100 protein-coding genes, 1 tRNA gene and 1 pseudogene (2 of these 102 only partly in view) are annotated in these 111,902 nt (G+C 73.1%); 30 read left to right on the top strand and 72 right to left on the bottom strand.

Features of this window, described 5'->3' with window-relative positions; genetic code table 11:
- Nucleotides 1-81, bottom strand: the start of a protein-coding gene (locus ACZ6AQ_RS19585) for a TetR/AcrR family transcriptional regulator (RefSeq protein ID WP_388698536.1). It extends 471 nt beyond the left edge of the window; the window shows 81 of its 552 coding nt (coding positions 1-81); its start codon is at nt 79-81; its stop codon lies beyond the left edge, outside the window.
- Between the two features lie 152 nt (nt 82-233).
- On the bottom strand, nt 234-1,661 hold the full coding sequence (argH, locus tag ACZ6AQ_RS19580) for an argininosuccinate lyase (RefSeq protein WP_468760885.1): 1,428 nt from the start codon (nt 1,659-1,661) through the stop codon (nt 234-236).
- A gap of 151 nt (nt 1,662-1,812) precedes the next feature.
- Between argH and ACZ6AQ_RS19575 the strand changes: the two genes are divergently transcribed.
- Nucleotides 1,813-2,361: a HEAT repeat domain-containing protein gene (locus ACZ6AQ_RS19575; RefSeq protein ID WP_468760884.1), complete on the top strand. Its 549-nt coding sequence runs from the start codon at nt 1,813-1,815 to the stop codon at nt 2,359-2,361.
- Between the two features lie 357 nt (nt 2,362-2,718).
- Here ACZ6AQ_RS19575 and ACZ6AQ_RS19570 read toward each other — a convergent pair whose 3' ends face one another.
- The 5 genes from ACZ6AQ_RS19570 to argC all read right to left on the bottom strand — a co-directional run bounded on the left by ACZ6AQ_RS19570 (nt 2,719) and on the right by argC (nt 7,668).
- Entirely contained in the window at nt 2,719-3,249 is a 531-nt protein-coding gene (locus ACZ6AQ_RS19570) for an arginine repressor (RefSeq protein ID WP_030214728.1), read from the bottom strand.
- Between the two features lie 7 nt (nt 3,250-3,256).
- The gene (locus tag ACZ6AQ_RS19565) at nt 3,257-4,456 is read right to left on the bottom strand and encodes an acetylornithine transaminase (RefSeq protein ID WP_468760883.1); all 1,200 of its coding nucleotides are present in this window, start codon (nt 4,454-4,456) and stop codon (nt 3,257-3,259) included.
- Complete coding sequence (gene argB / locus ACZ6AQ_RS19560; RefSeq protein WP_468760882.1) at nt 4,453-5,358, bottom strand: acetylglutamate kinase; 906 nt, start codon at nt 5,356-5,358, stop codon at nt 4,453-4,455. The genes ACZ6AQ_RS19565 and argB overlap by 4 nt, the downstream gene beginning before the upstream one ends.
- Nucleotides 5,355-6,521, bottom strand: a complete 1,167-nt coding sequence (argJ, locus tag ACZ6AQ_RS19555; protein WP_468760881.1) for a bifunctional glutamate N-acetyltransferase/amino-acid acetyltransferase ArgJ — start codon at nt 6,519-6,521, stop codon at nt 5,355-5,357. The genes argB and argJ overlap by 4 nt, the downstream gene beginning before the upstream one ends.
- Nucleotides 6,522-6,639: 118 nt before the next feature.
- Nucleotides 6,640-7,668 (bottom strand): N-acetyl-gamma-glutamyl-phosphate reductase, encoded by a 1,029-nt coding sequence (argC, locus tag ACZ6AQ_RS19550; RefSeq protein ID WP_468760880.1) that lies wholly within the window; start codon nt 7,666-7,668, stop codon nt 6,640-6,642.
- A 155-nt stretch (nt 7,669-7,823) separates the two neighbouring features.
- Here argC and argG point away from each other — a divergent pair, with 155 nt between their 5' ends.
- The gene (gene argG / locus ACZ6AQ_RS19545; RefSeq protein ID WP_383439479.1) at nt 7,824-9,269 is read left to right on the top strand and encodes an argininosuccinate synthase; all 1,446 of its coding nucleotides are present in this window, start codon (nt 7,824-7,826) and stop codon (nt 9,267-9,269) included.
- Nucleotides 9,270-9,360: 91 nt separating this feature from the next.
- Here the strand turns inward: argG and ACZ6AQ_RS19540 are convergent, their stop codons facing one another.
- The 4 genes from ACZ6AQ_RS19540 to ACZ6AQ_RS19525 all read right to left on the bottom strand — a co-directional run bounded on the left by ACZ6AQ_RS19540 (nt 9,361) and on the right by ACZ6AQ_RS19525 (nt 13,252).
- A complete protein-coding gene (locus ACZ6AQ_RS19540; protein ID WP_468760879.1) occupies nt 9,361-10,521 on the bottom strand; it encodes a methyltransferase in 1,161 nt (386 codons plus the stop codon).
- A 106-nt stretch (nt 10,522-10,627) separates the two neighbouring features.
- Nucleotides 10,628-11,203, bottom strand: a complete 576-nt coding sequence (locus ACZ6AQ_RS19535) for a histidine phosphatase family protein (protein ID WP_388693622.1) — start codon at nt 11,201-11,203, stop codon at nt 10,628-10,630.
- Nucleotides 11,204-11,271: 68 nt separating this feature from the next.
- Nucleotides 11,272-11,724 (bottom strand): GNAT family N-acetyltransferase, encoded by a 453-nt coding sequence (locus tag ACZ6AQ_RS19530; RefSeq protein WP_468760878.1) that lies wholly within the window; start codon nt 11,722-11,724, stop codon nt 11,272-11,274.
- A gap of 31 nt (nt 11,725-11,755) precedes the next feature.
- Nucleotides 11,756-13,252: an aminotransferase-like domain-containing protein gene (locus ACZ6AQ_RS19525; protein ID WP_468760877.1), complete on the bottom strand. Its 1,497-nt coding sequence runs from the start codon at nt 13,250-13,252 to the stop codon at nt 11,756-11,758.
- On the opposite strand from ACZ6AQ_RS19525, the gene ACZ6AQ_RS19520 reads away from it, so the two are divergent.
- The gene (locus tag ACZ6AQ_RS19520) at nt 13,251-14,351 is read left to right on the top strand and encodes a DMT family transporter (RefSeq protein ID WP_468760876.1); all 1,101 of its coding nucleotides are present in this window, start codon (nt 13,251-13,253) and stop codon (nt 14,349-14,351) included. The two genes, ACZ6AQ_RS19525 and ACZ6AQ_RS19520, sit on opposite strands and share 2 nt — an antisense overlap.
- A 140-nt stretch (nt 14,352-14,491) precedes the next feature.
- Complete coding sequence (locus ACZ6AQ_RS19515) at nt 14,492-14,692, top strand: DUF1918 domain-containing protein (RefSeq protein ID WP_468760875.1); 201 nt, start codon at nt 14,492-14,494, stop codon at nt 14,690-14,692.
- Nucleotides 14,693-14,795: 103 nt separating this feature from the next.
- On the opposite strand, the gene ACZ6AQ_RS19510 is transcribed toward ACZ6AQ_RS19515, so the two are convergent.
- The gene (locus ACZ6AQ_RS19510; protein WP_468760874.1) at nt 14,796-16,100 is read right to left on the bottom strand and encodes a glycoside hydrolase family 10-like protein; all 1,305 of its coding nucleotides are present in this window, start codon (nt 16,098-16,100) and stop codon (nt 14,796-14,798) included.
- Nucleotides 16,101-16,267: 167 nt separating this feature from the next.
- Between ACZ6AQ_RS19510 and ACZ6AQ_RS19505 the strand changes: the two genes are divergently transcribed.
- Entirely contained in the window at nt 16,268-17,128 is an 861-nt protein-coding gene (locus tag ACZ6AQ_RS19505; protein WP_468760873.1) for a 3-hydroxybutyryl-CoA dehydrogenase, read from the top strand.
- Between the two features lie 145 nt (nt 17,129-17,273).
- On the opposite strand, the gene ACZ6AQ_RS19500 is transcribed toward ACZ6AQ_RS19505, so the two are convergent.
- From ACZ6AQ_RS19500 to infC, 8 genes are all read right to left on the bottom strand, one after another.
- On the bottom strand, nt 17,274-18,614 hold the full coding sequence (locus ACZ6AQ_RS19500; protein WP_468760872.1) for a transcriptional regulator: 1,341 nt from the start codon (nt 18,612-18,614) through the stop codon (nt 17,274-17,276).
- 496 nt (nt 18,615-19,110) lie between these two features.
- Complete coding sequence (gene pheT, locus ACZ6AQ_RS19495) at nt 19,111-21,639, bottom strand: phenylalanine--tRNA ligase subunit beta (RefSeq protein ID WP_468760871.1); 2,529 nt, start codon at nt 21,637-21,639, stop codon at nt 19,111-19,113.
- On the bottom strand, nt 21,639-22,778 hold the full coding sequence (pheS, locus tag ACZ6AQ_RS19490; protein WP_388693640.1) for a phenylalanine--tRNA ligase subunit alpha: 1,140 nt from the start codon (nt 22,776-22,778) through the stop codon (nt 21,639-21,641). Before pheS ends, pheT begins: the two co-directional genes overlap by 1 nt.
- A gap of 157 nt (nt 22,779-22,935) precedes the next feature.
- A complete protein-coding gene (locus ACZ6AQ_RS19485) occupies nt 22,936-24,069 on the bottom strand; it encodes a sensor histidine kinase (RefSeq protein ID WP_468760870.1) in 1,134 nt (377 codons plus the stop codon).
- Between the two features lie 91 nt (nt 24,070-24,160).
- A complete protein-coding gene (locus ACZ6AQ_RS19480; RefSeq protein ID WP_468760869.1) occupies nt 24,161-25,000 on the bottom strand; it encodes a TrmH family RNA methyltransferase in 840 nt (279 codons plus the stop codon).
- A 169-nt stretch (nt 25,001-25,169) separates the two neighbouring features.
- Nucleotides 25,170-25,556: a 50S ribosomal protein L20 gene (gene rplT, locus ACZ6AQ_RS19475; RefSeq protein ID WP_003959820.1), complete on the bottom strand. Its 387-nt coding sequence runs from the start codon at nt 25,554-25,556 to the stop codon at nt 25,170-25,172.
- Nucleotides 25,557-25,663: 107 nt separating this feature from the next.
- Nucleotides 25,664-25,858: a 50S ribosomal protein L35 gene (rpmI, locus tag ACZ6AQ_RS19470; RefSeq protein ID WP_015032399.1), complete on the bottom strand. Its 195-nt coding sequence runs from the start codon at nt 25,856-25,858 to the stop codon at nt 25,664-25,666.
- A gap of 123 nt (nt 25,859-25,981) precedes the next feature.
- Nucleotides 25,982-26,647, bottom strand: a complete 666-nt coding sequence (infC, locus tag ACZ6AQ_RS19465; RefSeq protein WP_388693968.1) for a translation initiation factor IF-3 — start codon at nt 26,645-26,647, stop codon at nt 25,982-25,984.
- A gap of 353 nt (nt 26,648-27,000) precedes the next feature.
- Here infC and ACZ6AQ_RS19460 point away from each other — a divergent pair, with 353 nt between their 5' ends.
- The gene (locus ACZ6AQ_RS19460; RefSeq protein ID WP_388693646.1) at nt 27,001-27,369 is read left to right on the top strand and encodes a DUF1844 domain-containing protein; all 369 of its coding nucleotides are present in this window, start codon (nt 27,001-27,003) and stop codon (nt 27,367-27,369) included.
- Nucleotides 27,370-27,377: 8 nt separating this feature from the next.
- Here ACZ6AQ_RS19460 and ACZ6AQ_RS19455 read toward each other — a convergent pair whose 3' ends face one another.
- From ACZ6AQ_RS19455 to ACZ6AQ_RS19445, 3 genes are all read right to left on the bottom strand, one after another.
- Nucleotides 27,378-28,109, bottom strand: a complete 732-nt coding sequence (locus ACZ6AQ_RS19455; RefSeq protein ID WP_468760868.1) for an SseB family protein — start codon at nt 28,107-28,109, stop codon at nt 27,378-27,380.
- Between the two features lie 83 nt (nt 28,110-28,192).
- Entirely contained in the window at nt 28,193-29,374 is a 1,182-nt protein-coding gene (gene mycP / locus ACZ6AQ_RS19450; RefSeq protein ID WP_468760867.1) for a type VII secretion-associated serine protease mycosin, read from the bottom strand.
- On the bottom strand, nt 29,371-30,165 hold the full coding sequence (locus ACZ6AQ_RS19445) for a hypothetical protein (RefSeq protein WP_468760866.1): 795 nt from the start codon (nt 30,163-30,165) through the stop codon (nt 29,371-29,373). Before ACZ6AQ_RS19445 ends, mycP begins: the two co-directional genes overlap by 4 nt.
- A gap of 867 nt (nt 30,166-31,032) precedes the next feature.
- On the opposite strand from ACZ6AQ_RS19445, the gene ACZ6AQ_RS19440 reads away from it, so the two are divergent.
- Nucleotides 31,033-32,235, top strand: a complete 1,203-nt coding sequence (locus ACZ6AQ_RS19440) for an amino acid deaminase/aldolase (protein WP_468760865.1) — start codon at nt 31,033-31,035, stop codon at nt 32,233-32,235.
- A 119-nt stretch (nt 32,236-32,354) separates the two neighbouring features.
- Here the strand turns inward: ACZ6AQ_RS19440 and ACZ6AQ_RS19435 are convergent, their stop codons facing one another.
- From ACZ6AQ_RS19435 to ACZ6AQ_RS19425, 3 genes are read right to left on the bottom strand one after another with little or no spacing between them, the layout of a single operon-like run.
- Nucleotides 32,355-33,149: a 3-oxoacyl-ACP reductase gene (locus ACZ6AQ_RS19435; RefSeq protein WP_468760864.1), complete on the bottom strand. Its 795-nt coding sequence runs from the start codon at nt 33,147-33,149 to the stop codon at nt 32,355-32,357.
- The gene (locus ACZ6AQ_RS19430) at nt 33,146-34,510 is read right to left on the bottom strand and encodes an aldehyde dehydrogenase family protein (RefSeq protein WP_468760863.1); all 1,365 of its coding nucleotides are present in this window, start codon (nt 34,508-34,510) and stop codon (nt 33,146-33,148) included. Before ACZ6AQ_RS19430 ends, ACZ6AQ_RS19435 begins: the two co-directional genes overlap by 4 nt.
- Before the next feature lie 52 nt (nt 34,511-34,562).
- Nucleotides 34,563-35,927, bottom strand: coding sequence for a glutamine synthetase family protein (locus ACZ6AQ_RS19425; protein WP_468760862.1), 1,365 nt, complete (start codon nt 35,925-35,927; stop codon nt 34,563-34,565).
- A 107-nt stretch (nt 35,928-36,034) separates the two neighbouring features.
- Between ACZ6AQ_RS19425 and ACZ6AQ_RS19420 the strand changes: the two genes are divergently transcribed.
- From ACZ6AQ_RS19420 to ACZ6AQ_RS19400, 5 genes and pseudogenes are all read left to right on the top strand, one after another.
- Entirely contained in the window at nt 36,035-36,763 is a 729-nt protein-coding gene (locus tag ACZ6AQ_RS19420) for a FadR/GntR family transcriptional regulator (RefSeq protein ID WP_388693661.1), read from the top strand.
- A 305-nt stretch (nt 36,764-37,068) separates the two neighbouring features.
- Nucleotides 37,069-38,550, top strand: a complete 1,482-nt coding sequence (gene eat / locus ACZ6AQ_RS19415; RefSeq protein ID WP_468760861.1) for an ethanolamine permease — start codon at nt 37,069-37,071, stop codon at nt 38,548-38,550.
- A gap of 27 nt (nt 38,551-38,577) precedes the next feature.
- Nucleotides 38,578-39,249 (top strand): annotated as a pseudogene (locus ACZ6AQ_RS19410) (gamma-glutamyl-gamma-aminobutyrate hydrolase family protein); the annotation flags it as partial.
- 160 nt (nt 39,250-39,409) lie between these two features.
- Complete coding sequence (locus ACZ6AQ_RS19405) at nt 39,410-40,060, top strand: TetR/AcrR family transcriptional regulator (RefSeq protein ID WP_468760860.1); 651 nt, start codon at nt 39,410-39,412, stop codon at nt 40,058-40,060.
- Between the two features lie 113 nt (nt 40,061-40,173).
- Nucleotides 40,174-41,802 (top strand): amidohydrolase, encoded by a 1,629-nt coding sequence (locus tag ACZ6AQ_RS19400; protein WP_468760859.1) that lies wholly within the window; start codon nt 40,174-40,176, stop codon nt 41,800-41,802.
- 27 nt (nt 41,803-41,829) lie between these two features.
- Here ACZ6AQ_RS19400 and ACZ6AQ_RS19395 read toward each other — a convergent pair whose 3' ends face one another.
- Entirely contained in the window at nt 41,830-42,807 is a 978-nt protein-coding gene (locus ACZ6AQ_RS19395; RefSeq protein ID WP_468760858.1) for a LysR family transcriptional regulator, read from the bottom strand.
- Nucleotides 42,808-42,997: 190 nt separating this feature from the next.
- Here ACZ6AQ_RS19395 and ACZ6AQ_RS19390 point away from each other — a divergent pair, with 190 nt between their 5' ends.
- Nucleotides 42,998-44,179 (top strand): TDT family transporter, encoded by a 1,182-nt coding sequence (locus ACZ6AQ_RS19390; RefSeq protein WP_468760857.1) that lies wholly within the window; start codon nt 42,998-43,000, stop codon nt 44,177-44,179.
- A gap of 58 nt (nt 44,180-44,237) precedes the next feature.
- On the opposite strand, the gene ACZ6AQ_RS19385 is transcribed toward ACZ6AQ_RS19390, so the two are convergent.
- The 3 genes from ACZ6AQ_RS19385 to ACZ6AQ_RS19375 form a co-directional block, all read right to left on the bottom strand.
- Entirely contained in the window at nt 44,238-44,789 is a 552-nt protein-coding gene (locus tag ACZ6AQ_RS19385; protein WP_388693674.1) for a helix-turn-helix domain-containing protein, read from the bottom strand.
- A gap of 195 nt (nt 44,790-44,984) precedes the next feature.
- Nucleotides 44,985-46,775: an ABC transporter permease/substrate binding protein gene (locus tag ACZ6AQ_RS19380; protein WP_468760856.1), complete on the bottom strand. Its 1,791-nt coding sequence runs from the start codon at nt 46,773-46,775 to the stop codon at nt 44,985-44,987.
- Nucleotides 46,768-47,883: a quaternary amine ABC transporter ATP-binding protein gene (locus ACZ6AQ_RS19375; protein WP_468760855.1), complete on the bottom strand. Its 1,116-nt coding sequence runs from the start codon at nt 47,881-47,883 to the stop codon at nt 46,768-46,770. The genes ACZ6AQ_RS19380 and ACZ6AQ_RS19375 overlap by 8 nt, the downstream gene beginning before the upstream one ends.
- Nucleotides 47,884-48,278: 395 nt before the next feature.
- On the opposite strand from ACZ6AQ_RS19375, the gene ACZ6AQ_RS19370 reads away from it, so the two are divergent.
- Entirely contained in the window at nt 48,279-49,232 is a 954-nt protein-coding gene (locus ACZ6AQ_RS19370) for a 5'-3' exonuclease (protein WP_468761010.1), read from the top strand.
- Nucleotides 49,233-49,267: 35 nt separating this feature from the next.
- A complete protein-coding gene (locus ACZ6AQ_RS19365) occupies nt 49,268-50,104 on the top strand; it encodes a siderophore-interacting protein (protein WP_468760854.1) in 837 nt (278 codons plus the stop codon).
- A gap of 161 nt (nt 50,105-50,265) precedes the next feature.
- Here the strand turns inward: ACZ6AQ_RS19365 and ACZ6AQ_RS19360 are convergent, their stop codons facing one another.
- The 11 genes from ACZ6AQ_RS19360 to ACZ6AQ_RS19310 all read right to left on the bottom strand — a co-directional run bounded on the left by ACZ6AQ_RS19360 (nt 50,266) and on the right by ACZ6AQ_RS19310 (nt 61,573).
- Nucleotides 50,266-53,094: a DEAD/DEAH box helicase gene (locus tag ACZ6AQ_RS19360; RefSeq protein WP_468760853.1), complete on the bottom strand. Its 2,829-nt coding sequence runs from the start codon at nt 53,092-53,094 to the stop codon at nt 50,266-50,268.
- Nucleotides 53,095-53,192: 98 nt separating this feature from the next.
- Nucleotides 53,193-54,089 (bottom strand): twin-arginine translocase subunit TatC, encoded by an 897-nt coding sequence (tatC, locus tag ACZ6AQ_RS19355; protein WP_468761008.1) that lies wholly within the window; start codon nt 54,087-54,089, stop codon nt 53,193-53,195.
- A gap of 104 nt (nt 54,090-54,193) precedes the next feature.
- Nucleotides 54,194-54,490 (bottom strand): Sec-independent protein translocase subunit TatA, encoded by a 297-nt coding sequence (gene tatA, locus ACZ6AQ_RS19350; protein ID WP_388693683.1) that lies wholly within the window; start codon nt 54,488-54,490, stop codon nt 54,194-54,196.
- Between the two features lie 186 nt (nt 54,491-54,676).
- Complete coding sequence (locus ACZ6AQ_RS19345; RefSeq protein WP_388693685.1) at nt 54,677-54,874, bottom strand: hypothetical protein; 198 nt, start codon at nt 54,872-54,874, stop codon at nt 54,677-54,679.
- 32 nt (nt 54,875-54,906) lie between these two features.
- Nucleotides 54,907-55,161: a hypothetical protein gene (locus ACZ6AQ_RS19340; protein ID WP_388693687.1), complete on the bottom strand. Its 255-nt coding sequence runs from the start codon at nt 55,159-55,161 to the stop codon at nt 54,907-54,909.
- A gap of 132 nt (nt 55,162-55,293) precedes the next feature.
- Nucleotides 55,294-56,247 (bottom strand): helix-turn-helix transcriptional regulator, encoded by a 954-nt coding sequence (locus ACZ6AQ_RS19335; protein ID WP_468760852.1) that lies wholly within the window; start codon nt 56,245-56,247, stop codon nt 55,294-55,296.
- A gap of 15 nt (nt 56,248-56,262) precedes the next feature.
- The gene (locus ACZ6AQ_RS19330; RefSeq protein ID WP_388693690.1) at nt 56,263-57,219 is read right to left on the bottom strand and encodes a helix-turn-helix transcriptional regulator; all 957 of its coding nucleotides are present in this window, start codon (nt 57,217-57,219) and stop codon (nt 56,263-56,265) included.
- Nucleotides 57,220-57,373: 154 nt separating this feature from the next.
- Nucleotides 57,374-57,754: an FKBP-type peptidyl-prolyl cis-trans isomerase gene (locus ACZ6AQ_RS19325; protein ID WP_388693692.1), complete on the bottom strand. Its 381-nt coding sequence runs from the start codon at nt 57,752-57,754 to the stop codon at nt 57,374-57,376.
- A 50-nt stretch (nt 57,755-57,804) separates the two neighbouring features.
- Nucleotides 57,805-58,752: an FKBP-type peptidyl-prolyl cis-trans isomerase gene (locus ACZ6AQ_RS19320; protein ID WP_468760851.1), complete on the bottom strand. Its 948-nt coding sequence runs from the start codon at nt 58,750-58,752 to the stop codon at nt 57,805-57,807.
- A gap of 118 nt (nt 58,753-58,870) precedes the next feature.
- Entirely contained in the window at nt 58,871-60,232 is a 1,362-nt protein-coding gene (gene pafA / locus ACZ6AQ_RS19315) for a Pup--protein ligase (protein ID WP_388693696.1), read from the bottom strand.
- Nucleotides 60,233-60,298: 66 nt separating this feature from the next.
- A complete protein-coding gene (locus ACZ6AQ_RS19310; protein WP_468760850.1) occupies nt 60,299-61,573 on the bottom strand; it encodes an MFS transporter in 1,275 nt (424 codons plus the stop codon).
- 122 nt (nt 61,574-61,695) lie between these two features.
- On the opposite strand from ACZ6AQ_RS19310, the gene ACZ6AQ_RS19305 reads away from it, so the two are divergent.
- Entirely contained in the window at nt 61,696-62,718 is a 1,023-nt protein-coding gene (locus ACZ6AQ_RS19305) for a LacI family DNA-binding transcriptional regulator (RefSeq protein ID WP_468760849.1), read from the top strand.
- A gap of 82 nt (nt 62,719-62,800) precedes the next feature.
- On the opposite strand, the gene prcA is transcribed toward ACZ6AQ_RS19305, so the two are convergent.
- The 5 genes from prcA to arc all read right to left on the bottom strand — a co-directional run bounded on the left by prcA (nt 62,801) and on the right by arc (nt 68,431).
- Nucleotides 62,801-63,553 (bottom strand): proteasome subunit alpha, encoded by a 753-nt coding sequence (gene prcA, locus ACZ6AQ_RS19300; RefSeq protein WP_388693700.1) that lies wholly within the window; start codon nt 63,551-63,553, stop codon nt 62,801-62,803.
- 44 nt (nt 63,554-63,597) lie between these two features.
- The gene (gene prcB / locus ACZ6AQ_RS19295) at nt 63,598-64,437 is read right to left on the bottom strand and encodes a proteasome subunit beta (RefSeq protein WP_388693702.1); all 840 of its coding nucleotides are present in this window, start codon (nt 64,435-64,437) and stop codon (nt 63,598-63,600) included.
- A gap of 161 nt (nt 64,438-64,598) precedes the next feature.
- Nucleotides 64,599-64,811, bottom strand: coding sequence for a ubiquitin-like protein Pup (locus ACZ6AQ_RS19290; protein WP_388693704.1), 213 nt, complete (start codon nt 64,809-64,811; stop codon nt 64,599-64,601).
- Nucleotides 64,812-64,971: 160 nt separating this feature from the next.
- Nucleotides 64,972-66,483: a depupylase/deamidase Dop gene (dop, locus tag ACZ6AQ_RS19285; RefSeq protein WP_388693706.1), complete on the bottom strand. Its 1,512-nt coding sequence runs from the start codon at nt 66,481-66,483 to the stop codon at nt 64,972-64,974.
- 181 nt (nt 66,484-66,664) lie between these two features.
- Nucleotides 66,665-68,431: a proteasome ATPase gene (arc, locus tag ACZ6AQ_RS19280; protein WP_468760848.1), complete on the bottom strand. Its 1,767-nt coding sequence runs from the start codon at nt 68,429-68,431 to the stop codon at nt 66,665-66,667.
- 240 nt (nt 68,432-68,671) lie between these two features.
- Between arc and ACZ6AQ_RS19275 the strand changes: the two genes are divergently transcribed.
- Nucleotides 68,672-68,983, top strand: coding sequence for a ferredoxin (locus ACZ6AQ_RS19275; RefSeq protein WP_468760847.1), 312 nt, complete (start codon nt 68,672-68,674; stop codon nt 68,981-68,983).
- Nucleotides 68,984-69,075: 92 nt separating this feature from the next.
- Here ACZ6AQ_RS19275 and ACZ6AQ_RS19270 read toward each other — a convergent pair whose 3' ends face one another.
- The 3 genes from ACZ6AQ_RS19270 to ACZ6AQ_RS19260 form a co-directional block, all read right to left on the bottom strand.
- Nucleotides 69,076-69,654, bottom strand: coding sequence for a hypothetical protein (locus ACZ6AQ_RS19270; protein ID WP_468760846.1), 579 nt, complete (start codon nt 69,652-69,654; stop codon nt 69,076-69,078).
- Nucleotides 69,655-69,841: 187 nt separating this feature from the next.
- Complete coding sequence (locus tag ACZ6AQ_RS19265; protein WP_015032448.1) at nt 69,842-70,729, bottom strand: tRNA (adenine-N1)-methyltransferase; 888 nt, start codon at nt 70,727-70,729, stop codon at nt 69,842-69,844.
- Nucleotides 70,730-70,747: 18 nt separating this feature from the next.
- Nucleotides 70,748-71,881 carry a site-2 protease family protein gene (locus tag ACZ6AQ_RS19260; RefSeq protein ID WP_388693975.1) on the bottom strand — a complete coding sequence of 378 codons (1,134 nt, stop codon included), beginning with the start codon at nt 71,879-71,881 and terminating at the stop codon, nt 70,748-70,750.
- A 180-nt stretch (nt 71,882-72,061) separates the two neighbouring features.
- On the opposite strand from ACZ6AQ_RS19260, the gene ACZ6AQ_RS19255 reads away from it, so the two are divergent.
- Complete coding sequence (locus tag ACZ6AQ_RS19255) at nt 72,062-72,964, top strand: RecB family exonuclease (protein ID WP_468760845.1); 903 nt, start codon at nt 72,062-72,064, stop codon at nt 72,962-72,964.
- A gap of 43 nt (nt 72,965-73,007) precedes the next feature.
- Nucleotides 73,008-73,679, top strand: coding sequence for a response regulator (locus ACZ6AQ_RS19250; protein ID WP_388693715.1), 672 nt, complete (start codon nt 73,008-73,010; stop codon nt 73,677-73,679).
- Between the two features lie 91 nt (nt 73,680-73,770).
- Here the strand turns inward: ACZ6AQ_RS19250 and ACZ6AQ_RS19245 are convergent, their stop codons facing one another.
- The 3 genes from ACZ6AQ_RS19245 to metH form a co-directional block, all read right to left on the bottom strand.
- Nucleotides 73,771-75,360, bottom strand: a complete 1,590-nt coding sequence (locus ACZ6AQ_RS19245) for an ABC transporter substrate-binding protein (protein ID WP_468760844.1) — start codon at nt 75,358-75,360, stop codon at nt 73,771-73,773.
- 484 nt (nt 75,361-75,844) lie between these two features.
- Nucleotides 75,845-76,543 carry an HAD family hydrolase gene (locus tag ACZ6AQ_RS19240; protein ID WP_388693719.1) on the bottom strand — a complete coding sequence of 233 codons (699 nt, stop codon included), beginning with the start codon at nt 76,541-76,543 and terminating at the stop codon, nt 75,845-75,847.
- 126 nt (nt 76,544-76,669) lie between these two features.
- Complete coding sequence (metH, locus tag ACZ6AQ_RS19235) at nt 76,670-80,182, bottom strand: methionine synthase (protein WP_468760843.1); 3,513 nt, start codon at nt 80,180-80,182, stop codon at nt 76,670-76,672.
- Nucleotides 80,183-80,426: 244 nt separating this feature from the next.
- On the opposite strand from metH, the gene ACZ6AQ_RS19230 reads away from it, so the two are divergent.
- The 5 genes from ACZ6AQ_RS19230 to ACZ6AQ_RS19210 all read left to right on the top strand — a co-directional run bounded on the left by ACZ6AQ_RS19230 (nt 80,427) and on the right by ACZ6AQ_RS19210 (nt 87,046).
- On the top strand, nt 80,427-81,191 hold the full coding sequence (locus ACZ6AQ_RS19230) for an IclR family transcriptional regulator (RefSeq protein WP_388693723.1): 765 nt from the start codon (nt 80,427-80,429) through the stop codon (nt 81,189-81,191).
- A gap of 490 nt (nt 81,192-81,681) precedes the next feature.
- Nucleotides 81,682-82,440 carry an MIP/aquaporin family protein gene (locus ACZ6AQ_RS19225; RefSeq protein ID WP_468760842.1) on the top strand — a complete coding sequence of 253 codons (759 nt, stop codon included), beginning with the start codon at nt 81,682-81,684 and terminating at the stop codon, nt 82,438-82,440.
- A gap of 34 nt (nt 82,441-82,474) precedes the next feature.
- Nucleotides 82,475-84,004 carry a glycerol kinase GlpK gene (gene glpK, locus ACZ6AQ_RS19220; RefSeq protein WP_468760841.1) on the top strand — a complete coding sequence of 510 codons (1,530 nt, stop codon included), beginning with the start codon at nt 82,475-82,477 and terminating at the stop codon, nt 84,002-84,004.
- 16 nt (nt 84,005-84,020) lie between these two features.
- Nucleotides 84,021-85,625, top strand: coding sequence for a glycerol-3-phosphate dehydrogenase/oxidase (locus tag ACZ6AQ_RS19215; protein WP_468760840.1), 1,605 nt, complete (start codon nt 84,021-84,023; stop codon nt 85,623-85,625).
- 212 nt (nt 85,626-85,837) lie between these two features.
- Nucleotides 85,838-87,046: a PAC2 family protein gene (locus ACZ6AQ_RS19210; RefSeq protein WP_468760839.1), complete on the top strand. Its 1,209-nt coding sequence runs from the start codon at nt 85,838-85,840 to the stop codon at nt 87,044-87,046.
- 51 nt (nt 87,047-87,097) lie between these two features.
- Here the strand turns inward: ACZ6AQ_RS19210 and ACZ6AQ_RS19205 are convergent, their stop codons facing one another.
- From ACZ6AQ_RS19205 to ACZ6AQ_RS19185, 5 genes are all read right to left on the bottom strand, one after another.
- On the bottom strand, nt 87,098-90,190 hold the full coding sequence (locus ACZ6AQ_RS19205) for an NPCBM/NEW2 domain-containing protein (protein WP_468760838.1): 3,093 nt from the start codon (nt 90,188-90,190) through the stop codon (nt 87,098-87,100).
- 115 nt (nt 90,191-90,305) lie between these two features.
- Nucleotides 90,306-91,535: a cysteine--1-D-myo-inosityl 2-amino-2-deoxy-alpha-D-glucopyranoside ligase gene (gene mshC / locus ACZ6AQ_RS19200; RefSeq protein WP_468760837.1), complete on the bottom strand. Its 1,230-nt coding sequence runs from the start codon at nt 91,533-91,535 to the stop codon at nt 90,306-90,308.
- Between the two features lie 197 nt (nt 91,536-91,732).
- Nucleotides 91,733-92,539 carry an SCO1664 family protein gene (locus ACZ6AQ_RS19195; RefSeq protein WP_468760836.1) on the bottom strand — a complete coding sequence of 269 codons (807 nt, stop codon included), beginning with the start codon at nt 92,537-92,539 and terminating at the stop codon, nt 91,733-91,735.
- A complete protein-coding gene (locus ACZ6AQ_RS19190) occupies nt 92,536-93,126 on the bottom strand; it encodes a DUF3090 domain-containing protein (protein WP_388693737.1) in 591 nt (196 codons plus the stop codon). The genes ACZ6AQ_RS19195 and ACZ6AQ_RS19190 overlap by 4 nt, the downstream gene beginning before the upstream one ends.
- Before the next feature lie 67 nt (nt 93,127-93,193).
- Nucleotides 93,194-93,883, bottom strand: a complete 690-nt coding sequence (locus tag ACZ6AQ_RS19185; protein ID WP_468760835.1) for a histidine phosphatase family protein — start codon at nt 93,881-93,883, stop codon at nt 93,194-93,196.
- Between the two features lie 158 nt (nt 93,884-94,041).
- On the opposite strand from ACZ6AQ_RS19185, the gene corA reads away from it, so the two are divergent.
- Nucleotides 94,042-95,037: a magnesium/cobalt transporter CorA gene (gene corA, locus ACZ6AQ_RS19180; protein ID WP_468761006.1), complete on the top strand. Its 996-nt coding sequence runs from the start codon at nt 94,042-94,044 to the stop codon at nt 95,035-95,037.
- 99 nt (nt 95,038-95,136) lie between these two features.
- Here the strand turns inward: corA and ACZ6AQ_RS19175 are convergent, their stop codons facing one another.
- Together ACZ6AQ_RS19175 and ACZ6AQ_RS19170 are read right to left on the bottom strand one after the other, a co-directional pair.
- A complete protein-coding gene (locus tag ACZ6AQ_RS19175) occupies nt 95,137-95,922 on the bottom strand; it encodes a ferritin-like domain-containing protein (RefSeq protein ID WP_468760834.1) in 786 nt (261 codons plus the stop codon).
- A gap of 259 nt (nt 95,923-96,181) precedes the next feature.
- Nucleotides 96,182-97,231 (bottom strand): LLM class F420-dependent oxidoreductase, encoded by a 1,050-nt coding sequence (locus ACZ6AQ_RS19170; protein WP_468760833.1) that lies wholly within the window; start codon nt 97,229-97,231, stop codon nt 96,182-96,184.
- A gap of 129 nt (nt 97,232-97,360) precedes the next feature.
- On the opposite strand from ACZ6AQ_RS19170, the gene ACZ6AQ_RS19165 reads away from it, so the two are divergent.
- Nucleotides 97,361-98,338 carry an aldo/keto reductase gene (locus tag ACZ6AQ_RS19165; protein WP_468760832.1) on the top strand — a complete coding sequence of 326 codons (978 nt, stop codon included), beginning with the start codon at nt 97,361-97,363 and terminating at the stop codon, nt 98,336-98,338.
- Entirely contained in the window at nt 98,335-100,530 is a 2,196-nt protein-coding gene (locus tag ACZ6AQ_RS19160) for a helix-hairpin-helix domain-containing protein (protein ID WP_468760831.1), read from the top strand. The genes ACZ6AQ_RS19165 and ACZ6AQ_RS19160 overlap by 4 nt, the downstream gene beginning before the upstream one ends.
- Before the next feature lie 156 nt (nt 100,531-100,686).
- On the opposite strand, the gene ACZ6AQ_RS19155 is transcribed toward ACZ6AQ_RS19160, so the two are convergent.
- Complete coding sequence (locus ACZ6AQ_RS19155; protein ID WP_468760830.1) at nt 100,687-101,388, bottom strand: hypothetical protein; 702 nt, start codon at nt 101,386-101,388, stop codon at nt 100,687-100,689.
- A 47-nt stretch (nt 101,389-101,435) separates the two neighbouring features.
- Here ACZ6AQ_RS19155 and ACZ6AQ_RS19150 point away from each other — a divergent pair, with 47 nt between their 5' ends.
- Nucleotides 101,436-101,624 (top strand): DUF5703 family protein, encoded by a 189-nt coding sequence (locus ACZ6AQ_RS19150; RefSeq protein ID WP_388693751.1) that lies wholly within the window; start codon nt 101,436-101,438, stop codon nt 101,622-101,624.
- Nucleotides 101,625-101,738: 114 nt separating this feature from the next.
- Here the strand turns inward: ACZ6AQ_RS19150 and ACZ6AQ_RS19145 are convergent, their stop codons facing one another.
- The 3 genes from ACZ6AQ_RS19145 to ACZ6AQ_RS19135 all read right to left on the bottom strand — a co-directional run bounded on the left by ACZ6AQ_RS19145 (nt 101,739) and on the right by ACZ6AQ_RS19135 (nt 104,349).
- Nucleotides 101,739-102,443, bottom strand: coding sequence for a chaplin (locus tag ACZ6AQ_RS19145; RefSeq protein WP_468760829.1), 705 nt, complete (start codon nt 102,441-102,443; stop codon nt 101,739-101,741).
- Nucleotides 102,444-102,583: 140 nt separating this feature from the next.
- Nucleotides 102,584-102,817, bottom strand: coding sequence for a chaplin ChpH (chpH, locus tag ACZ6AQ_RS19140; protein ID WP_388693755.1), 234 nt, complete (start codon nt 102,815-102,817; stop codon nt 102,584-102,586).
- A 206-nt stretch (nt 102,818-103,023) separates the two neighbouring features.
- Nucleotides 103,024-104,349 (bottom strand): M20/M25/M40 family metallo-hydrolase, encoded by a 1,326-nt coding sequence (locus ACZ6AQ_RS19135; protein WP_468760828.1) that lies wholly within the window; start codon nt 104,347-104,349, stop codon nt 103,024-103,026.
- Nucleotides 104,350-104,581: 232 nt separating this feature from the next.
- Here ACZ6AQ_RS19135 and ACZ6AQ_RS19130 point away from each other — a divergent pair.
- Nucleotides 104,582-104,669, top strand: a tRNA-Leu gene (locus tag ACZ6AQ_RS19130).
- Nucleotides 104,670-105,563: 894 nt separating this feature from the next.
- Here ACZ6AQ_RS19130 and ACZ6AQ_RS19125 read toward each other — a convergent pair.
- The 5 genes from ACZ6AQ_RS19125 to ACZ6AQ_RS19105 all read right to left on the bottom strand — a co-directional run bounded on the left by ACZ6AQ_RS19125 (nt 105,564) and on the right by ACZ6AQ_RS19105 (nt 108,461).
- Entirely contained in the window at nt 105,564-106,031 is a 468-nt protein-coding gene (locus ACZ6AQ_RS19125; protein ID WP_468760827.1) for a hypothetical protein, read from the bottom strand.
- Between the two features lie 80 nt (nt 106,032-106,111).
- Nucleotides 106,112-106,336 (bottom strand): DUF397 domain-containing protein, encoded by a 225-nt coding sequence (locus ACZ6AQ_RS19120; RefSeq protein ID WP_468760826.1) that lies wholly within the window; start codon nt 106,334-106,336, stop codon nt 106,112-106,114.
- Between the two features lie 487 nt (nt 106,337-106,823).
- Entirely contained in the window at nt 106,824-107,672 is an 849-nt protein-coding gene (locus ACZ6AQ_RS19115; protein WP_468760825.1) for a helix-turn-helix domain-containing protein, read from the bottom strand.
- A gap of 26 nt (nt 107,673-107,698) precedes the next feature.
- On the bottom strand, nt 107,699-108,229 hold the full coding sequence (locus ACZ6AQ_RS19110; RefSeq protein ID WP_468760824.1) for a DUF6879 family protein: 531 nt from the start codon (nt 108,227-108,229) through the stop codon (nt 107,699-107,701).
- Nucleotides 108,204-108,461 carry a hypothetical protein gene (locus ACZ6AQ_RS19105; RefSeq protein ID WP_468760823.1) on the bottom strand — a complete coding sequence of 86 codons (258 nt, stop codon included), beginning with the start codon at nt 108,459-108,461 and terminating at the stop codon, nt 108,204-108,206. The genes ACZ6AQ_RS19110 and ACZ6AQ_RS19105 overlap by 26 nt, the downstream gene beginning before the upstream one ends.
- A gap of 378 nt (nt 108,462-108,839) precedes the next feature.
- On the opposite strand from ACZ6AQ_RS19105, the gene ACZ6AQ_RS19100 reads away from it, so the two are divergent.
- Entirely contained in the window at nt 108,840-109,766 is a 927-nt protein-coding gene (locus ACZ6AQ_RS19100; protein WP_468760822.1) for a pseudouridine synthase, read from the top strand.
- Here ACZ6AQ_RS19100 and ACZ6AQ_RS19095 read toward each other — a convergent pair.
- The 4 genes from ACZ6AQ_RS19095 to ACZ6AQ_RS19080 form a co-directional block, all read right to left on the bottom strand.
- Nucleotides 109,750-110,379 (bottom strand): MBL fold metallo-hydrolase, encoded by a 630-nt coding sequence (locus ACZ6AQ_RS19095; RefSeq protein ID WP_388693761.1) that lies wholly within the window; start codon nt 110,377-110,379, stop codon nt 109,750-109,752. The two genes, ACZ6AQ_RS19100 and ACZ6AQ_RS19095, sit on opposite strands and share 17 nt — an antisense overlap.
- A complete protein-coding gene (locus tag ACZ6AQ_RS19090) occupies nt 110,379-111,464 on the bottom strand; it encodes an S-(hydroxymethyl)mycothiol dehydrogenase (protein WP_468760821.1) in 1,086 nt (361 codons plus the stop codon). Before ACZ6AQ_RS19090 ends, ACZ6AQ_RS19095 begins: the two co-directional genes overlap by 1 nt.
- A gap of 84 nt (nt 111,465-111,548) precedes the next feature.
- Entirely contained in the window at nt 111,549-111,671 is a 123-nt protein-coding gene (locus ACZ6AQ_RS19085; RefSeq protein WP_468760820.1) for a hypothetical protein, read from the bottom strand.
- Between the two features lie 115 nt (nt 111,672-111,786).
- Nucleotides 111,787-111,902 carry the end of a FadR/GntR family transcriptional regulator gene (locus ACZ6AQ_RS19080; protein ID WP_468760819.1) on the bottom strand. Its footprint extends 586 nt past the window's final position, so the window shows 116 of its 702 coding nt (coding positions 587-702); the start codon falls outside the window, past its right edge; the stop codon is at nt 111,787-111,789.

The following is a 111,902-nucleotide window of genomic DNA, read 5'->3' as shown; positions in this document are numbered from 1 at the left end:
GACCTCGTCCATGGTGGCGGTCGATCTCCGGGAGAGCAGGGCGGCGGCGGCGCGGAGCATCTGGGTGCGGTCGACTGACATGAGACGACCATACACCCGGTGAGACATTGACGTCTCATTCAGAGTAAAGGCGTCCCAGAGAGGAAGGGCGTTCCGCAGGCCGGGCAGGACGGACAGCACGGTGCCGCCGCCCCCGGATCGGGGACGGCGGCACCGTGGAACGCGTACGGTCGTTACTTCTTGGCCTCGGCCCAGGCGTGCTGGATCACCAGGTCCGCCTTGACCTCCACGAGCTGGACGGCGACGGCGGAGGGGGCGGTGCCGCCGCGCCCGTCGCGCGAGGCGAGGGCGCCGGGGACGTCGAGGACCGTGCGGACCTCGGGGGTGAGGTGCTCGGAGATCTTGGCGAACTCCTCGTCGGTCAGCTCGTCCAGCTCCTTGCCCTCGGACTCGGCGACCTTCACGCACTCGCCGGCCACCTCGTGCGCCACCCGGAACGGGACGCCCTGCCTGACCAGCCACTCCGCGATGTCCGTGGCCAGCGAGAAGCCGGCCGGGGCCAGCTCCTCCATGCGCTCCCGGTTGACGGTGAGCGTGGCCATCATGCCGGTGAAGGCGGGGAGCAGGACCTCCAGCTGGTCGCAGGAGTCGAAGACCGGCTCCTTGTCCTCCTGGAGGTCGCGGTTGTACGCGAGCGGGAGGGCCTTGAGGGTGGCCATCAGGCCCGACAGGTTGCCGATGAGACGGCCGGACTTGCCCCGGGCCAGCTCCGCGATGTCGGGGTTCTTCTTCTGCGGCATGATCGACGAGCCGGTGGAGAAGGCGTCGTGGAGGGTGACGAAGGAGAACTCCTTCGTGTTCCAGATGATGATCTCCTCCGCGATCCGGGAGAGGTTCACCCCGATCATCGCCGTGATGAAGGCGAACTCGGCGACGAAGTCGCGGGAGGCCGTGCCGTCGATCGAGTTGCCCGCGCTGCCCCGCTCGAAGCCGAGGTCCTTCGCGACCGCCTCCGGGTCGAGCCCGAGGGAGGAACCGGCGAGGGCACCGGACCCGTAGGGGGAGACAGCCGTCCGGGTGTCCCACTGGCGCAGCCGCTCGGCGTCCCGGGAGAAGGACTGGACGTGGGCGAGGAGGTGGTGGGCGAAGAGCACCGGCTGGGCGTGCTGGAGGTGCGTACGGCCGGGCATGGCGACGTCCGCGTGCGCCTCGGCGAGGCCGACCAGGGCGTCCTGGAGGTCGGCGAGGAGGCCGCCGATGATCCGGGCGTGGTCGCGCAGGTACATCCGGAAGAGGGTGGCGACCTGGTCGTTCCGGGACCGGCCGGCGCGCAGCTTGCCGCCGAGGTCCGGCCCGAGGCGCTCCAGGAGGCCCCGCTCCAGGGCGGTGTGGACGTCCTCGTCGGCGAGGGTCCCGACGAAGGAGCCGTCGGCGACGTCCGCCTCAAGCCGGTCGAGTCCGGCCAGCATGCGGGTCAGTTCGTCCTGGGTGAGCAGGCCCGCCCCGTGCAGCACGCGGGCGTGGGCGCGGGAGCCGGCGATGTCGTACGGGGCGAGACGCCAGTCGAAGTGGACCGACGCGGACAGCTTCGCCAGGGCCTCGGCCGGACCGTCGGCGAACCGTCCGCCCCAGAGCCGTACGTCACCGTTGTTGCTGCTCACAGCTGTTGCTCCTCGGGAGGGTGCGGGTACCGCCACCTTCCCGGCCCGGGAGCGGAGAAGGTGATGGCATAACTATGCAATCGACCGTATGGTTTGTCAACGCGCCGCGGCCGTCGCGCCCGGGCCGTTCCTGTAGGACCGCTCCGCGCCGGTGCGCGCCTGTGCCCGCTGGGTGCTGCGGCAGGCGGGTGCCGATCCGCTGCCGCTGTACCGGGCGGTGTGCGCGGACGGTGCCGGGATGCCCGGCGGCGCGCCGCTCGGGCTCGCCGAGTGCGGGGACCGGGCCGTGGACGCCCCGGTCCTGTGGACGCTCACGGGCCACGAGCGGTCCCGCGTACGGGCGGGCGCCGTGGCGGGGCTGCGCCTGCTCGACGCCGTCCGGCCCGGTCCGCTCGTACCGCTGCTGGACGACGGTTCGCCGCGGGTCGTGCGCGAGACGGTGGCGGCGCTGCTGCCGTGGGCCGACCGGCTTCCGGCCGACGGGCTCCTGCGGCGTGCGACCGTCCACCCCGCCGCGCACGTCCGCAAGGGCGCGCTGCGGCTGCTCGCGGAGACCGGCGGCGCCCCGTTCCGGGAGGCGGTCCGGGTGCTCGTGGACGACCCGGACCCGAAGGTGCGCGCCCGGGCGCGGCGGGCCCGGGGGGAGGCGCCTCCTTTCCCGGGGCGCGCGCCGGAGGAACGCCCCGCGCGGGCGCGTTGAGCGGAACGCGGTCCACGGGAAGGACAGACGGACGCGTCGGCGGACGGCGGCGCTCCTTCACCGAGGAGCAGCCGGTGTGCTGCACCGCGACCGCTCCCCCGGCCGGCGACGGCCACGTCGGTCTCTCCGGGGGACGGCGGGCATCCTCGTGTCACTCGGCGAACCGGTCCTCGCCGACGCCGACTTCGGTGGCGGCGCCGATCCCGCCGCCGTCCGTCCCGGAGGGCAACGGGCGGGCCGGGCGGGCCGGACCGTGCGGCCGCCCCGTACGGGTCCGCCGTACCAGTTCCCGTACGGGTTCTCACCGCGCGGGTCGCGGGACGGTCCGGCGGTGAACGCGCCGCCGGAGGAGGACGCCTACTTCTGGGCCAGCTTCAGGAGGTGGTCCGCGAGGGCCTGGCCGCCCACCGGGTCCCGGCTGATCAGGAGGAGGGTGTCGTCACCGGCGATGGTGCCGAGGATGGCGTGGAGTTCGGCCTGGTCGATGGCCGACGCGAGGAACTGGGCGGCTCCCGGCGGGGTTCGCAGGACCACCAGGTTGGCGGACGCCTCGGCGGAGATCAGCAGTTCGCCGGAGAGACGCCGCATGCGCTCCTCCTTGGCGGACTCGCCGAGCGGGGCCTGCGGGGTGCGGAAGCCGCCCTCGCTGGGCACCGCGTAGATCAGCTCCCCGCCGGTGTTGCGGATCTTCACCGCGCCCAGCTCGTCCAGATCGCGGGAGAGCGTCGCCTGGGTGACGCTCAGCCCGTCGTCCGCGAGGAGCTTGGCGAGCTGGCTCTGCGACCGCACCGGCTGCCGGTTGAGGATGTCGACGATCCTGCGGTGGCGGGCCGTACGGGTCTGCGGAACGGACGGCCCGCCGTGCTCGTTCTCCTGCGCGTCGGTCATCGTCGTCTCATTCTCCGGTTCGTCCTTGCCCGTTCGCCTCGTCCAGGACCCCGGGCAGCGCCCGGAGGAAGGCGTCCGCCTCGGCGTCGGTGAGGACCAGCGGAGGCATGATCCGTACGACGTCGGGGGCGGGCGCGTTCACCAGGAGGCCGGCGTCCTGGGCCGCCTGCTGCACCTGGGGTGCGAGGGGCCCGGTGAGCACGATACCCAGCAGGAGTCCCGCACCACGGACGTGGGAGACCAGCGGATGTCCCAGAGCCTCGATTCCCCGGCGCAGCCGCTCCTCCACCGACTTCACGTGGTCGAGGGCCGCGTCGGCGCCGAGGGCGTCCAGGACGGCGAGTCCGGCGGCGCAGGCGACCGGGTTGCCGCCGAAGGTGGTGCCGTGGTGGCCGGGCGCGAAGAGTTCCGCGGCCTCGCCGAAGGCGACCGTCGCGCCGAGCGGCAGGCCGCCGCCGAGACCCTTGGCGAGGGTCACGACGTCGGGCTCCACGCCCTCGTGGGCCTGGTGCTCGAACCAGTGGCCGCACCGGCCGACGCCGGTCTGCACCTCGTCGAGGACGAGCAGCGTCCCGGTGGCGCGGGTGATCTCGCGGGCCGCCTTCAGGTAGCCGGCGGGCGGGACGACGACGCCGTTCTCGCCCTGGATCGGCTCGATGATCACGAGGGCGGTGTCCTCGGTGACCGCGGCCCGCAGCGCCTCCGCGTCCCCGTACGGGACGTGGGTGACGTCGCCGGGCAGCGGCAGGAACGGCGTCTGCTTGCCGGGCTGGCCGGTGAGCGCCAGGGAGCCCATGGTCCGGCCGTGGAAGCCGCCGTCGGTGGCGACCATGCGGGAGCGGCCGGTGAGCCGGCCGATCTTGAACGCGGCCTCGTTGGCCTCGGCACCCGAGTTGCAGAAGAAGACCCTGCCGGGCCTGCCGAAGAGGTCCAGGAGCCGCTCGGCGAGGGCGACGGGCGGTTCGGCGACGAAGAGGTTGGAGACGTGGCCGAGGGAGGCGATCTGCCGCGACACGGCCTCGACGACCGCCGGATGGGCGTGGCCCAGGGCGTTGACGGCGATGCCGCCGACGAAGTCCAGGTACTCCTTGCCGTCGGCGTCCCACACCCTGGCGCCCTCGCCGCGGACGAGGGGCAGCCGGGGGGTGCCGTAGTTGTCCATGAGCGAGCCCCGCCACCGCCGGGTCAGCTCGGTGTTGCCGGTCATCGGTCCCCCTGTCCGTCCGGCACGACCATCGTGCCGATGCCCTCGTCGGTGAAGATCTCCAGCAGGATCGAGTGCGGGACCCGGCCGTCGATCACGCGGGCCGTGGTGACCCCGTTCCGTACGGCGTGCAGGCAGCCCTCCATCTTGGGAACCATGCCGCTGGAGAGCTCGGGCAGCAGCTTCTCCAGCTGGCTCGCGGTGAGCCGGCTGATGACCTCGTCGCTGTTCGGCCAGTCCTCGTAGAGGCCCTCGACGTCGGTCAGGACCATCAGGGTCTCGGCACCCAGCGCCGCAGCGAGTGCCGCAGCCGCCGTATCAGCATTGACGTTGTAGACATGTCCGTCGTCCTGGGAGCGTGCGATGGAGGAGACGACCGGGATGCGGCCGTCCTCCAGGAGGGCTTCGATGGCGCCGGTCTCGATGGCGGTGATCTCGCCGACCCGGCCGATGTCGACCGGCTCGCCCCCGATGAGCGGCCGGTGCTGGGTGGCGGTGATGGTGCGGGCGTCCTCGCCGGTCATGCCGACGGCGAACGGGCCGTGCTGGTTGAGCAGCCCGACGAGTTCGCGCTGGACCTGTCCGGCGAGCACCATCCGTACGACGTCCATCGCCTCGGGGGTGGTGACCCGGAGGCCGGCCTTGAACTCGCTGACCAGACCGTGGCGGTCGAGGGCCGCGTTGATCTGTGGGCCGCCGCCGTGCACCACGACCGGCTTGAGGCCGGCGTGGCGCAGGAAGACGACGTCCTGGGCGAAGGCGGCCTTCAGGTCCTCGTCGACCATGGCGTTGCCGCCGAACTTGATGACGACGGTCCTGCCGTGGTGGCGGGTGAGCCAGGGCAGCGCCTCGATGAGGGTCCGGGCCTTGGGGAGCGCGGTGTGCTTCCGCGTGGCGCCGGTCACGACGAGTACGCGCTGTTCTCGTGGACGTAGTCCGCGGTGAGGTCGTTGGCCCAGATGACGGCGGACTCGGAGCCGGCGGCGAGGTCGGCGGTGATCGTGACCTCCCGGTAGCGCATGTCGACGAGGTCGCGGTCCTCGCCGACGGCTCCGTTCCTGCAGACCCAGACGCCGTTGATGGCGACGTTGAGTTCGTCGGGCTCGAAGGCGGCGGCCGTGGTGCCGATGGCGGAGAGCACCCGGCCCCAGTTGGGGTCCTCGCCGTGGATGGCGCACTTGAGGAGGTTGTTGCGGGCGATGGAGCGGCCCACCTCGACGGCGTCGTCCTCGGTCGCGGCGTTGACCACCTCGATCCGGATGTCCTTGCTGGCGCCCTCGGCGTCGCCGATGAGCTGGCGGGCGAGGTCGTCGCAGACCGCCCGCACCGCTTCGGCGAACCCGTCCCCGGCGGGGGTGACGCCGGAGGCACCGGAGGCGAGCAGGAGGACGGTGTCGTTGGTGGACATGCAGCCGTCGGAGTCGACCCGGTCGAAGGTGACGCGGGTGGCGTCCCGGAGGGCGGCGTCGAGGCCCTCGGCGTCCACGTCGGCGTCGGTGGTGAGGACGACGAGCATGGTGGCGAGGCCCGGGGCGAGCATGCCGGCGCCCTTGGCCATGCCGCCGACCGTCCAGCCGTCCTTCGTCACCACGGCGGTCTTGTGGACGGTGTCGGTGGTCTTGATGGCGATGGCGGCCTTCTCCCCGCCGTGCTCGGAGAGTTCGGCCGCGGCCTTCTCCACGCCGGGGAGCAGCCTGTCCATGGGGAGCGGGACGCCGATGAGACCGGTGGAGGCGACGGCGACCTCGCCCGCGCCGACCTCTTCTCCCCGCGCGGAGAGGACCTCCGCGACCTTCTCGGCGGTGGCGTGGGTGTCCTGGAAGCCCTGGGGGCCGGTGCAGGCGTTGGCGCCGCCGGAGTTGAGGACGACGGCGGTCAGTTCGCCGTCGGCGAGGACCCGCTGCGACCAGACGACGGGGGCGGCCTTGACGCGGTTGGAGGTGAAGACTCCCGCGGCGGCGCGGCGGGGCCCGGTGTTGACCACGAGGGCCAGGTCCGGGTTGCCGTTCTGCTTGATCCCGGCGGCGATGCCGGCCGCCGTGAATCCCTTCGCTGCGGTGACGCTCACTGTGCTTCTCCGTTCTCTCCCGGAGCGGACGCCCGGGAGGCGCCCCCGTCTCCGCCCGCGCGGCACGGGGATGTGGGCTTCGTCGTCGTCTGCGGACCGGCGGTCGCGCGCGCGTCGCTCACGGAGCGACCCCGGTCGTGGAAAGTCCTGCGCTCTCGGGGAGGCCGAGGGCGATGTTCATGCTCTGCACCGCGCCGCCGGCGGTGCCCTTGGTGAGGTTGTCGATGGCGCTGATCGCGATGATCCGGTTCGCGGCGGCGTCGTACGCGACCTGCACCTGGACGGCGTTGGAACCGAGGACGGACGCCGTGGCCGGCCACTGCCCCTCGGGGAGCAGGTGGACGAACGGCTCGTCCGCGAACGCCTTCTCGTACGCGGCCCGTACGGCCCCGGCGGTGACGCCGGGCTTCGCGGCGGCCGTGCAGGTGGCGAGGATGCCGCGGGGCATCGGGGCCAGGGTGGGCGTGAAGGAGACGGTGACCCGCTCCCCCGCCGGTCCGCTGAGGTTCTGGATCATCTCGGGGGTGTGGCGGTGGCCGCCGCCGACCCCGTACGGGGACATGCTGCCCATGACCTCGCTGCCGAGGAGGTGCGGCTTGGCCGCCTTGCCCGCGCCGGAGGTCCCGGAGGCGGCGACGATCACGGCCTCGGGTTCGGCGAGACCGTGGGCGTACGCGGGGAAGAGCGCGAGCGACACGGCGGTGGGGTAGCAGCCGGGCACCGCGACGCGCCTGGTCCCTTCCAGGGCGGCGCGGGCACCGGGGAGTTCGGGGAGGCCGTAGGGCCAGGTCCCGGCGTGCGGGGAGCCGTAGTACTTCTCCCAGTCGGCCGGGTCGTCCAGCCGGAAGTCGGCGCCCATGTCGACGACCAGGACGTCCGGGCCGAGCTGCTCGGCGACGGCGGCGGACCGGCCGTGCGGCAGGGCGAGGAAGACGACGTCGTGCCCGGCCAGTTCCTCGGCGGTGGTGGGCGCCAGGACGCGGTCGGCGAGCGGGAGCAGATGGGGCTGGAGCGCCCCGAGCCGCTGACCGGCGTGGGAGTGGCCGGTCAGTGTCCCGATCTCGACGTGGGGGTGCGCCAGGAGCAGGCGCAGGAGCTCTCCGCCCGCGTATCCGCTCGCACCCGCCACCGCTGCTCGTACCGTCATCGAAACCCTCCTCATGAATGGCATGACTATACGTGTCGTCGCAGTTTTATGCAACGAGCCCTCCCGGGCCGGCGGAGGGGCGGCCGGGACGGGCCGCGCACGAGGGGTGCGACACCCTCTTTGCATGACCATGCGAGATGATGCATACTCTTCCCATGTCCAAGGTCCTCACCTCCCTGCCCGCCGGCGAGCGCGTCGGCATCGCCTTCTCCGGCGGCCTCGACACCTCCGTCGCGGTCGCATGGATGCGCGACAAGGGCGCCATCCCCTGCACCTACACCGCCGACATCGGCCAGTACGACGAGCCCGACATCGCCTCGGTGCCCGGCCGCGCGAAGACCTACGGTGCCGAGATCGCGCGCCTGGTCGACTGCCGGGCGGCACTGGTCGAGGAGGGCCTCGCCGCGCTCACCTGCGGCGCGTTCCACATCCGGTCGGGCGGTCGCGCCTACTTCAACACCACGCCGCTGGGCCGTGCCGTCACCGGCACGCTCCTGGTCCGGGCGATGCTGGAGGACGACGTCCAGATCTGGGGCGACGGCTCGACCTTCAAGGGCAACGACATCGAGCGGTTCTACCGCTACGGCCTGCTCGCCAACCCCCACCTGCGGATCTACAAGCCGTGGCTCGACACGGACTTCGTGACCGAACTCGGCGGCCGCAAGGAGATGTCGGAGTGGCTCCTCGCCCACGACCTCCCCTACCGGGACAGCACGGAGAAGGCGTACTCCACCGACGCCAACATCTGGGGCGCCACCCACGAGGCCAAGACCCTGGAGCACCTGGACACGGGCGTCGAGACCGTGGAGCCGATCATGGGCGTCCGGTTCTGGGACCCGTCGGTCGAGATCGCCGCCGAGGACGTGACGATCGGCTTCGACCAGGGCCGCCCGGTCACCGTCAACGGCAAGGAGTTCTCCTCCCCCGTCGACCTGGTGATGGAGGCCAACGCCATCGGCGGCCGTCACGGCATGGGCATGTCGGACCAGATCGAGAACCGGATCATCGAGGCCAAGAGCCGGGGCATCTACGAGGCCCCCGGCATGGCGCTGCTGCACGCCGCGTACGAGCGCCTGGTCAACGCGATCCACAACGAGGACACCCTCGCCCAGTACCACAACGAGGGGCGGCGGCTCGGCCGGCTCATGTACGAGGGCCGGTGGCTGGACCCGCAGGCCCTGATGGTGCGCGAGTCGCTCCAGCGCTGGGTCGGCGCGGCCGTCACCGGCGAGGTGACGCTGCGGCTGCGGCGCGGCGAGGACTACTCGATCCTCGACACCACGGGTCCGGCGTTCAGCTACCACCCGGACAAGCTCTCCATGGAGCGCACCGAGGACTCGGCCTTCGGCCCGGCGGACCGGATCGGCCAGCTCACCATGCGGAACCTCGACATCGCCGACTCGCGCGCCAAGCTGGAGCAGTACGCCGGCCTCGGTCTGATCGGTACGGCCAACCCGGCCATCGGCGCCGCCCAGGCCGCCGCGACCGGGCTGATCGGGAGCATGCCGGAGGGCGGGGCCGAGGCCATCGCCTCCCGCGGCGAGTCCTCGGGCGACGACGAGCTGCTCGACCGGGCCGCGATGGAGTTCGGCACGGACTGACGCGTTTCACGGAGAGGGCCGGTCCGGCACCGTACGGTGCCGGACCGGCCCTCTCCGTGGTCGGGAGTTCCCGGCGGAGGCGCCGGAACGCTCAGCGGCGCACCGCGCGCAGCACCACGAACTTCGGGTCGCTCGCGACCAGTTCGCTGTTGCCGAAGATCCGGCGGAGGGTGACGTGGTGGCCGAGGTGCCGGTTGCCGACGACCCACAGTTCCCCGCCGGGACGCAGGACGCGCCGGGCGTCCGCGAACATGCGGCGGGCGGTGCGGTCGGTGGTGGCCTGGTGGCTGTGGAACGGCGGGTTGTTGAGGACCAGGTCCACCGAGTCGGGGGGCAGGTCCGCGAGGCCGTCGCCGACGAGGAACTCGGCCGTGCGCCCGTCGCCCGCGTGGGCCCGGAAGTTCGCCTCGGCCGAGGCGACGGCCTGGTACGACTCGTCGGTGAAGACCAGTTCCGCGCCGGGTTCGGCGAGGGCGACGGCGAGGCCGACCACCCCGTTGCCGCAGCCGAGGTCCACGACCCGGGCCCGGCCGAGGTCCCGGGGCAGGTGGGCGAGGAGGAAACGGGTGCCGATGTCGAGGCGGTCGGCGCAGAAGACGCCCGCGTGGTTGACGACGGTCCGGCCGGGGAGGCCGGGCGCGGGGGTGTCCGCCGGGAGGGCGTACCGGTACGGCCAGGGGTTCGGGCCCGGCGCGGCGGCGGGGCCGGGAGTGGTGTGGATCAGCCGGGCCTTCTTCACCGCGAGCGAGGTGCGGGTGGGACCGAGGAGGCGCTCGAAGAGCTTGAGCGTGGAGGTGTGGATCTCCTTGACCATGCCGGTGCCGACGATCACGGTGCCCTCGTGGACGGCGGGCGCGAGCCGGTGCAGCTGGTCCTCCAGGAGCGCGAGGCTCTTGGGGACGCGGACGAGGAGCACGTCGATCCGCGCGGGCGGCGGGTCCTGGGTGGTGAGCAGCCGGACGGCGTCCGGGGCGGCCCCGGCGCGCGCGAGGTTGGTCCGGGTGGCCTGTCCGCCGAGGTGGGAGTCGGTGATCTGGACGAGTTCGCCGGGTCCCGCGGCGTGGAGGGCGGTGACGAGGGCTCCCCAGCGGTCGCCGAGGACGGCCACCGTGCCGGAGAGGTCGGTGCCGGTCTCGGCCAGGTGCCCCAGGAGGTACTCGTCGGACGCGTCCCAGGCGCGCAGCGGGTCGCGCGGGTCCTCGGGATGGCGGGTCAGCGTGAAGGCGCCCCATGACGTGCTCAAACGGTTCATCGTGGGTTCAGGCTAGCCGGTCGGGGGCCGGCGCTCCTCCCGCCGCCCGGCGCTCCCTTCGCCCCCGCCGCCGGGCGGAGGCGGCGCGGGGGCCGGACGGCGGAGGTCAGCGGAGGGCCGCGTCGAGCCGGAGGTGCCAGAGGCCGGGACGGCCCGCCAGGGTGACGGTGGAGAGGGGACGGACCTCCACGTTCCAGTACGCGGAGGGCGGCGCCTTCAGGGCGTACACGAGGGCGGCCCGTACGACGGAGGGCTCGGCGACGGCGACGACGGCGCCGTCCTCGGCGGGGCGGGTGTCGAGCCAGTTCCCTATCCGGACGATGAAGGCGAGAAGGGGTTCGCCGCCGTGCGGGGCGGTGCGGGCGTCGGTGAGCCAGGCGTCGACGGCGGCCGGTTCGAGGGCGGCGACCTCGGCGAGGGTGAGACCGCGCCAGCGGCCCATGTCGCAGTCGCGCAGGGCGGGCTGGACGAGGGGCGCGTAGCCGAGGGCGGTGCCGGTGGCGCGGCTGCGCGGGGTCGGGGAGCAGTAGCGCAGTTCGGCCGCGCCGAGCGGGACGAGCGCGGGCGCGGCCTGCTGCACCTCGTACCAGCCGGTCTCGTCCAACGGCCGGTCGTCGTCGAACCGTTCGGCGAGCAGGGAGGAGCTGCGCGCCGCTGTGACGAGCGTCACCCGAAGACTCATGGCCGCGATCGTGAGGCCGGCGGCGCCGCCGGTCAAGGGATCGCTCCGGGAGGGCGCGGGGGCCCGGCTCACCCCTGCCCGAGAGACATCAGCTTGTCCGGATTTCGCAGTGGCGTGAAACCCACCTTCTCGTAGACGCCGTGCGCGTCGTCGGTGGCGAGCATGACGCGCCTCAGCCCGTACGGCTCCAGGAGGTCCAGGACGGCGGTGACGAGCGCGGTGCCGAGGCCGGCGCCCCGGGCCGGGCGGTCGACGTAGACGTCGCAGAGCCAGGCGAAGGTGGCGTAGTCGGTGACGACGCGCGCGTAGGCGGCCATCTCGCCGGTCCCCCGGTGGTAGGCGCCGACGTTGAGCGAGCCCGCGACGGCCCGGTCCTGCTTCTCCCGAGGTCGGCCGCGGGCCCAGTACGAGTCGGTGGAGAGCCAGTGGTGGACGCGGGCGGCGTCGATCCGGGCGCGGTCGGCCGATATCTCGTACGCCCCGTGCGGGACGGGGCGCTCCGGGGCGGGGGTGTCGCTCATGGACGAAGGCTCCCAGGAACGCGCGGTCCTGTCAGGCGGTTTCGCCGGGCGCCGGGCCGGCCGAACCCCTCGCGCGGCCCGGGGCCGGAGGGCGGCCGGCGAGCTCGTCCACCGCCGCGCGCAGGCGGTCCACCCCCTCCACGAGCTCGGCGGGGCCCGCGACACCCGCGAAACTCAGCCGGATGTGCCCGGCGGGCGGTTCCGCGCAGAAATAGGGGCGGCCGGGGGCGACGGCGGCCCCGGCGCGCAGGGCGGCGGCGAGGAGGGACGCCTCGGGCAGCGCGTCGGGCAGACGCAGCCAGAGGTGGTGGCCGCCGGAGGGGACGTGCGGCAGGACGAGTTCGGGGAGGTGGCGGGCGAGGGCCCCGGTCATGACGTCCCGGCGGCTCCTGAGCTCCCGGGAGACGGCGCGGAGGTGGCGGGGCCAGGCCGGGGAGCCGACGAGTTCGAGGGCGGCCTCCTGGAGCGGACGGGGGACGAAGAAGCTGTCGACGACCTGGATGGCGCGCAGCCGTTCCAGGACGGGGCCGCGGGCGGCGAGGGCGCCGACGCGGAGGCTGGGCGAGGTGGGCTTGGTGAGGGAGCAGACGTGGACGACGACGCCGTCCGGGTCCTCGGCGGCGAGCGGGGCGGGCAGGGGCGGGGCGTCCTCGTGGACGAGGCGGCGGGCGAAGTCGTCCTCGATGACGAAGGCCCCGGCGGCGCGGGCGATGCGGACGGCCTCCCGGCGCCGTTCCGGGCCGAGGACGGCCCCGGTCGGGTTCTGGAAGAGCGGCTGGCAGACGAAGACGCGGGCCCCGGTCGCGCGGAAGGCGGCTTCGAGGTGCTCGGGACGGACTCCCCCGGCGTCGGCGGGGACGGGTACGGGGCGCAGCCCGGCGGCGCGGGCGGCGGCGAGCATGCCCGGGTAGGTGGGCGACTCCACGAGGACGGGGGCGCCGGGCGGGGCGAGGGCGCGCAGGGCGGTGGTGATCGCGGACTGCCCCCCGGCGGTGACGAGGATCTCGGCGGCGGTGACGCTGCCGCCGATCTCGCGGGCGAACCACTCGCGCAGCTCCGGCAGGCCGTCGGTGGGCGGCCTGCCCCAGGCGCCGGGGCGGCGGCCGGCACGGGCGAGGGCAGCGGCGAGGGCCTGCGCGGGCTGGAGGGAGGGGTGGAGGTAGCCGCCGTTGAACTCGATCACCCCGGGCGGGGGCGCGGAGAGGGTGACGAGGACGCCGGAGGCGTCCACGGTCCGGGGGACGGCCTCGGCGGCGGTGTCGGCACTGAGGGACACCTCCTGCCAGGAGGTGTCCCCGACGGCCGGGGCGGGGGTGCGCGGTTCGGCGCGGAAGGCGCCCGCGCCGGGACGGGTCACGACGAGCCCCTCGGCGGCGAGCTGGGAGAGGGCGCGGGTGACGGTGACCGGGGAGACGCGGTAGTGCTCGACGAGCGCGCGACTCGATGGCAGTTTCTCACCCGGGGAGTAGCGGTTGAGCTCCGCTCGCAGGGATTTCGCCAGTTCGTTGACGCTGCTACGCTGATGCATGAGAGCACACGATAGCGCTACCGAGACCACGACGATAGCGGTCACGGGCCCGCCCCTCCGGTCGGACGGACCGGCCGCGTCCGGCACCGGGCGGCCCGCGGCCACCGGCGGGCCCGCGGTCGCCGGCTCCCTCCGCCCCGGGAGCGGGGCCGGTCGGTCCGCGCCCGGTGGAGCCGGGGCAGGCGCCGACGCCGGTCCGGCCGCGGCCGGACGGTCCCTGCCCTCCCGGCCCGCCCCCGACTCCCGGGTCCGGGGCACCCTGCTCGCCGGACTCGGCGTGGTCGCGTTCTCGCTCACCTTCCCGTCGACCGTCTGGGGCCTGGAGAGCTTCGGCCCCTGGTCCCTGGTGGCCGTGCGCTCCACCCTCGCCGCGCTCGTCGCCGGCGTCTTCCTGCTCGCCGGCCGGGTGCCCCCGCCGGAGCGGCGCCACTGGGCGGGGCTCGCGGTGGTCGCCGGCGGGGTCGTCGTCGGCTTCCCGCTCCTGACCACCCTGGCCCTGCGGACCTCCACCACCTCCCACGCCGCCGTGGTGGTGGGCCTCCTGCCGCTCACCACGGCGGCCCTCGCCGCCCTGCGGACGGGGCGGCGCCCCTCCCGCGCCTTCTGGGCCGCGGCCGTCGCCGGCGCCGCGGTGGTGCTCGGCTTCACGTTCCAGCAGAGCGGCGGGGCGGTCTCCAGGGGCGACCTGTACCTCTTCGGGGCGCTGCTCGTGTGCGCGGCCGGCTACACCGAGGGCGGCCGGCTCGCCGCCCTGATGCCGGGCTGGCAGGTCATCGGCTGGGCCCTGGTCCTCTGCCTGCCGCCGATGCTGGTCGCCTCGGCGGTCACGCTCTCCGTGGAGCCGGTCCGGCCGAGCGTCCACGGCGTCCTCGGCCTGGTGTGGGTCGCCGCCGGTTCGACCTTCTTCGGCCTGTACGTCTGGTACCGGGGCATGGCCACGATCGGCATCCCGAAGGCCAGCCAGCTCCAGCTCGCCCAGCCGCTCCTCACCCTCTTCTGGTCGGTGTTCCTGCTCGGCGAGACCCTTCCCCTGGCCGCCCCCGTCGCGGCCGTCGGGGTCCTGGTCTGCATCGCCGTCACGCAGCGGACGAGGTCCTGACCCGGGTTCCGCCGCGACGGCGGACCGGTGCGACGGCGAGCAGGCGGGCCGGCGCGACGGAACCGGGCGTCCGGGGTCACCATGGAAGACGGAGGCCCCGAGGAGGGCGGAACCGGATCGGCCGCGAGGAGGTCACTCCGATGCAGGCGAGCGTGGGCGACACACTGCTGGTGCACGGCCGGACCGTGGGTCACGACGACCGTACGGCCGAGGTCCTGCAGGTCCTGGGGGAGGACGGCGCTCCCCCGTACCGCGTGAGGTTCGACGACGGACACGAGGCCCTGGTGTCACCGGGCCCCGACACCGTCGTACGCCACGACGCGGGGGCGGGGACCGGCTGAGGCCGGGGCCGCCCCGGGACGGCCCCGGCGGGGGTCGTTCCCCCACGGCCCCGGCGGGCGGGCCCGCCGGAGACCGTTCCGCCGGAGACCGCCCCGGCGGGAGCTATCCCGGCGGGCGGACCCTGGTCGGGTAGTGGTCGGCCACCACGGCGGTCATCGCCCCGATCCGGTCCTTCGCCACCGCCTTCGCCGAGAAGAAGCAGTGGCCGCCGACCCCGGGGTACCGCTTGGCCAGCTCCAGGTGGCGCGAGAGTTCCCCGGGGTCCTGCCAGGCGGCGGGCTGGGCCGGGTCGCCCGCCTTGTAGAGCGCCTCGCCGATGTAGAGGCCGACGCCCGTGCCGCGCACCACCTCGTCCCACCAGGGCACCAGCTTGGCGTAGTCGGCCGGGGCCAGGCCGATGTGCCAGTACAGCTGCGGCACGATGTGGTCGATCCACCCCTCCCGGACCCAGGTGCGGGTGTCGGCGTACAGGTCGTCGTACGTCTGGACGCCCGCGTTGGTGTCCGAGCCCTCCGGATCGGTGCCGGCGTTGCGCCAGACCCCGAACGGACTCACCCCGAAGGCCACGTCCCGCCCGGTCTCCTTGATCCGGGCGGACATCTCGGAGACCAGCAGGTCGGTGTTGTGCCGCCGCCAGGACGCCCGGTCGGGGAAGCCGCCGCCGTACCGCGCGTACGCCTCGTCGTCGGCGAAGACCTGCCCGGCGACCGGATACGGATAGAAGTAGTCGTCCCAGTGCACGGCGTCGATGTCGTAGCGGCGCACCGCGTCCAGCATGGCGTCCTGCACGAAGCGCCGGACCTCCGGCAGCCCCGGGTTGTAGTAGAGCTTCCCGCCGTAGGGCAGCACCCACTCCGGGTGGAGCCGCGCCGGATGGGAGGCGACGAGCCGGGCCGGGTCGGTGTGGCTCGCCACCCGGTACGGGTTGAACCAGGCGTGCAGCTGGAGGCCCCGCGCGTGGGCCTCGGCGACGGCCGTGCCGAGGGGGTCCCAGCCGGGGGCGCGGCCCTGGGTCCCGGTGAGGCACGCCGACCAGGGTTCGTAGGGCGAGGGCCACAGGGCGTCGGCGGACGGCCGGACCTGGAGGACCACCACGTTGAGGCGGCGTTCGACCGCCGTGTCGAGGTGGGCGAGGAGTTCGGCGCGCTGCTGCTCGGCGGTCAGGCCCGGCTTCGAGGGCCAGTCCAGGTTCGCCACCGTCGCCAGCCACATGCCGCGGAACTCCGCGCGGCGGCGGCCCGGCCCGCCCCGCGCCGGGCTCCGCACTTCGGGCAGCGCGCCCGCCCCCACGGCTTCCCGGGCCGTTCCGGAAGCCGCTCCCCGCACCGTCGCGCCTGTCGTTCCCGTCACGGCGAGCGCCGTCCCGGCGGCTCCGGTCACGAACCTTCTTCTGCCGATAAGCGTCATTTGTTCCCCTCCTCTGTCGGATACGTCACACCCACCGGGACAGCATGCCCACCCTGGGCGATCGATCATCGGTTAATGAGCGGTAACGTCGTGGGGTCGAGGCGGACGCGCGGAAACACACGGGCCCGCCGCCAGCAGAGAGCGAAAGGCACGAGGTGACGGACTCCATGGCCGACATTGAGCGCGTCGGAGTGGTGGGCTGCGGTCAGATGGGCGCGGGCATCGCGGAGGTGTGTGCCCGGAGCGGTCTTGAGGTGAAGGTCGCCGAGACCACCGGCGAGGCGCTGGAGATCGGCCGCACGCGGCTCTACAACTCGCTGGCGAAGGCCGCCGAACGCGGCAAGATCAGCGAGGAGGAGCGGGACGCGGCGCTCGCGCGCCTCAGTTTCACCACCGACCTGGGCGAGTTCGCCGACCGCGACCTCGTCATCGAGGCGGTCGTGGAGAACGAGCAGGTCAAGACCGAGATCTTCCAGGTCCTCGACCAGGTGGTCGTCCGGCCGGACGCCATCCTGGCCTCGAACACCTCCTCCATCCCGCTGGTGAAGCTGGCCGTGGCGACCTCCCGCCCCGACCAGGTCATCGGCATCCACTTCTTCAACCCGGCCCCGGTGCAGAAGCTCGTCGAGCTGATCCCGGCCCTCACCACCTCCGAGGGCACGATCAGCCGGGCCCAGGTCTTCGCCGAGAAGACGCTCGGCAAGCACGCCATCCGCGCCCAGGACCGTTCGGGCTTCGTGGTGAACGCGCTGCTCGTGCCGTACCTGCTCTCCGCGATCCGGATGTTCGAGTCGGGCATCGCGAGCCGCGAGGACATCGACAACGGCATGGAGTTCGGCTGCGCCCACCCGATGGGCCCGCTGAAGCTGTCCGACCTCATCGGCCTGGACACCATCGCCTCGATCGCCGACTCGATGTACACGGAGTTCAAGGAGCCGCTGTACGCCGCTCCCCCGCTGCTCCAGCGCATGGTGGACGCGGGCCGGCTCGGCCGGAAGACGGGCTGGGGCTTCTACCCGTACGCCTGACCCCTACGGGTCACCCAGGACCACTCTCCGCACCACCCGGACGGCCCGTACACCCGCACAGGTACGGGCCGTCCGGCACGTCTCGGGGTCCCGGGAGGGACGGGCGGCGGGCGCCCGTGCGGTGGTGCCGTCGCGGCGGGGAGGATCACAGGGGGACGCGCAGCGCCCCGTCGATGAGCGCGGCCGCCTCCCGGGCGTCCGCCGCGCCGCTCGTGAGCAGGTGCTCCCGCACCTGCCGCAGCCGGTCCCGCAGCCGTCGCGACTCCGTCCCGCGCGCCCGCTCCGTCATCTCCACCGCCGTGCGCGCCGCCCCGTCGGCCTCGCCCCGCCGCAGCTCGACCCGGCACAGGACGGCGAGCCGGTGCACCCGGCCCCGGTCGTGCGAGGGCGCCGCGACCGACGCGGCGGCGTGCTCGTGGGCGGCCGGGAGGTCGCCCAGGCAGAGGAGGGCCTCGGCGACCTGCACGTCGACGAACCCCGGTTGCACGTACCCCGTCTCGGCGGGCTCCTCGCCCGGACGGATCCGCCCGGCCGCCGTCTCGGCCCGCCGGACGCAGGCCAGCGCGGCCGCGCCGTCCCCCAGGCGTGCGTACGCCTTCGCCTGCATCGCCGTCAGGTCGGCGGTGAGCGCCGGGGTGATCCGCCGTCCCGCCGCCCGCAGCGCCGCCTCCGCGAACGCCACGGCCTGCCGGTACTCCCCCAGGCACAGCGACTGGTTGACGAGGAGCGCGATCACGTACCCGCCGAGCCCCCGGTCCCCGCTCGCCTTCGCGAGCCGCAGGGCCTGGTGGAAGTAGTGCTGGGCCAGACCGTGCGCGTCCGCGTCGTAGGCGCAGATCCCGGCCACCGCCACGAGCCCGCCGGTGGCGCGGTGCAACCGGCGCCCGAGGGCGTCGCCGTACGCGCCCCGGAGCAGGGGCGCCGTCCCGGTGGTGAGGAAGCCGACGATCCGGGCCCGGGTCGCGACGCCCCCGGCCTTGCGGTACATCTGCTCGTAGTGGACCCTGGCGGCGGTCAGCACGTCGATGTCGGCGGCGGAGACCACGGTCCGGCCGGTGCGGGAGACGTCCGCGTCCTCCGGGGGGTTCTCCCACTCCCACACGGGCATCACCGCCGGAGTGCCGGTCAGGACCGGCGCGGTGACGATGTGCGGCCGCCGCTGTTCGTCGGAGCGCCAGAGGGCGGCCGCCCTCTCCACGAAGCCGGGGAGCGGTGAACCGGGTGCCGTCGCCGGCCCGTGCGGCACCCCGAGGCCGATGTCGTCCAGGGTCACCTGCCGGCGCAGCCGCGCGGCGAGCACCTCGCAGATCAGGTCCGGCACCTGGCCGCGCGGCCGCTGCCCCTTCAACCAGCGGGCCACGGCGGTGTGTTCGTAGCGCAGGGTGAGGCCCCTGGCCCGGCCGGCCCGGTTCACCCGGGCGGCGAGGCCGGCGTGCGAGACGCCCGCTTCGTCGAGCAGGGCGTCGAGCAGGGTGTTGGGCTGCATGGCCGCTCCGGTCGCTCGGTGAACCCAGCGTAGCGGTGGCCGATTTCGTACGGGGCGGAGTGGCGAGGAATGACCCCGTAGGGGTCCGTCCCGTCCGGGGCGGACCCCTACGGGGCGGTTTCGCACGGGGTGTGAACGGAGCACCCCTCCTCCCGCCCCGCGCGCTCTGCCGCGCCCGTCCCGACCCCGGTTGACTGTGTTCCTCGCCGCAAGGCGACGACCGGTCCGCCGGGCTCCCCCTCGTACAGTGCGGCGGTCCGGACCGTGCCGCCCGCCCCGCCGACCTGCCCGGCACTCCGTGGCGGGACGGGCGGCGCCGGTCCCGGTCCCCTCCGCTCAACGGCGGGAGGAGGGGGCCGGGCGGGAGCGCCGCTCTTACGCGGCGGATGTCCGTGGTTCCGGAGAAAGGCGGAGGGCCGCCCCGGGAAATCCCGGGGCGGCCCTCCGTGTTCTTCGGTGTTGTTCGGTGTTCTTTCGCGTTCTTCCGCGCGGAACCTCAGGCGCCGCGCAGGACGGCGCCCGTGCGCTCGGACGCCAGGGCGACGGCCGCGTCGCGGGCCGCGGACGCCTCGTCGACCGTCAGGGTGCGGTCCGGGGCACGGAACCTCAGGGCGTACGCCAGGGACTTGGTGCCCTCGCCGAGCTGGTCGCCGGTGTAGACGTCGAACAGCCGGACGGACTCCAGGAGTTCGCCCGCGCCCTCGCGCAGGGCGGCCTCGACCTCGGCGGCCGGGACGCCGGCGCCGACGACCAGGGCGACGTCCTGGGTGGCGACCGGGAAGGAGGAGATCCGGGGAGCCTTCACGGGGCCCCCGTTCGCCTTCTCCAGGAGGTCCAGGTCGATCTCCATCGCGCAGCTGCGGGCCGGGAGGCCGAACGCCTTCACCACGCGGGGGTGGAGCTCGCCGGCATGGCCGACGAGGACCTTCTCGCCGTCCACCTCGACGTGGAACGCGGCACAGCGGCCCGGGTGCCACGGGGCGTGCTGGTCCGCGCCGATGATCAGCTCGGCCCCGGCCGCGGCGGCCACGGTCCGGCCGGCCTCGATCGCGTCCGCCCAGTCGGACGGACGGCCCTTGCCCCACCAGCCGGCCTGCTCGCGCGTGCCGGCGAGGACGACGGCGGCGTGACGGGGCTGCGCGGGCAGCACGGCGTCGATCCCGGCGATCTCCTCGTCCGTGGGACGCCGGTCGACGGGCAGCCGGACGGCGATGCCGGGCTCCCCCTCGGGCCGGAAGACCAGACCGGTCTCGAAGAGGGCCAGGTCGTGGCCGCCGCGGCTGTCGTTGCGGCGCAGCGTGCCGAGCAGGCCCGGGAGCAGCGTCGTGCGGAGCGCGGGCTCCTCGTCCGAGAGCGGGTTGGCCAGCCTCACGAGCCGGCGCCGGGCGTCGTCCGCGTCGAGGCCGAGGTCGTCGAGGGCCTGCTCGCCGATGAACGGGTAGTTCAGGACCTCGACGTAACCGGCGCCGGCCAGGGCACGGCCCACGCGGCGGTGGGCGCGCTGGCGCTCGGTGAGCCCGCGGCCGGCCGGCGGCCTGGGCAGCGTGGAGGGCAGGTTCTCGTAGCCCTCCAGGCGGATGACCTCTTCGGCGAGGTCGTTCGGCGCGGTGAGGTCGGGGCGCCACGAGGGCACCGTGACGACGAGCTCGTCCTGGCCGTAGACGTCGCAGCCGACCTCCTGGAGGCGGCGGACGACGGTCTCGCGGCCGTACTCCATGCCCGCGACCTTGTCCGGGTGGTTCGCCGGCATGGTGATGGTGCGCGGCGCGGACGGGGCGGAGACCTCGGTGACGCCGGCCTCGGCGGTGCCGCCCCCGAGCAGCACCAGCAGGTCGACGCAGCGCTGGGCCGCGGCGCTGGGCGCCTTGGGGTCGACGCCCCGCTCCCAGCGCTTGGAGCCCTCGGTGGAGAGCTTGTGGCGGCGGGAGGTGCGGGCGATCGTGATCGCGTCGAAGTGTGCGGCCTCGATGACGATCTCGGTGGTGCCGGTGACGATCCCGGTCTCGGGGTCGGTCTCCGGGTCGGCGATCTCGGTGTGGGCGCCGCCCATGACACCGGCGAGGGCGATGGGGCCGCTGTCGTCCGTGATCAGCAGGTCCTCGGGGTCGAGGACGCGCTTGGTGCCGTCGAGGGTGGTGATGGTCTCGCCGGGCTCGGCGCGGCGGACCCCGATGGGACCGTTGAGCCGGGTGCGGTCGTAGGCGTGGAGCGGGGTGCCCAGCTCCAGCATCACGTAGTTGGTGATGTCGACGGCGAGCGAGACGGACCGCATGCCGGCCTTCTGCAGCCGGCGCTGCATCCAGATCGGGGTGCGGGCCTCGGGCGCCACGCCGACGACGGTGCGCGCGGTGAAGCGGTCGCAGCCGAAGGGGTCGGCGATCCGGACCGGGTAGCCGTACGCGTTGGGCACGGGCACGTCGAGCAGCGCCGGGTCGCGCAGCGGCAGCCCGTAGGCGGTGGCCGCCTCGCGGGCGACGCCGCGCATCGAGAGGCAGTAGCCGCGGTCCGGGGTGACGGCGATGTCGAGGACTTCGTCGAACAGTTCGAGGAGGACCGTGGCGTCGGTGCCGACCTCGTGCTCCGGGGGCAGCACGATGATGCCGTGCGAGCCGTCGTCGCCCATGCCGAGTTCGTCGCCGGAGCAGATCATGCCCCGGGAGACGCGGCCGTACGTCTTGCGCTCGGCGATCCGGAAGTCACCGGGGAGGACGGCGCCGGGCAGGGCCACGACGACCTTGTCGCCCTCGGCGAAGTTCCGCGCGCCACAGATGATCTCCTGGGGCTCGCCGGTGCCGTTGGCGTCGCCGACGTCGACGGTGCAGAAGCGGATGGGCTTCTTGAACTCCGTCAGCTCCTCGATGGTGAGCACCTTGCCGACCACCAGGGGGCCGGACAGACCGGTGCCGAGCCGCTCGACGGTCTCGACCTCCAGTCCTGCCGAGATGAGCTTGGCCTGGACGTCCCGGCCGGTCTCCGTCGCCGGCAGGTCGACGTACTCCCGCAGCCAAGAAAGCGGGACCCGCATCAGATCTCCATCCCGAACGGCCGGGTGAACCGGACGTCACCCTCGACCATGTCTCGCATGTCTTCGACGTTGTGGCGGAACATCAGCATCCGTTCGATGCCGAACCCGAAGGCGAATCCGCTGTACTTCTCGGGGTCCACACCGCAGGCGACGAGCACCTTCGGGTTGACCATGCCGCAGCCGCCGAGCTCGATCCAGCCCTCGCTGCCGCAGGTGCGGCAGGGGCGGTCCGGGTTGCCGACGGACTCGCCGCGGCAGACGTAGCAGAGCATGTCCATCTCGGCGGACGGCTCGGTGAACGGGAAGTAGTTCGGGCGCAGCCGGGTCTTCATGTCCGAACCGAAGAGCGCCTGGACCATGTGGTCGAGGGTGCCCTTGAGGTCGGCCATGGTGAGCCCCTCGTCCACGGCGAGCAGCTCGATCTGGTGGAAGACGGGGGTGTGCGTGGCGTCGAGCTCGTCGGTGCGGTAGACGCGGCCGGGGCACACGACGTAGACCGGGGGCTCCCGGTCGACGAGCGTGCGGGCCTGCACCGGGGAGGTGTGGGTGCGCAGGACGACGCCGGACTCGTCGCCGGTGGTGGCCTTCCCCTCGGGGGAGGTCCCCCGGACGAAGAAGGTGTCCTGCGTCTGGCGCGCCGGGTGGTCCGGGAGGAAGTTGAGGGCGTCGAAGTTGAACCACTCCGCCTCGACCTCGGGGCCTTCGGCGACCTCGTACCCCATGGAGACGAAGACGTCGGAGACGCGCTCCATGAGGGTGGTCAGCGGGTGGCGGGCGCCGGCCGGGACGCGGTCGTACGGCAGGGTGACGTCGACGGCCTCCTCCACGAGGACACGGGCGTCGCGCTCGGCCTCCAGCTCGGCCTGGCGGGCGGCGAGCGCCTTGGAGACGGCGCCGCGGGCCTGGCCCACGAGCTTTCCGGCGGCGGCCTTGGCCTGCGGGGGCAGGGCGCCGATCTCCCGGTTGGCGAGCGCCAGCGGTGAGGTGCCACCGGTGTGCGCGGTCTTCGCCTGCGCGAGCGCGTCGAGGTCGCCCGCGGCGGCGAAGGCGGCGAGCGCCTCGTCCCGCATGCGCTCGATCTCTTCCGGTTTCAGCGCCTCGACCTCGACCGGGTCGTACGACTTATTGGGTGCGGACATCTCTTCCCGTGCTTCCGTTGGCTTGGCTGGGCGGCCCCGCTCGACGTCAAGGGCGCAAACGTGCCAAAGGTCGAGTCTAACGGGGCGGGGGAACGCGCATGAGCCCGTGGGCGGACCGGGCGGCTCCTGTTCGTCCTCGGTCTCGGCGGGCGAGACCTCAGAGGAGGTGGGCCGGGGTGCCGACGGGCAGGATAAATCGGAACTCGGCACCGCCGCGGGGGCCCCGTCCGACGGTGATGGTGCCGCCGTGGGCCTCGACCACGCCCTTGACGATGTAGAGGCCGAGGCCGGTGCCGCCGCGCTTGCTGCCCCGCCAGAAGCGGGTGAAGACGCGGTTCATCGACTCTTCGGGGATGCCGGGGCCCTCGTCGCTCACGGTGACCTCCGTCCCCTCTTCTCCGCCGTCGTCCGTCGTGGTGGGTGCCACCTCGATGGTGACGGTTCCCTCTCCGTGGCGCACGGCATTTTCGAGGAGGTTGCCGAGGATCTGGTCGATCTTGTCGGGGTCGGCCCAGAGCGGCGGCAGCTGGGGCCTGATCCGTACGAAGAAGCGGTCCGGGGACTGGCCGCCGGCGGTGTGGGCATGGACGTGCCGGCCGACCGCCGCCGCGATGTCGACGGGCTGGCGGCGGACCTCCAGCCGGCCGGAGTCGATGCGGGAGATGTCGAGGAGTTCCGCGATGAGCCGTTTGATGCGGCCGGCGTCGGCGTCGACGGTCTCCAGCATCAGCCGCTTCTGCTCGTCGGTGAAGCGTTCCCACTTCCGCAGGAGGGTGGCGGTGAAGCCCTTGACGGAGGTGAGCGGGGAGCGCAGCTCGTGGGCGACGGTGGCGATGAGCTCGGCGTGGCTGCGTTCGGTGCGCCGGCGCGCCTCGGTGCCGCGCAGGGAGACGACGACCCGCCGGACCGGCCCGGTGGGGTGCTCGCGGACGTACCGGGCGGAGACCAGGACCTCGCGGCCGCCGGGGAGGAGCAGGTTGCGTTCGGGCTGGCCGCTGCGGGTGGCGAGCCCGCCGTACGGGTCGGTCAGCGCCCACCAGCGGCGTCCCTTGAGGTCCTCCAGGGGCAGCGCCCGGTCCAGTGGGAGGCCGAGGGCCCGGTCGGCGGGGACGGCGGTGACGCGGGCGGCGGCGGCGTTGAAGCAGACGACGCGGCCGGTCTCGTCGGCGACGACGAGGCCGTCGGGCAGGTCGTCGGGGTGGATGCCGGGGAAGCCGCCGGCCTCCTCCCCTTCCCGGGCGCGCGGACCGGCGCTCCGTGCCTGTGCGGGAGTGTCCGTACCGACCGTCATCCCCGTTCCCCGCCTCTCCGCGCGGCGCAAGTGGGCCCCGAGTGCGTCACTCTACTGGGCGGCGGGGGCGGAGCGGCCCCCTCCGGTCCGTTCAGGCGGAGGCGCGGGGGCGCTGGGCGCGCGCGGAGGCGTACAGGCAGACGGCGGCGGCGGTGGCGAGGTTGAGGCTCTCGGCCTTGCCGTGGATCGGGACGCGGACGACGGCGTCGGCGAGGGCCCGGGTCTCCTCGGGCAGTCCCCACGCCTCGTTCCCGAAGATCCAGGCGGTCGGCCCGCCCATGGTGCCCGCGTCCAGCTCGGCGTCCAGGTCGTCCTGTCCGGCCCCGTCGGCGGCGAGGACGCGCACGCCCGCGCCCCGGAGTCCGGCGACGGCCTGTTCGACGGGGACCCCGACGGCCACCGGCAGGTGGAAGAGGGAGCCGACGGAGGCGCGCACGGACTTGGGGTTGTACAGGTCCACGGAGGCGTCGGTGAGGACGACGGCGTCGGCGCCGGCCGCGTCGGCGCAGCGCAGCACGGTGCCGGCGTTCCCGGGGTCGCGCACGTGGGCGAGGACGGCGACCAGCCGGGGCCGGACGGCGACGATCTCCTCGAACGGCGAGTCGAGGAAGCGGCAGACGCCGACGAGCCCCTGCGGGGTGACGGTCTGGGAGACCTCGGCGAGGACGGCGTCGGAGGCGTGGTGGACGCGGGCTCCGGCGGCGCGGGCCGCGTCGACGATGGCGGCGTGGCGTCCGGCGGCCTCGACGGTGGTGAACAGCTCGACCAGGGTGGGTTCCCCGCCGGGGCCCCGGTGGTCGACGGCCTCGCGGACGGCCTGCGGTCCCTCGGCGATGAAGAGGCGGTCCTTGCCCCGGAAGGCGCGCTTGGCGAGCCGCCGGGCGGCGACGACGCGCGGGGAACGCGGGGAGATCAGCTCGGGGGTGACCATGGCGTGCGGGGGTTCTCTCTTCGGGGCCGGGGGCTGCGGGGTCCGGGGTGCGGCGTGCTCCGGTGCGGGGCGGGGCCGCGCGGTCCGGGCGTCTCGGGGGCCGACGCGCCCGGACCCGCAGGCGCGTGGGCGTCTGCGGGTCCGGGCGGAGGTACTGCGGCCTGGAAGATCAGGCGGCGGCCTTCGGGGCGTTGACGTCGGCCGGGAGGGCCTTCTGCGCGACCTCGACCAGCGCGGCGAACGCGTTGGCGTCGTTGACGGCCAGCTCGGCGAGGATCTTGCGGTCCACCTCGACGTTGGCGGCCTTCAGACCCTGGATGAGGCGGTTGTACGTCATGCCGTTCAGGCGGGCAGCGGCGTTGATGCGCTGGATCCACAGCTGACGGAAGTCGCCCTTGCGCTTCTTGCGGTCGTTGTAGTTGTAGACCAGCGAGTGGGTGACCTGCTCCTTGGCCTTGCGGTACAGGCGCGAACGCTGACCGCGGTAGCCCGAGGCCTGCTCGAGGATCGCCCGGCGCTTCTTGTGGGCGTTGACTGCCCGCTTGACGCGTGCCACTTGTTTTACTCCTTGTAGCGGGGTCGTGGTGGTCCTCACACGACCCGGAAAACGGATGGAACCCGGACTCGGCCGGATGCCCTCGTCGCCGAGGGCGGGAGATCAGATCAGATGCCCAGCATCTTCTTGATCTTGGCGGCGTCACCCGGGGCCATCTCGGCGTTGCCCGTGAGGCGACGCGTCAGCTTGGACGACTTGTGCTCGAGCAGGTGGCGCTTGCCGGCGCGCTCCCGCAGGATCTTGCCGGAGCCGGTGACCTTGAAGCGCTTCTTGGCACCGGAGTGCGTCTTGTTCTTCGGCATGGCGCCGTTCTCTCCTCGTCAGTGGCGCTCCCCCGGTGCGGGCACCGGACATCCGGGAGCGTCAGTTCTTCGTCTGGTGGTTCCGGGCGGGGCCCGGGGCTGCCTGGGTGGCAGCCCGCCGGGTCACGCCTCGGGGGTCTCGGCCGGAGCGTCGGCCGAAGCCTCGGGGGCCGGGGTCTCGGCGGCCGGGGCCTCGGACGTCTCCTCGGAGGTGACGCCCTGGCGCTCGGCCTTGCGTGCGGCCTGGGCCTCACGCGCCTCGGCCATGGCCTCGGTCTTCTTCTTGTGCGGGCCGAGAACCATGATCATGTTCCGGCCGTCCTGCTTCGGGTTGGACTCGATGAAGCCAAGCTCCTCGACGTCCGACGCCAGCCGCTGCAGCAGCCGGAATCCAAGCTCGGGACGGGACTGCTCACGACCACGGAACATGATCGTGATCTTGACCTTGTCGCCCTGCTTGAGGAACCGGACGACGTGACCCTTCTTGGTGTCGTAGTCGTGCGGGTCGATCTTCGGCCGGAGCTTCATCTCCTTGATGACCGTGTGCGCCTGGTTCTTGCGCGCCTCACGGGCCTTCATGGCCGACTCGTACTTGAACTTCCCGTAGTCCATGAGCTTGCACACGGGCGGACGGGCGTTCGCCGCGACCTCGACCAGGTCGAGGTCGTACTCCTGTGCGAGCTCCAGGGCCTTGGCAAGCGGAACAATCCCGACCTGCTCGCCGCTGGGTCCGACAAGTCGCACCTCGGGAACGCGAATCCTGTCGTTGATGCGGGGCTCGGCGCTGATGGATCCTCCTCGGTAGCACCACGCGACCGCCTGGCGGACGGACGCGCAACGTCTGTTTCTGAGACCAACCGAGCCGGCACATGAAAAATGCCCCGGACGGGACACAGGCGGGGCTCCAGGAAAATACCGGAACACCGCCGCGGTCAACCGCGGGGCGCACATCGGGCGGCTCCATCGTCCGTACGGAACGATGGGCGCCACCTGACCGGTGACCCGCCACCCGCGAAGGTGGTCAGGTGGGAGTACGGAGCCTCCACTTGTGGGCCGGACACACAGGTGTCCAGCCGGTCGTTACACAAGGTTAGCAGGACCCGCCGGTCTCCACCAACCGGCGGCGGCATATCGTAGGGGGCATGAGCGAGACGCCCCGGAACGAGAACCCGGACTCCCCCGACTTCGACGCCATGACCCGTGACATCGCGGAGGTCCCGGCGGTCGAGGTCATCGTGACCGTCGCCGTCAACCTGATGAGCGCCGCCGCCGTGAAGCTCGGGCTGACCGAGGAGGGCGAGAAGCACAAGGACCTCGACGAGGCGCGCAAGCTGGTGCACGCCCTCGCGGGGCTGCTGGACGCCGGCGCGACCGAGGTCTCCTCCTTCCACGCCGCGCCCCTGCGGGACGGCCTGAAGTCCCTCCAGCTCGCCTTCCGCGAGGCGTCCCTGATCCCGGACGAGCCGGGTCAGGGGCCGGGCGAGAAGTACACGGGGCCGGTGTACGGCTAGGTCTTCCCTCAGCTTCTTACGTAGAAGGGCTCGCCCGGGGGCGTGGCCGAGGCCGGCAGGAACGCCAGGTCGAGGCCCCGCACCAGGCGGGCCCTCAGCGTTTCGTCGGCCGCCAGGGCGCGCGCCACGCGCCGGGCGGCCTCCGCCGGGGCGGCGTCCCTGGCGAGGACCAGGGCGAGGGTGCCGTCGGCGGCGCCGGGCCCCAGGTGGGCGCGGAGGACGGCGGGCTCGGCGGCGACGGCGGCCCGGACCGCCTCCCGTACGGCGGGGTCGTCGAGCGGGTCGGCGCCGGCGCGGCCCTCGGCGAGCGCGAGCAGGGCCGGCCCGGTGACCTGGTACGGCACGGGACCCGCGAGGTCGAGGACGAGCGTGTCCGCCTTCTCGTGGGCGACGGCCTGGAGCGCCTGGTGCAGTGGGACGGCGACGGGCCGGGCCTCCGGGTCCCAGAGGGCGAGCGAGGCGGTGGAGGTGAAGGCGGGCAGGGCCCGCCGGTCGCCGGCCGTGAGGGTGGGGACCGCCATGTCGCTGGTCTTCTCGCGGCGCAGGCCGTTCTCGTCGGTCTCGACCTCGCCGAGGACGGCGACCACGGGGACGAGCAGCCGCGCTTCGCGCAGGGCGTCGAGGACCGGCCCGTGGGCGGTCCTGTCCTCCGCCCAGGCCGCGAGGGCCGCGGCGAGCCGCGGGTCGGCCGTGCCGTCGTCTTCGGAGAAACCGGGGTCCGGGATGTTCTTGAGCGCCACGCCCCGAGCCTAACCGCCGGGCGGCGGCGCGCGGTCCGCCGGGTTCCGGCCGGCGCGGTGGGGCGGTTCCGTCGGGGCGGGCGTCAGCCGGGGCGGTGGGCGCGCCGGAGCGCCACGGCGGTGAGGAGCAGCAGCGCGCCGAGGCCGCCGAGGAGGGGGGCGAGCAGCCCGAAGGGGCGGGCCTCCTCGGCGGGGGCCACGGGACCGGGCCCGAAGTGGCGGCCCCGGTACCCGGTGGTGGTGTTCTTCGGGTCGCCGCCCTTCAGTCGGGCGCCCGCCTCGATCGCCGCGGCCGGGTCGACCGTCCCGTACCCCTTGTCGTCGCTGCGGCCGTCCTTCGGCCTGTCGCGGGCGGTGTCGGCGAGCAGGCGTTTGACCTGGGCCGGGGTGAGGCCGGGGTGGGCCGCCCGGACGAGGGCGACGGCCCCGGAGACGAACGCGGCGGCGGCGCTGGTGCCCCAGCCCTCGTAGTAGCGGCGGTCGGGGTCGGCGATGACGATGTCCACGCCGGGGGCGCTGACGGTGGCGTACCAGCGGCGGGTGGAGAAGGGGGCGCGGGCGCCCCAGCGGTCGACGGCCGTGACGGCGATGACGCCGGGGTAGGCGGCGGGGTACGAGATGTGGTCGCCCTTCTCGCCGCCGTTCCCCGCGGAGGCGACGACGGCGACCCCCTTGGCCAGGGCGTACTGGACGGCGGCGTCCTCGCCCGCGTCGGGGTGGGCGGACTCGGAGTCGTCGCCGAGGGAGAGGTTGATGACGTCGGCGCCGTGGTCGGCGGCCCAGCGGATGCCTTCCGCGAGGGCGGTGCCCCTGCTCTTGCGGGCCTTGTCCCGCTCCTTGTCGGAGGACTCCAGGATGACCCGTACGGGAAGGATCCCGGCCTCGGGGGCGACGCCGAGGACGCCGTCCCGGTCCCCGGGTCCGTGGCCGTGCCCGGCGATGATCCCGGCCATGGCGGTGCCGTGCCGGGCCCAGGCGCGGTCGCCCCGGGAGGCGCCGAAGCCGATGAGGTCGTGACCGGGCAGGACGGACCCCGCGAGGTCGGGGTGGTCGGCGTCCACGCCGGTGTCGAGGACGGCGACGGTGACGCCCCCGCCCCTGGTGGTGCGCCACGCCTCGGCCGTGCGGAGGGTGTCGAGGCCCCACTGCCGGGCCCGGATGGTGTCGGCGTGCGCGGGGGCGGTGGTGGCGGGCAGCACGGAGAAGGCGGCGGCGAGCAGGACGGCGGCGGCGCCGCGCGCCCGTCGGCGGGCGGGACGGTTCACCGGGCCTTCTTCTCCTTCGCCGCCTCGGCGGCGGTCGTGCGCAGCAGGCGCGTCAGGCTCTCGGTGATGCCCTTGGCCTCGTGCCCGAGGCCGGACTGGGCGACGGCGTCGGTGCGGCCCCCGGCCGTCGCCCGGTCGGCGGGCTGGGGGGCGTCGACGGTCCGGCCGTCGGCGAAGCCGGAGACGGCGGTGACGACGACGGGGAGGTCCGCGGGGGCGCTCACCCACCAGCTCGCGCGCTGCCGGTCGCCGAAGCGGGCGGCGACGGTGGAGGGGCCGGACAGGGCCGGGGGGACGTCCTGGCCGAGGCGGGCGGGGAGGCCCTGGCCGAGGGCGCGCTGCGCGGTGGCGTCGGCGCGGGTGAAGACGAGGCCGACGGTGATCACGCTGCTGGCGGTGGCGTCGGTGTACGTGGCGCGCAGGACGCGCTCGCAGCCGAGCGGCTCGACGGTGGCGAGCAGGCCCCGGGCGAGGACGGCGGGCGAACAGGGGGCGTCGGGGGCGACCACGATCCGGGTCCAGGTGCGGGCGGCGGAGCCGGGACCGGCGCCGGGACCGGCGAGGGTGCGGGGGAAGAGGGCGTCGACGGGGGCGTTGTGCCAGAGCTCCCGGGCCTCGGCGTACCCGGCGGGCGCGACGGGCTTCCCGGACTCGTCGGCCGCCAGCCACACCCCGGCGAGGGCGCCGCCGATGAGGCCGGACCCGAGCACCGCGCAGACGGCGACGGCGACGGCCCGCCCGGCGCTCCGCCCCCGGACGGGGCCCAGCCGCGCGGTGGCCCCGAGGGGCACCCCGTACGACGCGGCGGGGGGGCCGTAACCGGCAGGGCGGGGGTGGCCGGGGTGGCCGTACGGCGGTACGGCGGGGGCGGGGGTGACGGGGGCGTTCGCCGGGGGCGGCGGAACCGGCCGTGCCGGCGCGGCCGGCGGAGCGACCGGGCCCGGGGAAGGCGCGGCCGGGCGTACCGGACCCGGGGGAGGCGCGGCCGGGCGCACCGGGCCCGGGGAAGGCGCGGCCGGGCGTACCGGACCCGGGGGAGGCGCGGCCGGGCGCACCGGGCCCGGGGAAGGCACGGCCGGACGCACCGGACCCGGGGAAGACGCGGCCGGACGCACCGGACCCGGGGAAGACGCGGCCGGGCGCACCGGGCCCGGGGAAGGCGCGGCCGGACGGGCCGGTACCGACGGGGGCTGCGCCGGACGGGCCGGTACCGGTGCGGGCGCCGCCGGATGCTGCGGCACCGGCGCAGGTGCCGCCGGACGCACCGGACCCGGAGAGGGCACAGCCGGACGCCGGGCGGGCGGAGGCGGGGGCTCCGGAGGCCGGGCCGGAAGCGGGCGGGCGGTCGCCCCGGTGTCGGTCGTCCCGGTGCCGGACGGCCCGGTGTCGCCGGACGCCGGGCGGGCGGAGCCGGACGCCGCGGTGCCACCGGCCGACGGGGAAGCGTCGGTGACGGCCGCCGGGGAAGCGTCGGTGCCGGCCGACGGCGGGGGGACGGGAAGGAGGAGTTCGCTGACGCGGGAGGGCGTGGGGCGGTGCTCGCTGGTCATCCCCGTCTCCCGCTCGTGTCGACAATGCCCGTCACTCTACGGGCTGTTCCCCACCGCACGGGAACTCAGGGGCTACCCACCCGTAAACCCGTCTGGCAAGCTCGGGCCATGACTCCCCGTGCCACCGATCGGGCCCGCTACGACCGGGCCACCGCCCACCTCGACGCGCCCGTGGCGATCGTCGACCTGGAGGCCTTCGACGCCAACGCGGCGGACCTCGTGCGCCGGGCCGGAGGGAAGCCCGTCCGCGTGGCGAGCAAGTCCGTGCGGTGCCGGGCGCTCCTGGAGCGGGTCCTCGCGCGGGAGGGCTTCGCCGGGATCATGTCGTTCACGCTCGACGAGTCGCTGTGGCTGGCGCGCGCCGGTTTCGAGGACGTCCTGCTCGCGTACCCCTCGGCGGACCGCACCGGGTTCGGGGAGCTGGCGCGGGACCCGAAACTCGCCGCGGCCGTGACCGTGATGGTGGACGACGTGGCGCAGCTGGACCTGATCGACGCCTCCCGCGCGGGCGGGACGGAGGAGGTCCGGGTCTGTCTGGAGATGGACACGGCGCTGAGCCTCCTCGGCGGCCGGATACGGGTCGGCGCCCGCCGTTCCCCGCTGCGGGAGCCCGGGGAGCTGGCGGAGCTGGCCCGCTCGGTGGTGCGGCGTCCGGGGTTCCGGCTGGTCGGGATCATGGCGTACGAGGGGCACGTGGCGGGGGTCGGGGACGCGGTGACGGGCCGGCCGCTGCGGTCGCGGGCGGTCCGGCTGATGCAGTCCGCCGCCCGCAGGGAGCTGGCGGAGCGCAGGGCGGCCGTGGTGCGGGCCGTACGGGCGGTGGCGCCGGACCTGGAGTTCGTGAACGGCGGCGGCACCGGAAGCGTGCAGCACACCGCCGCCGAGGACGCGGTGACGGAGATCGCCGCCGGTTCGGGGCTCTTCGTGCCGCGCCTCTTCGACGACTACACGTCCTTCAGCGGCCGGCCCGCCGCGCTCTTCGCACAGCCCGTGGTGCGCCGTCCGGGCGTGGGCGTGGTGACGGTGCTCGGGGGCGGGTACCCGGCCTCCGGGGTGGCGGGCCCCGACCGGCTGCCCGTGCCGTACCTGCCGGAGGGGCTGCGGTACGACCCGAGGGAGGGACCCGGCGAGGTGCAGACCCCGCTGCTCGGCCCGCCGGCCGACGATCTGCGGATCGGCGACAAGGTGTGGTTCCGGCACGCGAAGGCCGGCGAGCTGTGCGAGCGCTTCGAGAGCCTGCGCCTGGTCGAGGGCGACCGGGTCACCTCGACCGTGCCGACGTACCGGGGCGAGGGCCGCACCTTCCTCTAGGCGGGGCGTGTGCCGAAACCGGGCGGGGCGTGTGCCGAAACCGGGCCGGGCGTGTGCCGAAAGGGGCGCCGGCGGGCCGGGCGCGCCGCGACGCCCGGCCCGCCGGGGAGGGGCGGGGCTCAGAGGGGGGTGACGTACGCGCCGGAGATGCCGCCGTCCACGAGGAAGTCGCTGGCGTTGACGAAGGAGGAGTCGTCGCTCGCGAGGAAGGCGACGGCGGCGGCGATCTCCTCGGCCTCGGCGAAGCGGCCGAGGGGGATGTGGACGAGGCGGCGGGCGGCCCGTTCGGGGTCCTTGGCGAACAGCTCCCGGAGGAGCGGTGTGTTGACGGGGCCCGGGCACAGGGCGTTGACGCGGATGCCCTCGCGGGCGAACTGGACGCCCAGTTCGCGGGACATGGCGAGCACGCCGCCCTTGGAGGCGGTGTAGGAGATCTGGCTGGTGGCGGCGCCCATGACGGCGACGAAGGAGGCGGTGTTGATGATGGAGCCCCTCCCCTGGCGGCGCATGTAGGGCAGGGCGGCCTTGCAGCAGAGGTAGACGGAGGTGAGGTTGACGTCCTGGACGCGCTTCCACGCCTCCAGGCCGGTCTCCAGGATGGAGTCGTCGTCGGGGGGCGAGATGCCGGCGTTGTTGAAGGCGACGTCGACGGAGCCGTAGGTGTCGAAGGCGGCCCGGAACAGCGCCTCGACCTGCTCGGGGTCGGTGACGTCGACCCGTACGAAGGTGCCGCCGACCTCCTCCGCGGCGGCCTTGCCGGCGGTCTCGTCGATGTCGCCGCAGACGACGTTGGCGCCCTCGGAGGCGAGGCGGCGGGCGGTGGCGAGGCCGATGCCGCTGCCGGCGCCGGTGATGACGGCGGTGCGGCCGACCAGACGGCGGCAGACGATCTCTTCGGTTCCCTCGGTGGTCATGCGGTGCGGTCCTCCGTGCTGATGAAGACGTTCTTGGTCTCGGTGAAGGCGGTCAGGGCGTCGGGGCCGAGTTCGCGGCCGAGGCCGGACTGCCGGTAGCCCCCGAACGGGGTCCAGTAGCGGACGCTGGAGTGGGAGTTGACGGAGAGGTTCCCGGCGCGGACGGCACGGGAGACGCGCAGGGCGCGTCCGACGTCCCGGGTCCAGATCGAGCCGGACAGGCCGTACTCGGTGGCGTTGGCGAGGCGGACCGCGTCGGCCTCGTCCTCGAAGGGGAGGACGACGGCGACGGGCCCGAAGACCTCCTCGACGGCGCAGGGGGCGTCCTCGGGCAGGCCGGTGAGGACGGTCGGCGGGAACCAGAAGCCGGGGCCCCCGGGGGCCTTGCCCCGGATGCCGGGAAGGTCGTCGGGGACGTAGGAGCGGACGCGGTCGAGCTGGGCCCGGGAGATGAGCGGCCCCATCTGCGTGCGCTCGTCGGAGGGGTCCCCGACGACGACCTCCTCGATCGCGGGGGCGAGCAGTTCCAGGAAGCGGTCGTACGCGCTCCGCTGGACGAGGATGCGGGTGCGGGCGCAGCAGTCCTGGCCGCTGTTGTCGAGGAAGGACATCGGGGCGGCGGCGGCCGCCGCTTCGACGTCGGCGTCCGCGAAGACGATGTTGGGGCTCTTGCCGCCGAGTTCGAGGGTGATCCGCTTCACCTGGCCGGCACACTTCGCCATGATCGACTTTCCGGTCCGGGTGGAGCCGGTGAAGACGATCTTGGCGATGCCGGGGTGCTCGACGAGCGCGTTCCCGGCGACCGGGCCGGTTCCCGGGAGGACCTGGAGGAGTCCTTCGGGCAGGCCCGCTTCGAGGGCGAGTTCCGCGAGGCGGAGCGCGGTGAGCGGGGTGGCCTCGGCCGGCTTGAGGAGCACGGCGTTGCCCGCGGCGAGGGCGGGGGCGGTGGCCCAGGCGGCGATCGGCAGGGGGAAGTTCCAGGGCGCGATGACGCCGACGACCCCGAGCGGTTCGAGGATCGTGACGTCGAGGCCGCCGGCCACCGGGATCTGGCGTCCGTTCAGCCGCTCCACTCCCCCGGCGGCGAAGTCGAGCAGGTCGCGGACGTTGCCGGCCTCCCAGCGGGCGTTGCCGATGGTGTGGCCCGCCTCGGTGACCTCCAGGCGGGCCAGTTCCTCGACGTGTCCGTCCACGACGGAGGCGAAGCGGCGGAGCAGCCGGGCGCGGTCGGCGGGCGCGGCGGCGGCCCAGTCGCGCTGGGCGGCGGTGGCGCGGACCACGGCGGCGTCGACGTCGGCGGGGGTGGCCGCGGGGACGTCGGCGACCGGCTCCCCGGTCGCCGGGTTCAGTACCTGGAGCAACTCGTTCCTTTCGGTGACGTCCGGAGCGGGGGTTCGGCGCTGCGGCGTCCGGTCAGTGGCGTTCGAAGGAGCGGCGCAGCTCCCAGTCGGTCACCGCGGCGTCGAAGGCGTCGAGTTCGACGCGGGCCATGGTGCGGTAGTGGGCGACGACCTCGGGGCCGAAGGCGGCCTCGGCGACCGGGCTCGTCTCCCAGAGCCCGGCGGCCTCGCGCAGGGTGGTGGGGACGCGCGCGTACCCGGCGGTGTAGGCGTTCCCGGTGCAGGGCGGGGGGAGTTCGAGGCGCTGTTCGATGCCGTGGAGGCCGGCGGCGACCAGGCCGGCGACGGCGAGGTAGGGGTTGACGTCGCCGCCGGGGAGGCGGTTCTCGAAGCGGGTGGAGCGTCCGTGGCCGACGACCCGGAGGGCGCAGGTCCGGTTGTCCCGGCCCCAGGCGACGGCGGTGGGCGCGAAGGAGCCGGGCTGGAAGCGTTTGTAGGAGTTGATGTTGGGCGCGTAGAGGAGGGAGAACTCGCGGAGGGCGGCGAGCTGTCCGGCGAGGAAGTGGCGCATCGTCTCCGACATGCCGTGCTCGTCGTCCCCGGCCATCACGTTCTCCCCGTCCTCGTTCTGGAGGGAGAGGTGGATGTGGCAGGAGTTGCCCTCGCGCTCGTTGTACTTCGCCATGAAGGTGAGCGAGCGGCCCTCCTGGGCCGCGATCTCCTTGGCGCCCGTCTTGTAGACCGCGTGCTGGTCGCAGGTGACCAGGGCTTCGTCGTACTTGAAGACGATCTCGTGCTGGCCGGGGTTGCACTCGCCCTTGGCGGACTCGACGGTGAGTCCGGCGGCGGTCATCTCGTTGCGGATGCGGCGCAGGAGCGGTTCGACGCGGCCGGTGCCGAGGACGGAGTAGTCGATGTTGTACTGGTTGGCGGGGGTGAGGCCGCGGTAGCCGGCGTTCCACGCCTGCTCGTAGCCGTCCTGGAAGAGGATGAACTCCAGCTCGGTGCCCACGTGGGCGGTGAGGCCGTGTTCCGCCAGGCGTTCGAGCTGGCGGCGGAGGATCTGGCGGGGTGCCGCGGCGACGGGGGTGCCGTCGCCCCAGGCGAGGTCGGCGGTCACCAGGGCGGTGGCCTCGTTCCAGGGGACGCGGCGGAGGGTGGCGAGGTCGGGGTGCATCGCGAAGTCGCCGTAGCCGCGGTCCCAGGAGGACATCGCGTAGCCGTCGACGGTGTTCATCTCGGTGTCGACGGCCAGGAGGTAGTCGCAGCCCTCGGTGCCGTGGCCGAGGACGTCGTCCAGGAAGAACCGCGCGGCGAACCGCTTGCCCTGGAGCCGTCCCTGCATGTCGGGGAAGGCCAGGACGACGGTGTCGATCTCGCCGTTCGCGACGAGGGCGCGCAGCTCCTCGACGCCGAGCGGGGGTGTGCGGTCTGCCACGGGACTGATCCTCCTTCGGCCTGCCGGAAGTCATAAGGTATTGCGGAAGACCTTTGCTTGGGAAGCGTCGGGGTGTTCGGGAAGTGTCGGAGAAGGGGAACGGGGACGTGGCCGGTACGAGTGGATCGGCGGACCGGCTGACGCCCGTGCTGCGGCCGGTGCGGGCGGGCAACGGGTTCGAGGAGGCCCTGGAGCAGATCCTCCAGGTGATACGGCTCGGCCTGGTGCCGGACGGGGAGCGGTTGCCCGCCGAACGGGAGCTGGCCGACCGGATGGGGATCAGCCGGGTGACCCTGCGCGAGGTCCTCAAGGTGCTCCAGGAGCAGGGGCTCGTGGAGAGCAGGCGCGGCCGCTACGGCGGGACGTTCGTCCTGCCCCGGCCCCGGAGGGCCGGCGAGGACGAGCTGCGCCGCCGGATCGCCTCGGTCGACGTGGAGGACACCCTGCGCTTCCGCGAGGTGCTCGAGGTGGGGGCCGCCGGACTGTGCGCGGCCCACGGCCTGGACGCGGCGGGCGCCGGGCGGTTGCGCTCCGCCCTCGCGGCGACCCACGACGCTCCGCTCGACGACTACCGGCGCCGGGACAGCCTGCTGCACCTCACGCTCGCCGAGCTCTCCGGTTCGCCGACGCTGACGGCCCAGTACGCGGGCGTCCGGGCGACGGTGAACGACCTGCTGGACTGCATCCCGCTGCTCGTACGGAACCTGGAGCACTCCCAGCACCAGCACACCGCGCTCGTGGAGGCGGTCCTGGACGGGGACGCGGACGCGGCGCGCGAAGTGATGCGGGAGCACTGCGGGGGGACGGCGGCGCTGCTGCGGGGCTTCCTGACGTGAGGCGGGCGCCCTCACCGCCCCGGCGGGGGGGGGAGCGCCCGCGCCGCTCCGGCGGGGTCGGCGCACGTGGCGGCCCGGCCGGGGGGGACGGCCGCACGGATCACGGCCGGTGACCCGCGAGCCCGTGCCGCGCGAACTCGTGCCCCGCAAGCCCGTGCCGCACGCGCCCGTGCCCCGCGAGCCCGTGCCGCACGCGCCCGTGTCCCATGGCCCGAAAGTGGCGCACGGGGGTTGCGCTCCCCCGGCGGCCGACGCAAAGGTATGGCCTCGTTCCATTGGGCCCGTTGCGGGGAGCTGACGCTGCCATGACGCTCGAAGACACGTCCGGAGACACGTCGGGAAGCACGCCCGGGGGCGCCTCCGGAGGCGGCGTCCCGCCGGAGGACGACTACCTGCGGCGCCGCGCGCTGCGCCGCGGCAGCGCCGGCTGGCTGCTGCTCACCGGGCTCGGCGTGGCCTACGTGGTCTCCGGCGACTACTCCGGCTGGAACATCGGCCTGTCGAAGGGCGGCTTCGGCGGTCTCGCCGTCGCCACCGTCCTGATGGGCACGATGTACGCCTGTCTGGTCTTCGCGCTCGCCGAACTCTCCGCCATCCTCCCCACGGCGGGCGGCGGCTACGGCTTCGCCCGCCGCGCGCTCGGCACCTGGGGCGGCTTCCTCACCGGCACCGCGATCCTCATCGAGTACGTCCTCGCCCCCGCCGCGATCTCCCTCTTCATCGGCGACTACGTCGAGTCCCTGGGTCTCTTCGGCCTGGAGTCCGGCTGGCCGGTCCAGCTGGTCTGCTTCGCCCTCTTCATCGGCATCCACCTGTGGGGCGTGGGCGAGGCGCTGCGCTTCAGCCTGGTCGTGACGGCGGTCGCGGTCGCCGCCCTGATCGTCTTCGCGGTCGGCGCGTTCACCGAGTTCCGCGTGGACGGCCTGAACGACATCCCGGTGGACGGCGACGCCTTCGGGTCCAGCTCCTGGCTGCCGTTCGGCCTGCTCGGGATCTGGGCGGCGTTCCCCTTCGGCATGTGGTTCTTCCTGGGGGTCGAGGGGGTGCCGCTGGCCGCCGAGGAGGCGAAGGACCCGGTCAGGTCGATGCCGAGGGCGCTGGCGGTCTCCCTGGGCGTCCTGGTGCTGCTCGCCGTCATGACCTTCCTGGCCGCCACCGGCGCGCGCGGCGCGGCGGCCGTCCAGGAGGCCGGGAACCCGCTGGTCGTGGCGCTCCAGGGCGACGGGGGGCCGACGGCGCTCAGCCGGTTCGTGAACTACGCGGGCCTCGCCGGTCTGGTCGCCTCCTTCTTCTCCCTCATCTACGCCGGTTCGCGCCAGCTCTTCGCCCTCTCGCGGGCGGGTTACCTGCCCCGCTTCCTCTCCCTGACCAGCCGTCGCAAGGCGCCCTACCTGGGCCTGCTCGTCCCGGGCGCGATCGGCTTCGCCCTCGCCGTCGGGACGGGCGACGGAGCCCGGATGCTGAACGTCGCGGTCTTCGGCGCCACCATCTCGTACGCCCTGATGGCGCTCTCCCACCTCGTGCTGCGCCGTCGCGAGCCGGAACTGCACCGCCCGTACCGCACGCCCGGCGGGACCGTGACCTCGTCGGTGGCCTTCGTCCTGGCCCTCTCGGCCCTGGTCGCGACCTTCCTGGTGGACCGGGCGGCGGCGTTCACGGCGCTCGGGGTGTATGTGATCGCCCTCGCCCACTTCGCGTTCTACAGTCGGCACCGCCTGGTGGCCAGGGCGCCGGAGGAGGAGTTCGCGGCGCTCGCCGCGGCCGAGGCCGAGCTCGAACGCGACTGACGTCCCGACCTTCCCGGAGGAGTTTCCGTGTCCGCACCGCTCATCGGCGTGACCACCTATCTGGACCGGGCCCGCTGGGGGGTGTGGGACATGGAGGCCGCCCTGCTCCCCGCCCCGTACTCCCGGCTGGTCCGGGAGAGCGGGGGGCTTGCGGTGATGCTGCCGCCGGACGGGCCGGCCGCCGCCGCGGCGGTCGTGGCCCGGATCGACGGCCTGGTCGTCGCGGGCGGCGCGGACGTCGATCCCGCGCGGTACGGGGCGGGGCGCGACCCCCGTACCGGACCGCCGGCCGGGGAGCGGGACTCCTGGGAGCTGGCCCTGATCGACGCCGCCCTCGCCTCCGGCACCCCGCTCCTCGGCATCTGCCGGGGGATGCAGCTCCTGAACGTGGCGCTCGGCGGGACGCTGGTCCAGCACCTGGACGGTCACGTGGAGGCGGTCGGGGTGGTCGGCCGGCACGCGGTCACACCGGTGCCGGGTTCGCTCTGCGCCTCCCTGGTGCCCGAACCGGCCGAGGTGCCGACCTACCACCACCAGGCCGTGGACCGGCTGGGCGCTGGGCTCGCGGCCTCGGCCCACGCGGAGGACGGCACGGTGGAGGCGGTGGAGCTGGCCGCCCCGGCCTGGGCCCTCGGCGTGCAGTGGCACCCGGAGATGGGCGAGGACCCGCGGGTGATGCGGGGGCTCGTCGAGGCGGCGGAACGCGCCCGAGGGGGCCGGGCGGCCGCGCGGGCGGTGCGGGTCCCGGAGTGGAGGGAGACGGAGAGGCCCCTGCGGGGCGCGGGAAGGGGCGGGTCCGCCGAGAGCCCGTCATCCTCCCCTGTTGCTTATTGATCGAGCACTCAATAACATCCCGGTCATGTCGTCGAACGTCCAGCGCAAGCGCGTCCGGAAAACTCCGGAGGCCCGGAGGGCGGAGATCGTGGAGACCGCGGCCCGGGTCGCCCTGACCGAGGGGCTCGAGTGCGTCACCCTGCGGCGGATCGCCGACGAGCTGGCCGTGCGACCGGGCCTGATCAGCCACTACTTCCCCTCCGCGGAGGAGCTGGTGGCCGAGGCGTTCGGCGTGGCCTCCGCCGGTGAGCTGGACGCGCTGCTGCCCGCCGAGCGGCCGCACGGGACCCCCACGCAGTACCTCGCGCGCTACTTCGCCCTCTCCGCCGGAGAGGCGTACGACGACATCAGCCGCCTGTGGATCAACGCCCGGCACCTCAGCCGCTACCGGCCCCTTCTGCGCGACCGGGTCGCCGAGCAGGAACTCGCCTCCGACGACCGCCTCGAAGGACTCGTCCGCGAGGGCGTCGAGCGGGGCGAGTTCCGGACGGACGACCCGCGCACGACGGCCATCCGGATCCTGGTGGTCCTCGACGGCCTCGGCGCCCACGCCAACACCGACCGCGGCAACCGCCCGGATACCGTGTCCCGCATGGCCGTCACCACGGCGGAACGCGAACTCGGCCTGCCCCACGGCGCGCTGACCGACGCCCCGCCGCTCACCGAACCCTCCTGACCCGCGCCGCCGCCCTCCGGGGCCGGCCCGCGCCGTCCCGCCCGCCGGGCCCCCGGCCGGTACCTTCCACCCTCCCGCCCGCCCCCTCCCGCACCCCTTTCCTGGAGTCACCCGTGCGCACCCGTCTCGTCCTGCTCTCCGCCCGCCTCCTCGACCCCGGCACGGGGACGTTCCTGCCGGAGACCGCGCTCGCCGTCTCCGACGAGGGCCGGATCGCGGCCCTGGGCGACGACCGCGAGATCCGCGCCCTCGCCGGGCCGGCCACCACCGTCGTGGACCTCGGGGGGGCCGTCGTCACCCCCGGCCTCGTCGACGGCCACGTGCACCCGGTCACCGGCGCCGAGCTGACCCACGGCCTCGACCTGTCGTACTGCTCCGACCTCGACGACGTGCGCGAGGCCCTCGCCCGCGAGGTGCGGACCCTGGAGCGCGGGGCGTGGCTGTTCGGCTGGGGCCTCGACCCGAACGTCTTCGGCGGCCACCCCGTGGGCATCGCGCCCTTCGACTCCGTCCTCGACGGGGTGCCCGCCTTCCTGCTGCTCTTCGACGCCCACTCCGCCCTGGCCAGCCGCCGGGCCCTCGAACTCGCCGGGGTCGACGGCCCGCGCACCTTCGACCAGGCGTCCGCCGAGGTCGTCTGCGACGCCGACGGACGCCCGACCGGCCTCCTCCAGGAGGACGCCGCCTGCGAGCTGGTCGAGCGGGTCGCCCCCCGGCCGACGCGCGAGGAGAGCCGGCGGCGCCTCGCGGACGCGCTGCGCGCCATGGCCGCCACGGGTCTGACCGGCGGCCACGCCATGGACGCCAACGGCGACAGCCTCGCCCTGTACGAGGAGCTGGACGCGGCCGGCGAACTGGCGCTGCGCCTCCGGGTGGCGCCCTGGTGCCAGCCCGGCACGGACGCCGACGGCGTACGCGAGCTGATCGAGCGGCAGGGCACCGGCGGGGCGCTGTGGCGGGTGGCCGGCGTGAAGCTCTTCATGGACGGGACCATCGACAACGGCACCGCCTGGCTGGAGCGTCCCGACTGCCACGGCGAGTCCACGCACGCCTTCTGGCCGGACCCCGAGGCGTACACCCGGATCGTCGGGGATCTGCACCGGGCGGGCGTGGCCACCGCGACCCACGCCATCGGCGACGCGGCCGTCCGGCACGTCCTGGACGCCGTCGAGAAAGCGCGCGCCACGGGCGGCGCCGAGGTACGGCACCGGGTCGAGCACATCGAGACCGTCCCGGACGACACGCTGGGCCGCTTCGCGGAGCTGGGCGTCGTCGCCTCCATGCAGCCCACCCACTGCTGCGACTTCACCCGCGCCGACCACACCGACAACTGGTCGCGCCGCCTCGGCGAGGAGCGTGCCTCCCGCGCCTGGCGCTGCCGGGACCTGGTGGACTCCGGGGCGACCGTGGTCCTCGGTTCGGACTGGCCGATCGCGCCGTTCCCGCCGCTCGGCGTGATGGCGGGGGCCCGGCACCGGCGCCCGAGCCGCGACCTCACCCGGGCCCCGCACGGCCCGGAGCAGGCGCTGACGCCGCTGGAGGCGCTGCGGGGCCTGACGACGGCCCCGGCGTACGCGGCGGGCGAGGAGCGCGAGGCGGGCCGGATCGCCCTCGGGCACCGTGCCGACCTCGCCGTCTTCGCGGAGGACCCGCTCACCACGTCCGCGACCGACCTGCCGGACCTGCCGGTCCTGCTGACGGTCCTGGACGGCCGGATCACCCACCGCGCGGCCCACGTCTGAGCCGTAGGCCGCCGGACCCCGCCCGCGTCAGCCCGCGGGGCGGGCGCGGGTCAGGGAGAGCAGGTCGCGGGCCGGACCCGCGGGACGGTGGCCCGCGGGCCAGACCGCGCGGAGGTCCCGGCGCAGCAGCACCCCCTCGACGGGGACGGCGACCAGACGGCGGGAGGCCAGCTCCTCGGTGATCGCGAGTTCGCTGAGGACGGCCGGTCCGGCGCCGCTGACGACGGCGGCCTTCACGGCGGTCGTCGAGGCGAGTTCGAGGAGGGGCCGCGCGAGGCCGCCGTGGGCGGAGAGCGCCGCGTCCAGGACCTGGCGGGTGCCGGAGCCCCGCTCCCGCAGGATCAGCGGGGTCGCGGCCAGCTCCGCCGGGTCCAGCGGGGCGCGCCGGCGGGTCCACGGGTGCGAGGGGGCGACGACGACCGCCAGCCGGTCGTGCGCGACGACCACCCCGTCCAGGCCGTCCGGCACGGCCAGGCCCTCCACGAAGCCCACGTCCGCCTCGCCCGTGGAGAGGCGTTCCGCGACGGCCGCCGAGTTGCCCGCCTGGAGCGACACGGCGGTGTCCGGGCGTGCGGCGCGCAGGGCGATCAGCCAGCCCGGCAGCAGGTACTCGGCGATCGTCATGGACGCGGCCACCCGCAGCCGCGAGTCGCGCCGCCCGCGCAGGGCCTGCGCTCCCGCGTCGAACGCCTCCGCCGCCTCGACGATCCGCCGCGCCCAGTCCGTGACGAGCGCGCCCGCGTCGGTGAGCCGGGAGCCGCGCGGGGAGCGGTCGACCAGCGCCACCCCGAGCTGCCGTTCCATGGAGCGGACGCGGCTGCTCGCGGCGGGCTGGGTGATCCCGACCTCCCGGGCGGCGGCGCCGAGGCTCCCGTGCCGGGCCACGGCGAGCAGCAGTTCGAGCGCGCCCAGGTCGGGGACGCGGTGGGAGAGGGCGGGCCGGACCCCGTCGCCACGGCCGGCACCGCCGGTCACGACATCACCGGCCGCGGCACCGCCGGTCACGGGACCACCGGCCGCGGCACCGCCGTCCCACGCCGCCCCGACGGCGGCACCGGCCCCGGGGATTCCGCCTTCCCGCGTTTCGCCGTCACGGTTCCCACCACCCTGCGTCTCCCTGCTCATCAGCCCAGCTTATGACCTCATAGCCGCATGATCCCTGGTCAGGACGGAGGAAGGGGACGACGGTGGAGCCATGGCAAGCGTCGCACCACCCCTCCCGGGCCCCGGCCCGCTCCCCCGCGCCACCATCCCTGGCGCGCGGCCGTCCCCCCGGGCCCGTTCCGTCCGCCACCTCGGGCCGAACTGGTACGCCTCCGTGATGGGCACGGCGATCGTCGCCACGGCGGGCGCCGCCCTGCCGGTCGGCGTCCCCGGGCTCCGTACCGTCTGCGCGGCCGTCTGGGCCCTGTCGCTCGCGATGCTGCTCGTCCTGCTCCCGGCCCGCGCGCTGCACTGGCTCCGCCACCGCGACCGGGCCCGCGCCCACCTCCTGGACCCGGCGGTGGCGCCGTTCCACGGCTGCCTCCCGATGGCGCTGCTCGCGGTCGGCGGCGGGGCGATGGTGGTGGGCCGGGACTGGACGGGGCTCCCGGCCGCCGTCGCGCTCGACGCCGTGCTGTTCACCGCCGGCACGGCGGCCGGCCTGGTGGTGGCCGTGGCCGTCCCGTACCTCATGGTGGTGCACCACCGGATCGAGGGCGCGTCCCCGGTGTGGCTGCTGCCGGTCGTCGCCCCCATGGTGTCCGCCGCGCTCGGCCCGCTGCTCGTGCCCCACCTGCCCGCCGGCCAGCCGCGGCAGACGCTCCTGCTCGCCTGCCACGCGCTGTTCGGCGTCAGCCTGCTCGCCACCCTGGTCGTCCTGCCCCTGGTCTTCGGACGGCTCGTCACCGGCGGTCCCCCGCCCCTGGCGCTCACGCCCACGCTCTTCCTGGTCCTGGGCCCGCTCGGCCAGTCCACGACCGCCGCGGCCAAGTTCGCCGACGCGGCCCCGGGCGTGCTGCCCGGCCCGTACGCGCGCGGCTTCGCCGCCTTCGCCGTGCTCTACGGGGTGCCCGTCATGGGCTTCGCCCTGCTGTGGCTGGCGCTCGCCGGGGCGATGGTGCTGCGGGCGCGGCGCCGGGGCATGGGCTTCACGATGGCGTTCTGGGCGTTCACCTTCCCGGTCGGGACCTGTGTGACCGGCGCCGAGGGGCTGGCCGCCCACACCGGCCTCTCCGTCTTCCGGTGGCTCGCGGTCGGCCTGTACGCGCTCCTCGTGGCGGCCTGGCTGGGCGCGGGGTGGCACACCCTGCGCGGGCTCGTCGGCGGAACGCTGCTGGTGGAACCGGGGGCGACGCCTTCCGGGGCCCGGCCGGCGGCGGTCCGTACCGGGTGACCGGGCGGTCCTCCACGAGGGGGCGGCGGTCCCGGGGAGGGTCCGGAGGCCCCGCCCCTCACTCCTCCTCGGCCTCCACGTGTTCCGCGACGGCCACGACCAGGAGCCGGGTGCCGGGCTCGGTGGCGCGCCAGCGGTGCCGCACCCCGCCGGAGAGGTAGAGGCTGTCCCCCCGGTAGAGGCGGTGGGCGCGGCCCTCGGCCTCGACCTCGGCGGCGCCGTCCGCGACGTAGAGCAGTTCGTCGTTGCGGTGCTGGAACTCGCGCCCCGCGTCCTGTTCGCCGGTGAACTCCAGGGCGTGCAGCTGGTGACGGCCCCGGACGAGCGACCGGACGCCCGCGGGCAGGTCCGGGGAGCGCTCGCCGGACCGGACGACGTCGACGGCGCGGGACGCCTCGGCCGCGGCGAGGAGGTCCCCGGCCGTGGTCTCCAGGGCCTCGGCGACGAGTTCGAGGGAGCGGCGGCTGGGGCGGGCCCGGTCGTTCTCGACCTGGCTGAGGAAGGGCACGGAGAGCCCGCTGCGGGAGGCCACGACGGCCAGGGTGAGCTGGAGCGCCCGGCGGCGCCTCTTGACGGCCGCGCCCACGCGGGGCGATTCCTTCTCGTCCATGTCGGCTCCCTCCCTCGCGCCTCGTGCCCGTCGCGATCCTCGTACCGGTCGGTTACCTGAACCTTACGCAGCTTTCGCGCGGGGTTTCGCGTCGTACCGAAAAAGGGGAGGCCGCCGGACACGCTCGGCGACCTCCCCTTTTCGGACGGGAGCCGTTCCGGCCCCGCCGGGCGGACGGCTCTTCCGGCCCCCGCCCTACCGCGGGGTGAGCTTCTCCGCGAGGCCGGGGTTCCGGTCGAGCCAGACGCGGACGGCCTGCTGCTCCTTGCCCTTGCCGGTCTCCTGAATGACGGCCTCGAGGTCCGTGAGCTGCTTCTCGGACAGCTCGAAGCCCTTCAGCCAGCCGCCGACCTCGGGGTTCTCCCCGGTGAAACCCTTACGGGCGAGGGTGTGGACGCCGTCACCCTTGCCCCAGGCCCCCTTGGGGTCCTTCAGCTTCTTCAGGTCGTGGGCGGAGTAGGCCCAGTGCGGCGACCAGAGCGTCACGGCGACGGGCTCCTTGCGCTCGTACGCGCGCTTGAGCTCGGCGAGCATGCCGGGGGTGGAGCCGTCGACGACCCGGTACTCGCCCTCCAGGCCGTACTCCTTCAGGACCTTGTCCTTGAGGATGCCCATCATCCCGGCGCTGGGCTCGATGCCGACGATGCGGCCCTTGAACTGCCCGGCCCTGCCCTTGAGGTCGGCGAGGGAGTCGACGCCCTTCACGTACGAGGGGACGGAGAGTTCCAGGGAGGTGGGGCCGTACCAGGAGCCGAGGTCCTCCAGCTCGTTCCTGTACTTCTCCCAGTACTGGGCGTGGGTGACGGGGAGCCAGGCGTCGGTCTGGAAGTCGAGCTGCCCTCCGGCCAGGCCGGTGTAGAGGGCGCCGGCCTCCAGCTGCTTGGTCTCGACCTCGTAGCCGCGCCGTTCCAGGAGTTCCTTCCACAGGTAGGTGGAGGCGATGCCCTCGTCCCAGGGGATGTAGCCGATGCTGACCTTCTTGCCGTTGCTCCCGGCGGAGGAGGTGCCGGACCCGCCGAGGAGGCCGGTGCCTCCGGCGACGAGGGCGAGGACGACCACGCCGACGAGGGCGGTGACGGGCTGCGGCCGGTGGGCCCAGAGCTTGGCTCCGGTCCGCCCGGCGCTCGCGGCGCGCGCCTTGGCGGCGGCACGGCGGCCCAGTGGGGAGACCTGGCGGCCGAGCGCGCCGGTCATCCGGTCGAGGTACATGGCGAGGACGACGATGGAGACGCCGGCCTCGAAGCCGAGGCCGATGTCGACGTTGCCGATGGCGCGGTAGACGGCGCCGCCGAGCCCGCCGCCGCCGACCATGCCGGCGATGACGACCATGGAGAGTCCGAGCATGATGACCTGGTTGACGCCGGCCATGATCGTCGGGAGGGCGAGCGGGAACTGCACGCGCAGCAGGGTGTCGCGCGGGGTGGTACCGAACGCCTCGGCGGCCTCGACGAGTTCGCCGTCGACCTGGCGGATGCCGAGTTCGGTCATCCGGACGCCCGGGGGCAGCGCGAAGACGATGGTGGCGATGATGCCGGGGACCACGCCGACGCCGAAGAAGATGATGCCGGGGATCAGGTAGACCATGGCCGGCATGGTCTGCATGAAGTCCAGGACCGGCCGCATGACGGCGCCGGCGCTCTTCGAACGGGCCGCCCAGATGCCGAGCGGCACGGCGATCACCAGGGTGACCAGGGTGGCGACGAGGACGAGGGAGAGCGTCGCCATGGCCTCGTCCCACAGCTCGACGGAGTCGACCAGCGCGAAGCCCGCGAAGGCGAGGACGCCGGCGGCGAAACCGCGCAGCCACCAGGCGACCACGGCGAGGATGCCCGCGAACAGCAGCGGCTGGGGTGCGGACAGGACGGCGTCGATGCCGTCGTAGAGACCGGTGACACCGGCACTGACGGCGTCGAAGAGCCAGGAGAGCCGGGCCTGGAGCCAGTCGACGGAGGTGTCGACCCACCGGCCGAGGGGAAGCCTAGGCACCGGCGGTCACCCCTTGGGCGTTCCGGGGCTTCCGCGCGTTCGGGATGCCCTTCCCGCCGGTTCCGTCCGCCGCGCCGGCGTCCGCGCCGAGTCCGCCCATGACGCCGAGCAGGCGCTCCGGGGGTACGACTCCGAGGACCCTGCCGTCGGCGTCCTCCACGGTCACGGGGTGCGGGGCGAGGGCGGCGACGGCGCACAGGTCGGCCACGAGCGTGTCGGGTCCCACGGTCCGGCAGGCGCAGCCGTCGGGGCAGTCGGCCGCAGTGCCCCGCGTCATGACGGAGGAGGCGGTGAGCACCCGGGAGCGGTCGACGTCCTGGATGAAGGAGGCGACGTAGTCGTCGGCCGGCCGGACCAGGATGTCCTCGGCGGTACCGAGCTGGACGATCCCGCCGTCGCGCATGACCGCGATCCGGTCGCCGAGGCGCATGGCCTCGTTGAGGTCGTGGGTGATGAAGACGATGGTCTTCTTCAGCCGCTGCTGGAGGACGAGGAGCTGGTCCTGCATGTCGCGGCGGATCAGCGGGTCGAGGGCGCTGAAGGACTCGTCCATGAGGAGCAGGTCGGCGTCGGTGGCGAGCGCGCGGGCGAGGCCGACGCGCTGCTGCATGCCGCCGGAGAGTTCGTCGGGCCAGGACTTCTCCCAGCCGGCGAGGCCGCACAGTTCGAGGGCCTCGGTGGCGCGGGTCTCGCGCTCGGCGCGGGCCACGCCCTGCACCTCCAGGCCGTAGGCGGCGTTCTCCAGGACGTTGCGGTGCGGGAAGAGCGCGAAGTGCTGGAAGACCATGCTGATCCGGCGGGAGCGGACGGCGCGCAGTTCGCGGGGGGAGAGCGCGGTGAGGTCGTCGCCGTCGAAGAGGACCCGGCCCGCGGTGGGTTCGAGCAGGCCGTTGAGCATGCGCAGGAGGGTCGACTTCCCGGAGCCGGACAGGCCCATCACGACGAAGATCTGGCCGGGTTCGACGACGAATCCGGCGTCGATGACGGCCGCCGTCGTCCCTTCGGCGCGCAGCTCCTCTCGGTCGGCGCCGCTGGCGAGCCTCCGGACGGCTTCGTCGGGTCGTCTGCCGAACACCTTGTACAGGTGGTCGGCCTGGAGCCTGGACACATACACCTCACGGGTAGGGATGAAGAACGGTCCCGCCACCCCCGCGAGGCCGGACCGTGGAGCGGGCGGGATCGGCCCGCGTCCCGTCACGCACGGTGTTCCTTTGGTTGAAATCCGTACCGGGTCCGCTCCGGGCACGCCCATGCCCGGGACCCGGCGACGCAAACGCGAAGGTGACCCAGGTCACGGGCGGTGTCCGGGGTCCCGGCCGGGCCGTCCCCGCCCGCCGGGGCCCGGCGGGGCCGCCCGGGGACCGCGCCGGGCCCCGCCGGGCCCCGCCTCCGGGCGGCCCCGGGCCGGGCGCCGAAGCCGCCCGACCGGTCCGGACCGGAGCCCGGCGCGGCCCCTCCGCCGCCCGGCCGCGCCCTAGACTCGGCCGGGTGACGCGACGTTTGATGCTCCTCGACACCGCCAGCCTCTACTTCCGCGCGTACTTCGGCGTGCCGGACTCCGTCCGGGCCCCCGACGGCACTCCGGTGAACGCCGTGCGCGGACTCCTCGACTTCATCGGCCGGCTCGTCCGGGACCACCGTCCGGACGACCTGGTGGCCTGCTGGGACGAGGACTGGCGACCGCGGTGGCGGGTGGACCTGATCCCGTCGTACAAGGCGCACCGGGTGGCCGCGGAGACGGAGACGGGACCGGACCGGGAGGAGGTCCCGGACACGCTGTCCCCGCAGGTGCCGGTGATCGAGGAGGTCCTCGCGGCCCTCGGCGTCGCACGGGTCGGGGCGGCCGGTTACGAGGCGGACGACGTGATCGGGACGCTGGCGGTGCGGGCCCGGGGCCCGGTGGACGTCGTCACGGGCGACCGGGACCTGTTCCAGCTGGTGGACGACGCGCGGCAGGTGCGGGTGCTGTACCCGCGCAAGGGCGTGGGCGACTGCGACCTGGTGGACGGGGAGCTGATCCGCGCGAAGTACGGGGTGCGCCCCGACCGGTACGCGGACTTCGCGGCACTGCGCGGGGACGCCAGCGACGGCCTGCCCGGCGTGAAGGGCATCGGGGAGAAGACGGCGGCCCAGCTCGTCACGGAGTACGGGGACCTGGCGGGGGTGCGGGCGGCGGCGGAGGACCCGGCGTCGGGGCTGACGCCCGCCAAGCGGCGCGGAATCCTGGAGGCGGCGGCGTACCTGGACGTGGCGCCGAAGGTGGTGCGGGTCGCCACCGACGTGCCCCTGCCGGAGTTCGACCCGGCTCTGCCTCCGGCGCCGCGCGACCCGGCGGCCCTGGACGCGCTGGTGAAGCGGTGGGGCCTGGCCGGGGCCGTCGGGCGGCTGCTGCCGGTCCTGGAGGAACGGGCCGGACGGTCCGCGCCCGGCCGTCCGCACGGCGAAGTGCTAGCTTAGGCATACCTAAGTACGCAGAGTCAGGAGAGTCCGTCGTGGCAGAGCAGCCGGCCCGCAAGGCACCGAGGGCCACCGAAGCGCGCGTGGTGCACACGGAACGGATCACCCCGCACATGGTGCGGATCGTCCTCGGCGGCCCGGGGCTCGACGGGTTCGACGCCCGCGAGTACACCGACCACTACGTGAAGCTGCTCTTCGCCCCGGAGGGGGTCGCCTACCCGGAGCCGTTCGACATCGAGCGGATCCGGAAGGAGTACCCCCGGGAGCAGTGGCCGACGACGCGGACGTACACGGTACGGGCCTGGGACCCGGACCGGCGCGAGCTGACCGTCGACTTCGTGGTCCACGGCGACGAGGGCCTGGCCGGCCCCTGGGCGGCGCGCGCCCGGGTGGGCGAGACGGTGCGGTTCCTGGGCCCCGGCGGCGGCTACGCGCCGGACGCCGCGGCCGACTGGCACCTGTTCGTGGGGGACGAGAGCGCGCTGCCGGCCGTCGCGGCGTCCCTCGAACGGCTCCCCTCCGGGGCGCGGGCGCACGTCTTCCTGGAGGTCGCGGACGCGGCGGAGGAGCAGAAGCTGACGGCCGGGCCCGGCGTCGGGGTCACCTGGCTGCACCGGGGCGACCGCCCGGTGGGCGAGGCGCTGGTCGACGCGGTCCGGGCCCTGGACTTCCCGGCGGGCGACGTGCACGCCTTCGTCCACGGAGAGGCGGGCTTCGTGAAGGAGCTCCGCCGCCACCTGCGGCTCGACCGGGGCGTGGCGCGCGAGCGCCTGTCGATCTCGGGCTACTGGCGGCTGGGCAAGACGGACGAGGCGTGGCGCGCGATCAAGCGCGAGTGGAACGACCAGGTGGAGCGCGAGCAGGAGAGCTGAGCGGTTCCCCGGGCGGGGGCCGCCGGGTCACGACGACCCGGCGGCCCCCGCCGCGCGTCCGGCGCGCTCCGGACCTGGCGTGCGCGGCACGACGGAGGCCGGGTGTCCGTGGCGCGATCACCACGGGCACCCGGCCGGAATCCCTCGGGAGGAGGGGGACGTCAGGCCACCGAGCTGTAGGCGACGACCCCCCTCAGCAGCGAGTCGACGGCCTTGCGGGCGTTCTTGGCGACGGTGCTGTTCTCCTTGGGCGCGGCGGCGGCGATCTGCCCCAGGACGTCGATGACCTGCTTGCACCAGCGGACGAAGTCACCGGCCGGCATCTCCGCCTCGCGCAGCACCTCGTCGAGGCTCCTGTCGGAGGCCCACTGGTGGACCGCCCAGGCGAACCCGAGGTCCGGCTCGCGCTGGCCGACCCCCTCCGCCTGGTTGATCTTGAACTCCTCCTCCAGGGCGTCGAGGCGGCCCCAGATCCGGACCATCTCGCCGAGCGCCGCCTTGGCGTTGCCCGTGGGCAGCTTGGGCGCCACGGCGTCGTCGGCCTGACGGGACTCGAACACCAGCGCCGAGACGCAGGCGGCGAGTTCCGGCGGGGTGAGCCCCTCCCAGACGCGGTCGCGGAGGCACTCGCTCGCCAGCAGGTCGAGCTCGCCGTAGAGCCGGGCGAGCCGCTTGCCGTCGTCCGTGACCTCGTCGTCGCGCAGGTAGTCCAGCTCGGTGAGGAGCGCGACGATCCGGTCGAAGGTGCGGGCGATGGTGTTGGTACGGCCCTCGATGCGCCGCTCCAGCTGCTGGGTGTCCCGCTGGAGGCGGTGGTGGCGCTCGGCCCAGCGGGCGTGGTCCTCGCGCTCGTCGCACCCGTGGCAGGGGTGGGCGCGGATCTCGGTGCGCAGCCGGGCGATCTCGCGGTCGTCGGCGGCGGCGGAACGGTCCTTGCGGTGCCGCTCGGGGTTGATGTGCCCGGCCTTGCTGCGCAGCGCCGAGGCGAGGTCGCGGCGGGACTGCGGGGAGCGCGGGTTGAAGGTCTTGGGAATCCTCATGCGCTCCAGCGCCTCGACCGGCACCGGGAAGTCGATGGAGGCGAGCCTCTTGACCTGCCGCTCGGCGGTGAGGACCAGCGGACGCGGGCCGTCGTGGTGCTCGAACCCCCGGTGACCGTTGGTGCGGCCCGCCGGGATGCCCGGATCGAGGACGAGGGCGAGGCCGGCGAACTTCCCGGTGGGGACGTGGATGACGTCGCCGGGCTTCAGCTTCTCCAGGGAACCGGCCGCCTGGGCACGGCGCTGGGCGGCACCCTGCCGGGCCAGTTCGGTCTCGCGGTCCTTGAGGTCGCGGCGCAGCCGCGCGTACTCCTCGAAGTCGCCCAGGTGGCAGGTCATGCCCTCGCGGTAGCCCTGGAGGCCCTCCTCGTTCCGCTGGACCTGGCGGGAGATCCCGACGACGGAGCGGTCGGCCTGGAACTGGGCGAAGGACGTCTCGAGGAGTTCACGGGACCGGTGCCGGCCGAACTGGTCGACGAGGTTGACCGCCATGTTGTACGACGGCCTGAAGCTGGAGCGCAACGGGTACGTGCGCGTGCCGGCCAGGCCCGCGAGGTGGGCGGGATCGAGGCCGCGCTGCCAGAGGACGACGGCATGGCCCTCGACGTCGATGCCCCGGCGCCCGGCACGCCCGGTGAGCTGCGTGTACTCGCCGGGGGTGATGTCGGCGTGCTGCTCGCCGTTCCACTTGACGAGCTTTTCCAGCACGACGGACCGCGCGGGCATGTTGATGCCGAGGGCGAGGGTCTCGGTGGCGAAGACGGCCTTGACCAGGCCGCGCACGAACAGTTCCTCCACGACCTCCTTGAAGGTGGGGAGCATGCCCGCGTGGTGCGCGGCGATCCCCCGCTCCAGGGCCTCCAGCCACTCGTAGTAGCCGAGGACGTGGAGGTCCTCGGCGGGGATGGAGGCGGTGCGCTCCTCGACGATCTCGCGGACCCGCTGCCGGCCCTCGTCGTCGTTGAGGCGGAGCCCGGCGTGGAGACACTGCTGCACGGCGGCCTCGCAGCCGGCCCGGCTGAAGATGAAGGTGATGGCCGGCAGGAGTCCTTCGGCGTCGAGGCGGTCGATGACCTCGGGCCGGCCGGGGGTCCAGATGCGGGAGCGCTGACGGCGCTCGCGCTCGCGGTCGGCCTCGCGGACCATCTTGCCGCGCCGCCGGTCGCGCGGGTTGTACATGCGCGTGTTCTCGGTGCGGGCGAGGCGGAGGAGGTCGGGGTTGACCTCGCGCCGGGAGGCGCCGCGGCCCCCGTGGTCGGTCTCCTCCTCGAAGAGGTCGTACATCCGGCGCCCGGCGAGGACGTGCTGCCAGAGCGGCACCGGGCGGCTCTCGGAGACGATGACCTCGGTGTCGCCGCGGACGGTGTCCAGCCAGTCGCCGAACTCCTCGGCGTTGGAGACGGTCGCGGAGAGCGAGACGAGGGTGACGGACTCGGGGAGGTGGATGATCACTTCCTCCCAGACGGCGCCGCGGAAGCGGTCCGAGAGGTAGTGCACCTCGTCCATGACGACGTACCCGAGGCCGGAGAGGGTCTGCGACCCCGCGTAGAGCATGTTGCGGAGGACTTCGGTGGTCATCACGACGACCGGCGCGTCGCCGTTGACGCTGTTGTCCCCGGTGAGCAGACCGACCTTGCCGGCGCCGTACCGCTTGACCAGGTCGGCGTACTTCTGGTTCGACAGCGCCTTGATGGGGGTCGTGTAGAAGCACTTGCGGCCCTGCGTGAGGGCGAGGTGGACGGCGAACTCGCCGACGATGGTCTTGCCGGAGCCCGTGGGCGCGGCGACGAGCACCCCCTTGCCCGCTTCGAGTGCCCTGCACGCCTCGATCTGGAAGGGGTCGAGGTCGAAGTCGTACATCTCGCGGAAGGGGGCCAGCGCGGTGGCCTGCTCGGCGTTGCGGGCACGGGCGGCCGCGTACGCCTCGGCTGGTGTGAGGTCCTCTGTCATCTTGTGGTCGAGCCTACCCGCCCCCTCCGACAGTGACGCGGCCTTTATCGCGTTGCCGGGAGGGGGCGGGGGCGGACGGGAACCGGGGGCCCGCAGGATCAGGTGATGTCGTCGTAACCGTTGAGGCGGTGCGCGCCACCGTGCTCCCCGGTGGCCTGCTCGGGCAGGGCGCGGGAGGCGTTCACGGGTTCGACGGCTCCGACGGCCTCGGGGACGAGGTCGAGCGCGGACGCCTCGTCGTCGTCGAGTTCGGCGTCGGGGTCGTTGCGCCTGCGCCGCCGGTCGTTGAGGAGGGAGAAGCCCACGGCCGCGAAGTACAGGACGGTGATCGGACCGGCCAGGGCGATCATGCCGACGGGGTCGGTGGTGGGGGTGATGACGGCGCCGAAGACGAAGACGCCCATGATCACGCCGCGCCACCAGCCGGCCATGCGGCGGCCGGTGAGGACACCGGTGAGGTTGAGCATCACCAGGATGAGCGGGAGCTCGAAGGCGAGGCCGAAGACGAGCACCATGCGCAGGGTGAAGTCGAGGACGTCGCCGAGCGAGAGGATGTTCGCGGAGCCCTCGGGCGTGAGGCTGATGAGGACCTTCACGCTGACGGGGAGGATGAGGTACGCGAGGTAGGCGCCCGCCGTGAAGAGCGGGACGGCCGCGCCGACGAAGGCGTACGTGTACTTCTTCTCGTTCCTGTGCAGCCCCGGGGCGACGAAGGCCCACAGCTGGTAGAGCCAGACGGGGCTGGCGACGACGAGGCCCGCCGTCAGGGAGAGCTGGATGGTCGTGCTGAACGGGGCCATCAGCGTGTTGAAGGAGACGATCGCGCAGTTTCCGCCGTTGCTGACCACGTCCTTCGGGCAGGTGGGCACCGATCTGGTCAGGAACTGCATCAGCTCCTCGCTGTACACGAGGGCCACGATCGTCACCGCGGCGACGGCGAGGAGACCCTTCGCCAGTCGGTTGCGGAGTTCGCGCAGGTGCTCCACGAGGGGCATGCGTCCCTCGGGGTCCTTCTCCTGCTTGCGGGCAGACTTGAGCAACCCACGTCCTCATCTCGTGCGGCGGCCGCCGCCCGGTGCGGCAGCCGCGGCGGACCGGGTCAGCGCTTGGTGGTGTCCGTCGGCTCGGCGACGGGACGCGCGCTGGTCACGTCACCGGGAGCGGCCTGGATGGTGCGCGGGACGGTCGGGTCCGGCGTTCCGGTGGCGGTTCCGGGGTGGGGGGGGTCGGCGGGGGCGCTCTGCTGGTCCTCCGCCTTCATCGCCTTGGCCTCGCTCTTGAGGATGCGGGCGGACTTCCCGAGCGAGCGGGCCATGTCCGGGAGCTTCTTGGCACCGAACAGCAGGATGACGACGACGAGGATGAGAATGATCTCGGTGGGGCCGAGCCTACCCATAGCTGTTTACCTTCTTCACCGAGGCGACATGGGGGTGCGTGCCCGGCGGATCGGACAGGCGTCCGGCCACCGCGCTGTCTGCGATCGTAACCCGCAGGAGTAAACGCGGGGCAATGCCCGTGCGTACTCCCGGTTGCGTCCCGCGGTCCCCGGCCGCGGCCGCTTCCGGCAGCGTACGGCACGGGTTCAGCGGAGCGTCTCGCCGGTTCGGGCGAGGTCGGTGGCGGCCGTTTCGAGCTCCTCGGCGGCCCGGGTGATCCGCTGGGTGGTGAGGGTCACCTGGCGGCCGAGGCGCCGGACCTCCGTGAAGACCCTGACGGCGAGGACGCCGAGTACGGCGAGACCGAGGAAGCCGAGGGCGATGGCGAGCATGGGCCAGAACATGGGACGAGCCTAGACGCTGGGCGCCGGGTCGTTCAGACGGTGGTGTGGAGGCGCAGCGTCCGGACGCCGCCGCCGGTGAGGAGTTCGACGATGCGTTCGCCGGCGGGCTTGCGGACGGAGCTTCCGCACTCGGGGCAGGTGAACGAGTAGAAGGTGGTGCGGCGGCTGGCCCCGATGGCGAGGCGCAGGGCGCTCGCCGAGAGTTCGCAACGGGAACGGCAGTCGGGACAGGCGGCCTTGAAGAGGACCGGGGCCACCGTCGCCGCGAAACCGTGCGTCACAGACATCCACCTCGTCTCTCCCGGCTCCGGCACCCCGCCGTCACCGCCTTTCTCCGGCGGGAAGGTCCCGCCCGCGCGGGGAGGACCGCGGGGACCCGCGGTCCGGAGACCGGTCCGCCCCGCGGCGCCCCGCGCGCCTCACTCGCTCTCGTACGCGGCGAGCGCGGCCGCCGCCGCCGCCCTGGCGCTGTCGGCGAGCGCGGCCGGCGCGACGATCCGCCCATCGCTGCCGAGCCGGAGCGCGAGCCTGCGCAGCGAGGCGGGTTCCGGCGTCCGCAGGGTGATCCGCAGTCCGCCGTCCTCCAGCTCGTCGGCCCGGTCGTGCGGGTAGTACTCGGCGACCCAGCGGCCGCCGGGACCGACCTCGACCACGACCTCGGGGTCGTCGGCGGAAGGGTGGACCAGGCCTTCGGAGAGGTCCCTCAGCTCCAGCTCCGGCGGAGCGGCGGGCTCGTCGAGGATGCGGATCTCCGCGACCCGGTCGAGCCGGAAGGTGCGGCGCGCCTCGGAGAGGCGGCACCACGCCTCCATGTAGGTGTGGCCGACGGCGAAGAGCCGGATCGGGTCGACCTCGCGCTCGGTCAGCTCGTCGCGCGCGGGCGAGTAGTACCGCACCCACAGCCGGCGGCGCTCGGAGATCGCCCGGTCGACCTCGGCGAAGACCCCGCCCTCGGACTCGAAGGTCACCGAGAGCCGGGAGCTGGCCCCGGCCGCCTCGCCGGCCGCGGCCTCCAGCTTGGCGGTGGCGCGGAGCAGGGCCTCCCGGTCGCTCTCGCGGAGCCCCGGCAGGGTGGCGACGGCGCGGGCGGCGACGAGCAGGGCGGTCGCCTCGTCGGCGGCCAGCCGCAGCGGGGCGGCGACGTCGTCGGGGTTGTGCCACCAGATCCGGTCGCCGTCGGTGTCGATGTCGAGAAGGTCGCCGCCCCGGAAGCTGGTGCCGCACATGGGCAGCACGTCCAGGTCGGAGATCAGCTCGTCCTCGGTGATCCCGAAGGCGCGCGCCACGTCGGCGACGTGGGCGCCGGGACGCTCGCGGAGGTAGGTGACGAGGGAGAGCATCCGCCTCGTCTGGTCGATCGCGTTGGCAGCCATGCGTCCGTCTTCCCCTCAGCCCTTGGCCACGGCGCGCAGCCGGTCCACCACGTCGGCCCGCAGATCGGCCGGTTCCAGTACGACGACGTCGGGGCCGAACTCGACGAGCCAGGCGTCGAGGCCGTGCCCGTACGGGATCTCCAGCTCGTCCCAGCCGTCGGCGCCCTCCCGGACGGACTGGGCGCGGGCCCGCAGCGGATAGCCGCTGCCGGCGCGGAGCCGGATGCGGGCGGAGCGGGTGGCGGTCTCGCCGGCCCAGCTCTCGACGGTCTCCCGGACGGTGACGACGTCGGGCACGGGCGCGGTGAAGGCGCCGGCCCGGGAGCGGACCTTGCCGGTGATCCGGGAGAGCCGGAAGACGCGCTCGGCCCCGCGGTCGCGGTCCCAGCCGGCGAGGTACCAGTGCCCGCGCCAGCATTCGAGGGTCCAGGGCTCGACGTGGCGGGTCTCGGGGCGGGCGGCGTTGGCCTTGCGGTAGTCGAAGACGACGGGACGCCGGTCGCGGCAGGCCAGCATGAGGGGCTCGAAGGCGGCCTCGTGCACCGGGATGCGCGGTTCGAGGGCGCTGGGGTGGGCGTCGTACGCGTCCTCCGCCTCGGGCATGCCCGCGGCGCGGAGCTTCTGGAGGGCGCCGCTGGCGGCCCCGGCGAGGCGGGCCTGCTGCCAGACCCTGGCGGCGAGGCCGAGCGCGGCGGCCTCCTCGGCGTCGAGGGTGATGGGCGGCAGCCGGTTGGAGTCGCGCCGGGCGAGGTAGCCGGTCTCGCCCTCCAGGTTCTCGACGGTCTCGATGACGAGGCCGAGCTCGCGGAGGTCGTCCTTGTCGCGCTCGAACATGCGGTTGAAGGCGTCCTCGCCGCTCGCTTCGAGGTACGCCTCGATGGAGCCGCGCAGCTCGCGCTTGCTCAGCGGGCGGCGCGTCCCGAGCAGGCACAGCGCGAGATTCATCAGCCGCTCGGACTTGGCAATCGCCATCGACGCCCTGCACCTCTTCAGCCGGTTCCACTTCTCGGACGTCCGACCGTACCGCCCCGGAGTGCCGGGGCAAAAGCCGAGGGCCCCCGCCGTGGACGGCGGGGGCCCCGCTGGGCCTTCACCGGCCGGGTCCGTGCCCGGTCCGGGTCCGGGGTCAGCGCTTGGTGACGCCCACGAGGTCGCAGACGAAGATCAGCGTCTCGCCCGGACCGATCTTGCCGCCGGCGCCGCGGTCGCCGTAGGCGAGGTGCGCGGGGATGATCAGCTGGCGGCGGCCGCCGACCTTCATGCCCTGGACGCCCTGGTCCCAGCCCTGGATGACCTGGCCGACACCGAGCTGGAAGTCGAGCGGGGCGCCGCGGTTCCAGGAGGCGTCGAACTCCTCGCCGGAGTCGAAGGACACGCCCACGTAGTGGACCTTCACGAAGTCGCCCGCGCCGGCGACCTCGCCGTCGCCCTCCCAGACGTCCTTGATCTCCAGGTCCTTCGGCGGCTCGCCGCCCGGGAAGTCGACCTCGGGCTTCTCGATGCTCACTGAACTGCTCCTCATACTGAACACTGCTGAACTGCGCGAACGGGACAGTCTTACATCTTCGTCAGGATGTCCACGGCGAACACCAGCGTGGAGTTCTTCGGGATCCCCTGCTTCTCCTGGTCCCCGAACGCCTCGGACGGCGGGGCCACGATGAGGACGCGGCTGCCGATCTTCTTGCCGACGAGACCGTCCTTGAGGCCCTTCAGCGTGAGCTGGGGCAGCGGGAAGTTGGCGGGCTTGCCCGCGGTGTACGTCGAGTCGAACACCTTGCCGTCCTTCCAGAGGGCGGCGACGTAGTTCACGACGACGGTGTCGGTGGCCTTGACGGCCTCGCCCTTGCCCTCGAGCACGTAGTTCGAGACCAGCTTGGCCGGGGGGTCGGTCTTGGGGACCGTCAGGGCGGGGGCCTTGCCGTCGGTGTTCGTCCCGACCTTGGGCAGGTCCTTGTTCTCCTGGGCGACCTCGGTGCCCTCGGCGGTCTTCGGGATCGTGACGGCCTTCAGGATGTCCACGACGAAGACGAGGGTGGCGTTGGGCTTGATGTCGCCCTGGCCCTGCGCGCCGTAGCCGAGCTCCGGCGGGATGCCGATCTCGATGCGGCTGCCGACCTTCTGGCCCTCCAGGCCCTGGTCCCAGCCCTTGATGACCTGGCCGGCGCCCAGCGTCAGGTCGAAGGGCTGTCCCCGGTCGAAGCTGTTGTCGAAGGGCTTGGTGGAGTCCCAGGCCTGGCCCAGGTAGTTCACCTGGAGCGCGTCGCCCTTCTTCGTCACCTGCCCCTTGCCCTCGCTGATGACGTGGACCTTGAGTTCCTTGGGCGGATCGCCCTCGCCCTTGGAGAGGGTGGGCTTCTCCCCGAACTTCTGTCCCGCCGTGAGGGCGGGCAGTCCGTTCGTCGTCGAGGCGGTGGAGGCGGATTCGGAGTCCTTGGTGTCGCTGCCGCACGCCGCTGTGGAGAGCAGCAGCAGCGGGACGACGAGAAGGCCGGCAAGTCGGCGCACGTGTTCCTCAGATCTCAGACGGCACGGTAGTTGTCCCGACACTCTAGGGGGTGCCCCCGAGACGCCGGGGGCCCCGCACGCCGAACGTGCGGGGCCCCACCGCTTCGTACCACCGGTCCTACATTCCGGCGATCAGCTTCTCCACCCGCTCGTCGACGGAGCGGAACGGGTCCTTGCACAGCACCGTCCGCTGCGCCTGGTCGTTCAGCTTGAGGTGGACCCAGTCGACGGTGAAGTCCCGCCGCTGCTCCTGGGCGCGGCGGATGAAGTCGCCGCGGAGCCTGGCCCGTGTGGTCTGCGGGGGCACCGACTTGCCCTCGAAGATCTTCAGGTCGTTGCAGATGCGGGCCGCCTGCCCGTTCTTCTGCAGCAGGTAGTACAGCCCGCGCCGACGGTGGATGTCGTGGTAGGCGAGGTCTATCTGCGCGACCCTCGGGTTCGACATGGTCATGTTGTGCTTGGCCCGGTACCGCTCGATGAGCTTGTACTTCATGACCCAGTCGATCTCGGTCTCGATGCGGTCCAGCGCCTCGGCCTCGATCGCGTCGAGCGTACGGCCCCAGAGCTCCAGGACCTGGGCGACGGTGCCGGTCCTGATGCCCCGGCGGTCCACGAAGTCGACGGCCTTCTCGTAGTACTCGCGCTGCACCTCCAGGGCGGACGCCTCGCGTCCGCTGGCGAGCCGGACCTTGCGCTGGCCGGTGACGTCGTGACTGACCTCGCGGATCGCCCGGATGGGGTTCTCCAGGGTCAGGTCGCGCATCACGGTGCCGGCCTCGATCATGCGGAGCACGAGGTCGGTGGCTCCGACCTTGAGCAGCATGGTCGTCTCGGACATGTTCGAGTCGCCGACGATGACGTGGAGCCGGCGGTAGCGCTCGGCGTCGGCGTGCGGCTCGTCCCGGGTGTTGATGATGGGCCGGGACCGGGTGGTGGCGGAGCTGACGCCCTCCCAGATGTGCTCGGCGCGCTGGGAGACGCAGTAGACCGCGCCCCGCGGGGTCTGGAGGACCTTCCCCGCGCCGCAGATGAGCTGCCGGGTGACGAGGAACGGAATGAGGATGTCCGCGAGCCGGGAGAACTCCCCGTGCCGGGCGACGAGATAGTTCTCGTGGCAGCCGTAGGAGTTTCCGGCCGAGTCGGTGTTGTTCTTGAAGAGGTAGACGTCGCCCGCGATTCCCTCCTCGTGCAGGCGGCGTTCGGCGTCGACGAGCAGTCCTTCGAGAATGCGCTCGCCGGCCTTGTCGTGGGTGACCAGTTCGGTCACGTTGTCGCATTCCGGTGTGGCGTACTCCGGATGCGAACCCACGTCGAGGTACAGACGGGCGCCGTTCCGCAGGAAGACATTGCTGCTGCGGCCCCATGACACGACACGGCGGAAGAGGTAGCGCGCCACTTCGTCAGGAGACAGTCGGCGCTGTCCCCTGAACGTGCACGTGACGCCGTACTCGTTCTCCAGCCCGAAAATGCGGCGGTCCATGTCTGAACATTACGCCTGAGGGCCTGTGCTGAAACCGGGTTGGACGTTCCCGTTTCGATCATTTTCTCAACGGGGCGTGTTCTTTTCGGTGTGCACGACGGCGGGGGCTTCCCCGTCCACGGCGTGTCGCGCGCCGTCGCCGGGGGCCGCCGGAGCGGCCAGGACGCGGGCCGTGGCGAGGAGGACGAGGAGGGCGGTGAGGCCGCCCGCTCCGGCGACGGCGAACCCGGAGGCGGTCCCGGCGAGTTCGACGGTGGGCCCGGCGACGGCGGAGCCGAGGGCCGAACCGACGCCGAAGGTGGTGACGAGCCAGGAGAACGCCTCGGTCACGGTGCCGCGCGGCGCGTGGCGGTCGACCACGAGGAAGGCGCAGGCGAGGGCGGGGGCCAGGAAGACCCCGGCGAGGACCGAGAGGCCCGTCATGGCGGCGGGCCCGGGGACGAGGACGAGCGGCAGGTAGCAGACCGCGAGGAGCAGGACGAGGACGCGCAGACGCCTCTCGGGCGCTCCCGCCCACCGCCGGGCGCCGTAGGCGACGCCGCCGAGGAGGGCGCCGAGACCGAGGGCGGCCATCAGCCGGCCGTAGACGGCGGGGGCGTTCCGGTCGTCGGCGTAGGCGACGGCGGCGACGGTGATGGAGCCGAGGGCGAGCCCGACGAAGAAGAAGGAGCCGAGGAGGGCGAGGAGGCCGGGCGAGCGCAGGGCGCCCAGCCAGTGGGCCTCGCGGGGTGCGGAGCGCCAGGCGCGGGAGGGCGCGGAGAGGACGACGGCGAGGGCACCGAGGACGCCCAGGGCGTTGATGACGAGGAGGGCGGCGGCGGGCGACCACAGGGAGACCAGGAGGGTCAGCAGCAGCGGGCCCGCGGTGAACATGATCTCCTGGGCGACCGCGTCGAGGGCGTACGCGCGGTGGACCCGGTCCTCCCGGCCGAGGACGCTCGGCCACAGGGCCCGCAGCCCGCCCTCCAGGGGCGGGGTGAAGAGCCCGGCGACGACGACGGCCGCGTACGCCAGGGCGAGGGGGGCGATGCCGGTGAGGGCGAGCAGCGCCATGCCGAGGGCGGAGAGGACCGCGGCGGGCAGCTGGACCCGGGGCTGGCCCTTGAGGTCGACGGCGCGGCCGAGGAGGGGCTGGCCGACGGCGGTGGCGACGCCGTAGGCGGCGATGAGACCGCCGGCGAGGGTGTAGCTGCCGCCCTGGTCGCGGACGAAGAGGGTGAGGGCGACGGGGCCGGTGCCGTTGGGCAGGCGCCCCACGAGCGTTCCGGCGAGCAGCCGGGCCGCGTGCGGCGCCCGGAGTATGTCCAGATAGCCCCCGTGCGCCGTGGTTCCGGTGGCCATGCGGTCTCCCCTCACCCCGGATCCCACCGAGGTTTTACGTATAACTTCCGTCCTCATACGTACCATGGCGGCTGCGCGCGGGTCCACCCCGCGCTCCCGGACCGTCCGACGCGGAGGCTTGTGTGCAGACCCCGGAGCCGCTCGGCGGCACGCGCCCGACCAGCCGGGACGTCGCCCGGGTCGCGGGCGTCTCGCAGGCCACCGTCTCCCTGGTCCTCGGCGAGAAGTGGCGCGGCCGGGTCTCCGAGCGCACCGCCGGCGCCGTGCGGGAGGCCGCCCGGGGCCTCGGCTACCGGCCCAACCTGGCCGCCCGCAACCTCCGGCTCGGCCGCACCCGGACGGCCCTGCTCGTCGTGCCGGCCCTCACCAACGAGTTCTTCGCCCGGGTCTACACCGGAGCCGCGGCCGTCGCCGCCCGGCACGGCTTCGGCGTCGTCCTCTACCCCTCCCCCGACGGCATCGGCCCCGCGAAGGACCCCTTCGCCTCCGCCCGCGCCGCCCTCGACGGGGTGATCGCCTCCTCGATGGCCACGGACGCCCTGGAGGCCTTCCGGGGCACCGACCTGCCGCTGGTGATGCTGGACAGCGACCCGGCCGGCAGCGCGGCGGCCCACGTCAACCTGGACGTCGCCGACGGCATGCGCCAGGTGACCGGCCACCTGCTCGCGCTCGGCCACCGGCGCTTCGTCCACCTCGCCTCGGCCGTGCCCTCCTGGACCTTCGACGTCCGAGCCGCCGCCCTCGCGGGCTCCCTGAGCGGGGAGGGCGTGTCGGTGCGGACCGTCCGCGCCCCGCTGGACGTGCGCGGCGCGACGGCCGCCGCCGAGCGGGTCCTCGCCGCCCCCGGGCCCCGTCCCACCGCCCTCGTGTGCGACGACGACATCCTCGCGGCGGGCGCCTGCAAGGCCCTGCGGCGCCGCGGGCTGCGCGTCCCCGAGGACGTCTCGGTCACCGGCTTCGACGACCTGGCGCTCGCGACCGCCGTCGAGCCCGAGCTGACCACCGTCGCGCTGCCCGCCGAACGCGTCGGGGAGCGGGGCATGGCCGCCCTCCTCGCCGTCCTGGCGGGCGAGCCCGCACCGCCGGACCTGCTGCCGGTCTCCCTGGTGCCCCGCGGTTCCTCCGGCCCCGCACCGGCCGCCTGAGCCGCGCCCCGGGCGCACGGCGCGGACGCGCGAAGGGGTCCCGGCCCGCTCGCGCGCGCCGGGACCCCTGGGGTGGTGCCGCCTACTCCTCGGGAGCCTCGTCGGAGGGCTCGTCCGTCTTCGCCACCGCCGCGTTGTCCGCCTCCAGGAGGCGCGACAGCTGGCGGCCGACGATCCGCTTGAACTTGCGCTGCTGCGGGCGCGTGCGGTCCAGGACCGCCACCTCCAGGCGCTCGGCGGGGATGTCCCGCTCGCTGCCGTTGGTGTCCCGCGAGAGCGCCTGCACGGCCAGCTTCAGGGCCTCGGCCAGGGACATGCCGTCCCGGTGCCGCTGGTCCAGGAAGGAGCCGATCTGCTCCGCGTTGCCGCCCACCGCGACCGAGCCGTGCTCGTCGACGATCGAGCCGTCGTGCGGCAGCCGGTAGATCTGGTCGCCCTCCGGCTCGGTGCCGACCTCCGCGACGACCAGCTCCACCTCGTACGGCTTCTCCCCCGCGCTGGAGAAGATGGTGCCGAGCGTCTGCGCGTAGACGTTGGCCAGGCCGCGCGCGGTGACGTCGCCCCGGTCGTAGGTGTAGCCCCGCAGGTCGGCGTAGCGCACACCGCCGATGCGGAGGTTCTCGTACTCGTTGTACTTGCCGGCGGCCGCGAAGCCGATCCGGTCGTAGATCTCGCTGAACTTGTGCAGGGCGCGGGACGGGTTCTCGCCGACGAAGACGATGCCGTCGGCGTACTGGAGGACGACGAGGCTGCGGCCGCGGGCGATGCCCTTGCGGGCGTACTCGGCCCGGTCGGCCATGGCCTGCTGGGGTGAGACGTAGAACGGAGTGGACACCGGCGGTCCGTCCCTTTCTTCTGGGCTTCTGGAGCGACGGGTGGTCAGAGCAGGGCGGCGCGCGGCCCGTCGGGCTGCACGAGACGCCGCTCGGTGACCGATCGGGCCAGCTCGGAGGACTCGGCCTCGCCGAGCCTGCGGAAGCCCTCGTCGGTGATGACGGTGACGATGGGGAAGATCCGGCGTGCCATGTCCGGGCCGCCGGTCGCGGAGTCGTCGTCCGCCGCGTCGTAGAGCGCCTGCACGACCAGCGTGGTGGCCTGCTGCTCGGTCAGGTCGTCGCGGTAGAGCTTCTTCATCGAGCCCCGCGCGAAGATCGAACCCGATCCGGTGGCGGCGAAGCCGTGCTCCTCGGAGCGGCCGCCGGTCACGTCGTAGGAGAAGATCCGGCCCTTCTCCCTGCTCTCGTCCCAGCCCGCGAAGAGCGGCACGACGGCGAGGCCCTGCATGGCCATGCCGAGGTTGCCGCGGATCATGGTGGACAGGCGGTTCGCCTTGCCCTCCAGGGAGAGCGTGGTGCCCTCCACCTTCTCGAAGTGCTCCAGCTCCAGCTGGAAGAGCTTGACCATCTCCACCGCCAGGCCGGCGGTGCCCGCGATGCCGACCGCGGAGTACTCGTCGGCCGGGAACACCTTCTCGATGTCCCGCTGCGCGATCATGTTCCCCATGGTGGCGCGGCGGTCGCCGGCCAGCACCACCCCGCCGGGGAACGTGGCGGCCACGATGGTGGTGCCGTGGGGGGCTTCGACGACGCCCTCCGGCAGCCTCCGGTTGCCGGGCAGGTGTTCCGGCGCGTGCGCGGACAGGAAGTCCATGAACGAGGACGAGCCCGGCGTCAGGAAGGCCGCCGGCAGACGCCCGGTGCTACGAGGGTTGGCTTCCACGCGATTCCTTCCGGGTGGGAGAGTCGGCCCGCCGTGGGACGCGCGGGCCGATCTTGCTTGCTGTGCACGGACCTTACCCGTGCCACAGCCTGTCACCCGTCCCCGGGCCCACGGCTTTCTCCGGGGCTCCGGGGACGGAGGACGACAGGTGCGCGCGGCGGTTACTCGCCACCCTTTTGGACGAAGGAGCGCACGAAGTCCTCGGCGTTCTCCTCGAGCACGTCGTCGATCTCGTCGAGGACGGAGTCCACGTCCTCGCTCAGCTTCTCCTGGCGCTCCTGGAGGTCGGAGTCCGCCTCCGTGGTGGTCTCCTCGACCTCCTCCGCGGAACGCGTCGCCTTCTGCTGTCCGCCGCCGGTGTCCTTGGTCGCCATATCCCTCACCCCGCTCGAATCGGCCCGCTCGGTTGAGTCCTTGCAAGATCAGACCCTATAGGTCGGGTCCGACTTCGGCCTCGTGGTTTCCACAACGCCCGGGCGCTGATTCCATGATTCCCAGCACCGGGGCGTTTCAGGCCCGTCCCGGGCCCCCGGTTCATTCGCCCGAGAGCACGCGCACCAGTTCCTCGGCCGTACGACAGCGGTCCAGGAGCGATTTCACGTGCTCCTTGGTGCCCCGCAGCGGTTCCAGGGTGGGGACTCGCTGGAGGGAGTCCCGGCCGGGCAGGTCGAAGATCACCGAGTCCCAGGAGGCCGCGGCGACGTCGTCGGCGTACTGCTCCAGGCAGCGGCCCCGGAAGTAGGCCCTGGTGTCCTCGGGCGGAGCCGTCTCGGCCCGCTCCACCTCGGACTCGTCCAGGAGCCGCTTCATGCGCCCGCGTGCCGCCAGACGGTTGTAGAGGCCCTTGTCGGGGCGCACGTCCGCGTACTGGAGGTCCACCAGGTGCAGCCGGGCGGCGTCCCAGTCCAGGCCGTCGCGGCGCCGGTAGCCCTCCATGACCTCCCGCTTCGCGATCCAGTCGAGTTCGCCGGCCAGGCTCATCGGGTCGTTCTCCAGCCGGTTGAGGGTGTCCTCCCAGCGGCTCAGGACGTCCTTGGTCTGCGCGTCCGCGTCCGTGCCGTACCGCTCGTCCACGTACTTCCTGGCCAGCTCGAAGTACTCCATCTGGAGCTGGACGGCGGTGAGCGTGCGGCCGCTGCGGAGCGGGACCAGGTACTGGAGCGAGGGGTCGTGCGAGACCTGGTGGAGGGTGCGCACCGGCTGGTCGACGGCGAGGTCGACGGTGATGAAGCCGTCCTCGATCATCGACAGGACCAGCGCGGTGGTGCCCAGTTTGAGGTAGGTCGAGATCTCCGAGAGGTTCGCGTCGCCGATGATCACGTGCAGGCGGCGGTAGCGCTCGGCGTCGGCGTGCGGCTCGTCCCGGGTGTTGATGATGGGCCGTTTGAGGGTGGTCTCCAGGCCCACCTCGACCTCGAAGTAGTCGGCGCGCTGGCTGATCTGGAAGCCGTCCTCCCGCCCGTCCTGGCCGATGCCGACCCGTCCCGCCCCGGTGACGACCTGGCGGGAGACGAAGAAGGGGGTGAGGTGGCGCACGATGTCCGAGAAGGGGGTCTCCCGCTTCATCAGGTAGTTCTCGTGCGTGCCGTAGGAGGCGCCCTTGTTGTCCGTGTTGTTCTTGTAGAGGTGGATGGGCTGGGCCCCGGGGAGCTGGGCCGCGCGCTCGGCCGCCTCGGCCATGATCCGCTCGCCGGCCTTGTCCCAGAGGACGGCGTCGCGCGGGTTGGTCACCTCGGGTGAGCTGTACTCCGGATGGGCGTGGTCCACGTAGAGGCGGGCCCCGTTGGTGAGGATCACGTTGGCGAGGCCGATGTCCTCGTCGGTGAGCTGGCTGGAGTCGGCCACCTCGCGGGCGAGGTCGAAGCCCCGGGCGTCCCGCAGCGGGTTCTCCTCCTCGAAGTCCCAGCGGGCCCGGCGCGCCCGGTGCATCGCCGCCGCGTAGGCGTTGACGATCTGGGACGAGGTGAGCATGGCATTGGCGTTCGGGTGTCCCGGGACGGAGATCCCGTATTCCGTCTCGATGCCCATTACTCGCCGTACGGTCATGCGGCCCTCCTTGCCCGGCGGCGCTCACTGTGCGCGACTCGGCGGTACCGAAGAGCCCGGATCGGCTCCGCGCTCGTAGGGAGATCGTTCGCGGTGTTCCCCCGTACTGCCGGAGGAACACCGGGTGGAACGCGCCGGCTGCGGATGCCCGGTTTCCGGACATCCGCAGCCGGCGGGCGTTCTACAGGTACTGACCGGTATTGGCCACCGTGTCGATGGAGCGTCCGGTGTCCGCGCCCTGCTTTCCGGTGACGAGCGTACGGATGAACACGATCCGCTCGCCCTTCTTTCCGGAGATGCGGGCCCAGTCGTCGGGGTTGGTGGTGTTGGGCAGGTCCTCGTTCTCCTTGAACTCGTCCACGCACGCCTGGAGGAGGTGGGAGACCCGGATGCCCTTCTGGTCGTGGTCGAGGAAGTCCTTGATGGCCATCTTCTTGGCCCGGTCCACGATGTTCTGGATCATCGCGCCGGAATTGAAGTCCTTGAAGTACAGGACTTCCTTGTCGCCGTTGGCGTACGTGACTTCGAGGAAGCGGTTCTCCTCGGATTCCGCGTACATCTGCTCGACCACGGACTGGATCATTCCGTGGGCGGCGGCGGCCTTGGAACCGGCGTGCTCGGAGATGTCGTCCTCGTGCAGCGGCAGGTTGCCCGTGAGGTACTTGGCGAAGATGTCCTTCGCCGCCTCCGCGTCCGGACGCTCGATCTTGATCTTCACGTCGAGCCGGCCGGGCCGCAGGATCGCGGGGTCGATCATGTCCTCGCGGTTGGAGGCGCCGATGACGATGACGTTCTCCAGGCCCTCCACGCCGTCGATCTCGGCGAGCAGCTGGGGGACGATGGTGTTCTCCACGTCCGAGCTGACACCGGAGCCACGGGTGCGGAAGAGGGATTCCATCTCGTCGAAGAAGACGATGACGGGGGTGCCCTCGCTCGCCTTCTCCCGGGCACGCTGGAAGACGAGGCGGATGTGCCGCTCGGTCTCACCGACGTACTTGTTGAGGAGTTCGGGTCCCTTGATGTTGAGGAAGTAGGACTTCCCCGCGGGCCGGCCGGTCACCTCGGCGACCTTCTTGGCCAGCGAGTTGGCGACGGCCTTCGCGATCAGCGTCTTGCCGCAGCCGGGCGGCCCGTAGAGCAGGATGCCCTTGGGCGGCCGCAGTTCGTGCTCCTTGAAGAGGTCCGGGTAGAGGTACGGGAGCTCGACCGCGTCGCGGATCAGCTCGATCTGGTTGCCCAGACCGCCGATCTTCTCGTAGTCGACGTCCGGGACCTCTTCGAGGACGAGTTCCTCGACCTCGCTCTTGGGGACCACCTCGTAGACGTAGCCGGAGCGGGAGTCGAGCAGCAGGGCGTCGCCGGAGCGGATGGTGATGCCCAGCAGGGGCTCGGCGAGTCTCACCACCCGTTCCTCGTCGGTGTGCCCGACCACCAGGGCGCGCTCGCCGTCCTCCAGGATCTCCTTGAGGGTGACGATGTCGCCGGCGCGCTCGAACTCCATGGCCTCGACCACGTTGAGCGCTTCGTTGAGCATGACCTCCTGGCCGCGCTTGAGCCCGTCGAGCTCGACGCTCGGGCTGACGTTCACCCGGAGCTTGCGGCCGCCGGTGAAGATGTCGCACGTGCCGTCCTCGTTGGCCTGCAGGAAGACACCGAAGCCGGCCGGCGGCTGCGCGAGCCGGTCGACCTCCTCCTTGAGGGCCACGATCTGGTCGCGGGCCTCACGGAGCGTGTTCGCCAGACGTTCGTTCTGCGCGGACACACCGGCCAGGTTGGTCTGCAGCTCGACGATCCGCTCCTCGAGAATCCTCGTGTGACGCGGAGAGTCGGCGAGCTTGCGGCGCAGGACGGCGATTTCCTGCTCGAGATAGGCAACCTGGCCGGCGGGGTCCTCAGACCCTCGCCCCGGCCGGATGCCGCGGTTGATGTCGTCGTCGTGGGCTGCCACGGTCCTCACCTCCTCCAAGGGGAGCTGGACGCTTCCTGACCCTACCTGCGTGGGTGGTGATTGAAACCCCTAGATCAAAAAGACTCCGGGACGTGTCCGATCTTCACCCTTGCGCTTCCCCTCTCGCCAGGGGAATACCCACCCTTCGGCGTCCGGAAGCGGGCGGTTGTATCGTCGTCTGTGGCCAACACCCGCCACGGGTGGCCCGACTTATCGCGCCAAGCGGAAACGGCAGGAGAAATGACCGTGCAGAACGAGGCCCCGGCGACGGGCGCCGACGAGGCGCTGGAGGTCTGGATCGACCAGGACCTGTGCACCGGGGACGGGATCTGCGCGCAGTACGCGCCCGAGGTCTTCGAGCTGGACATCGACGGGCTCGCCTACGTGAAGAGCGCCGACGACGAGCTCCTCCAGGACGCCGGCGCCACGACTCCGGTGCCGCTGCCGCTGCTCCGGGACGTGGTGGACTCGGCGAAGGAGTGTCCGGGCGACTGCATCCACGTGCGGCGGGTCGCCGACAAGGTCGAGGTGTACGGCCCCAACGCCGACTGAGGGCCCGCCGCGCCGGAAGCGGCGGCCGGGCGGACCGGCGGCGCCGGGGCGGCGGCCGGAGGAGTCGCGGGCCGGGCGCCGGCCGTCCGGGTTCAGGCGCCGCGCGCGCCGGTGTCCTCGGAGCGGACGAAGGCGCCCCCCTGCCAGCGCCAGCCGACCCGCTCCTCCTCGTCCGGGCAGCAGCGGGGGACGTCGGGGGACGAGTAGCCGAGCAGAGTGGCGAGGACCACTCCGTCGCGTACGGCCAGCTCGGTGACGTTCTGGTGCCGGCCGGGATCGACGAGCGTGGCCACCACGCGCGCGGGTGCGCCCGCCTCCCTGCCGCGGGTGAGGACGTAGACACCGCTCGGCGGGGTGCCGAAGCCGGGCGCGCAGCGCACGACCGCGACGGTCTCCGGGTTCCCGTCCCCGTCGAGGTCCCCGGAGGCCCGCTTCGCGACCGTACGGGGGTCCTTCCCGCACTCCAGGGGATAGGCGGCTCCGGCGGCCTCCGGGGCCGCGGCCGGGCGCGGGGCGGCGGCCGGGGTGGCGGTGGCTCCGGCGGGGCCGGGCTGGAGCAGTCCCGCGAGGGCGACGACCGCGGCGGTCGCCGCGGCGGTGGCCAGCCAGTGCACCGGCCCGGCGTGGGTGTGCGCGAGGTCGGTGAGGTCCGGGGCGGCGGGGAGCTGCACGCGAGACGTCTCCTGTGGGGTGGTGCGGCGGGTTTCCCGGCATCGTGCCACACGCCGCAGGAGGGCGGCACCCGTGGGGGCGGGGCCGTCCGGCCGCTTCCCGAACGCCTCGAACACGGGAACGCCGCCGCCGAGTTCCCTGCCGGGGCGGGGAACTCGGCGGCGGCACGGTGCGGATGTCGGGACGTCAGCCCTTGTTGGGGCCCTCGTAGTCCTCGCCGTACGCGCCCTTGGCGGGACGGCGGCGGCGCATCGGGGGTTCGACCCCGTCCGCGAGGCGGCGGGCGGTGACGAGGAAGCCGGTGTGGCCGATCATGCGGTGGTCGGGGCGGACGGCGAGGCCCTCCACGTGCCAGTTGCGGATCATGGACTCCCAGGGCTGCGGCTCGGCGTAGCAGCCGAACTCGCGGATGGACTCCACGGTGCGGGCGAGCTGGGTGGTCGTCGCCACGTAGCAGCAGAGGATGCCGCCGGGGACGAGGGCCTTGGAGACGGCCTCCAGGCACTCCCAGGGGGCGAGCATGTCCAGGATGACGCGGTCGACGTCGGTGTCGGAGAGGTTGTCCTGGAGGTCGCCGACGGTCAGCTGCCACGCGGGGTGGGGACCGCCGAAGTAGCGCTCGACGTTGCCCTTGGCGATCTCGGCGAAGTCCTCGCGGCGCTCGTACGAGTGCAGCATGCCGCTGTCCCCGATGGCGCGCAGGAGGAAGCTGCTCAGCGATCCCGAGCCCACCCCGGCCTCCACGACGCGCGCGCCGGGGAAGATGTCGGCGAAGGCCAGGATCTGCCCCGCGTCCTTCGGGTAGACCACGGCGGCGCCGCGGGGCATGGACAGGACGTAGTCGGGGAGCAGGGGGCGCAGCGCGAGGTAGGCGACGTTTCCGGTGGTGCGGACAACGCTGCCCTCGGGGGCGCCGATCAGTTCGTCGTGCGGGAAAGAACCCTTGTGGGTGTGGAAGTTCTTTCCCTCTTCGAGCGTGAACGTGTAGTGACGGCCCTTGGGGTCGGTCAGCTGAACCTGGTCCCCGACCTTGAAGGGCCCGCGTCGGCGGGCGGCACCGGTCGGTTCGGACATACGACCAGAGTACCGGGGTTACGAACCGGGTCGTGCCATGGCCCGGACGAAGGCCCGTTCGACGTCCCCGGTGGAGAGGACGCCGTAGATCTCGCCGGTCTCCTCGACGACCAGGTACTCGGTGGCCGGGCTGGCGCGGAGGTGGTCGAGGAGGGGCTGCCCGGTGAGTTCGGCCGGGACGCGCATGCCGTCGGTGAGGTCCTGGGCGAGGGTGCTGACGGCGACCCAGGGGCGCCGGTGCTGCGGTACGGCGGCGATGGCGGCCTCCCGGACGATGCCGGTGGGGTCGCCGGCGGGATCGACCACCACCAGGGCGCGGGCACCGGCCTCGTTGGCGCGGCGGAGCGCCTCGGAGAGCGGGGTGCCGGGCTCCACGGGGATGGCGCGCCGGGTGAGGGAGCGGGCGCGCAGCTCGGGCAGGTGCTCGCGGAGGCGGGCCATGCGGAGGCTGTTGCCGGCGCCGGTCCAGATGATGGCGGCGAGGATCGCGGCGAGCAGGGCGTCGGTGACGGTCTCGAAGCCGCCGATGTCCTCGGTGGAGTTGCCGAGGAGTCCGGTGCGGGTCAGCAGGGGCAGTCCGACCAGGACGAGGACGGCGAGGGCGCGGCCGGCCCAGGCGGCGGCGACGGTGCCGCTCATGGGCTTGCCGGTGATCTTCCAGACGACGGCGCGGAGCATCCGGCCGCCGTCGAGCGGGAGGCCGGGGAGCAGGTTGAAGACGGCGACGATCAGGTTGGAGATCATCAGGCCGGCGAGGAGGACGCCGGGGACGGTGGCGGGCTCGACGGCGTACAGGGTGAGGTAGAAGAGGCCCGCGAGGACGAGGGAGAGGAGGGGGCCGACGAAGGCGAGGACGAACTCGCGGCCGGGGCTCTCGCTCTCCTTCTCGATCTCGGAGACGCCGCCGAAGAACTGGAGCTGGATGCGGCGCACCGGGAGCTTGAAGCGGAGCGCGGCGATCGTGTGGGCCAGTTCGTGGACGAGCACGGAGGCGTAGAAGGCGACGGCGAAGAAGAGGGAGACGAGGTAGCGGGCGGCGCCGAGGTCGGGCAGGACGCGGTCGATCTGGTCGCCGAAGACCCAGGTGATGAGGGCGGCGACGAGGAACCAGCTGGGGGCGACGTAGACGGGCACGCCGAAGGGGCGGCCCATGAGGATGCCGCCGCCGGGCTCCTCGGTCCGCTGCGGCTTGGGCTCGTCCTGGTTCACGGGTTCCTTTCGTCGCGTGGTGTGACCCGCGTCGGTGCGTCACGGTTCGATCATGCAGTGCGACGGGGTCCCTGGTCGATGGTATGCGGCTCGCTGTCGGTGGCGGGTCGTAGGGTCGGGGGCATGAGTACGAGCGAGCGGGTGCCGGCGGCGGCCGGGACGCCCCTGTCGTTGTCGCCCTCCCGGGCGAGCGATTTCATGCAGTGTCCGCTGCTGTACCGGTTCCGGGTGATCGACCGGCTGCCGGAGAAGCCGAGTCCGGCGGCCACCCGGGGCACGCTGGTGCACGCCGTCCTGGAGCGGCTGTTCGACGATCCGGCGGCGGAGCGGACGGCGCCGAGGGCGCGGGCGATGGTGCCGGGGCAGTGGGAGCGGCTCCTGGAGTCGAGGCCCGAGCTGGGCGAGCTGTTCGCGCGGGACCCGGACGGCGAGCGGCTCGCCGACTGGCTGGGCGAGGCGGAGCGGCTGGTCGAGCGGTGGTTCACGCTGGAGGACCCGACGCGTCTGGAGCCGGCCGAGCGCGAGCTGTTCGTGGAGACGGAGCTGGATTCGGGGCTGCGGCTGCGCGGGGTGATCGACCGGATCGACGTGACGCCCGCGGGCGACGTGCGGATCGTCGACTACAAGACGGGCAAGGCGCCCCGGCCGGAGTACCGGGACGGCGCCCTGTTCCAGATGACCTTCTACGCGCTGGTGGTCCGGCGGCTGAGGGGCGTGATCCCCCGGCGGCTCCAGCTGGTGTACCTGGGCAGCGGGGAGGTGCTGACGTACGACCCGGTGGAGGCGGACCTGCTGCGGGTGGAGCGGAAGCTGCTGGCGCTGTGGGAGGCCATCCGGCTGGCGACGGAGACGGGCGACTGGCGGCCGCGCCCGACGAAGCTGTGCGGCTGGTGCGACCACCGGGCGGTCTGCCCGGAGTTCGGCGGGACTCCCCCGCCCTACCCGCTGGAGATCGCCCCGGTCCGCCCGCCGGAACCGGACGGGCCGGGGCAGGGCAGAATGGATCCGGCCCCGCCCGCGCCGTAGGGGCCGGTCCGCCTCGTGCGCCCCGCCCCGTGAAGGAGCCCCTGTGACGATCCGTGTCCTCCTGGTCGACGACCAGCCGCTGCTGCGCACCGGCTTCCGGATGATCCTGGAGGCGGAGCGGGACATCGTGGTGGTGGGCGAGGCCGGGGACGGCCTCCAGGCGCAGGAGCAGGTGCGCGCGCTCCAGCCGGACGTGGTGCTGATGGACATCCGGATGCCCCGGATGGACGGGGTGGAGGCGACCCGGCGGATCACCGGTCCGGACCGGGACGGGCCGGCGAAGGTGCTGGTGCTGACCACCTTCGACCTGGACGAGTACGTGGTGGAGGCGCTGCGGGCCGGTGCCAGCGGCTTCCTCCTGAAGGACGCCCCGGCGAACGAGCTGGTGCAGGCGATCCGGGTGGTGGCCGCGGGCGAGGCGATGCTGGCGCCGTCGGTCACGCGCCGGCTGCTCGACAAATACTCGGCGCACCTGCCGACGGGCGAGGAGCGGGTGCCGGACACGCTGAGCACCCTGACCGACCGCGAGACGGAAGTGCTGAAGCTGGTGGCGCGGGGCCTGTCGAACGCGGAGATCGCGGCGGACCTGTTCGTCAGCGAGACGACGGTAAAAACGCATGTGGGGCACGTGCTGACGAAGCTGCGGCTGCGGGACCGGGTGCAGGCCGCGGTGTACGCGTACGAGAGCGGTCTGGTGCGGCCCGGCGGCCAGTAGCCGGTGCGGGAACGGCGGAGGGGCCCGGCGCGCGGGACGCGCGCCGGGCCCCTCCGTCCGTGCGGGACGGCGGTCCCGGCCGGGGCGGGGGTCAGACGGTGCCGCGGCCCAGCTCCCAGAGCAGGAGGTCGGAGGAGGTGTTCAGCGCGTACTCGACCCCGTTGATGTCGTCGCGCGCGGCGACGTACTGCTTGCCCTGCCACAGGGGAAGGACGGGGACGTCCTCGGCGACGATCTTCTGGATCTGCGCGTAGACCGGGCCGGCGGCGGTGCGGTCGACCTGGCGGCGCGAGCGCGGGATGAGCTGGTCGCGGACGACCTTGTTCACGTACGGGGTGTTGAGGAAGTTGTCGCTGTCCAGGAACGGCGCGATGTAGTTGTCCGGGTCCGGGTAGTCGGGGAACCAGCCGAGACCGTAGACGGCGTAGTCGCCGCGCTTCTGGGCGGTGCGGAAGGTGGACCACTCGGCGCCCTTGACGGTGGCGTCGAAGAGTTCGCTGGCGGTGAGCTGCTTGCCGAGCGCCTCGAACTCCTCGGCGGTCTCGGCGCCGTAGTGGTCGGTGGTGTAGTTCAGGGTCACCTTGACGGGGGTCTTGACGCCCGCGTCCTTGAGGATCTTGGCCGCGCGGTCCGTGTCGGGCTCGCCGTACTCGTCGAAGAAGGGGGTGGCGTGGCCGGTGATGCTGGAGGGGATCAGCGAGTAGAGCGGCTCGGCGGTGGGTCCGTAGACGCGGTTGATCAGGGCGCCCCGGTCGACGACGGCGGCCATCGCCTGGCGCACGGCCTTCTCCTGGACGGAGGGGGCCTTGGTGTTGAAGCCGAGGTAGCGGATCTCGAGGCCGGGGACCTCGACCACCTCGATGCCGTCCTTGGGGTTCTCGGTGAGGCTCTTGACCTGCTTCTGCGACAGGGAGCGCGCCATCATGTCGATGTCGTCGGCCTCCAGGGCCCTGCCCATGGTGGTCGCGTCGGCGTAGGGGCGCAGTTCGACCTTGTCGTTGCGCGGGACGATGTCGCCCTTGTAGTTCGGGTTCCTGGTGAAGACGAAGCGGGTGGCCTTCCCGCCCTCGCGTTCGGCCTTCATGGTGTACGGGCCCGAGCCGTCGACCTCGAAGCCGTCGCGGAGCCTGTCGGCGGCGTACTTGTCCTTGCTGAGGATGCCGGCGACCGGGGTGGAGAGCTTGTACGGGAAGGTGGCGTCGGGGGTCTTGAGGTGGAAGACGATCCCGTTGGCGCCCCGGGTCTCGACGGCGTCGACGTTCGCGAGGAGGGCGGCCGTTCCGTTGTCCGACTTGATCCTCAGGACGCGTTCGACGGAGTACTTGACGTCCTCGGCCGTGATCGGGGTGCCGTCGGCGAAGGTGAGGCCGGCGCGGAGCGTGCAGCGGTAGCTCTCGCCGGCCTTGTCGGAGAAGCCGCAGCTCTCGGCCGCCTCGGGGACGGGCTCGCCGCCGCCGCGGGGCACGTGCAGGAGGGTCTGGACGGTCTGCCGCAGGACGTTCCACGCGCCGGTGTCGTAGGCGTAGGCCGGGTCGAGGGGGGCGGGGGTGTCCTCGGTGGCGATGAACTGGTCCGTGGTGCCGACGACGATGGCCCGGTCCTCCTCCGTTCCGCCGCAGGCGGCGAGCAGGGGGGCGAGCAGTCCGGCCACGGCCGGGAGCACCAGGGTCTTGCGGTTCATCAGGGACGATCTCCTCATCCGGCACTGGGTCACAGCGGTCAGGGACACTCCGCCGCCTGCCGCCCGGTCGGGGCGGGAGCGATCGGGCCGGGTGGTGCGATCGGTCCGGTGTTCACGGCGTTCTGGGTGTGCGCCGGTGCACGCGGTTATGCGGCGAAGTACTCGCGAAAGATTAGTGGGAGGCGCCGCTATTGCCGGACCACGGGCGGGTCCGGGGGTAATCGCACAGTGATCATGAATGCGGTCCGCTCCATAGTCATGCGCCGGACGATGCGGACGATCATGAGCGAAACGGGGCACATGGTGGCGGTGAAGTCGGTCGATTCCGGACAGGGAACGAGGACAGGCCATCGACCGCCGGGCACTCTGGGTGACCAAGGTCACGCAGGTCCCTTTTCGGTAAATGGCCTGATCGTTTTCCCGTGGAGAACCGCAAGGAGCCGCGCCGGGAAAGCGCATTCCGCCGGAGAAGCCCGGTGAAAGCTCAGATCCTGGTGATCAGGGTGCGGAGGAAAGGCACGTCGACCTCTTCGAGCGAGCGCACGACGACCCGGCCCGGGGAGGGCGCGATCGGGGCGACGGAGGGCACCGCGACGACCCGGCAGCCCGCCGCCTCCGCGGCCGCGACGCCGGTCGCCGTGTCCTCGACGACGGCGCAGAGCGCGGGGTCCACGCCGACCCCCCGGGCGGCGGCCAGGTACGGCTCGGGGTGCGGCTTGGTCCGTACGACCTCGTCCCCCGCGACGGTGAGGGTGAAGCGGTCGGGGCCGAGCGAGGCGAGGACCCGGTCGATGATCCGGCGGTGCGAGGCGGAGACCAGGGCGGTGGGGATGGAGTGCCGGGCCAGCTCGGCGAGGAGCCGCTCGGCGCCCGGCATGAGCGGGACGCCCCGCGCGATGCGCTGCTCGAACTTCTCGTTGAGGAGGACGGTCAGCTCGGCGAGGGTGATGTCGGCGCCGGTGGACTCGATGAGGTAGCCGGCGCTGCGGGTCATCGGGCCGCCGACCACGACGTCCCTCCAGGACTCGTCGAGGCGGTGCCCGAGGTCGGCGAAGACCTCCACCTCCGCGTCCCACCAGAAGCCCTCGGTGTCGACGAGGGTCCCGTCCATGTCGAGGAAGACCGCCTGCAGGGCGGAGCTGCCGTTCGTACGGAACGGGGACGCGGGGACCGTACTGGTCATCCGGACACCTCCAGGGAGGGACGAGAAGGCCGGTCCCCCTCCCGGAGCGGAAGGGGGACCGGCCTGCACTGGACGGACAAGTGTACGTCCCGATCACGGAAAACGCGGCGATTCACGCCGCCGCGGTCACCGTGCGTTGAAGTAGTTCGCCTCGGGGTGGTGGAGGACGATGGCGTCGGTGGACTGTTCGGGGTGGAGCTGGAACTCCTCGGAGAGGTGCACGCCGATGCGCTCCGGCTTCAGCAGGTCCGCGATCTTGGCGCGGTCCTCCAGGTCGGGGCAGGCCGGGTAGCCCAGGGAGTAGCGGCAGCCCTGGTACTCCGTACGGAACATGCCGGCCATGGACGCGGGGTCGGTGCCCGCGATGTCCCACTCCGCGCGGACCCGGCCGTGCCAGTACTCGGCGAGGGCTTCGGCGAGCTGGACGGACAGGCCGTGGAGTTCGAGGTAGTCGCGGTAGGAGTCGGACGAGAAGAGCCGGGCGGTGGCCTCGCCGATCTTCGAGCCGACGGTGACGACCTGGAGTCCGACGACGTCGGTCTCGCCGGACTCCTCCGGGCGGAAGAAGTCCGCGAGGCAGAGGCGGCGGCCCCGGCGCTGGCGGGGGAAGGAGAAGCGGGTGCGCTCGTTGCCGTCCTCGTCCAGGATGATCAGGTCGTCGCCCTTGGAGACGCACGGGAAGTAGCCGTGCACGACGGCCGCCTCCAGCAGGTTCTCGGTGTGGAGCTTGTCCAGCCAGCCGCGCAGCCGGGGCCGGCCCTCGCTCTCGACCAGCTCCTCGTACGAGGGCCCGTCGCCGGTCCGGTTCTGCCGGAGGCCCCACTGGCCCTTGAAGAGGGCGTCCTCGTCGAGCCAGGACGCGTAGTCCTTCAGCGGGATGCCCTTGATGACCCGGGTGCCCCAGAACGGCGGGACCGGCACCGGGTTGTCGGTGGCGACGTCGGAGCGGCCGCCGGGCTCCGGCTCGTCGACCTGGAGGGCGGCGGCGTCCTTTCTGGCGACCCGGCGCTGCTTGAGTTCGGGCAGGGCGGCTCCGGGGACGCCGCGCTTGATGCCGATGAGGGCGTCCATGAGGCGCAGGCCCTCGAAGGCGTCGCGGGCGTAGCGGACCTCGCCCTGGTAGATGTCGTGGAGGTCCTGCTCGACGTACGCGCGGGTCAGGGCGGCGCCGCCGAGGATCACGGGGTACTTGGCGGCCAGGCCCCGGCCGTTCAGCTCCTCCAGGTTCTCCTTCATGATCACCGTGGACTTCACCAGGAGGCCGGACATGCCGATCACGTCGGCGTTGTGCTCCTCGGCGGCCTCCAGGATCGCGGAGACGGGCTGCTTGATGCCGATGTTGACGACGTTGTAGCCGTTGTTGGAGAGGATGATGTCCACGAGGTTCTTGCCGATGTCGTGGACGTCGCCGCGCACGGTCGCCAGGACGATCGTGCCCTTGCCCTCGGCGTCCGACTTCTCCATGTGCGGTTCGAGGTGGGCCACGGCGATCTTCATGACCTCGGCGGACTGGAGCACGAACGGCAGCTGCATCTGTCCGGAGCCGAACAGCTCGCCGACCACCTTCATGCCGTCGAGCAGGGTCTCGTTGACGATGTCGAGCGCCGGGCGGGAGGCCAGGGCCTCGTCCAGGTCGGCCTCCAGACCGTTCTTCTCGCCGTCGACGATCCGCCGCTTCAGCCGTTCGTCCAGGGGCAGGGCGAGCAGTTCCTCCGCCTTGCCGGCCTTGAGGGACTTGGTCGTGGCGCCCTCGAAGAGCGCCATCAGCTTCTGCAGCGGGTCGTAGCCCTCGGAGCGCCGGTCGTAGATCAGGTCGAGGGCGGTGGTGACCTGCTCCTCGTCGAAGCGGGCGATGGGCAGGATCTTCGAGGCGTGCACGATCGCCGAGTCCAGGCCCGCCTTCACGCACTCGTCCAGGAAGACCGAGTTGAGCAGGACGCGGGCCGCCGGATTGAGGCCGAAGGAGATGTTCGACAGGCCGAGGGTGGTCTGCACGTCCGGGTGGCGGCGCTTCAGCTCGCGGATCGCCTCGATCGTGGCGATGCCGTCCTTGCGCGACTCCTCCTGCCCGGTGCAGATCGTGAAGGTCAGCGTGTCGATGAGGATGTCCGACTCGTGGATGCCCCAGTTGCCGGTCAGGTCCTCGATCAGCCGCTCCGCGATGGCGACCTTGTGCTCGGCGGTACGGGCCTGCCCCTGCTCGTCGATGGTGAGCGCGATCAGCGCGGCGCCGTGCTCCTGGGCCAGACGGGTGACCTTCGCGAACCGCGACTCCGGTCCGTCGCCGTCCTCGTAGTTCACCGAGTTGATGACCGCCCGGCCGCCGAGCTTCTCCAGGCCCGCCCGCAGGACGTCCACCTCGGTGGAGTCGAGGACGATCGGCAGCGTGGAGGCCGTGGCGAAGCGGCCGGCCAGCTCGGCCATGTCCGCCACGCCGTCCCGGCCCACGTAGTCCACGCACAGGTCCAGCATGTGCGCGCCCTCGCGGATCTGGTCCCGGGCCATCTCCACGCAGTCGTCCCAGCGGCCCTCCAGCATGGCCTCGCGGAACTTCTTCGAGCCGTTGGCGTTCGTCCGCTCCCCGATCGCCATGTAGGAGACGTCCTGGCGGAACGGAACCGTCTGGTACAGCGAGGCCGCGCCGGGCTCCGGGCGCGGGTCGCGGGCGGCGGGGGCCAGGCCGCGCACCCGCTCCACGACCTGCCGCAGGTGCTCGGGGGTCGAGCCGCAGCAGCCGCCCACCAGGGACAGGCCGTAGTCGCGGACGAAGTTCTCCTGCGCGTCGGCCATCTCGGACGGCGTCAGCGGGAAGTACGCGCCGTCCTTGGTCAGCACGGGCAGGCCCGCGTTCGGCATGCACATCAGCGGCGTGCGGGAGTGCCGGGCGAGGTAGCGCAGGTGCTCGTTCATCTCGGCCGGGCCCGTGGAGCAGTTCAGGCCGATCAGGTCGATGCCCAGCGGCTCCAGGGCCGTCAGGGCCGCCCCGATCTCCGAGCCGAGCAGCATCACGCCCGTGGTCTCGAAGGCGAGCGAACAGATGAGGGGGACGTCCAGGCCCAGCGCGTCCATCGCGCGCCGCGCGCCGATCAGGCTCGCCTTGGTCTGCAGGAGGTCCTGGGTCGTCTCGACGATCAGGGCGTCGGCGCCGCCGGTCAGCAGGCCCTCGGCGTTCCGCTGGTAGCCGTCGCGGAGCACGTCGTACGTGATGTGGCCGAGCGACGGCAGCTTGGTGCCGGGGCCGATCGATCCCAGGACCCAGCGCGGGCGGCCGTCCCCGGCGGTGAACTCGTCGGCGACCCCGCGGGCGATCCGGGCACCCGCCTCGGAGTGCTCGAAGATCTTGTCCGCGATGTCGTACTCGCCCGCGGCCGAGTGGTTGGAGCCGAACGTGTTCGTCTCGACGCAGTCGACGCCCGCCTCGAAGTACTCCCGGTGCACGGAGGCGACGATGTCGGGCCGGGTGACGTTCAGGATCTCGTTGCAGCCCTCGAGGTCCCGGAAGTCCTCGAGGGTGGGGTCCTGGGCCTGGAGCATGGTGCCCATGGCCCCGTCGGCGACCACCACCCGGGTCGCGAGGGCTTCGCGGAGGGCGGCGGCACGGTTCCGGCTGTCGGCGGAAGGGGACGGCGACGAGGCCATGGATGATCTCCCTGGGATGCGACGGCTGTCGGCTTTGCGCCCTCGGGGGAGGGGGCACGGGGTCAGCCTAACCGCGCACCGCCCGGGGTGGACATGGCGTCCCACGGGGCGGACGGCATCCTGTGTCCGGGGACTCCCGGTCCTGCCTCTCCTTGACCCACACTGTCTGAAGTGACGCAAGGTCGGCATCGGCCGATAGTGTTCAGCATTGTCGAACAGCGTGAGAGGGATGAGGGGCCGGGCGATGGCGAAGAACATCCAGTCGCTGGAAAGGGCGGCGGCCGTGCTGCGACTGCTCGCGGGCGGCGAGCGCCGGCTCGGCCTGTCGGACATCGCGTCCTCGCTCGGACTCGCCAAGGGGACGGCCCACGGCATCCTGCGCACCCTCCAGGCGGAGGGCTTCGTGGAGCAGGAGGCGGCGTCGGGCCGCTACCAGCTGGGCGCGGAGCTGCTGCGCCTGGGGAACAGCTACCTGGACGTGCACGAACTGCGGGCGCGGGCCCTGGTCTGGACGGACGACCTGGCCCGGTCCAGCGGCGAGAGCGTGCACCTGGGGGTGCTGCACCAGCGGGGCGTGCTGATCGTGCACCACGTCTTCCGGCCGGACGACAGCCGCCAGGTCCTGGAGGTGGGGGCCATGCAGCCGCTGCACTCCACGGCCCTGGGCAAGGTCCTCTCGGCGTACGACCCGGTGGCGCACAGCGAGGTGGTGGAGGCCGGACGGGAGGCGTTCACGCCGCGGACGACCACGGCGCTCGGGGACTTCGAGGCGCTGCTCGACACGGTGCGGGCCCGGGGCTGGGCGGCGGACGTGGAGGAGACCTGGGAGGGCGTGGCGTCGGTGGCGGCGCCGATCCACGACCGGCGGCGGATGCCGGTGGGGGCGGTGGCGGTCACGGGCGCCGTGGAGCGGCTCTGCCCGGCCGGCGAGCTGCGCCCGGAGCTGGTGGCGGCGGTGCGGGACTGCGCCCGCGCGGTCTCCCGGGACCTGGGGGCCGGCCGCTTCTGAGACAGGCCGGGGACGGCCGCTTCCGGGACGTACTCCGGAGCGGCCGCTCCTGAGACGCGCCCGGGGACGACCGCTTCCGGGCGTACTCCGAGGGGGATCGCTTCCGGGCACGCCCCCGAGGCCGTCGTTCCCTGGACGGCCACCACCGGGACGCGCCCCGGTGCCCGGCCGCCGTCCGGGCGCGCCCCGGCGACCCGCCGTCCCCGACTCCGCCCGACGGCCGTCCCGCGCGGCCGCACCCCTCCGCGCGGCACCCCCGACCCGCCGATAACGATCCCGTCATCGGCGGGTTTTCCCTTCCCCGAGACCTTGACGTGCTGTTGCACCGGGGCAAAACTTCCGTTCACCGGTCGGCATTGTCGAACACTTAACGGAAATGCGCGTTAAGGTGGGGCAGTGCTCAGGGCCGGCAACGCCCTCACACGAGGGCGCGGACACCGGAGGAAACCGGGGTTCGCCTTCCCCTGGACGAAGGACAAAGGAGTCGCGGGTGTCCAGCTCCGACATCTTCCTCGGCGAGACCATCGGTACCGCCGTACTCATCCTGCTCGGCGGCGGTGTGTGCGCCGCCGTCACGCTCAAGAGCTCCAAGGCCCGCGGCGCGGGCTGGCTCGCGATCACCTTCGGGTGGGGCTTCGCCGTCATGACGGCCGTCTACATCACCGCTTCCCTCTCGGGCGCCCATCTGAACCCCGCCGTCACGGTCGGAATCGCGATCAAGGACGGGGAGTGGGGCGACGTCCCCGTCTACTTCGCCGGCCAGCTGCTCGGCGCGATGATCGGCGCGGCGCTGGTCTGGGTGGCCTACTACGGCCAGTTCCTGGCCCACCTCACGGACCCGGAGACCCGCGGCGAGACGCCGGTCGAGGGACCCGGCCCGGTGCTCGGCGTCTTCTCCACGGGCCCCGAGATCCGCAACACCTGGCAGAACCTGGCCACCGAGATCATCGGCACCACCGTGCTGGTCCTCGCCGTGCTCACCCAGGGCCTCAACGACAGCGGCAAGGGCCTCGGCACCCTGGGCGGCCTGATCACCGCCTTCGTCGTGGTCTCCATCGGCCTCTCGCTCGGCGGCCCGACCGGTTACGCCATCAACCCGGCCCGTGACCTCGGTCCGCGCATCGTGCACGCCCTGCTCCCGCTGCCGAACAAGGGCGGCTCCGACTGGGGCTACGCCTGGATCCCGGTCGCCGGTCCGCTGATCGGCGGCGCCCTCGCCGCGGGTATCCACACCATCGCGTTCGCCTGAGCCGTCCTTCTTCCAGACCCCCTTGGAGCACACCGTGACCGACGCACACACCTCCGGCCCGTTCATCGCCGCCATCGACCAGGGCACCACCTCCTCCCGCTGCATCGTCTTCGACAAGGACGGCCGGATCGTCTCGGTCGACCAGAAGGAGCACGAGCAGATCTTCCCGAAGCCCGGCTGGGTCGAGCACGACGCCGCCGAGATCTGGGCCAACGTCCAGGAGGTCGTCGCCGGCGCCCTGGAGAAGGCGGAGATCACCGCCGCCGACGTCAAGGCCATCGGCATCACCAACCAGCGCGAGACCACGCTGCTGTGGGACAAGAACACCGGCGAGCCCGTCCACAACGCCCTCGTCTGGCAGGACACCCGCACCGACGCCCTCTGCAAGGAGCTGGGCCGCAACGTCGGCCAGGACCGCTTCCGCCGGGAGACCGGCCTCCCGCTCGCCTCGTACTTCTCCGGCCCGAAGGTCCGCTGGCTGCTCGACAACGTCGAGGGGCTGCGCGAGCGCGCCGAGCGCGGCGAGATCCTCTTCGGCACCATGGACTCCTGGGTCATCTGGAACCTGACCGGCGGCGTGGACGGCGGCGTGCACGTCACCGACGTCACCAACGCCTCCCGCACCCTGCTGATGAACCTGCACGAGCTGGCGTGGGACGAGCGCATCCTGCACTCCATGGACGTCCCGGCCGCCGTGCTGCCGGAGATCCGCTCCTCCGCCGAGGTGTACGGCACGGTCAAGGGCGGCGTCCTCGACGGCGTCCCGGTCGCCTCCGCGCTCGGCGACCAGCAGGCCGCCCTGTTCGGCCAGACGTGTTTCGCCGAGGGCGAGGCCAAGTCGACGTACGGCACCGGCACCTTCATGCTGATCAACACCGGCGACAAGGCGATCAACTCCTACAGCGGCCTGCTGACCACGGTCGGCTACCGGATCGGCGACGAGAAGCCGGTCTACGCCCTGGAGGGCTCGATCGCCGTGACCGGCTCCCTGGTGCAGTGGATGCGCGACCAGATGGGCCTGATCAAGTCCGCGGCCGAGATCGAGACCCTGGCCTCCTCCGTCGAGGACAACGGCGGCGCCTACTTCGTCCCCGCGTTCTCCGGCCTGTTCGCCCCGTACTGGCGTTCCGACGCCCGTGGCGTGATCACCGGCCTCACCCGCTACGTCACCAAGGCGCACATCGCCCGTGCCGTGCTCGAGGCCACCGCCTGGCAGACCCGCGAGATCGCCGACGCCATGGTCAAGGACTCCGGCGTGGAACTGACCGCCCTCAAGGTCGACGGCGGCATGACCTCCAACAACCTGCTGATGCAGACCCTCTCGGACTTCGTGGACGCGCCCGTCGTGCGCCCCATGGTCGCCGAGACCACCTGCCTCGGCGCCGCCTACGCCGCCGGCCTCGCCGTCGGTTTCTGGCCGGACACCGACGCCCTGCGCGCCAACTGGCGCCGGGCCGCCGAGTGGACGCCTCGCATGGACGCGGAGAAGCGCGACAGCGAGTACAAGAACTGGCTCAAGGCCGTGCAGCGCTCCATGGGCTGGCTCGAATCGGACGAGAAGTGACGAGGAGTAATTCACGATGACCACCCTGCAGAGCGTCCCCGCCCTGGGGACGCGCCCGGCCGCCGGTTCCCTGCCGAGCCGCGCCGAGACCCGGGAGCAGCTCTCCAAGGCGACGTACGACCTCCTGGTGATAGGCGGCGGCATCCTGGGCATCTCCACCGCCTGGCACGCCGCGCAGTCGGGTCTGCGGGTGGCCCTGGTGGACGCCGGCGACTTCGCCGGCGCCACCTCCTCCGCCTCCTCCAAGCTGCTCCACGGAGGTCTGCGCTACCTGCAGACCGGCGCGGTGAAGCTGGTGGCGGAGAACCACTTCGAGCGGCGCGCGGTCTCCCGCCAGGTGGCCCCGCACCTCGCCAATCCGCTCACCTTCTACCTGCCCGTCTACAAGGGCGGTCCGCACGGCGCGGCCAAGCTGGGCGCCGGTGTCTTCGCGTACTCCGCGCTCTCGGCGTTCGGCGACGGCGTCGGGCACCTCCTCTCCCCCTCCAGGGCGGCGCAGGACGTGCCGGAGCTGCGGACCGACAACCTGAGGGCCGTGGCCGTGTACGGCGACGACCAGATGAACGACGCCCGCATGGCGCTGATGACGGTCCGCGCCGCCGTCGACGCCGGTGCCACCGTCCTCAACCACGCCGAGGTCACCGGCCTGCGCTTCACCCGCGGCCGGGTCACCGGCGCGGAGCTGAGGGACCGCACCACCGGCGACGAGTTCGGCGTGGACGCCCGCCTCGTCCTGAACGCCACCGGCCCGTGGGTCGACCACCTGCGGAAGATGGAGGACCCGGCCGCGGCCCCCTCCATCCGCCTCTCCAAGGGCGCGCACCTGGTGCTCAGGCGGACCTCGCCGTGGAAGGCCGCGCTGGCCACCCCGATCGACAAGTACCGCATCACCTTCGCCCTCCCCTGGGAGGACATGCTGCTGCTCGGCACCACCGACGAGGAGTACGAGGGCGACCCCGGCCAGGTCGAGGTCACCGAGAAGGACACCGCCCAGATCCTGGACGAGGCCGCCTTCTCCATCCGCGACCAGCAGTTGTCGCGCGACCTGATCACGTACGCCTTCGCCGGTCTGCGGGTGCTCCCCGGCGGCCCCGGCGACACCTCCAGGGCCAAGCGCGAGACGGTCGTGACCGAGGGCCGGGGCGGGATGCTGTCGGTGGCCGGCGGCAAGTGGACGACCTTCCGCCACATCGGGCGCACGGTGATGAAGAAGCTGGAGCAGCTTCCGGGGCACCCGCTCGGCGAGGACTACGAGCCGGTCTCCGCGCTGCCGAAGCGGCTGCCGCTGCCCGGCATCGCCAACCCGAACGCGGTCGCCCACCGGCTGCTCGTCGACGGTCCGGCGCCCGGCCCGCGCATGGCCGCCGACACCGCCAGGCACCTGGCGACGCACTACGGTTCGCTCTCCTTCGAGATCGCCCGCATGGCGAACGAGGACCCGGAGCTGGCCCGGCGCATCCACCCGGACGCGCCGGAGATCTGGGCGCAGGTCGCCTACGCCCGTGACCACGAGTGGGCCGAGACGGCGGACGACGTGCTGCGCCGCCGTACGACGCTGACCGTCCGGGGTCTGGCGACGGACGAGATCCGTGCCGGGGTCGAGTCGATGCTGCGGAAGTGACCTCCCGCCCCGGGGCGGCTCGGGGCGGTCCCTCCTCCGGGGCCGCCCCTCCGGCGTTCCGGGAGGCGTGGGGCCTTCGTGTGCGGAGGCCGGTTCCTGGGTAGTCGATCGAGGCCGCACGGGTTTTCGGGGATGTCCGGGGGCTGCGGACGGGCCGCCGGAAAGCCGTAAGGTTGGTCCGTACGACAGGAACTTCGAGAAGGAGGCGCTGGGTGATCGAGCTCGAGGGGGTGCCCGAGCTGATCGACCCGGTCATGGTGGCCGCGTTCGAGGGCTGGAACGACGCCGGGGACGCGGCCTCCACCGCGGTCGCCCACCTGGACCGGGAGTGGAAGGGCGAGGTGTTCGCGGCGCTCGACGCCGAGGACTACTACGACTTCCAGGTCAACCGGCCCACGGTCTTCCTGGACAACGGCGTACGGAAGATCACCTGGCCGACGACCCGGCTCTCCGTGGTCCGCGTCGGCGGCGACAAGCCCCGTGACCTGGTACTCGTGCGCGGCATCGAACCCTCGATGCGCTGGCGCTCCTTCTGCAACGAGCTGCTCGCCCTCGCGCACGAGATGGGCGTGGAGATGGTGGTGATCCTGGGCGCGCTGCTCGGGGACACCCCGCACACCCGGCCGGTCCCGGTCAGCGGCGTGACCTCCGACCCGGACCTGGCGCGCACGATGGACCTGGAGGAGACCCGGTACGAGGGCCCCACGGGCATCGTGGGCATCCTCCAGGAGGCGTGCACGCACGCGGGCGTGCCGGCGGTGAGCCTGTGGGCGGCGGTGCCGCACTACGTGTCGCAGCCGCCGAACCCGAAGGCGACGCTGGCGCTGCTCAACCGCCTGGAGGACCTGATCGGGCTGCGCATCCCGCTGGGCGAGCTGCCCGAGGACGCGCGGGCCTGGCAGCTCGGCGTGGACCAGCTGGCGGCCGAGGACAGCGAGGTCGCCGAGTACGTGCAGACGCTGGAGGAGGCGCGGGACACCGCCGAGCTTCCCGAGGCGTCCGGCGAGGCGATCGCCCGTGAGTTCGAGCGGTACCTGCGGCGGCGTGAGCCCGGCGCGGGGCCGGGTTCCGGACCCGGGGTGGCGACCGAGGGCGGGGAGTCCCCGTTCCTGCGGGAGTCCGGGAGTGGCCGGCCGCGCCCGCCGAAGCCGGAGAAGCCCGAGAAACCGGAGAAGCCCGAGAAGCCGGAGGCCGGGCCGGGAACGGCGCCGGACGCCGGGATCGGGGCGGACGCCGGGACCGGGGCGGACGCCGGGCCGGGAGGGCGACCGGAGGCCGCGGGCCCCGGGGCGAAGCCCGGGAGCGGCGCCGGGGACGCCCCCGAGGGGGCCGTCGGCGGGACGCCGGACGACCCCCGGGACGGCGATCCGTCCGGCGGCGAGGGCCCGGACGGCGGTTCCGGCGGACAGCGCGAGCGGTGAGCGGTACGGGAGGGGCGTCCGGAAACGGGCGCCCCTCCCGCGTGCCGGGCGTCAGGCGCAGCCGAACCGGGCCGCCGCCCAGTCGCCGTGGTCGCCGCTCTTCGACCCGTTGGTGTCCGTGATCTTCAGCCGGACGTGCCGGGCGCCGGTCACGTCGACGTTCACGGGCAGGGTCGCGGAGGCGCCGGTGAGCGGGGGCGAGGTCCACAGGACCCTGCCGTCCGCCTCCACGGAGAAGGCCACCTCGCCGTAGCCGTCGATCTCGTCGTCGATGCCCACGTCGGCGGTGAGGACGGAGCAGCGGCCGCCCAGGTAGACCTCGACGTCGGAGTCGGCGTGGCCGCCGATCCCCTTCTCGTAGGTCTTCCCGGCCAGGGTGAGGGGACGGCCGTCGGCGGCGCCGGACTCGCCGTTGGAGCGGTCGCGTTCGGCCGGTCCCCAGCCGTTGGTCGAGCGCAGCCACACCAGGTCGCTCGCCCAGGTGTCGCCGGCCGGCGGCGGGGGCATCACGCCGACCGCGAACCGCTGGACGGCGGTGCGGTCGGTGCCCGCGGCGCGGTGGCGGACGGTCGCCGTGAGGGTGGCCTCGCCGGGCTTCGCGTCCGCCGCAGGGGTGACGGCGACCTCGACCCGGCGGGTGGTGCCGGCCGGGACGCGGGCGATCGGAGCGGCCGGGGCGACCCGCCAGCCGTCCGGGGCGGCCACGGAGACCCGTACGTCGGTGGCGTCCCGGGTGCCCGCGGTGACGTCCACGGCGACGGTGCCGGGCGTGCCCGCGCCGAGCTCCTGCCCGGTGGGGGCGGCGGGGACGGCGGAGGCGCCGGGGACGGCCCCGCCGACGGCGCTGGTGTCGGTCAGGCGCAGTTCGAAGGCGCGGTCGGTGGACAGGGCGGCGGTCTTGATCCGGACCGTTCCCCCGCGCTCGTCGCGGTCGTACCACCAGCCCCGGTCGGCCGCGTCGAAGGCGGCGCGGGAGGTGAGGGCGGGCAGCGCGCGTCCGTCGAGCCTCACCGTGCCGGGGGCGTCGCCGGTGTGGACGGTGAAGGCGTACGGCCGGGCGCCGGGCTTGCCGGTGTACGTGCCGGTGCTCGCGCCGACCCGGACGGTGACGTCGCCGGGACCGGACTCGGGGGCGCGGACCTCGGCGCGCTGGGTGGCGTACTTCCCGGCGCGGTGCTCGCGGGTGACGCCGTCGTCCTCGTACAGCTCGAAGGAGGAGGTGCCCCGCGGGTAGACGTCCCAGGCGAGGGGGTCGCCGGGGGCGCGGTCCTTGTACGAGCGGATGTCGCCGGGCCACAGGGGGACGACCGCGCCGGCGCGGACGAAGAGGGGCAGGGTGTCGAGCGGGGCGCTGTAGTGGTCGAGGGTGCGCGGGCCTTCGTGGACGCGTCCGCTCCAGTAGTCGATCCAGGTGCCCTTCGGGAGGTGGATGCCGTCGCGCTCCACCGCGTCCCGGTAGACCGGCGCGACGAGGAAGTCCTCGCCGCTGAGGAACTCGTACTTCGCGGCCTCGGTGGCGGCCTTCGGGTCGTCCGGGTACTCCAGGGCGAGCGGCCGGGCGAGGCCGACGCCGGTCTTCGTGGCGCGGTACGCGTGGCTGTAGATGTACGGGAGCAGGGCCTCGTGGAGTTTGAGGGAGGCGCGGTTGATGCTGGTGTACGGCTCGCCGTACCGGAAGGGCTGCTTGTCCTGGGCGGCCCAGCCGTCCATGGTCATGGTGACGGGCAGGAAGGTCTTCCACTGGAGGTCGCGGGTGTACGTCTTGGCGCTCCCGCCGAAGATGCCGTCGACGTCACCGGTGGTGTAGGCGAGGCCGGACATGGAGGCGCCCGCGTAGGTCGGTATCTGCCAGCGGATGTACTCCCAGCTTCCGGTCTGGTCGCCGGACCACTGGACACCGCAGCGCTGGGCGCCGGCCCAGCTCTCGGGGGCCCAGGTGAAGCCGCGGGCGTCGCTGTGGGCCTCGATGCCCGCGTGGGCGTCCTTGCAGCCGTCGAGGGCGAACTTGTACCCCGCGCCGACCCAGGCGACGTCGAGCTTGGCGACCCGCTGGCCGGCCCTGACCTGTTCGCCGAGGCGGTCGATGCCGTCCTCGGTCCACAGGCCGAGCTGCGTGCCGCGCTCCTGGAGTCCGGCGGCGGTCTCCGCGAGGTTCTCGTAGCCGCAGCCGTAGCCGTCGTTGACGAGCATCCAGCCGTTGGGCATGTCGTTCGCGACGTAGCCGTCGGCGACCTTCAGGGCGTCGAGGGTGTGGCGCTCGCCCCGGTTGGCGTTGTGGAGGTAGCAGTCGGCGTCGCCGATCTCCAGGCCGTACACGGGGGGCATGAAGGGCTTGCCGGTGAGCCGGGTGTACTGGCCGATGACGTCCTTGGCGGCGTCGCGGCCGGTGCCGGCGAAGTAGTAGGCGTCGAAGCGCCGTTCCTTCGCGCTGGTGGTGACGGGCTCGGTGAAGGCGTAGGTGTTGGGGGCGTAGGTGTTGCGGTAGACGCCGTAGCCGGCGGTGGAGAGGTAGAACGGGACGGAGTTGGGGTGGCCGCCGTCGTTCCAGTTGTAGTCGACGGCGACCTCGACGGTCTTGTCGCGGTGGGAGGTGTTGCCGCGGCCGTTCTGCATGCCGGCGCCGTAGAACTGCTCCGCCGCGCCGCGGGCGAGGGTCTGGACGGTGCGGTCCTGGTTCCAGGTGAGGCCCCGGGTCTCGGACCAGAGGGGGGTGCCGTCGGCGCGCACGGCGGCGAAGCGGAGCGGCGACTTGTAGGCGCGCAGGGTCACCCGGTCGCTGCTGAGTTCGTACCGGTCGCCCCGGTCGCGCCAGCGGGTGGCCGGGGGCGGGCCCTGGGGCAGGGTGATGTCGGTGCCGGTGGGGTCGGTGAACGTGCCGTCGGGGGCGAGTTCGATGCGGAAGGTGTCGGCGGTGACGAAGCTGACGCGGGCGCGGGACGGGCCGGCGGTCAGCAGGTAGGCGGCTCCTTCGGCGGCGAAGCCGGTGACGTCGCCGACGGTGGTGTCGGCGCTCCCGGCGCTCCCGGCGCTCTCGGTGGGGGGCGTGGGGGTGGCCGTGGCGGTGGTGCCGGGTCCCGCGAAGGCGGCGAGCAACCCGAACAGTGCACCGGCGACTGCAGCTCTCATGCGCGGTGATGATTGCATGGAGCTTCTTTAGCGCATGTTCGAGCACGGCGACAGGACAAAAAGGAACCGCCCCCGGACTTCACACGGAAGTCCAAGGGCGGTTGCACAAAACGGAGTTGTACGACGACGACCCTTACAGGGCGACACCCAGGAGCGCGTCGACGGCACGGGAGACGAGTCCGGGGGCGGATGCGTCGGTGCCGCCCCCGGCCGTCTGGAGTTCGGCCCAGCGGTCGACCGCGGTGAGCGCGGTGGGCGTGTCGAGATCGTCGGCGAGGGCGTCGCGCAGCTCCTCCACGAGGGCGTCGGCGGACGGTCCGTCGGGGCGGGAGACGGCGGCGCGCCAGCGGCCGAGGCGGTCCACGGCGTCCCGGAGGACCCGGTCGGTCCACTCCCAGTCGGCGCGGTAGTGGTGGGAGAGGAGCGCGAGCCGGATGGCGGCCGGGTCGACGCCGTCGCGGCGCAGCTTCGAGACGAAGACCAGATTGCCCCTGGACTTGGACATCTTCTCGCCGTCGAGGCCGACCATGCCGGCGTGGACGTACGCCTTGGCCATCGGGAACTCGCCGGTGAGGGTCTGGGCGTGGGAGGCGCCCATCTCGTGGTGCGGGAAGATCAGGTCGGAGCCGCCGCCCTGCACGTCGAAGCCCATGCCGAGGTGGTCGAGGGCGATGGCGACGCACTCGATGTGCCAGCCGGGGCGGCCGGGGCCGAGGCTGCCGCCGTCCCAGCTCGGCTCGCCCTCGCGGGCGGCCATCCAGAGCATCGGGTCGAGCGGGTTCTTCTTGCCGGGACGGTCGGGGTCGCCGCCGCGCTCGGCGGAGAGGTGGCGCATCAGCGCGGTGTCGTAGTTCGAGACGCGGCCGAAGTGCGGGTCGGCGTCGACCGAGAAGTAGACGTCGCCCTCGAGCTCGTAGGCGGCGCCGGCGTCCCGCAGGCGCTCGACGAGCGGAACGATGCCCGGTATGGCCTCGACCGCGCCGATGTAGTGCTTCGGGGGCAGCATCCGCAGGGCGGTCATGTCCTCGCGGAAGAGGGCGGTCTCGCGCTCGGCGAGGCCGGTCCAGTCCACGCCGTCGCGGATCGCGCGCTCCAGGAGCGGGTCGTCCACGTCCGTCACGTTCTGGACGTAGTGCACCTGCCGCTTGGTGTCGAGCCACACGCGCTGGACGAGGTCGAACGCGTTGTAGGTCGCCGCGTGACCCATGTGGGTCGCGTCGTACGGGGTGATGCCGCAGACGTAGAGACGGGCGACGGGGCCGGGGGCGAGGGTGACTCGTCCGCCGGTCGCGGTGTCGTGGATCCGGAGGTCGCGGCCCTTGCCGGGAAGGGCGGGGACCTCAGAAGCGGGCCAGGCATGCATGCCCCGAGCCTAACCGGACGGGTGTTCCGGATACGAACCGGATACGGGATCTCGGCCGGTTGGGCGCTCTTGCGGGCGCGGAGGACCGTGTGCGTCCCCGCCGGGGGCGTGCGCGCCCCCGGGAAGAGATGGCCGAAACCGCCGCCCCGCGCCTCCGGGACGCGGGGGGCGCCGGGAGCCGGGCGGGACTCCGGCCCTCAGACCGGCGGCCAGGGGATGGACGGCCACTGCCCGGAGGGCTCCGGGTGCCGGCCGCCCGTCCTCAGCGCCTCCACGCGGGCGCGTACCGCCGCCACTTCGGCGCCGGTGAGCAGTTCCGCCAGACGGGTGGCGAGCCGCTCCCCCGGCGCCAGGGACCGGGCCAGGCGGTCGAGGACCCCGGCCGCCTCGGCGGGCAGTTCCTCGCCCGCCCATCCCCACAGCAGGGTGCGCAGCTTGTCCTCGACGTGGAAGGTGACCCCGTGGTCGATGCCGTACAGGTGCCCGCCGGGGACCGGGAGCAGGTGCCCGCCCTTGCGGTCGCCGTTGTTGATCACCGCGTCCAGGACGGCGAGCCGCCGCAGGGCGGGGGTGTCCGCGTGGACGAGGAGCGCGGTGCGGCCCTCGCCGACCTCGGCCTCCCCCACGGCCTTCCAGCCCTCCCCCGGCTCCTCGTCCTCGGTGAGGGCCAGGAGCCGCGCCTCGGGGTCGGGCTCGATCCAGAGCTGGACCATGCCCTCCCCGTACGGGCCGTCGCGGAGCACCGTCGGCGGGACCAGGCCCCAGCCGGTGGCCTCGGAGACCTCGTAGGCGGCGACCTCGCGCCGGGCGAGGTTGCCGTCGGGGAAGTCCCACAGCGGCCGCTCCCCGGCGACCGGCTTGTAGACGCAGGCCGCCTCCTGTCCCTCGTACGCGACGGAGCAGTACAGCACGGCGTTGGACGCCTCGCGGATTTGTCCGCGTACGGTCAGGTCACCGCGGGCGAGCAGTTCGGCGCCCGGCAGGGTCTGGGGGCTGCTGCTCATGCTCCGCGGCGGTATCCGTTCTGGCGCGGACAGACGTGCCCCTCGGGGTCGAGCGGCAGGCTGCAGAGCGGGCAGGGCGGCCGGCCCGCGTTGACGACGTCCAGGGCCCGCTTGGCGAAGGCCCGCGCCTGGGCGCCGGTGAGGCGGACGCGGAGCATCGGCGGGCCGTTCTCCTCGTCCTGGAGCAGCCGCTCCTCGGCCTCGGCGAGGTCCTCGTCGGTGTCCGCGTCGAGCTCGACGAGGGCCTGCGCCTCGACGATCATGCGCTGCTCCTCGCCGTCCCAGGCGAGCGCCATGGTGCCGACCCGGAACTCCTCCTCGACGGGGGCGTCGAGGGGAGCGGTGTCCGCGACCTCGGCGGGGGCGACGGCGGGCACGGGCGCGTTGCCGCCGGTGCGCCGCACGACCTCGTCGAGGAGTTCGTCGATGCGCTCGGCGAGGGCGGCGACCTGCATCTTCTCCAGGGCGACGCTGGTGACCCGGCCGCCGGCGGACGCCTGGAGGAAGAACGTACGGCGGCCAGGCAGCCCGACCGTACCGGCCACGAAACGCTCCGGTGGGTCGTAGAGGAACACCTGACGGGACACGTTCCCGGCTCCCTTGCGTCTCGACGGTCTTGCTACAGCGGCGCGTCCACCCTACTGCGCGAAGGGATCACGGTGCGCCCGCACCACCGCCGACCGCGGCCGTCCCGTCGCCGTGGGCGTGCTCGCGGGGGACGAATCCGGCGAACTCTCCCGTGTCGCCGAGGCGGAGGAGGAAGGGACGCGCGCGCGTGTAGCGGATGACGGTGACCGAGCAGGGGTCGGCGTGGAGCCGCTGGAAGAGGTCGAGGTGGAGACCGAGCGCGTCCGCCACGACCGACTTGATGATGTCGCCGTGCGAGCACATCACGTAGCAGGCGTCCTCGCCGTGCTCCGCCTCGATCCGCGCGTTCCAGTCCCGTACGGCCTCGACGGCGCGGTTCTGCATGGCGCGCATGGACTCGCCGCCGGGGAAGGCGGCGGCGGAGGGGTGGGTCTGGACGACCTCCATCAGCGGGTCGTCGCCGAGCTCGGAGAGCTTGCGGCCGGACCAGTCGCCGTAGTCGCACTCGTTGATCCGCTCCTCGACGTGGAGCGGGAGGCCGGGGCGGGCGTCGAGGAGGGGGCGCAGCGTCTCCCGGCAGCGCCGGAGGGGGCTGGAGACGGCGGCGGCGAGCGGGACGTCCGCGAGGCGCCCGGGGAGGGCGGCGGCCTGCGCGGCACCGCGCTCGTCGAGCGTGACCCCGGGCGTGCGCCCGGCGAGGACCCCGGAGGTGTTGGCGGTGGAGCGTCCGTGCCGGACGAGGATCAGCGTGGCCATGCGGGCCAGCCTAGGCCGTACGGGCCGGGGAGTCCGCGCGGGAGGCGCGGGGCCGCCCGCGCGTGCGGGGAGGGCCGGGGCCGGCGGAGGAGCGCGCGGGGGCTTTCCGGGGCCGGGGAGGCCGTCACGTGTGCATGACGGGACCGTTCGGGGGCAAAATGCGCTCCGTGATCGTGGACTCTGCCATCTACCGGGACGGGCACCGCACGGACGGCCCCTCCGACCTCTCGGACGCCCTGGAGGAGGCGCGGTCGGCGGGTGACGACGCGTTCCTGTGGGTGGGGCTGCACGAGCCCACGGCGGCGGAGTTCGACCACGTCGCCTCGGAGTTCGCGCTCCACCCGCTGGCCGTGGAGGACGCCCTGAAGGCCCACCAGCGGCCCAAGCTGGAGGTCTACGACGACTCGCTGTTCATGGTGCTCAAGCCGGTCGTGTACGAACCGGAGAGCGATCGGGTCTCCTCGGGCGAGCTGATGGCCTTCATCGGCGACTCGTTCGTGGTCACGGTCCGGCACGGCGAGGGGGCCCCGCTGGCGGAGGTGCGCCGGCGGCTGGAGGCCGACCCGGAGGTCCTGAAGCACGGGCCGACGGCGGTGCTGTACGCGGTGAGCGACGCGATCGTGGACCACTACCTCGACATCGCGGGCGAGCTCCAGGTGGACCTGGAGGAGCTGGAGGCGGACGTCTTCGCGCCCACCGGGGGCGCGGCGGCCAACACGGCGGCGCGGATCTACACGGCGAAGCGGCAGGTCCTGGAGTTCCGGCGGGCCAGCGGTCCGCTGGCCGGACCGATGGCGCGGCTCACGGCCGGGACGGTGCCGTTCGTGAACGAGGACGCGCAGCCGTTCTTCCGGGACGTCAACGACCACCTGCTGCGCTCCAACGAACAGGTGGAGGGGCTCGACCGGCTCCTGTCCGACGTCCTCTCGGCCCATCTGGCGCAGATGGGGGTGCGGCAGAACGACGACATGCGGAAGATCTCGGCGTGGGCGGCCATGGCCGCGGTCCCCACGATGGTCGCGGGGGTCTACGGCATGAACTTCGAGTTCATGCCGGAGCTGGGCTGGCGGTACTCGTACCCGGCGGTGATCCTCCTGATGACGGGGGCCGTCGTCGTCCTCTACCGGATGTTCAAGCGCCGCGGCTGGATGTAGGGCGCGCCCCGCCGCACCGGCCCCGCCCGGAGGGCCGGAGTCCCCGCCCCGAGGACCCGGCGAAGGGCCGGCAAGGGACTCCGTGAGGTCCCGGGATTTTTAGAAGGCGGGCGCGGGGGCGGCGGGCCTCCCGAGGGCGTCGAGCCGCTCGGGCGTCCTGAGGCCGGTCATCCGGTGCCATCCGGCCAGCCGCTCGTACGCGTACATGCCGTGGATGCCGGCGGCGAGGGCGAGGGCCTTGGGCTTCGGCCACTTCAGGATGCGGCCCATGTGGCGCATCACGGCGAGGCTGACGTCGCGGTAGACCCGGATCTCGACGAGGGCGGACTCGCGCAGGGTGCGCTGGATCAGCCGCCCGTGGCCCCGGCGGGCGAGCCGGAGCAGCTCCTCGTGGCAGTAGGCGAGGTGGTTCGTCTCGTCGTCGTCGATCATGTGGATGGCCCTGCCCAGCTCGGGGTGGTCACCGAAGTACGTGACGAGCATGTCCATCTGGTCGGCGGCCCGCTGCTCGGTGACCCGGCTGTGGGCGAGGTAGACGATGATGTCCCGCTCGGTCAGCGGCTCGTCGCGGCGGAGCTTGTCGTGCGCGAGGCCGATGCCGCTCCGTTCGAGCAGCATCGTGTAGTCGGTGTCGGGGGGCACCGGGACGGGTTCGAGGCCGCGCTTCCTCATCAGCGCGCGGAAGATCCGGCCGTGCTTGTCCTCGTCGGCGCCGTGCCGGGTGATCTTGGGCGCGAGTCCGCGCATCGCCGGGGGGACGAGGGCCGCGATCCGGCCGTTCTCCCAGCCGCCCTGGGCCTCGCCGCTCGCCGCGATCGAACAGAAGAGCCGGAAGGACTCGTCGTTGTCGATGATTTCCTGGAACAGGCCCTTGGCCGTGAGCATCGCCGCCACCTCCGTGCGGACGTCCGTACTCCGGTACGTCCGGGGAGAACGAGTCAAGTCCGGTCCGGGACGGCGGGCAACACGGGGCCGGGTCGGTTCGGCCGGAAGAGTGAGTCCCGGGGGCGTAACCGGGAGGCCGCCGGAACCGTTGTGCTGCGTGACGGCCGTGGCGGGGAAGACCCCCGAGCCCCCACCACGGCCGCGGGCTCCTCCGGTTCCTTCCGGCTCCGTCTCCCCGCGGAGCCGGAAGGAACCGGCCCTACGCGAGTCCCGCGCGCTCCAGCGACTCGACGCCCGCCCGCAGGGCCGCCACCCGCTCGTCGAGGGTGAAGCCGGCCGGGGCGACGGTGAGGGTGGTGACCCCGGCCCCGGCGTAGGCCGCCATCCGGTCCGCGATCCGCTCGACGGAGCCGAGCAGGGTGGTCCGGTCGATCAGCGAGTGCGGCACGGCCGCCGCCGCCCCCGCCTTGTCCCCGGCCAGGTACTTGTCCTGGACCTCGGCGGCCTCCTTCTCGTACCCCATGCGCCGCGCGAGCTTGTTGTAGAAGTTCTGCTCGCGACTGCCCATGCCGCCGACGTACAGCGCGGTGTACGGGCGGAAGACGTCGGCGAGCGCGTCCACGTCGTCGCCGAGGGCGAGCGGCACGGTGGGACAGACGTCGAAGCCGTCCATGGTCAGGCCCGCCCTCTCGCGGCCCGCGCGGATGTGCCGCAGGGCGGTCTCCTCCAGGTGCTCGGCGGAGGGGAAGATCAGCAGGGCGCCGTCCGCGATCTCACCGGTCTGCTCCAGGTTCCTGGGACCGATGGCGGCGATGTAGAGCGGAATGTGCTCGCGCTGCGGGTGGACGGTGAGCTTCAGGGGTTTGCCGGGGCCGTCCGGCAGCGGGAGGGTCCAGTGCTCGCCGTCGTGGCTGAGGCGCTCGCGGGACATCGCCTTGCGGACGATCTCGACGTACTCGCGGGTCCGGGCGAGCGGCTTGTCGAACTTCACGCCGTACCAGCCCTCGGAGACCTGGGGTCCGGAGACGCCGAGGCCGAGGCGGAACCGGCCGCCGCTGAGCGAGTCGAGGGTGGCGGCGGTCATCGCCGTCATGGCGGGCTGCCGGGCCGGGATCTGCATGATCGCGGAACCGACGTCGATCCGTTCGGTCCTCGCCGCGACCCAGGCGAGGACGGTGGGGGCGTCGGAGCCGTACGCCTCGGCGGCCCAGCAGACGTCGTATCCGAGCCGGTCCGCCTCCTGGGCGACGGCGAGGTTGTCGCCGTCCATGCCGGCGCCCCAGTAGCCGAGGTTGATGCCGAGCCGCATTCCACGCACCCCTTACCCATCGGTAACGTCTCTGTGGGCCGGACTCTAGCGCGGGGCCGGCGCCCGCGACAGGAGGAGGTTGTCCACAGGCTCCCACCGCGTGATGGCCCGGCCAGTAATCTCGCGCCCATGGAGCAGAGGCATCTCGGACGTACGGGCCTGCGCGTGTCGCGCATCGGACTCGGCACCCTCACCTGGGGGCGGGACACCGACGAGCACGACGCCGCCGAGCAGCTGAAGGCGTTCTGGGACGCGGGCGGCACGCTCGTGGACACCGCCGACGTGTACGGCGGGGGCGAGGCGGAGTACCTGCTCGGGCGCCTCATGGAACGCCTCGTGCCCCGGCGGGACCTCGTCCTGTCCACCAAGGCGGGCAGCGTCCCCGACCCCGACCGGCGCACGGACGGCTCGCGCGGACACCTGCTCGCCGCGCTCGACGCCTCCCTCGCCCGGCTCGGCACCGACCACGTGGACCTGTGGCAGCTGCACGCCTTCGACCCGCACACGCCCCTGGAGGAGTCGCTGCAGGCGCTCGACATCGCCGTGCGCAGCGGACGGGCCCGGTACGCGGGCGTGGCGAACTTCTGCGGCTGGCAGCTCGCCAAGGCGGGCACCTGGCAGCTCTGCGGGGACCGCACCCGGCTCGCGGGCGCGCAGCTGGAGTACTCGCTGCTCCAGCGGGGCGTGGAACGGGAGGTGCTGCCGGCCGCCATGGACCTCGGCATGGGACTGCTGCCCTCCTCGCCCCTGGGCCGCGGGGTCCTGACCGGGAAGTACCGGAGCGGCACGCCGGCCGACTCGCGGGGCGCGTCCGAGACCATGGCGCCGTTCGTGGAGCCGTACCTGGACGACGCGGCGAGCCGGATCGTGGACGCGGTGACGACGGCGGCCGACGGGCTCGCGACGACCCCGCTCCACGTGGCGCTCGCCTGGGTCCGCGACCGCCCCGGGGTGACCGCGCCGATCGTCGGCGCGCGCACGGCGCGGCAGCTCACGACCGCGTTGTCGGTGGAGACGCTTAGTCTTCCTGACGAGATCTGCCGGGCGCTGGACGACGTGTCGGCGCCCGTGCACCGCTATCCGGATCACGACTGGAGCACCTTGTGACCGAGCCTTCCGGGGAGACCGTGCCCGAGGCACCCGCCGACGCGCCCGAGGACACGGCGCCCGCCGGGGACACGCCGGCCGGGACGCCCGCGGACGCGGAGCCCGCCGAGGACGCGCGCGCCGAGGCGCCCGAGGACGTACGGGAGGGAGCGCCCGAGGACGTACGCGAGGAGGCCGGGGACGCCCCGGGGGAGCCCGCGGGAAGCCCCGGCGCGCCCGGACCGGGCGAGGCGCAGGCCGAGCTGGCCGCGCAGCGGGAGCTGCGGGCCAGGATCGAGGCGCGGAAGGCCGAGAAGGGCGGTCCGGTCGCGGCCGGCGCCAAACTGAGCGGCACCGCGGCCGAGCTCCTCGCGGCGGTCCGGGCCGTGGAGGGCGGCGCGGCGCGGGGCAGCGCCTTCTACGAGGCGGCCGAACCCCCGCCCCGCCCCGCCGCCCCCGCACCCGCCCCGGCGACCGCCGCGCGGCCCGCCGCACCGGTACCGGCGGCGATCGTGCCGCCCGCCACCGCGTCCTCCGTCCGCGAGGTCCTGACCGAGGGCGGCGCTCCCGAGGCGCTGGCCGGGCAGGTCGCGGCGGCGCTCGGCGAGGGGGCGGCCGCGGTCCTGCGCGACGACCCCTGGCAGCTCCTCGCGGTGGCGGGAGTGCGGCCGGAACAGGCCGACGGATTCGCACGGGCCCTGCTCGGCCCGGACTGCGGGCCCGACGACCCGCGCCGGGCGGTCGCCCTCACCGTGTGGCTCCTGGAGCGGGCCGCGCTCCGGGGACACACCGCGCTGGACGTGGAGACCGTGCGCGCCGGCCTCGCCGCGCACTCCGTGCCCGATCCGGAGGAGGCGGTCGGGACGGCGGTCTCCGAAGGGGCGGTCCTCCTCTTCCAGGAGGAGCGGGCGGAGGAGCCCGCCGAGGACGAGGACGCTGCCGGAGAGGCGGACCCGTCCGCGTCCGGGCAGGAGCCGCCCCCGCCCGCCCTGCTCGGCCTCGACCGGCACGCGCTGGCGGAGGAGAGCCTGGCGGAGGGGCTCGCCCGGCTCGTCAGAACGGTGACGCCCGCCGACTGGGAGGGGCCCGAACTCGAACGGGCCGCCGGCGCGCACGGCCTCGTCCTCCACACCGGGGGCGAGGCCGCCCGCGCCGAACCGGTGGCGCTCGCCGCGGCGGCCCGCGGGCGGGGGCTGCGCGCCCTGGTCGCCGTCCACTCCGACGACGGGCGGCGCGCGCTCGGCGCCGCGGGGACGGAGGCCGTGACGGTCGCCGCCCTGCTGTCCGGGGCGGCCGGCCCGGGGCGGGACGAGGAGGGCGCCTTCGCCCTCGACCTCCTGGTGGTGCTCGACGCGCCGCAGCTGGACGTGGAGACGGCCGCCACGCTCGTGGAGTCGCTGCCGGACGGCTGCCGGCTCGTGCTGAGCGGCGACCCGGAGGTCCTGGGCGCGCCGGGCGCGGGCCGGGTCTTCACCGACGCGCTGGCGGCCCGGGTGTGCCCCCGGATCGCCTCGCGCGTCCCCGACCCGGGGCCGCTCGGCGAGCTGGTGTCGGGCATCGGCGCCGGCGAGCTGAACCAGGTGGAGGCCCCCGGCAAGGAGGTCGTCATCGTGCCGGTGCGGGACGCGGGCGAGGCCGTGCACCGCACCGTCCAGCTGGTGGCCGACTCGGTGCCCCGGGCGATCGGGGTGCCGCCGGAGCACACGCAGGTCGTCACGGTCGGCCACGGCGGCTCCGCCGGGACGCGCGCGCTGAACGCCGCCCTCAAGCAGCGGCTCAACCCCGGCCCCGGCCGGTTCGGCGGCTACGACCCCGGCGACCGGGTGGCGTACGCGCCGGTGCCGGGGCGGACGGTCACCGGCACGGTCCTCTCGGCCGACGCCGGGGGACTGCGGCTGCGCTGCGGGGACGACGAGGTCCTCGTGCCGAAGGAACGGGTGGAGTCGGCGCTGCGGCACGGCTGGGCGCTCACCGCGCACCAGGCGGCCGGGACGCGCTGGCCCGCGGTGGTCGTGGTGCTGCCCGGGGACGCGGCGGGCGGCCTGAGCCGCCCGTGGGTGTACACGGCCTTCGGCCGGGCCGAGCGCCATCTGTCGGTCGTCCACGGCGTGGACCGGGCGCTGCCCCGCGCGGTGGCCGAGGGCGTGGCCCCGGAGCGTACGACGCGGCTGCGGCCGCTCCTGGAGGCGCTGCTCGCCGGCGGCGAGGAGTAGGCGCGTCCTCCGGTGACGGGGAAGGGCCGGGACACCCCGTACGGTGTCCCGGCCCTTCCCCGTCCCGTGTCCCGGCGTCCGGCCGGAGAGCGCCTCGCGGAGGATTTCCCCCCGGCCGCCCGGAGGGGCCGCCGGGAGACCGTCCTCCGCGCCCGCTCAGGAGCCGTCGGCCGCGCCTCGGGTCCCCCCGTCCGCGCCGCGGGTCCCCCCGTCCGTGCGGCCGGTCCCGGTGTCCGTGCCGTCCTCCTCGTCGAAGACGGCGCTGACGTCGAAGCGGCAGACGATCCGCTCCGGGTCGGCGTGCTCGAAGGGGGCGTGGAGCCACTCCCCCGGTTCCGGAAGCTCCTCGGCGGCGGTGACCCAGAGCGTGGAGTCGCCCTCCTCCAGGCCGAACTCCTTGTGCCGGGAGGCGATCTCGTCCGGTTCGTACTCGCCGAAGAGCACGCCGAGCGCGGCGAGGGGCGAGACGCCCGCCTTGGCGGCCGCTCCGGTGAGTTCGTCGCCGCCGCCGTGCTCGACGACGCGGCGGGCCTGGGCGAGCAGCCGCCGGGGTTCCGCCACGGCGTAGTCGCGGCGGATCAGGAGGCTGAGGGCATGGGGTTCGTCAGGTCCGGTGTACGGCGGCAGGGAGTCGTCGGCTCCGGGGATCTCGAAGGGCGTGACCTCGTCGTAGCGGTCGTAGAGGAGTTCGTCATAGGTCTCGGCGGCCGAGGCGAGGGCGTTGAACGCCTCGTAGACGGCCGTGTCGTCGTCCCCCGTGCGGCGTTCGACCGCCGCGAGGTGGCGGTCCAGTGCGGCTTTGACCGCCTCGGCGGCGGCGCGTACCTCGACAGCGGTGGGCTGCGCAGCATCAGACATGGGACAGACGCTATCCGTACCGGGGCCGTGCCCGCACAATAGATGCGATGCCGGAATACGAATTTGTCGACGTGTACGTGCCGCGCGGTGTCTCCCGCAGGGAGGCGACGCGGCTGCTGACCGATCATGCCGAGTACGGGCACTGGGAGTTGGACCGTCTGACCCTGCACCGGGACGGGAGCCGCAGGGTGCGGCTGAAACGGCGGATCATCCGCCAGGTCCGGGCGACCTGGTGACCTGAGGACGGCGAGAAGCGACGAGAAGGGGCCCCGCGGTGTGCGGGGCCCCTGTGCGTGGTGCGTGTCACACGGCCGTGGACGGACCGTGCGGCACCGGTGGGCCGGGCGGTCTCAGGCGGCGCGACGGGCGCGCCGGTAGAGCAGCGAACCGGCGAGCAGCATGCCGGCACCGGCGGGGAGGATCACACCGAGCGGCGCGGAGCCGGTCTCGGCGAGTTCCTCGACGGCGCGCGGCGGGGTCACGGTGTGCGCACCGGGTGTGTTCGGTCCGTTCTCGTGGGCGGGGGCGGGCGGGGTGACGGGCTTCTCGGGGTGGCCCGGGTTCTCCGGCTTCCCCGGGTGCTCGGGGTGGCCCGGGTTCTCCGGCTTCCCCGGACGCGGCGGCTCGACGTTGGCGCACGCGTTGCCCGCGGCCGGGTTGAGGATCCCGATGACGTCGACGGTGTTCCCGCACACGTTCACCGGGACGTCGACCGGCGCCTGGACGTTGTTGCCGGAGGCCACCCCGGGAGAGTTGCCGGTGTGGCCCTCGGCGGAGGAGCCGCCGGACGCGCCCGGTCCACCGGGCTTGGAGACGTTGGCGCACTTGTTGCCCACCGCCGGGTTCAGCAACCCGACGACGTTGACGGTGTTCCCGCACACGTTCACCGGCGCGTGCACCGGGACCTGGACGGTGTTCCCGGACGCGACGCCCGGGGAGTTCGCGGCCGTACCGTTCGCACCGGAGTCGGCGTGCGCCCAGCCGCCGCCGACCGCGACGAAAACGCCTCCGGCGGCCGCCACGGTGATGAGGCCCTTGCGCGTGACCTGTCGCATAGCTTGTTTCCTGCCTGCTCGGCTTCGAAGGAGTGCCACCGGGCGGAGCGCCCGGGGCGGAAATGGCCACCGGCCCCGGAGTGCATGGCACGCACTCCGGGGCCGGACCGGCTCACACCCTCATGGGGCGAGGCACGACGTCAGGCGTTGACGCAGGTGTTGCCGAAGGCGGGGTTCAGCAGCCCGATGACGTCGACGGTGTTGCCGCACACGTTCACCGGAACGTGGATCGGAACCTGGACGACGTTGCCCGAGAGGACACCGGGGGAACCGATGGCCGCACCCTGGGCACCCGCGTCGGCAACGGCCATGCCCGCACCCGCGAGAACGAGACCGCCAGTGGCAGCCGCAGCAGCGACGACCTTCTTGATCATTATTCCTCCTAGTTGGCAATGCGGCCCCAGCCGCGGACCGCAACACCTGTAACGAGGGGGAATCGTGGGGGCTACGACCCCCCGGGTTCATTCACTCTTTCCGGTCACACGCAAACGCACGGCCGAATCCGCCGCTCGTCACCCGGCGGTTCCCGCCCCGCGGGCGCCCTCCGGGACGTTCCCGCCAGGCGTTCCCGCGGGCGACCTCAGCAGGCGTCGAGGAAGCGGTCCAGGACGCGGGTGCCGAACTTCAGGCCGTCGACCGGGACCCGCTCGTCCACGCCGTGGAACATGCCGGCGAAGTCGAGCTCCGGCGGCAGCTTGAGCGGGGCGAAGCCGAAGCAGCGGATGCCGAGGTCGTCGAAGGACTTGGCGTCGGTGCCGCCCGAGAGCATGTACGGCACGGCGCGGGCGATCGGGTCCTCGGCGCGCAGCGCCAGCTGCATGGCGTCCACCAGGGCGCCGTCGAAGCTGGTCTCCAGGGCCTTGTCGCCGTGCACGTCCTCGCGCTTCACGCGGGGGCCGAGGATCCGGTCGAGGTCCGCCAGGAACTCCTCCTCGTGTCCGGGCAGGAAGCGGCCGTCGACGTGGGCCGTGGCCTGTCCGGGGATCACGTTCACCTTGTAGCCGGCGCCGAGCATGGTCGGGGCGGCCGAGTTGCGCAGGGTGGCGCCGATCATCTTGGCGATGCCGCCGAGCTTGGCGAGGGTGGCGTCCATGTCCTCGGGGTCGAGCGGGGTGCCCAGCGCGTCCGAGAGCTCGTCCAGGAAGGACCGCACGGTCTTGGTGACCCTCACCGGCCACTGGTGGCGGCCGAGGCGGCCCACGGCCTCGCAGAGTTCGGTGATGGCGTTGTCGTCGTTGGTCATCGAACCGTGGCCCGCGGTGCCCTCGACGGTCAGCCGCATCCAGTGCATGCCCTTCTGGGCCGTCTCCACCAGGTAGAGCCGCAGGTTCTCGTTGACGGTGAAGGAGAAGCCGCCGACCTCGCCGATCGCCTCGGTGACCCCGTCGAAGAGGTCCCGGTGCTCGTCGACCAGGTACCGGGCGCCGTAGGTGCCGCCGGCCTCCTCGTCGGCGAGGAAGGCGAGGACGACGTCGCGCGGGGGCCTGCGGCCGCTGCGCAGCCGGTCCCGCACGACCGCGAGGGTCATCGCGTCCATGTCCTTCATGTCCACCGCGCCCCGGCCCCAGACGCAGCCGTCGGCGATCTCCCCGGAGAAGGGGTGGTGGGTCCAGTCCCCGGCGTCGGCCGGGACGACGTCGGTGTGGCCGTGGATGAGGAGGGCGGGCCGCGAGGGGTCCTCCCCCTCGATCCGGGCCACGGTGGAGGCCCGGCCCCGGTGGGACTCGACGATCTTCGGTTCGAGGCCGACCTCGGCGAGCTTCTCGGCGACGTACTCGGCCGCCGCCCGCTCCCCCGGCCCGGAGTGGTCGCCGTAGTTGCTGGTGTCGATGCGGATGAGGTCGCGACAGAGGTCGACCACCTCGTCCTCGCCCGTGACGCCCCGGCCCGTGTTCGACTCGCTCACGCTGCTTCCTCCCACTACGTGCCCCACGTGGTTGCTTGGTGGTCGCCCCCATCCTCTCCCGCGGCCCCCTCCCCGCCCAAGGCCGCCCACCGGCCGACACGCGGCCGTCACGTGTCCGGGGAGCGGACCGGAGGGGGCCGGGGCGGTCCGGGGGTGGTGATCGACCGCTCCGAATGTTTGCTATGGTTTTCCTCGTCGGAAGGGCCCAGCGGCCGGGAAGACAACACACCTTGTCCGGGTGGCGGAATGGCAGACGCGCTAGCTTGAGGTGCTAGTGCCCTTTATCGGGCGTGGGGGTTCAAGTCCCCCCTCGGACACCAGCAGAGACCCCAGTTCGTCTGGGGTTTTTTGCATTTTTGGGCGGTGGCGTGACCGACGACCCGGCGAATCCCCAGGTCAGACCAGGGACGACAGGCAAGGTGACATCCCGTGACACTGCCCGCCCCGCACTGCTGTGGTCTGCCCTCGTGGCAGGAACAGGCAGAGGAAAGGGAACTGCGCTCCGGGCCGCCCACCACGTCCTGGACAAGTCCCTGGGACGGTTCCTCGCCACCCACACCACATCCGGCATCACGTCCGGGGCGAGTCTGGTCAACCACCTGTGGGACCAGCAGGAAGCCACGGCCGAGACCATCACGGAAGAAATGCTGTGGGCCGCGCCCACCCCGGTACGCCGCTCCGTTCAGGACGCCGTCCGAATCGGCAGAGGGGCCGACGCCCCGAAGGTGAGGCGACAGCCCCTCACCCTCGCGGACAAGGTCCGGGCACGCATCGAGATGCACGGCGGTCGAGCCGCGTCGTCCCAGGTGCTCCCGTACGTCGGGGCCACGGCCGAAGAGGTCAAGTCACTGCCCGGAATCGTCGTCACCGTGGAAAGGTCGGCAAGACCGGTCGACCGGCCACCGTCTTCACGCTCCGCGGTGACAGTTCCCGTCACCCTGAGCATCAGCCGGCCAGCGCGGACCGTGACCAGAACCGGGACGCTTTCCCTTACGCACAGCCGCAGCCGGCCAGCGCGGAGCGTGAGGAGAACCGCGCCACGGTCGTCCGCCTCGACGCCTACCGCCCGGCCCCGAAGAAGGCACCGGAGCCGGAAGCGGTGAAGCGGCCGGAACCGCTCGCCCCTGCCGACCCCTTCCTGTCCCTGCTCTGAACCGCTCGAACAGACCAAGCGCGCCCCGGCCAATCGGCCGGGGCTTCTTTCGTTGCTTCGACTACCGCAAGGGGCAGGTCAGTTCCGGGCCGGAACGGTTCGGAGAACAGGTCACCAGGGCGACCGAATGAAAGACGGTTCCGTTCATGTAGTGTCCCAGGGACACGTCTCCGCCCCAGGTCAGCCGTTCCACAGCAGCCTTCACGAGAAGGACCAGCCGAGTCACCTCCCGATCCGCTTGCGATGCGAACCGGGGTGCGAACTCCGCCAACTGGAGGCCGAGCCATTCCCCCGCCTCCTTCGGTTCCTCCCACGTGCCCCGCACCATGGAAGCCGGTTTCATCAGCCAGTGAGCTGTCTGAATCGGAGCCACGCCCGTTGCCGGAAAGTCGGCCACCGCGTTGCGGTGGCGCTCCCTCAATGCCTCGCCGATTCCCACGGGCGGGGCGTGCTCCGGTGGCGGTCGCCGGATGCTTTCGTCGTCGAACGTCTTCTTCTCTCCGACCCATGCGTAACCGTGGTGGTGCACTGCCGCTCCGTTTCGGGGAATGGCGACGGCCCCGCCCGTCGGCGTGTGGGCGGGGCCGTCAGTCAGGCGGTGCTCAGGGATCAGGCGGAGAGGTCGAACCGCGCCGGGTCGATGCCCGCCGCGTCCAGCTCCGCCGTGGTGAACCGCAGCGGCTCGGCGTTCGGGCGCTTGCTGTCGCCCATGGCCCATGCGTCCGGGCCGATCTTGGCGAGCGTCACGCACGCCTCGCCGTCCGGGTGCGTGCTGCCGCCGCACGACTTCGAGAACTCGGCTCCCTCGATGGGGAGCCCGTACAGGTCGGTCATCGTTGTGCCCTTCCTGATCTACCTGACGGCCGACCGACGGCCAGCCGTCCCCCGCCCCCTAGCGGACGGAAGCCATTGCGCCCCGGAGTGCCTCGGCAACCTGCTCCGCCACGTCAGCCCGGAGCGTCCCCAGGTCCACGTACGGTCTGCCGGTCTGAGTGACCATGGGCCGGACACCGCCCCACGCGGATTCAGGAACGCCGAGTGCGGCCAAGGTCGTCCGTATCGACTCGGCGGCATCCGTCGCTCGTGTCCGGCCGTCTCTCCAGGTCGGAGCTGCGCCAGCCGCGCGCACCCGGGGCAACCCGGCACCGGTCGGGGCCGTGGAGGCTCCTCCCGCAGAGGAAGTGCCAACGGTTCTTCCTGCCACCGCGTGGGTTCCGTCTTCATCACGCCGCGTCCTCCCGATCGCTTCCGAGGCCGATGGAACGACCCTAGGAAGTGGCGAATCCGCGCAGCTACGTTCTTGCACGAGCTTGCACGCAAACTAACCGAGAGACGTAATGGCTTCCGAGATCAGGGCCCGAGCAGCGGCGCCGTGAACCGCGATCTTGGACAGCTCGGAGAACGCTTTCGCGTAAGTGGCGACCTCGCTGGGGGCTGTCACGTTCACAGCCGCTGTGAGCAGTTCAACGCTCGCTTGGCGGCTGTCGAACATGTAGAACGCTTCCAGTGGCCAGACGCGGCGCTGAGTCGAGAAGGGGATGACCCCGAGGCTTACATTCGGCAAGGCCATGACAGCCAGGAGGTAACCGAGCTGGCCCGCCATGGTGGCCTCATCTCCGATGCGGTAGCGGAGCACCGTTTCCTCCAGGAGCAACGCGAACCGGTGGTCACCCTCGTGCAGGACGCGAGAGCGCTCGATTCGGGATGCGGCTGCCGTCTCGGCGTCGTCCGGGGTTCCCTGGAATCTCGCGATCGTGGAGAGCAGAGCCGTTGCGTACGCCTCGGTCTGGAGCATCCCGGGCACCACGTTCGAGCAGTACACACGAAAGTGACGCGTCTGCTCGTACAGGGGGACAACTTCCTCCTGAGCCCGGCGCATCCCGTGCCGATGGAGCTTCTGCCAGTGCACATACATCTGATCGGCTTGTCGATTCGCCGCGATCAGATCGCCTGATTGCTCCTCGGCTCCGCACGCCTTGCACCACGCACGAATATCGGCGTCGGACGCGGGCGTTTTGGCCCGCTCGATGCGTGACGACTTGGCCGGACTCCATCCACAACGAAAAGCCAACTCGCGCCCGGTCAGCTCCGCCTCTCTGCGCAGGCCCCCGAGACGGGCGGCGATGGCTTCACGGGCAGCCTGGGCACTGGACGAGGGGGATGCAGACATGAGTTGGCTCTTCGTGATTCGTCAGGTCAGACCGAGTACTTCTCGTGCGGGATACCACGTTCCCACACCGTCTCGAAGGCGGCCGAGGCTAGCGCAGCCACGGACGGTTCGGATCGGACCTCCCAACCAGGCTCTGACCAACTCCCGTCCCCGGTGAAGTGGTTGAAGAGTACGATCTCTCCGTCGAAGATCCAGCAGTCGTTTCCCGGGAGGGCGATGTCCGAGGCCTGGCGCCTGGAGAGCCAGCGCACCTGTTCCCCGGCGTAAAGGTTCACCCCGGTGCCGGCGTGCTCGTACCGGATGTACTCGGTGACGGGCTCGGACACCACGCGAGCACGGCGGACGATGACCCCTCGCGCTACAGTGTCACGAATCAAATCAACCCAGGGCGCCCAGTAGGCGGAAGCCGGGTCAACGTCTCGCTGCCCGGTGCGCTGCCAGTTCTCGAAGTCTTCGGCCTCGTCACCCACGCCGTAGGAGTCGCGCATCTCCAGGTGCACGGCGGAGTGCCGGGCGGCTGCCAGCAGCTCGTTAAAGCCCGGTTCCTTCTGCGACATCGCACGCCTTCCTCAGCATCGGCACCATGCGGGCCGGAATCCGGATCACTGCCTCGTGTGGCGGAATGCCCGGCGCATGGCCGGGAACATCGAACGCGGCGCACTCCCCCTCCAGCTTCTCGTCTGGCTTCCAGCCTTGAAGCACCAGTTCCCCCTTCGCCTCGTCCACCCACACGGTGGGGGAACCCTGCTGGCCCGTGTCTGGATCAATCCCGATGAACCGTAGTGCCATGACTGCCTCCGGTGCCGAGTGGCTTACGCCAACTTGCACGAGCTTCGTTGCGGCAGCAGGTGAGCGTCAAGGTTTGCAGTGGTGCAGAGGCCTCTTGAGGGCGGTTCTCAGCCAGGATGAAAGCTCGGTTTCATGGGTTGCCCACGTGACCAACGCATGACCAACAGCGGCCCGAAACAGCCAGAGACACCAGGATGCGCGACCGACTCACAGGGCACGGATTGGGCCCCCTGGGGTACATTCTTCCTGGTCAGAAGAGATGTGGGCTGGTGCCCGAGTGGAGAGTCGAAGTCCCCCCTCGGACACCACACGGAGTCCCGGTCGAGATCTTCTCGGCCGGGACTTCCGCATGGGTACGTACGGTCACGAGGCGGAGCGGTGAGACGCAGAACCAGGCCCCCCGCGCCACCGCTGTCCCAGCGGGACGGGATCGATCCCGTACGGCTCCGGACGCCGGAGGACCCGGAGGGGACCTGGCCGACCGTACGGGAGTACCTGCTCGGCCGGTACGGGGCGGCCGTCGGGGCCGGACGGGTCGAGGAGATGCTGCGGGCGGGGCGGTTCGTCGGGACCGACGGGCCGGTCTCCGGGGACGAGCCGTACGCCGCGGGGCGGTGGCTCTGGTTCCACCGGGACTTCCCGCCGGAGACGCCGGTGCCGTTCCCGGTCGGGATCGTGTACCGGGACGAGCGGATCGTGGTGGCCGACAAGCCGCACTTCCTGGCGACCGTGCCCCGGGGGCGGCACGTCGTGGAGACCGCGACGGCGCGGTTGCGGCGGGACCTGGGGCTGCCCCGGCTGCAGGCCGCGCACCGGCTCGACCGGCTGACGGCGGGCCTCGTGCTCTTCGTCGTGCGGGAGGAGGACCGGGGGGCGTACCAGACGCTGTTCCGGGACCGGGCCGTGCGCAAGGAGTACGAGGCGGTGGCGCCGTACGACCCGGCGGTGGAGCTGCCGGCGACGGTGCGGAGCCGGATCGAGAAGGAGCGCGGGGTGATGGCCGCCCGGGAGGTGCCGGGCGAGCCGAACGCCGAGAGCCGGATCGGCCTCGTGGCGCACGGGGGCGGGCTCGGCCGGTACCGGCTGGTGCCGGTGACCGGGCGGACGCACCAGCTGCGGGTGCACATGAACGCGCTCGGGCTGCCGATCCTGCACGATCCGGTCTATCCGGAGGTCCGTGGGGACGGGCCGGAGGACTTCGGGCGTCCGCTGGGCCTGCTGGCGCGGACGCTGGAGTTCACCGACCCGTTCACGGGCCGCGCGGTGCGCTTCGAGAGCCGGCTGCGGCTCAGTGGCCCCGGCTGATCCACTCCTGGAGGTGCGGGGCCTCGGCGCCGATGGTGGTGGAGTCGCCGTGACCGGTGCGCACCACCGTCTCCGGGGGCAGGACGAGGAGCTTGTCGCGGATCGAGTCCACGATCGTCGGGAAGTCCGAGAAGGACCGGCCGGTGGCTCCGGGGCCGCCCTGGAAGAGGGTGTCCCCGGTGAAGACCGTACCCAGGGCCGGCGCGTACAGGCTGACCGCGCCGGGGGCGTGGCCCGGGGTGTGGAGGACCGTGAGGTCGGTACCGGCGATGGTGAGGACCTGGCCGTCGGCGAGGTCGCCGTCCGGGGTGTGGTCGGGGTGCGTCCGCTTCCACAGCGGCAGGTCGGCGGGGTGGAGCAGGACGCGGGCGCCGGTGGCGGCCGCGAGCGCCGGGGCCGCGTCGATGTGGTCGTCGTGGGCGTGGGTGCAGACGATGGCGCGCAGGACGCGTCCGTCGAGCGCGGCGAGGACGGCCCCGGCGTCGTGGGCGGCGTCGATGACGATCGCCTCGGTGTCGTCGCCGACGATCCAGACGTTGTTGTCGACGTCCCAGGTGCCGCCGTCGAGGCTGAAGGTTCCGGAGGTGACGAGGTGGTCGACGCGGGCGGTCATCACAGCACCACCACCGAGCGCAGGACGTCGCCCTCGTGCATGCGGGCGAACGCCTTCTCGACCTCGCCGAGGCCGATGGTCTCGGTGACGAAGGCGCCGAGGTCGATGCGGCCCTGCCGGTGCAGGTCGACGAGCATCGGGAAGTCGCGGGAGGGCAGGCAGTCGCCGTACCAGGAGGACTTGAGCGCGCCGCCGCGGCCGAAGACGTCCAGGAGCGGCAGTTCGAGCTTCATCTCGGGGGTGGGGACGCCGACGAGGACGACGGTGCCGGCCAGGTCGCGGGCGTAGAAGGCCTGCCGGTACGTCTCCGGGCGGCCGACGGCCTCGATGACGACGTCGGCTCCGAAGCCGCCGGTGAGTTCGCGGATCGCCTCGACGGGGTCGGTGGAGCGGGAGTTGACGGTGTGGGTGGCGCCCATCGCCTTCGCCGTCTCCAGCTTCCGGTCGTCGATGTCCACGGCGATGATCTTCGCGGCTCCGGCGAGGCGGGAGCCGACGACGGCCGCGTCCCCGACGCCGCCGCAGCCGATGACGGCGACGGTGTCGCCGCGGCCGACGTTCCCGGTGTTGATCGCGGCGCCGATGCCGGCCATCACGCCGCAGCCGAGGAGGCCCGCGACCTCGGGGGCGACGGCGGGGTCCACCTTGGTGCACTGGCCGGCGGCGACGAGGGTCTTCTCGGCGAAGGCGCCGATGCCGAGGGCCGGGGAGAGCTCCGTGCCGTCGAGCAGGGTCATCCGCTGCGACGCGTTGTGGGTGTCGAAGCAGTACCAGGGGCGGCCGCGCAGGCAGGCCCGGCAGTGGCCGCACACGGCGCGCCAGTTGAGGATCACGAAGTCGCCGGGGGTCACGTCGGTGACGCCCTCGCCGACCGATTCCACGACGCCGGCGGCCTCGTGGCCGAGGAGGAAGGGGAAGTCGTCGTTGATCCCGCCCTGTTTGTAGTGCAGATCCGTGTGGCAGACGCCGCATGCCTGGATCTTCACGACGGCTTCGCCGGGGCCGGGATCGGGGATCACGATCGTCTCGACCCGTACCGGTTCGTCCCTGCCGGGGGCGATGACTCCCTGGACGTGCTGCGGCATCACGGACTTCCTTTTCTGCGAACGGATCTTGCGGGCTCCTGGGTACCACTATCCCCCGGCAAAACGCGAGTCCCCCGCGGGGCGTCAGCCGCGCGGCGCGGCGGAGGCGGTGCGGACCCGGCGGCGGACCAGGAGCCGGCCGCCGACCAGCGCGGCCGCGACGAGCGGGACGCAGGCGACGGTGGTGCGGCCGGTGCCGCCGTCCATCCACATGAGGACGAGGACGGAGGCGAGGAAGCAGAGGGTGACGATCCGGGTGTGCGGGGCCCGGGGCAGGCGGAAGCCGGGACGGACGACCCGGCCCTCCCCGGCGCGCGGGCCCTCACGGCGCGAGGACGTCCAGCTCCTGGAGGGCGCCGACCGCGATCCGGCGGGTCAGCTCCTCGGCCCGCTCCGCGTCCCGTTCCCGCACGGCCTCCGCGACCTGGACGTGGAGGG

This window comes from Streptomyces sp. NPDC041191, assembly GCF_055591945.1.
Note: the sequence above shows the minus strand (reverse complement) of the source record. Positions and strands in the feature narration are given on the sequence as shown.

What these genes read in the sequence shown, in the direction of transcription:
- ACZ6AQ_RS19090 (WP_468760821.1), bottom strand. Translation starts at nt 111,464, where the DNA reads ATGCCGCAGCACGTCCAGGGAGTCATCGCCCCCGGCAGGGACGAACCG.
- ACZ6AQ_RS19340 (WP_388693687.1), bottom strand. Translation starts at nt 55,161, where the DNA reads ATGTCTGTGACGCACGGTTTCGCGGCGACGGTGGCCCCGGTCCTCTTC.
- ACZ6AQ_RS19485 (WP_468760870.1), bottom strand. Translation starts at nt 24,069, where the DNA reads ATGACGGTCGGTACGGACACTCCCGCACAGGCACGGAGCGCCGGTCCG.
- corA (WP_468761006.1), top strand. Translation starts at nt 94,042, where the DNA reads ATGCGCTCCGTGATCGTGGACTCTGCCATCTACCGGGACGGGCACCGC.
- ACZ6AQ_RS19095 (WP_388693761.1), bottom strand. Translation starts at nt 110,379, where the DNA reads ATGACCGCCCGCGTCGACCACCTCGTCACCTCCGGAACCTTCAGCCTC.
- ACZ6AQ_RS19535 (WP_388693622.1), bottom strand. Translation starts at nt 11,203, where the DNA reads ATGAGTCTTCGGGTGACGCTCGTCACAGCGGCGCGCAGCTCCTCCCTG.
- ACZ6AQ_RS19110 (WP_468760824.1), bottom strand. Translation starts at nt 108,229, where the DNA reads ATGTCGCAGAAGGAACCGGGCTTTAACGAGCTGCTGGCAGCCGCCCGG.
- ACZ6AQ_RS19175 (WP_468760834.1), bottom strand. Translation starts at nt 95,922, where the DNA reads ATGCTCACGGCCAAGGGCCTGTTCCAGGAAATCATCGACAACGACGAG.
- ACZ6AQ_RS19515 (WP_468760875.1), top strand. Translation starts at nt 14,492, where the DNA reads ATGCAGGCGAGCGTGGGCGACACACTGCTGGTGCACGGCCGGACCGTG.
- ACZ6AQ_RS19360 (WP_468760853.1), bottom strand. Translation starts at nt 53,094, where the DNA reads ATGACAGAGGACCTCACACCAGCCGAGGCGTACGCGGCCGCCCGTGCC.
- mshC (WP_468760837.1), bottom strand. Translation starts at nt 91,535, where the DNA reads ATGCATGCCTGGCCCGCTTCTGAGGTCCCCGCCCTTCCCGGCAAGGGC.
- tatA (WP_388693683.1), bottom strand. Translation starts at nt 54,490, where the DNA reads ATGGGTAGGCTCGGCCCCACCGAGATCATTCTCATCCTCGTCGTCGTC.
- tatC (WP_468761008.1), bottom strand. Translation starts at nt 54,089, where the DNA reads ATGCCCCTCGTGGAGCACCTGCGCGAACTCCGCAACCGACTGGCGAAG.
- ACZ6AQ_RS19150 (WP_388693751.1), top strand. Translation starts at nt 101,436, where the DNA reads ATGCCGGAATACGAATTTGTCGACGTGTACGTGCCGCGCGGTGTCTCC.
- pafA (WP_388693696.1), bottom strand. Translation starts at nt 60,232, where the DNA reads ATGGACCGCCGCATTTTCGGGCTGGAGAACGAGTACGGCGTCACGTGC.
- ACZ6AQ_RS19525 (WP_468760877.1), bottom strand. Translation starts at nt 13,252, where the DNA reads ATGCATCAGCGTAGCAGCGTCAACGAACTGGCGAAATCCCTGCGAGCG.
- ACZ6AQ_RS19120 (WP_468760826.1), bottom strand. Translation starts at nt 106,336, where the DNA reads ATGACCGACCTGTACGGGCTCCCCATCGAGGGAGCCGAGTTCTCGAAG.
- argG (WP_383439479.1), top strand. Translation starts at nt 7,824, where the DNA reads ATGTCCAAGGTCCTCACCTCCCTGCCCGCCGGCGAGCGCGTCGGCATC.
- ACZ6AQ_RS19155 (WP_468760830.1), bottom strand. Translation starts at nt 101,388, where the DNA reads ATGTCTGATGCTGCGCAGCCCACCGCTGTCGAGGTACGCGCCGCCGCC.
- ACZ6AQ_RS19265 (WP_015032448.1), bottom strand. Translation starts at nt 70,729, where the DNA reads ATGTCCGAACCGACCGGTGCCGCCCGCCGACGCGGGCCCTTCAAGGTC.
- ACZ6AQ_RS19330 (WP_388693690.1), bottom strand. Translation starts at nt 57,219, where the DNA reads ATGGCGATTGCCAAGTCCGAGCGGCTGATGAATCTCGCGCTGTGCCTG.
- pheT (WP_468760871.1), bottom strand. Translation starts at nt 21,639, where the DNA reads ATGCGGGTCCCGCTTTCTTGGCTGCGGGAGTACGTCGACCTGCCGGCG.
- ACZ6AQ_RS19480 (WP_468760869.1), bottom strand. Translation starts at nt 25,000, where the DNA reads ATGGTCACCCCCGAGCTGATCTCCCCGCGTTCCCCGCGCGTCGTCGCC.
- ACZ6AQ_RS19390 (WP_468760857.1), top strand. Translation starts at nt 42,998, where the DNA reads ATGGCAAGCGTCGCACCACCCCTCCCGGGCCCCGGCCCGCTCCCCCGC.
- ACZ6AQ_RS19240 (WP_388693719.1), bottom strand. Translation starts at nt 76,543, where the DNA reads ATGACCAGTACGGTCCCCGCGTCCCCGTTCCGTACGAACGGCAGCTCC.
- ACZ6AQ_RS19205 (WP_468760838.1), bottom strand. Translation starts at nt 90,190, where the DNA reads ATGCAATCATCACCGCGCATGAGAGCTGCAGTCGCCGGTGCACTGTTC.
- eat (WP_468760861.1), top strand. Translation starts at nt 37,069, where the DNA reads ATGACGCTCGAAGACACGTCCGGAGACACGTCGGGAAGCACGCCCGGG.
- ACZ6AQ_RS19565 (WP_468760883.1), bottom strand. Translation starts at nt 4,456, where the DNA reads ATGACCGGCAACACCGAGCTGACCCGGCGGTGGCGGGGCTCGCTCATG.
- ACZ6AQ_RS19570 (WP_030214728.1), bottom strand. Translation starts at nt 3,249, where the DNA reads ATGACCGACGCGCAGGAGAACGAGCACGGCGGGCCGTCCGTTCCGCAG.
- ACZ6AQ_RS19105 (WP_468760823.1), bottom strand. Translation starts at nt 108,461, where the DNA reads ATGGCACTACGGTTCATCGGGATTGATCCAGACACGGGCCAGCAGGGT.
- ACZ6AQ_RS19260 (WP_388693975.1), bottom strand. Translation starts at nt 71,881, where the DNA reads ATGGGCCGCCCCTTCGGCGTGCCCGTCTACGTCGCCCCCAGCTGGTTC.
- ACZ6AQ_RS19275 (WP_468760847.1), top strand. Translation starts at nt 68,672, where the DNA reads ATGACCGTGCAGAACGAGGCCCCGGCGACGGGCGCCGACGAGGCGCTG.
- ACZ6AQ_RS19435 (WP_468760864.1), bottom strand. Translation starts at nt 33,149, where the DNA reads ATGACCACCGAGGGAACCGAAGAGATCGTCTGCCGCCGTCTGGTCGGC.
- metH (WP_468760843.1), bottom strand. Translation starts at nt 80,182, where the DNA reads ATGGCCTCGTCGCCGTCCCCTTCCGCCGACAGCCGGAACCGTGCCGCC.
- ACZ6AQ_RS19505 (WP_468760873.1), top strand. Translation starts at nt 16,268, where the DNA reads ATGGCCGACATTGAGCGCGTCGGAGTGGTGGGCTGCGGTCAGATGGGC.
- ACZ6AQ_RS19510 (WP_468760874.1), bottom strand. Translation starts at nt 16,100, where the DNA reads ATGACGCTTATCGGCAGAAGAAGGTTCGTGACCGGAGCCGCCGGGACG.
- ACZ6AQ_RS19195 (WP_468760836.1), bottom strand. Translation starts at nt 92,539, where the DNA reads ATGAGCAGCAGCCCCCAGACCCTGCCGGGCGCCGAACTGCTCGCCCGC.
- ACZ6AQ_RS19370 (WP_468761010.1), top strand. Translation starts at nt 48,279, where the DNA reads ATGCTCCTCGACACCGCCAGCCTCTACTTCCGCGCGTACTTCGGCGTG.
- ACZ6AQ_RS19385 (WP_388693674.1), bottom strand. Translation starts at nt 44,789, where the DNA reads ATGGACGAGAAGGAATCGCCCCGCGTGGGCGCGGCCGTCAAGAGGCGC.
- rpmI (WP_015032399.1), bottom strand. Translation starts at nt 25,858, where the DNA reads ATGCCGAAGAACAAGACGCACTCCGGTGCCAAGAAGCGCTTCAAGGTC.
- ACZ6AQ_RS19440 (WP_468760865.1), top strand. Translation starts at nt 31,033, where the DNA reads ATGACTCCCCGTGCCACCGATCGGGCCCGCTACGACCGGGCCACCGCC.
- pheS (WP_388693640.1), bottom strand. Translation starts at nt 22,778, where the DNA reads ATGTCCGCACCCAATAAGTCGTACGACCCGGTCGAGGTCGAGGCGCTG.
- ACZ6AQ_RS19520 (WP_468760876.1), top strand. Translation starts at nt 13,251, where the DNA reads ATGAGAGCACACGATAGCGCTACCGAGACCACGACGATAGCGGTCACG.
- ACZ6AQ_RS19230 (WP_388693723.1), top strand. Translation starts at nt 80,427, where the DNA reads ATGGCGAAGAACATCCAGTCGCTGGAAAGGGCGGCGGCCGTGCTGCGA.
- ACZ6AQ_RS19165 (WP_468760832.1), top strand. Translation starts at nt 97,361, where the DNA reads ATGGAGCAGAGGCATCTCGGACGTACGGGCCTGCGCGTGTCGCGCATC.
- ACZ6AQ_RS19245 (WP_468760844.1), bottom strand. Translation starts at nt 75,360, where the DNA reads ATGAACCGCAAGACCCTGGTGCTCCCGGCCGTGGCCGGACTGCTCGCC.
- ACZ6AQ_RS19405 (WP_468760860.1), top strand. Translation starts at nt 39,410, where the DNA reads ATGTCGTCGAACGTCCAGCGCAAGCGCGTCCGGAAAACTCCGGAGGCC.
- ACZ6AQ_RS19170 (WP_468760833.1), bottom strand. Translation starts at nt 97,231, where the DNA reads ATGCGGCTCGGCATCAACCTCGGCTACTGGGGCGCCGGCATGGACGGC.
- ACZ6AQ_RS19145 (WP_468760829.1), bottom strand. Translation starts at nt 102,443, where the DNA reads ATGCGACAGGTCACGCGCAAGGGCCTCATCACCGTGGCGGCCGCCGGA.
- ACZ6AQ_RS19500 (WP_468760872.1), bottom strand. Translation starts at nt 18,614, where the DNA reads ATGCAGCCCAACACCCTGCTCGACGCCCTGCTCGACGAAGCGGGCGTC.
- ACZ6AQ_RS19335 (WP_468760852.1), bottom strand. Translation starts at nt 56,247, where the DNA reads ATGGCTGCCAACGCGATCGACCAGACGAGGCGGATGCTCTCCCTCGTC.
- ACZ6AQ_RS19085 (WP_468760820.1), bottom strand. Translation starts at nt 111,671, where the DNA reads ATGGACGGCGGCACCGGCCGCACCACCGTCGCCTGCGTCCCGCTCGTC.
- dop (WP_388693706.1), bottom strand. Translation starts at nt 66,483, where the DNA reads ATGACCGTACGGCGAGTAATGGGCATCGAGACGGAATACGGGATCTCC.
- ACZ6AQ_RS19255 (WP_468760845.1), top strand. Translation starts at nt 72,062, where the DNA reads ATGAGTACGAGCGAGCGGGTGCCGGCGGCGGCCGGGACGCCCCTGTCG.
- ACZ6AQ_RS19540 (WP_468760879.1), bottom strand. Translation starts at nt 10,521, where the DNA reads ATGAACCGTTTGAGCACGTCATGGGGCGCCTTCACGCTGACCCGCCAT.
- ACZ6AQ_RS19460 (WP_388693646.1), top strand. Translation starts at nt 27,001, where the DNA reads ATGAGCGAGACGCCCCGGAACGAGAACCCGGACTCCCCCGACTTCGAC.
- ACZ6AQ_RS19345 (WP_388693685.1), bottom strand. Translation starts at nt 54,874, where the DNA reads ATGTTCTGGCCCATGCTCGCCATCGCCCTCGGCTTCCTCGGTCTCGCC.
- argC (WP_468760880.1), bottom strand. Translation starts at nt 7,668, where the DNA reads ATGACGGTACGAGCAGCGGTGGCGGGTGCGAGCGGATACGCGGGCGGA.
- ACZ6AQ_RS19290 (WP_388693704.1), bottom strand. Translation starts at nt 64,811, where the DNA reads ATGGCGACCAAGGACACCGGCGGCGGACAGCAGAAGGCGACGCGTTCC.
- ACZ6AQ_RS19115 (WP_468760825.1), bottom strand. Translation starts at nt 107,672, where the DNA reads ATGTCTGCATCCCCCTCGTCCAGTGCCCAGGCTGCCCGTGAAGCCATC.
- ACZ6AQ_RS19530 (WP_468760878.1), bottom strand. Translation starts at nt 11,724, where the DNA reads ATGAGCGACACCCCCGCCCCGGAGCGCCCCGTCCCGCACGGGGCGTAC.
- ACZ6AQ_RS19215 (WP_468760840.1), top strand. Translation starts at nt 84,021, where the DNA reads ATGACCACCCTGCAGAGCGTCCCCGCCCTGGGGACGCGCCCGGCCGCC.
- ACZ6AQ_RS19185 (WP_468760835.1), bottom strand. Translation starts at nt 93,883, where the DNA reads ATGGCCACGCTGATCCTCGTCCGGCACGGACGCTCCACCGCCAACACC.
- chpH (WP_388693755.1), bottom strand. Translation starts at nt 102,817, where the DNA reads ATGATCAAGAAGGTCGTCGCTGCTGCGGCTGCCACTGGCGGTCTCGTT.
- ACZ6AQ_RS19310 (WP_468760850.1), bottom strand. Translation starts at nt 61,573, where the DNA reads ATGGCCACCGGAACCACGGCGCACGGGGGCTATCTGGACATACTCCGG.